This window comes from Streptomyces gottesmaniae (assembly GCF_031845845.1).
Classification (GTDB): Bacteria; Actinomycetota; Actinomycetes; order Streptomycetales; family Streptomycetaceae; genus Streptomyces; species Streptomyces akebiae.
Window position 1 is genome coordinate 111,595 of record NZ_JAVRFJ010000004.1, and the last position, 113,729, is coordinate 225,323.

At 70.0% G+C, this 113,729-nt stretch carries 103 protein-coding genes and 10 pseudogenes (2 of these 113 only partly in view); 57 read left to right on the forward strand and 56 right to left on the reverse strand.

What is annotated here, in order from left to right; all coding sequences use genetic code 11:
• From RM704_RS06370 to RM704_RS06385, 4 genes are all read right to left on the reverse strand, one after another.
• Positions 1–1,517, reverse strand: the 5' portion of a protein-coding gene (locus RM704_RS06370) for an MFS transporter (protein ID WP_033532169.1). 115 nt of this gene lie to the left of the window's left edge; 1,517 of the gene's 1,632 nt are visible here — the first part of the coding sequence; it begins with the start codon at positions 1,515–1,517; its stop codon lies beyond the left edge, outside the window.
• A gap of 86 nt (positions 1,518–1,603) precedes the next feature.
• Positions 1,604–2,611: an NAD(P)H-binding protein gene (locus RM704_RS06375; protein ID WP_033532168.1), complete on the reverse strand. Its 1,008-nt coding sequence runs from the start codon at positions 2,609–2,611 to the stop codon at positions 1,604–1,606.
• A gap of 247 nt (positions 2,612–2,858) precedes the next feature.
• Positions 2,859–3,875, reverse strand: coding sequence for an NAD(P)/FAD-dependent oxidoreductase (locus tag RM704_RS06380; RefSeq protein ID WP_033532167.1), 1,017 nt, complete (start codon positions 3,873–3,875; stop codon positions 2,859–2,861).
• A 67-nt stretch (positions 3,876–3,942) separates the two neighbouring features.
• The gene (locus RM704_RS06385) at positions 3,943–4,878 is read right to left on the reverse strand and encodes an alpha/beta fold hydrolase (protein ID WP_033532166.1); all 936 of its coding nucleotides are present in this window, start codon (positions 4,876–4,878) and stop codon (positions 3,943–3,945) included.
• Positions 4,879–5,941: 1,063 nt separating this feature from the next.
• Between RM704_RS06385 and RM704_RS06390 the strand changes: the two genes are divergently transcribed.
• Positions 5,942–6,085 carry a hypothetical protein gene (locus tag RM704_RS06390; RefSeq protein ID WP_157856819.1) on the forward strand — a complete coding sequence of 48 codons (144 nt, stop codon included), beginning with the start codon at positions 5,942–5,944 and terminating at the stop codon, positions 6,083–6,085.
• A 182-nt stretch (positions 6,086–6,267) separates the two neighbouring features.
• Here the strand turns inward: RM704_RS06390 and RM704_RS06395 are convergent, their stop codons facing one another.
• The gene (locus tag RM704_RS06395) at positions 6,268–7,509 is read right to left on the reverse strand and encodes an FAD-dependent monooxygenase (protein ID WP_311589984.1); all 1,242 of its coding nucleotides are present in this window, start codon (positions 7,507–7,509) and stop codon (positions 6,268–6,270) included.
• A gap of 371 nt (positions 7,510–7,880) precedes the next feature.
• Positions 7,881–8,825 (reverse strand): alpha/beta fold hydrolase, encoded by a 945-nt coding sequence (locus RM704_RS06400; protein WP_033532165.1) that lies wholly within the window; start codon positions 8,823–8,825, stop codon positions 7,881–7,883.
• A 230-nt stretch (positions 8,826–9,055) separates the two neighbouring features.
• Here RM704_RS06400 and RM704_RS06405 point away from each other — a divergent pair, with 230 nt between their 5' ends.
• The 3 genes from RM704_RS06405 to RM704_RS06415 all read left to right on the forward strand — a co-directional run bounded on the left by RM704_RS06405 (position 9,056) and on the right by RM704_RS06415 (position 10,526).
• A complete protein-coding gene (locus tag RM704_RS06405; protein ID WP_438828900.1) occupies positions 9,056–9,481 on the forward strand; it encodes a TetR family transcriptional regulator C-terminal domain-containing protein in 426 nt (141 codons plus the stop codon).
• A gap of 96 nt (positions 9,482–9,577) precedes the next feature.
• On the forward strand, positions 9,578–9,940 hold the full coding sequence (locus RM704_RS06410; RefSeq protein WP_438828895.1) for a hypothetical protein: 363 nt from the start codon (positions 9,578–9,580) through the stop codon (positions 9,938–9,940).
• Between the two features lie 319 nt (positions 9,941–10,259).
• Positions 10,260–10,526, forward strand: a complete 267-nt coding sequence (locus tag RM704_RS06415; RefSeq protein WP_311590253.1) for a hypothetical protein — start codon at positions 10,260–10,262, stop codon at positions 10,524–10,526.
• Between the two features lie 220 nt (positions 10,527–10,746).
• Here RM704_RS06415 and RM704_RS06420 read toward each other — a convergent pair whose 3' ends face one another.
• The 4 genes and pseudogenes from RM704_RS06420 to RM704_RS06435 form a co-directional block, all read right to left on the reverse strand.
• Positions 10,747–12,231, reverse strand: a complete 1,485-nt coding sequence (locus tag RM704_RS06420; RefSeq protein ID WP_192829868.1) for an ATP-binding protein — start codon at positions 12,229–12,231, stop codon at positions 10,747–10,749.
• Positions 12,232–12,242: 11 nt separating this feature from the next.
• Positions 12,243–13,919 carry an FAD-dependent oxidoreductase gene (locus tag RM704_RS06425; RefSeq protein ID WP_033532163.1) on the reverse strand — a complete coding sequence of 559 codons (1,677 nt, stop codon included), beginning with the start codon at positions 13,917–13,919 and terminating at the stop codon, positions 12,243–12,245.
• 98 nt (positions 13,920–14,017) lie between these two features.
• A pseudogene (locus tag RM704_RS06430) lies at positions 14,018–14,152 on the reverse strand (VOC family protein); the annotation flags it as partial.
• 87 nt (positions 14,153–14,239) lie between these two features.
• Entirely contained in the window at positions 14,240–15,055 is an 816-nt protein-coding gene (locus RM704_RS06435) for an oxidoreductase (protein ID WP_033532162.1), read from the reverse strand.
• 195 nt (positions 15,056–15,250) lie between these two features.
• Between RM704_RS06435 and RM704_RS06440 the strand changes: the two genes are divergently transcribed.
• The 7 genes and pseudogenes from RM704_RS06440 (at position 15,251) to RM704_RS06470 (ending at position 18,440) form a co-directional block, all read left to right on the forward strand.
• Positions 15,251–15,874 (forward strand): TetR/AcrR family transcriptional regulator, encoded by a 624-nt coding sequence (locus tag RM704_RS06440; RefSeq protein WP_033532161.1) that lies wholly within the window; start codon positions 15,251–15,253, stop codon positions 15,872–15,874.
• 401 nt (positions 15,875–16,275) lie between these two features.
• Positions 16,276–16,557 carry a hypothetical protein gene (locus RM704_RS06445; RefSeq protein WP_033532160.1) on the forward strand — a complete coding sequence of 94 codons (282 nt, stop codon included), beginning with the start codon at positions 16,276–16,278 and terminating at the stop codon, positions 16,555–16,557.
• Between the two features lie 50 nt (positions 16,558–16,607).
• Positions 16,608–16,793, forward strand: coding sequence for a hypothetical protein (locus RM704_RS06450; protein ID WP_311589995.1), 186 nt, complete (start codon positions 16,608–16,610; stop codon positions 16,791–16,793).
• Positions 16,794–16,927: 134 nt separating this feature from the next.
• Positions 16,928–17,074, forward strand: a complete 147-nt coding sequence (locus RM704_RS06455) for a hypothetical protein (protein ID WP_192829860.1) — start codon at positions 16,928–16,930, stop codon at positions 17,072–17,074.
• A gap of 71 nt (positions 17,075–17,145) precedes the next feature.
• The gene (locus RM704_RS06460; protein WP_107072461.1) at positions 17,146–17,868 is read left to right on the forward strand and encodes a methyltransferase domain-containing protein; all 723 of its coding nucleotides are present in this window, start codon (positions 17,146–17,148) and stop codon (positions 17,866–17,868) included.
• Between the two features lie 67 nt (positions 17,869–17,935).
• Positions 17,936–18,283 (forward strand): annotated as a pseudogene (locus RM704_RS06465) (TetR/AcrR family transcriptional regulator); the annotation flags it as partial.
• On the forward strand, positions 18,207–18,440 hold the full coding sequence (locus tag RM704_RS06470) for a hypothetical protein (protein WP_052146544.1): 234 nt from the start codon (positions 18,207–18,209) through the stop codon (positions 18,438–18,440). The pseudogene RM704_RS06465 and the gene RM704_RS06470, both read left to right, overlap by 77 nt.
• Before the next feature lie 555 nt (positions 18,441–18,995).
• On the opposite strand, the gene RM704_RS06475 is transcribed toward RM704_RS06470, so the two are convergent.
• From RM704_RS06475 to RM704_RS06515, 9 genes are all read right to left on the reverse strand, one after another.
• Entirely contained in the window at positions 18,996–19,631 is a 636-nt protein-coding gene (locus RM704_RS06475; protein WP_033532158.1) for a CoA transferase subunit B, read from the reverse strand.
• Positions 19,628–20,410 carry a CoA transferase subunit A gene (locus RM704_RS06480; RefSeq protein ID WP_033532157.1) on the reverse strand — a complete coding sequence of 261 codons (783 nt, stop codon included), beginning with the start codon at positions 20,408–20,410 and terminating at the stop codon, positions 19,628–19,630. Before RM704_RS06480 ends, RM704_RS06475 begins: the two co-directional genes overlap by 4 nt.
• Before the next feature lie 45 nt (positions 20,411–20,455).
• Positions 20,456–21,208 carry an SDR family NAD(P)-dependent oxidoreductase gene (locus tag RM704_RS06485; RefSeq protein WP_033532156.1) on the reverse strand — a complete coding sequence of 251 codons (753 nt, stop codon included), beginning with the start codon at positions 21,206–21,208 and terminating at the stop codon, positions 20,456–20,458.
• A complete protein-coding gene (locus RM704_RS06490) occupies positions 21,205–22,170 on the reverse strand; it encodes a fumarylacetoacetate hydrolase family protein (RefSeq protein ID WP_033532155.1) in 966 nt (321 codons plus the stop codon). Before RM704_RS06490 ends, RM704_RS06485 begins: the two co-directional genes overlap by 4 nt.
• Before the next feature lie 86 nt (positions 22,171–22,256).
• Positions 22,257–23,207, reverse strand: coding sequence for a VOC family protein (locus RM704_RS06495; protein WP_033532154.1), 951 nt, complete (start codon positions 23,205–23,207; stop codon positions 22,257–22,259).
• An 11-nt stretch (positions 23,208–23,218) separates the two neighbouring features.
• Positions 23,219–24,253 (reverse strand): amidohydrolase family protein, encoded by a 1,035-nt coding sequence (locus RM704_RS06500; protein WP_078937522.1) that lies wholly within the window; start codon positions 24,251–24,253, stop codon positions 23,219–23,221.
• Complete coding sequence (locus RM704_RS06505; protein WP_033532153.1) at positions 24,250–25,398, reverse strand: FAD-dependent oxidoreductase; 1,149 nt, start codon at positions 25,396–25,398, stop codon at positions 24,250–24,252. Before RM704_RS06505 ends, RM704_RS06500 begins: the two co-directional genes overlap by 4 nt.
• Before the next feature lie 104 nt (positions 25,399–25,502).
• Positions 25,503–26,480 carry a cyclase family protein gene (locus RM704_RS06510; protein ID WP_033532152.1) on the reverse strand — a complete coding sequence of 326 codons (978 nt, stop codon included), beginning with the start codon at positions 26,478–26,480 and terminating at the stop codon, positions 25,503–25,505.
• Complete coding sequence (locus tag RM704_RS06515; RefSeq protein ID WP_192829867.1) at positions 26,477–27,439, reverse strand: fumarylacetoacetate hydrolase family protein; 963 nt, start codon at positions 27,437–27,439, stop codon at positions 26,477–26,479. Before RM704_RS06515 ends, RM704_RS06510 begins: the two co-directional genes overlap by 4 nt.
• A 148-nt stretch (positions 27,440–27,587) precedes the next feature.
• Between RM704_RS06515 and RM704_RS06520 the strand changes: the two genes are divergently transcribed.
• The gene (locus RM704_RS06520; protein ID WP_033532150.1) at positions 27,588–28,532 is read left to right on the forward strand and encodes a LysR family transcriptional regulator; all 945 of its coding nucleotides are present in this window, start codon (positions 27,588–27,590) and stop codon (positions 28,530–28,532) included.
• Between the two features lie 121 nt (positions 28,533–28,653).
• The gene (locus tag RM704_RS06525) at positions 28,654–29,943 is read left to right on the forward strand and encodes an MFS transporter (RefSeq protein ID WP_311590009.1); all 1,290 of its coding nucleotides are present in this window, start codon (positions 28,654–28,656) and stop codon (positions 29,941–29,943) included.
• 47 nt (positions 29,944–29,990) lie between these two features.
• Here RM704_RS06525 and RM704_RS06530 read toward each other — a convergent pair.
• Together RM704_RS06530 and RM704_RS06535 are read right to left on the reverse strand one after the other, a co-directional pair.
• A pseudogene (locus tag RM704_RS06530) lies at positions 29,991–30,782 on the reverse strand (IS5 family transposase); the annotation flags it as partial.
• Positions 30,733–31,518 (reverse strand): DUF4253 domain-containing protein, encoded by a 786-nt coding sequence (locus RM704_RS06535; protein WP_311590012.1) that lies wholly within the window; start codon positions 31,516–31,518, stop codon positions 30,733–30,735. The pseudogene RM704_RS06530 and the gene RM704_RS06535, both read right to left, overlap by 50 nt.
• 305 nt (positions 31,519–31,823) lie before the next feature.
• Between RM704_RS06535 and RM704_RS06540 the strand changes: the two genes are divergently transcribed.
• On the forward strand, positions 31,824–32,522 hold the full coding sequence (locus tag RM704_RS06540) for an SDR family oxidoreductase (protein ID WP_033532149.1): 699 nt from the start codon (positions 31,824–31,826) through the stop codon (positions 32,520–32,522).
• Positions 32,523–33,126: 604 nt separating this feature from the next.
• Positions 33,127–33,957, forward strand: coding sequence for an enoyl-CoA hydratase/isomerase family protein (locus RM704_RS06545; RefSeq protein WP_033532148.1), 831 nt, complete (start codon positions 33,127–33,129; stop codon positions 33,955–33,957).
• A gap of 349 nt (positions 33,958–34,306) precedes the next feature.
• On the opposite strand, the gene RM704_RS06550 is transcribed toward RM704_RS06545, so the two are convergent.
• Positions 34,307–34,978, reverse strand: a complete 672-nt coding sequence (locus tag RM704_RS06550) for a TetR/AcrR family transcriptional regulator (protein ID WP_311590026.1) — start codon at positions 34,976–34,978, stop codon at positions 34,307–34,309.
• 68 nt (positions 34,979–35,046) lie between these two features.
• Between RM704_RS06550 and RM704_RS06555 the strand changes: the two genes are divergently transcribed.
• Entirely contained in the window at positions 35,047–35,886 is an 840-nt protein-coding gene (locus RM704_RS06555) for an alpha/beta fold hydrolase (protein WP_033532147.1), read from the forward strand.
• Between the two features lie 194 nt (positions 35,887–36,080).
• Positions 36,081–37,148, forward strand: coding sequence for an alkene reductase (locus RM704_RS06560; protein WP_033532146.1), 1,068 nt, complete (start codon positions 36,081–36,083; stop codon positions 37,146–37,148).
• A 304-nt stretch (positions 37,149–37,452) separates the two neighbouring features.
• Here the strand turns inward: RM704_RS06560 and RM704_RS06565 are convergent.
• Positions 37,453–37,705, reverse strand: a pseudogene (locus RM704_RS06565) (helix-turn-helix domain-containing protein); the annotation flags it as partial.
• Positions 37,706–38,448: 743 nt separating this feature from the next.
• On the reverse strand, positions 38,449–39,315 hold the full coding sequence (locus RM704_RS06570; protein ID WP_052146572.1) for an alpha/beta fold hydrolase: 867 nt from the start codon (positions 39,313–39,315) through the stop codon (positions 38,449–38,451).
• A 601-nt stretch (positions 39,316–39,916) separates the two neighbouring features.
• On the opposite strand from RM704_RS06570, the gene RM704_RS06575 reads away from it, so the two are divergent.
• Complete coding sequence (locus RM704_RS06575; protein ID WP_052146543.1) at positions 39,917–40,120, forward strand: hypothetical protein; 204 nt, start codon at positions 39,917–39,919, stop codon at positions 40,118–40,120.
• A 645-nt stretch (positions 40,121–40,765) separates the two neighbouring features.
• Here the strand turns inward: RM704_RS06575 and RM704_RS06580 are convergent.
• Entirely contained in the window at positions 40,766–41,617 is an 852-nt protein-coding gene (locus RM704_RS06580) for an alpha/beta fold hydrolase (protein ID WP_033532285.1), read from the reverse strand.
• A gap of 316 nt (positions 41,618–41,933) precedes the next feature.
• Between RM704_RS06580 and RM704_RS06585 the strand changes: the two genes are divergently transcribed.
• The 3 genes from RM704_RS06585 (at position 41,934) to RM704_RS06595 (ending at position 43,407) form a co-directional block, all read left to right on the forward strand.
• Positions 41,934–42,542, forward strand: a complete 609-nt coding sequence (locus RM704_RS06585; RefSeq protein WP_033532143.1) for a TetR/AcrR family transcriptional regulator — start codon at positions 41,934–41,936, stop codon at positions 42,540–42,542.
• A gap of 236 nt (positions 42,543–42,778) precedes the next feature.
• Complete coding sequence (locus RM704_RS45495) at positions 42,779–43,063, forward strand: hypothetical protein (protein ID WP_157856818.1); 285 nt, start codon at positions 42,779–42,781, stop codon at positions 43,061–43,063.
• 62 nt (positions 43,064–43,125) lie between these two features.
• Positions 43,126–43,407: a hypothetical protein gene (locus RM704_RS06595; protein ID WP_033532142.1), complete on the forward strand. Its 282-nt coding sequence runs from the start codon at positions 43,126–43,128 to the stop codon at positions 43,405–43,407.
• Between the two features lie 169 nt (positions 43,408–43,576).
• Here the strand turns inward: RM704_RS06595 and RM704_RS06600 are convergent, their stop codons facing one another.
• The 3 genes from RM704_RS06600 to RM704_RS06610 form a co-directional block, all read right to left on the reverse strand.
• The gene (locus RM704_RS06600; RefSeq protein WP_311590255.1) at positions 43,577–43,846 is read right to left on the reverse strand and encodes a hypothetical protein; all 270 of its coding nucleotides are present in this window, start codon (positions 43,844–43,846) and stop codon (positions 43,577–43,579) included.
• A gap of 519 nt (positions 43,847–44,365) precedes the next feature.
• Entirely contained in the window at positions 44,366–44,776 is a 411-nt protein-coding gene (locus RM704_RS06605; protein WP_033532140.1) for a hypothetical protein, read from the reverse strand.
• A gap of 414 nt (positions 44,777–45,190) precedes the next feature.
• On the reverse strand, positions 45,191–45,682 hold the full coding sequence (locus tag RM704_RS06610; RefSeq protein ID WP_192829859.1) for a nucleotidyltransferase domain-containing protein: 492 nt from the start codon (positions 45,680–45,682) through the stop codon (positions 45,191–45,193).
• A 424-nt stretch (positions 45,683–46,106) separates the two neighbouring features.
• On the opposite strand from RM704_RS06610, the gene RM704_RS06615 reads away from it, so the two are divergent.
• The 7 genes and pseudogenes from RM704_RS06615 (at position 46,107) to RM704_RS06650 (ending at position 52,836) form a co-directional block, all read left to right on the forward strand.
• On the forward strand, positions 46,107–46,319 hold the full coding sequence (locus RM704_RS06615; RefSeq protein WP_033532138.1) for a hypothetical protein: 213 nt from the start codon (positions 46,107–46,109) through the stop codon (positions 46,317–46,319).
• A 764-nt stretch (positions 46,320–47,083) separates the two neighbouring features.
• Positions 47,084–47,826, forward strand: a pseudogene (locus tag RM704_RS45500) (winged helix-turn-helix domain-containing protein); the annotation flags it as partial.
• A gap of 204 nt (positions 47,827–48,030) precedes the next feature.
• Complete coding sequence (locus RM704_RS06630; protein WP_033532137.1) at positions 48,031–48,936, forward strand: NADP-dependent oxidoreductase; 906 nt, start codon at positions 48,031–48,033, stop codon at positions 48,934–48,936.
• Between the two features lie 83 nt (positions 48,937–49,019).
• Positions 49,020–50,081, forward strand: a complete 1,062-nt coding sequence (locus RM704_RS06635) for an alkene reductase (protein WP_033532136.1) — start codon at positions 49,020–49,022, stop codon at positions 50,079–50,081.
• A 12-nt stretch (positions 50,082–50,093) separates the two neighbouring features.
• Entirely contained in the window at positions 50,094–50,573 is a 480-nt protein-coding gene (locus RM704_RS06640; protein WP_033532135.1) for a MarR family winged helix-turn-helix transcriptional regulator, read from the forward strand.
• A 503-nt stretch (positions 50,574–51,076) separates the two neighbouring features.
• Positions 51,077–51,985 carry an SDR family oxidoreductase gene (locus RM704_RS06645; RefSeq protein ID WP_033532133.1) on the forward strand — a complete coding sequence of 303 codons (909 nt, stop codon included), beginning with the start codon at positions 51,077–51,079 and terminating at the stop codon, positions 51,983–51,985.
• 389 nt (positions 51,986–52,374) lie between these two features.
• Complete coding sequence (locus RM704_RS06650) at positions 52,375–52,836, forward strand: YybH family protein (protein ID WP_157856817.1); 462 nt, start codon at positions 52,375–52,377, stop codon at positions 52,834–52,836.
• Between the two features lie 252 nt (positions 52,837–53,088).
• On the opposite strand, the pseudogene RM704_RS45505 reads toward RM704_RS06650, so the two are convergent.
• The 6 genes and pseudogenes from RM704_RS45505 to RM704_RS06675 form a co-directional block, all read right to left on the reverse strand.
• A pseudogene (locus tag RM704_RS45505) lies at positions 53,089–53,238 on the reverse strand (IS5 family transposase); the annotation flags it as partial.
• A 71-nt stretch (positions 53,239–53,309) separates the two neighbouring features.
• Positions 53,310–56,804: an NACHT domain-containing protein gene (locus tag RM704_RS06655; RefSeq protein WP_311590045.1), complete on the reverse strand. Its 3,495-nt coding sequence runs from the start codon at positions 56,802–56,804 to the stop codon at positions 53,310–53,312.
• A gap of 756 nt (positions 56,805–57,560) precedes the next feature.
• Entirely contained in the window at positions 57,561–57,902 is a 342-nt protein-coding gene (locus RM704_RS06660) for a hypothetical protein (RefSeq protein WP_033532130.1), read from the reverse strand.
• A 90-nt stretch (positions 57,903–57,992) separates the two neighbouring features.
• The gene (locus RM704_RS06665) at positions 57,993–58,457 is read right to left on the reverse strand and encodes an AbfB domain-containing protein (RefSeq protein WP_033532129.1); all 465 of its coding nucleotides are present in this window, start codon (positions 58,455–58,457) and stop codon (positions 57,993–57,995) included.
• A gap of 509 nt (positions 58,458–58,966) precedes the next feature.
• Positions 58,967–59,758 carry a hypothetical protein gene (locus RM704_RS06670; protein WP_033532127.1) on the reverse strand — a complete coding sequence of 264 codons (792 nt, stop codon included), beginning with the start codon at positions 59,756–59,758 and terminating at the stop codon, positions 58,967–58,969.
• 1,063 nt (positions 59,759–60,821) lie between these two features.
• Positions 60,822–62,051, reverse strand: coding sequence for an alpha/beta hydrolase family protein (locus RM704_RS06675; protein ID WP_033532284.1), 1,230 nt, complete (start codon positions 62,049–62,051; stop codon positions 60,822–60,824).
• Between the two features lie 713 nt (positions 62,052–62,764).
• Between RM704_RS06675 and RM704_RS06680 the strand changes: the two are divergent.
• The 3 genes and pseudogenes from RM704_RS06680 to RM704_RS06690 all read left to right on the forward strand — a co-directional run.
• Positions 62,765–62,935 (forward strand): annotated as a pseudogene (locus tag RM704_RS06680) (hypothetical protein); the annotation flags it as partial.
• A gap of 126 nt (positions 62,936–63,061) precedes the next feature.
• Positions 63,062–64,504: a family 43 glycosylhydrolase gene (locus RM704_RS06685; RefSeq protein ID WP_438828901.1), complete on the forward strand. Its 1,443-nt coding sequence runs from the start codon at positions 63,062–63,064 to the stop codon at positions 64,502–64,504.
• Between the two features lie 61 nt (positions 64,505–64,565).
• Entirely contained in the window at positions 64,566–66,017 is a 1,452-nt protein-coding gene (locus RM704_RS06690; RefSeq protein WP_078937520.1) for a family 43 glycosylhydrolase, read from the forward strand.
• Between the two features lie 956 nt (positions 66,018–66,973).
• On the opposite strand, the pseudogene RM704_RS06695 reads toward RM704_RS06690, so the two are convergent.
• The 7 genes and pseudogenes from RM704_RS06695 to RM704_RS06725 form a co-directional block, all read right to left on the reverse strand.
• Positions 66,974–67,156: pseudogene (locus RM704_RS06695) on the reverse strand (ArsR family transcriptional regulator); the annotation flags it as partial.
• 135 nt (positions 67,157–67,291) lie between these two features.
• Entirely contained in the window at positions 67,292–68,116 is an 825-nt protein-coding gene (locus RM704_RS06700; RefSeq protein WP_033532124.1) for an SDR family oxidoreductase, read from the reverse strand.
• 366 nt (positions 68,117–68,482) lie between these two features.
• Positions 68,483–68,815: pseudogene (locus RM704_RS06705) on the reverse strand (potassium transporter TrkA); the annotation flags it as partial.
• A 351-nt stretch (positions 68,816–69,166) separates the two neighbouring features.
• Positions 69,167–70,132: a helix-turn-helix domain-containing protein gene (locus RM704_RS06710; protein ID WP_033532122.1), complete on the reverse strand. Its 966-nt coding sequence runs from the start codon at positions 70,130–70,132 to the stop codon at positions 69,167–69,169.
• A 50-nt stretch (positions 70,133–70,182) separates the two neighbouring features.
• Positions 70,183–70,902, reverse strand: coding sequence for an SDR family NAD(P)-dependent oxidoreductase (locus RM704_RS06715; protein ID WP_033532121.1), 720 nt, complete (start codon positions 70,900–70,902; stop codon positions 70,183–70,185).
• Entirely contained in the window at positions 70,899–71,936 is a 1,038-nt protein-coding gene (locus RM704_RS06720) for a 2,3-butanediol dehydrogenase (protein WP_033532120.1), read from the reverse strand. The genes RM704_RS06715 and RM704_RS06720 overlap by 4 nt, the downstream gene beginning before the upstream one ends.
• Before the next feature lie 52 nt (positions 71,937–71,988).
• Positions 71,989–72,522: a 2,4'-dihydroxyacetophenone dioxygenase family protein gene (locus tag RM704_RS06725; RefSeq protein WP_033532119.1), complete on the reverse strand. Its 534-nt coding sequence runs from the start codon at positions 72,520–72,522 to the stop codon at positions 71,989–71,991.
• A 413-nt stretch (positions 72,523–72,935) separates the two neighbouring features.
• Here RM704_RS06725 and RM704_RS06730 point away from each other — a divergent pair, with 413 nt between their 5' ends.
• On the forward strand, positions 72,936–73,214 hold the full coding sequence (locus RM704_RS06730) for a GlsB/YeaQ/YmgE family stress response membrane protein (protein ID WP_033532118.1): 279 nt from the start codon (positions 72,936–72,938) through the stop codon (positions 73,212–73,214).
• 204 nt (positions 73,215–73,418) lie between these two features.
• Positions 73,419–73,760: a hypothetical protein gene (locus RM704_RS06735; protein WP_033532117.1), complete on the forward strand. Its 342-nt coding sequence runs from the start codon at positions 73,419–73,421 to the stop codon at positions 73,758–73,760.
• 134 nt (positions 73,761–73,894) lie between these two features.
• Here the strand turns inward: RM704_RS06735 and RM704_RS06740 are convergent, their stop codons facing one another.
• Positions 73,895–74,341: an ATP-binding protein gene (locus RM704_RS06740; RefSeq protein ID WP_033532116.1), complete on the reverse strand. Its 447-nt coding sequence runs from the start codon at positions 74,339–74,341 to the stop codon at positions 73,895–73,897.
• Between the two features lie 212 nt (positions 74,342–74,553).
• Here RM704_RS06740 and RM704_RS06745 point away from each other — a divergent pair, with 212 nt between their 5' ends.
• Positions 74,554–74,916, forward strand: coding sequence for an STAS domain-containing protein (locus RM704_RS06745; protein WP_033532115.1), 363 nt, complete (start codon positions 74,554–74,556; stop codon positions 74,914–74,916).
• 45 nt (positions 74,917–74,961) lie between these two features.
• Here the strand turns inward: RM704_RS06745 and RM704_RS06750 are convergent, their stop codons facing one another.
• On the reverse strand, positions 74,962–75,087 hold the full coding sequence (locus RM704_RS06750) for a hypothetical protein (protein WP_311590099.1): 126 nt from the start codon (positions 75,085–75,087) through the stop codon (positions 74,962–74,964).
• Positions 75,088–75,832: 745 nt separating this feature from the next.
• Here RM704_RS06750 and RM704_RS06755 point away from each other — a divergent pair.
• On the forward strand, positions 75,833–76,036 hold the full coding sequence (locus tag RM704_RS06755) for a cold-shock protein (protein WP_033532114.1): 204 nt from the start codon (positions 75,833–75,835) through the stop codon (positions 76,034–76,036).
• 272 nt (positions 76,037–76,308) lie between these two features.
• On the opposite strand, the gene RM704_RS06760 is transcribed toward RM704_RS06755, so the two are convergent.
• Together RM704_RS06760 and RM704_RS06765 are read right to left on the reverse strand one after the other, a co-directional pair.
• Complete coding sequence (locus RM704_RS06760) at positions 76,309–77,070, reverse strand: ZIP family metal transporter (RefSeq protein ID WP_033532113.1); 762 nt, start codon at positions 77,068–77,070, stop codon at positions 76,309–76,311.
• Positions 77,071–77,565: 495 nt separating this feature from the next.
• A complete protein-coding gene (locus tag RM704_RS06765) occupies positions 77,566–78,285 on the reverse strand; it encodes an SDR family NAD(P)-dependent oxidoreductase (protein WP_157856816.1) in 720 nt (239 codons plus the stop codon).
• 88 nt (positions 78,286–78,373) lie between these two features.
• Here RM704_RS06765 and RM704_RS06770 point away from each other — a divergent pair, with 88 nt between their 5' ends.
• The gene (locus RM704_RS06770; RefSeq protein ID WP_033532112.1) at positions 78,374–78,982 is read left to right on the forward strand and encodes a TetR/AcrR family transcriptional regulator; all 609 of its coding nucleotides are present in this window, start codon (positions 78,374–78,376) and stop codon (positions 78,980–78,982) included.
• 707 nt (positions 78,983–79,689) lie between these two features.
• On the opposite strand, the gene RM704_RS06775 is transcribed toward RM704_RS06770, so the two are convergent.
• From RM704_RS06775 to RM704_RS06790, 4 genes are read right to left on the reverse strand one after another with little or no spacing between them, the layout of a single operon-like run.
• Positions 79,690–81,285 carry an ABC transporter ATP-binding protein gene (locus tag RM704_RS06775; RefSeq protein WP_033532111.1) on the reverse strand — a complete coding sequence of 532 codons (1,596 nt, stop codon included), beginning with the start codon at positions 81,283–81,285 and terminating at the stop codon, positions 79,690–79,692.
• Positions 81,282–82,097 carry an ABC transporter permease gene (locus tag RM704_RS06780; RefSeq protein WP_033532110.1) on the reverse strand — a complete coding sequence of 272 codons (816 nt, stop codon included), beginning with the start codon at positions 82,095–82,097 and terminating at the stop codon, positions 81,282–81,284. The genes RM704_RS06775 and RM704_RS06780 overlap by 4 nt, the downstream gene beginning before the upstream one ends.
• Positions 82,098–82,149: 52 nt before the next feature.
• Positions 82,150–83,118, reverse strand: a complete 969-nt coding sequence (locus tag RM704_RS06785) for an ABC transporter permease (protein WP_438828902.1) — start codon at positions 83,116–83,118, stop codon at positions 82,150–82,152.
• Positions 83,119–83,156: 38 nt separating this feature from the next.
• On the reverse strand, positions 83,157–84,692 hold the full coding sequence (locus RM704_RS06790; protein ID WP_033532277.1) for an ABC transporter substrate-binding protein: 1,536 nt from the start codon (positions 84,690–84,692) through the stop codon (positions 83,157–83,159).
• Between the two features lie 177 nt (positions 84,693–84,869).
• On the opposite strand from RM704_RS06790, the gene RM704_RS06795 reads away from it, so the two are divergent.
• Positions 84,870–85,565: a hypothetical protein gene (locus tag RM704_RS06795; RefSeq protein WP_192829858.1), complete on the forward strand. Its 696-nt coding sequence runs from the start codon at positions 84,870–84,872 to the stop codon at positions 85,563–85,565.
• Positions 85,493–86,911: an MATE family efflux transporter gene (locus RM704_RS06800; protein WP_033532109.1), complete on the forward strand. Its 1,419-nt coding sequence runs from the start codon at positions 85,493–85,495 to the stop codon at positions 86,909–86,911. Before RM704_RS06795 ends, RM704_RS06800 begins: the two co-directional genes overlap by 73 nt.
• Positions 86,912–87,097: 186 nt before the next feature.
• Here RM704_RS06800 and RM704_RS06805 read toward each other — a convergent pair whose 3' ends face one another.
• Complete coding sequence (locus RM704_RS06805; protein ID WP_033532108.1) at positions 87,098–87,979, reverse strand: LysR family transcriptional regulator; 882 nt, start codon at positions 87,977–87,979, stop codon at positions 87,098–87,100.
• A gap of 96 nt (positions 87,980–88,075) precedes the next feature.
• Here RM704_RS06805 and RM704_RS06810 point away from each other — a divergent pair, with 96 nt between their 5' ends.
• From RM704_RS06810 to RM704_RS06885, 16 genes are all read left to right on the forward strand, one after another.
• A complete protein-coding gene (locus tag RM704_RS06810; RefSeq protein WP_157856815.1) occupies positions 88,076–88,237 on the forward strand; it encodes a hypothetical protein in 162 nt (53 codons plus the stop codon).
• A 164-nt stretch (positions 88,238–88,401) separates the two neighbouring features.
• A complete protein-coding gene (locus RM704_RS06815; protein ID WP_033532107.1) occupies positions 88,402–89,133 on the forward strand; it encodes an alpha/beta hydrolase in 732 nt (243 codons plus the stop codon).
• Positions 89,130–89,981: a sulfurtransferase gene (locus RM704_RS06820; RefSeq protein WP_033532106.1), complete on the forward strand. Its 852-nt coding sequence runs from the start codon at positions 89,130–89,132 to the stop codon at positions 89,979–89,981. Before RM704_RS06815 ends, RM704_RS06820 begins: the two co-directional genes overlap by 4 nt.
• 82 nt (positions 89,982–90,063) lie before the next feature.
• Positions 90,064–90,951, forward strand: coding sequence for an ABC transporter permease (locus RM704_RS06825; RefSeq protein WP_033532105.1), 888 nt, complete (start codon positions 90,064–90,066; stop codon positions 90,949–90,951).
• 5 nt (positions 90,952–90,956) lie between these two features.
• Entirely contained in the window at positions 90,957–91,682 is a 726-nt protein-coding gene (locus tag RM704_RS06830; RefSeq protein WP_033532275.1) for an ABC transporter ATP-binding protein, read from the forward strand.
• Between the two features lie 44 nt (positions 91,683–91,726).
• On the forward strand, positions 91,727–92,770 hold the full coding sequence (locus RM704_RS06835; RefSeq protein ID WP_311590127.1) for an ABC transporter substrate-binding protein: 1,044 nt from the start codon (positions 91,727–91,729) through the stop codon (positions 92,768–92,770).
• Positions 92,771–92,778: 8 nt separating this feature from the next.
• Positions 92,779–93,882, forward strand: coding sequence for an LLM class flavin-dependent oxidoreductase (locus RM704_RS06840; RefSeq protein ID WP_033532104.1), 1,104 nt, complete (start codon positions 92,779–92,781; stop codon positions 93,880–93,882).
• Positions 93,879–94,877 (forward strand): ABC transporter substrate-binding protein, encoded by a 999-nt coding sequence (locus RM704_RS06845; RefSeq protein ID WP_033532103.1) that lies wholly within the window; start codon positions 93,879–93,881, stop codon positions 94,875–94,877. Before RM704_RS06840 ends, RM704_RS06845 begins: the two co-directional genes overlap by 4 nt.
• Positions 94,874–97,420 carry an FAD-linked oxidase C-terminal domain-containing protein gene (locus tag RM704_RS06850; RefSeq protein WP_311590133.1) on the forward strand — a complete coding sequence of 849 codons (2,547 nt, stop codon included), beginning with the start codon at positions 94,874–94,876 and terminating at the stop codon, positions 97,418–97,420. Before RM704_RS06845 ends, RM704_RS06850 begins: the two co-directional genes overlap by 4 nt.
• Positions 97,421–97,431: 11 nt before the next feature.
• Positions 97,432–97,986 (forward strand): NADPH-dependent FMN reductase, encoded by a 555-nt coding sequence (gene ssuE / locus RM704_RS06855; RefSeq protein ID WP_033532102.1) that lies wholly within the window; start codon positions 97,432–97,434, stop codon positions 97,984–97,986.
• 276 nt (positions 97,987–98,262) lie between these two features.
• Complete coding sequence (locus tag RM704_RS06860; protein WP_033532271.1) at positions 98,263–99,051, forward strand: GntR family transcriptional regulator; 789 nt, start codon at positions 98,263–98,265, stop codon at positions 99,049–99,051.
• 42 nt (positions 99,052–99,093) lie between these two features.
• On the forward strand, positions 99,094–99,321 hold the full coding sequence (locus tag RM704_RS06865; RefSeq protein WP_020120576.1) for a 4Fe-4S dicluster domain-containing protein: 228 nt from the start codon (positions 99,094–99,096) through the stop codon (positions 99,319–99,321).
• Between the two features lie 15 nt (positions 99,322–99,336).
• Complete coding sequence (locus RM704_RS06870; RefSeq protein ID WP_033532101.1) at positions 99,337–100,680, forward strand: ABC transporter substrate-binding protein; 1,344 nt, start codon at positions 99,337–99,339, stop codon at positions 100,678–100,680.
• The gene (locus RM704_RS06875; protein ID WP_033532100.1) at positions 100,677–101,552 is read left to right on the forward strand and encodes an ABC transporter permease; all 876 of its coding nucleotides are present in this window, start codon (positions 100,677–100,679) and stop codon (positions 101,550–101,552) included. The genes RM704_RS06870 and RM704_RS06875 overlap by 4 nt, the downstream gene beginning before the upstream one ends.
• Positions 101,536–102,324: an ABC transporter ATP-binding protein gene (locus tag RM704_RS06880; protein ID WP_033532099.1), complete on the forward strand. Its 789-nt coding sequence runs from the start codon at positions 101,536–101,538 to the stop codon at positions 102,322–102,324. The genes RM704_RS06875 and RM704_RS06880 overlap by 17 nt, the downstream gene beginning before the upstream one ends.
• A gap of 11 nt (positions 102,325–102,335) precedes the next feature.
• Positions 102,336–105,095, forward strand: a complete 2,760-nt coding sequence (locus tag RM704_RS06885; protein WP_033532098.1) for a fumarate reductase/succinate dehydrogenase flavoprotein subunit — start codon at positions 102,336–102,338, stop codon at positions 105,093–105,095.
• Positions 105,096–105,306: 211 nt separating this feature from the next.
• On the opposite strand, the gene RM704_RS06890 is transcribed toward RM704_RS06885, so the two are convergent.
• The 3 genes from RM704_RS06890 to RM704_RS06900 form a co-directional block, all read right to left on the reverse strand.
• Positions 105,307–106,422: an alkene reductase gene (locus RM704_RS06890; protein ID WP_052146539.1), complete on the reverse strand. Its 1,116-nt coding sequence runs from the start codon at positions 106,420–106,422 to the stop codon at positions 105,307–105,309.
• Between the two features lie 169 nt (positions 106,423–106,591).
• Positions 106,592–107,962, reverse strand: coding sequence for an aldehyde dehydrogenase family protein (locus RM704_RS06895; RefSeq protein ID WP_311590144.1), 1,371 nt, complete (start codon positions 107,960–107,962; stop codon positions 106,592–106,594).
• Positions 107,963–108,089: 127 nt separating this feature from the next.
• Positions 108,090–109,130 (reverse strand): NAD(P)-dependent alcohol dehydrogenase, encoded by a 1,041-nt coding sequence (locus RM704_RS06900; protein WP_033532096.1) that lies wholly within the window; start codon positions 109,128–109,130, stop codon positions 108,090–108,092.
• A 171-nt stretch (positions 109,131–109,301) separates the two neighbouring features.
• Here RM704_RS06900 and RM704_RS06905 point away from each other — a divergent pair, with 171 nt between their 5' ends.
• The gene (locus RM704_RS06905) at positions 109,302–110,225 is read left to right on the forward strand and encodes an MmyB family transcriptional regulator (RefSeq protein ID WP_033532095.1); all 924 of its coding nucleotides are present in this window, start codon (positions 109,302–109,304) and stop codon (positions 110,223–110,225) included.
• Here RM704_RS06905 and RM704_RS45155 read toward each other — a convergent pair.
• Positions 110,151–110,657: a DUF6042 family protein gene (locus RM704_RS45155; protein ID WP_369015701.1), complete on the reverse strand. Its 507-nt coding sequence runs from the start codon at positions 110,655–110,657 to the stop codon at positions 110,151–110,153. The genes RM704_RS06905 and RM704_RS45155 overlap by 75 nt on opposite strands.
• A 719-nt stretch (positions 110,658–111,376) precedes the next feature.
• On the opposite strand from RM704_RS45155, the gene RM704_RS06910 reads away from it, so the two are divergent.
• The gene (locus RM704_RS06910) at positions 111,377–112,357 is read left to right on the forward strand and encodes an alpha/beta fold hydrolase (protein WP_033532093.1); all 981 of its coding nucleotides are present in this window, start codon (positions 111,377–111,379) and stop codon (positions 112,355–112,357) included.
• Between the two features lie 208 nt (positions 112,358–112,565).
• Here the strand turns inward: RM704_RS06910 and RM704_RS06915 are convergent, their stop codons facing one another.
• Positions 112,566–113,309, reverse strand: a complete 744-nt coding sequence (locus RM704_RS06915) for a hypothetical protein (protein ID WP_311590150.1) — start codon at positions 113,307–113,309, stop codon at positions 112,566–112,568.
• Between the two features lie 107 nt (positions 113,310–113,416).
• Here RM704_RS06915 and RM704_RS06920 point away from each other — a divergent pair, with 107 nt between their 5' ends.
• Positions 113,417–113,554: a hypothetical protein gene (locus RM704_RS06920; protein ID WP_192829871.1), complete on the forward strand. Its 138-nt coding sequence runs from the start codon at positions 113,417–113,419 to the stop codon at positions 113,552–113,554.
• Between the two features lie 64 nt (positions 113,555–113,618).
• Here RM704_RS06920 and RM704_RS45510 read toward each other — a convergent pair.
• Positions 113,619–113,729: pseudogene (locus RM704_RS45510) on the reverse strand (helix-turn-helix domain-containing protein) (its annotated part continues 36 nt past the right edge of the window); the annotation flags it as partial.

Consider the following 113,729-nt stretch of genomic DNA (forward strand, 5'->3'; position numbering starts at 1 on the left):
ACGATCGCCGTTCCGGCGGCCATGATGATCCCGCCGATGAGGCTGGTCTGGGCGACACCGTGGGCGAAGGCCTGGTGGACGGCGTCCACGGCGGCCTGGGCCTGCTGCGGCCCGGCGGAGGGATCCTGCGCGACCCGCTCCGCGACCGCCAGGCCACCGCCGACCGAGTCCTTGGCGATCTCCATCGCCTCGCCCGGGAGGCGGTTGCCCACCAGGTCGGTCAGCTCGTCCCGGTAGGCCGTGCCCAGCAGCGAGCCCAGCACCGCGATACCCAGCGCCCCGCCCAGCTCCAGCGCGGTGTCGTTGACACCACCGCCGACGCCCAGCTCGGACTCGGGGAAGGAGCCCATGATCGTGTCGGTCGCCGGCGAGATGGCCAGTCCGAGCGCGAGGCCCAGCATCATCAGCGGCACCAGGAAGTCCCCGTACGTCGACCCCTTGTCGATCTGGGTGAGCAGGAACATGCCCGCCGTGCCGACGACCATGCCGGTCACGACCATCACCTTCACCCCCAGCTTCGGGGTGAGCATCCCGGTCAGCGCGGACCCGAGGAACACCGCACCGCCCAGCGGCAGCAGCCGTACACCCGTGTCCAGGGCGCCGTAGCCGAGGACGAACTGCAGGAACTGCGTCGCGTAGTAGATCACGGCGAACATACCGAAGAAGAAGAACATCACCGCGAGCATCGAGCCGCTGAAGGGCCGCAGCGTGAACTTGCGGACGTCCAGCATCGGGTGCGGGTGCCGCAGCTCCCAGGCGACGAAGGCGACCAGACCGACACCGGCGACCACGGCGGCGGTGACGGGGCCGGCGCCCCAGCCGGAGTGCGGGCCCTCGATGGCGGCGTAGATCAGGGAGCCGACGGTGACGATCGACAGCAGACCACCGACGTAGTCGATCCGGCCCATGCCCTGCGCCTTGGACGGCGGTACCAGGGCGAGCGCGCCGAACACGGCGAGGAGGGCGATCGGCACGTTGATCAGGAAGGTCGAGCCCCAGGCGTGGTCCTCCAGCAGCCAGCCGGAGACCAGCGGGCCGACGGCTACCGCCACCCCGGAGGTCGCGGCCCAGGCGGTGATGGCCTTGGCCCGCTCGCTCCGGGGGAAGGTCGCGACCACCAGAGACAGCGTGGCCGGCATCACGACCGCGGCACCGATACCCATGACAGCGCGGGCCACGATGACCAGCGAGGTCTCGTCGACCAGGCTCCCCATCACCGAACCGGCGGCGAAGATCAGCAGACCCAGCACCAGCGCGCCGCGCCGGCTGTACTTGTCGCCTATCGCGCCCAGCACCAGCATCAGCGCCGCGTACGGAACGGTGTAGCTGTCGACGACCCACTGCAGATCACTGCTGCTCAGACCCAGGTCGGTGGTCATGTCGGGGGCGGCGACGATCAGTGACGTGTTCGCCATCACCGTGATCAGCAGGCTCAGGCACAGCACGAGCAGCGCCCACCAGCGCCGCGCGTAAGGCCCGGTCATCTTGTCCACGGGGGTATGTGCAAGGAAGGACATCAGTAGCTCCTGAGAGGGGGACGGATCGGACGAGCGGAATCACTCAAGTTGGCCTCCGGGTGGCGTCATGTGTTGCTCCGGAGCGCTCAGTGGCTCGGGGCAGCCGCCAGTTCGCGCAGACGAGCGTTGTTCTGCAGCGACCACCGCATGGTCCGCGGTGGGCGGGCGAGCAGGGTTTCCAGTTGGTCGGAGAGGACGTCGTACCGCCCGCCGGCGATCAGCCTGGCCTGGATCCTCAGGTGCGCCGCCACGTGCCGGGCCGCAGCCGGATCGCCCAGGGCCTCCTGCAGGAGGGTCTCGTCTACGAAAGCCTCGTTCCAGGCCTCCAGGTCCTCAGGGATGTAGACGACCTGGCGTCCCAGCGCGGCTGCGTAGTCCTCAGCGAACCCGTACATGTCCTTCAGCTCTGGGCCAGTGAGCGCGTAGGACTTCGAGATGTGCGGTGCGGGGTCGACCAGCATCTTCACGCACACCTCTGCCAGGTCGTGAACGGCTATGGGCGCGAGCCGCTGGTCGCCGTAGGGCAGGCGCAGTTCACCGTTGCTCAGCGGGCCCAGTTGCATCCAGGTCAGGTGGGGGGACTCGGCGAACAGGGTCGCACGCACGTTGACGGTCGGGATGCCGGACCAGTCCAGCACCCGCTCGCAGACCCAGTGCGCCCGCTGCTGCGGTGACCAGTCCGTGACCAGTCCGCCGAGCCAAGAACGCCGCTCCTCATCCGGTGCGGTCATCTTCTCGAGCGTCATGTACGACTGCTCGTAGTTGGACAGGTGCACGAAGGCCTCGATGTCGCCCTGGGCTCGCGCCGCCGCGGCCATCACGGTGAGGGCGTCGGCGTAGTACGGCTGCGCGCTCATGCTGAAGTAGATGCGCCGGACACCCTTCAGCGCGGCGGCCACGTCCGCGAGTTTGAGCAGGTCGCCGACGAAGACCTCGGCCCCGGCCTCGCGCAGCGACTGCGCGCGTTCGTCGTCCCGTCGCACGAACGCGCGCACCGGGTGGCCCTGTTCGAGCAGCATGTCGACCATCACGCTGCTCACGCCACCGACTTGGCCGCCGGCGCCGGTGATCAGAATGGGATTGCGTTCCGTCATTGTTGTGTCTTCCATCTGGTTGGGGTGGGTCGGCCGTTCAGGAAGCCGAGGATGTGAAGTCGTCGAGGCGGGCGCGGAAGTCGAAGGGTGGCGTTGACCTCGGCGCGATGCTCCTGCTGCCTGCTTGCCGGGCATGACTGAGAACCGTCTGGAAACTGATCAGCTCCCAGACGGGAAATCAGATCGATTTCCTCACCGGTGAAGGTGAGTCGAGCGGGTGACGGGCTGAGATCTCAGGGCTTCGAAATCATCGTGTGGCCGGTTTGGGGCTTCCCTCGGCGATCCCCTGGAGGGCCGCGTCGGTGTCCGCGATGGCCAGCATCCTGTTGATGTCGGCGCCGGCCAGTGCGCCGGCCGCTGCGGAGGCTCCGACCTGGGCGACCAGATCTGTGGCGTTGCCGGCCACCCACACACCCGGCACCTCGGTGGTGCCGGCCATACCGGAGGCGAAACCGCGGCCCTTCGGCAGGTCCTGCACCGGCAGGCCCAGACCTTCCAGGCCCTGGGTGCGGGCCTGCAGCTGCGCGGCGACCGCGAGGACGCGGCGGGCCACGACCCGGCCGTCGGCCAGGCGCACCCCGGCGAGGGCACCGTCCTCGTCGTCGACGACCTCGGTGACCGGGGTGTCGATGACGCGGATGCCGCGGGCGGCGAAGCGGGCGCGGCTGTCCTCGTCCAGGTCGGTGCCGTGGGTGAAGTAGGTCAGGTCCTCGGTCAGCTGACGGAACAGATACGCGTGGTCGATGGAGACCGGTGCGGTGGCGAGGACACCGATGGGCTCATCGCGCACCTCCCAGCCGTGACAGTACGGGCAGTGCACCACACTGTCCCCCCAGTGCTCGGCGAGCCCGGGCACCTCCGGTAGCACATCCCTGAGGCCGGTGGCCACCAGGATGCGGCGGGCGGTGATCTGGCGGCCGTCGGCCAGGGTGACGGTGAACCGCAGGTCCCCGTCCGCCGACGGGGCGGCAGGCTCGGCCGAGACCACCTCGCCGGACACGACGCGTCCGCCGTACTGGCGCACCTGCTCCCGGCCCCGTCGAAGGATCTCGGACGGCGGCGTGCCGTCCAGGGCGATGAGGCCGTGCACGGCCTCCGCGGGCGCGTTGCGCGGGGAGCCGCTGTCGATCACGACGACCGAGCGGCGGGAGCGGGCGAGGATCAGTGCACCGTTCAGCCCCGCGGCGCCCCCGCCGATCACCACCGCGTCGACGGTCCCCTCGGCCAGTGCGTCGGTCGCGTACGCAGGAGCCTTCGCAGTCATGGTCTCCTGCCTTTCCTTGTCAGTCATGGTTCGGTCAGCCCTTCGAGTGCTGGGGGGTTGCAGGGGGTCAGCTGTTCAGGAAGCCCAGGATGTGGTCGGCGACCGTCTTGGGCTGTTCGACGTGCGGGAAGTGCCCCACGCCGGGTATGACGATGCGTTCGAAGCCGTTCGTGAACAGGTCGTCCATGCCGTCGCTCAACGCCACGGAAAAGCAGTTGTCGTCGGCCCCGTGGAGGTACAGCGTCGGGACGGTGAGGGCGCCGAAGGCCCGGGCGTGCAGGGCTTGGGTCGCCTCGTCCGCGGGGGGCGTGAACAACTGGCGGTAGTAGCCCAGGATCTCGGTCAGGACTCCTGGAGCACCCAGGGTTTCCTTGAGCGCGGCCCGCTCCGCGTCCGGCAGCTCGTAGCCGGGTGACCAGTCCCGCCAGAGCCGGTCGATGAAGGCGAAGTCGTCGTGCTCGACGGCCGCCTCCGCCATGGCTGTCTGGAAGAAGAACATGTACCAGCTGCGCCGCTGCTGGTCACCGTCGGTGACCAAGGCGTTCATCGTTTGACGGCCATGGGGAGCCGCCATGGTGACAAGCTTGCGGACACGCTTCGGGTCGAGGGTCGCTGCCGCGTACGCCGCCGCGGCTCCGAAGTCGTGGCCGATGAGGTCCGCCTCCTCGCGCCCGAGCGCTTCGATCAGGGTGAGGACGTCCTGGCCGGTCGAGGCAATGTCGTAGGAGCCATCGGGAGCCGCGCCGCCGGGCCAGTATCCGCGCTGTGCGGGCGCGACCGCCCAGTACCCGTCCTGCGCGAGGCGGTCGAGGATCCCTGCCCAGCTGGCGGCATGGTCGGGAAACCCGTGGAGCAACACAACGAGCGGCCCGCTGCCGGCCTCAAGGATCGGAACCTCCAGTCCGCCCGCCTGAACCGTCCGACGACGGACGCGGTCGGCCGCCTGGGACCCCCTGGCCGGGGAGTCCGCACCGAAGGGCGGTCGCTGGGTCGCCCGGGTCATGAATTCAACCTCCAAGCCGCCTTCGCGGCGTCGCGGTCCGGCAAGCCCGGACCAAGTAGCAAGTAAGCGGCGTAGGTGATCGCGTACGCGCCGAGCACCCAGCTCAGGTTCGACAGCGAGGACTCGTGGACACCGCGGCCGATGCAGGACAGCCCGACGTTCGTGATGTACGGATCCAGTACGGCGATGCAACTCCCACCGTTGTTTACTGAACAGTCCGAAACCTAGATGGTTCTGTACTGAGTTGTCAAATACAGCGGGTCGGCTTTACGGTGGCGCGTCCTGGCGTCCGCGCCGATCGCCGACGACGAGTACCGCGTGGTCACCCCGGACGATTGGTCATCGTCGCCGGGACCGCCCCGCCCGGCACGGCGGCCATGCCCCGCGCGCATCTCCGCGCAGTACGCCTACACCCCGAGCCGCGCCCACACCGCTCGGGAGTTCCCCATCGCACTGTCCCTGGTCCGAGCGGGCCTCGGCGCGGCTATGGTCCCCGCCCTCGCCCTCACCCGCGCCCCATCCGAAGCCGTGGCCCTGCCCCACGGTCCCCGCGGCGGGCCACCGCCGCATCGCGGCCGTATGGCCCGCTTCCCCGTCCGGCCCACAACCCCGAACGGCGGCCGTGGCTCAGGCCCTCCGCCAGTCGGCCGAGAACCTGGGGCTCACGCCTGCGCTGTGAGGGAAGCGGGCGTGAGGTGCGTGACTTGGAGGCCGCGCCGGCGGCGAGGATACCGATGGGCTCATCACGCACTCCCAGCCGTGGCAGTACGGGCGGTACACCAGTCGGAGCAGATGTGGTGCCTGACGGTGGCCACGGACGCGATCGTTACCTGGAGCACCAAGTTTCACGGCCTGGCGGTGACCGCGCTGCGTCGTGCCGGCCGGCCCAGCGACGATGAGCTGCTGGCGTCTGGCCCAGCTACCACGCCAACGTCCACTTTTACGGAACCCACTCGGAGGACACCGACGGCGTTGGCCAAGCTGGACCCGACGGCTACCGGCCGCTGCGGCTACCCAGGGCCGCCCGCGGCTGATCTGTGCTGTGGCTGCTCGACTTACAGACATGGCCAGCGAACTGCACGATGCCTACACCGGCCGGCTGCGTTCGTTCCTCAACAACACACGCACCAGCATCGGACCCGGCTCCTTCGTCGTCCGCGGCCGCCCCGGTGGCGGCGATTCCCCGGCCCAGCCGGGGCGCCGATGACCCGCCTCGCCAACCGCGTCGTGCGCTCTGAACCCGCCCAGGGTCCGCTGCGACTGCAACGTCTCGACCGCAAGACCGGGATCGTGTGCAGCCGGTGCGGCACCCGCAGCCAGACCACGGTAGTCGCCACAGTTGCGGGCCCAGACGACCTCGTTCTCCCGCTCGTATTCGAGGAACTCCGCTCACGCTGCAGCGGCGGCGATATCCAGACTTTTCATCCGCGACCTGTTCGTCATCATCTTGGCGAACAACCGGCCGGCGATCGGCAGCCGGGCGAGGCGGATCATCCCAGACCGAAGCAGCAACTCGGCCCGATTGCCGGGGGTGAAGAAACTGCGCTGGCTCACACCGCTGCCGAGGTGGTGGTCGATGAACGGGCGCAGGTGGTCCTCCCAGTCCTGCAGCGCTCGTGGCACGTCGTGCGCGTGACGTTCCAGCATGGTGCCGAGCAGGTCCGCCCCGGCCAGGCCGGTGGATGCCCCCATGGCGGAGTAAACGGTCAGGCACCACGCGGCGTCGCCGACGAGCACGACTCTGCCGCGGTGCCAGTGGTCGAGGTGCACCTGCTCGGCGGAGTCGAACAGGTGGTCCGGGGCCTTCTCGAACTGGTCGAGCAGCCAACCGAGCGTGGAGCCGGTGGGCTCGGGGCCGTAGGCGGCGCGCAGCGAGTCGATGGCCGGCCGGGTGAACTCGGCGTCCACGTCGTCGGTGCGGTAGGAGAACAGCACCGTCGGCGGACGGTCGGCGAACGAGAACACCCACACCGATCGGCCCGCCTCGGCCATGACCAGTCCGTCCTGTGAGCGGTAGCCGGGTACCGGCTCGGGCAGGCCGTACACGGCGATCATGTAGTTCAGCCGACGGATCGGGCTCTGCTCGGGCTCGAACGCAAGTCGGCGCACCGTCGAGCGCAGTCCGTCTGCCCCGACCACCAGGTCGAACCGTTCGACGGTCGTCGTCTCCGTCGTCAGGTCGCGGATCTCGACGTCCACGCCGTCGAGGTACTGGTCCAGCGCGATCGGCACGGTCGAGTACCGGATCTCGACCTCGTCGGGCAGGGCGGTGAAGGCCGCGTCTTCGATGTCGCCCCGCATCACCATTCGAGACCCGCCGAACACATCGGCGTAGCCCATACCGCGGCGGCGCCGGCCCGTGCGGTCGACGTCGTAGCTCACGCCTTCAGGAGCGTAGCGATTCGGCACCGCATCGGCGAAGCCCAGCCGTTCGGCGGCGGCGAGCCCGGTCCCGAACAGGGCGATGAAGTATCCGCCGCGGCGCCGCTCGGGGGCCTTCTCCAGCACCACCACGTCCCAGCCCGCGCGATGCAGTCGCAGCGCGGAGGCGGTCCCGCTGATCCCGAGGCCGACCACCAGGGCCCGCTGTCGCGATGTCGTGTTCTTGTCCATGGGATTGCGCTCCGACATTGTCGTGTCCTTCATCTGGTTGGGGTGGGTCGGCCGTTGAGGAAGCCGAGGATGTGAAGTCGTCGAGGCGGTGAGGAAGTCGAGGAGTGCGGCGTTGACCTCGGCGGGACGCTCCTGCTGCTTGCTTGCTGGGCATGACGGAGAACCGTCTGGAAACTGATGAGCCTCCAGACGGGAAAACGGAGCGGTTTCCTCACCGATGAAGGTGAGGCGAGGGTGATGGGCTGAGATCTCAGCGCTTCAAGATCATCCTGCGGCCCCTCAACCTGTTGATGTCGGCGCCGGCCGCTGCGGAGGCCCCGACCTGGGCGACCAGATCGGTGGCGTTGCCGGCTCCGCACGCGCGGAGCCAGCCCTTCGCTACTCAGAATTCAGGTGCGCGCGGGCGTCGTCTGCAGGAACAGCTCGAGCAGTGCCAGCAGCGTCTCGGGCGCATCCTCGGTCGGGAAGTGGCCGGCGCCCGGAATCTCGACCACGGGCGCGTCGGGGTAGGCCAGCCTGAACGACGGGATCACGTACTGGGGCAGCAGTGCGGTGTCCCGCATCCCAACCGCCAGCATCGCCGGTACGGCGCGCAGCGCGGCGACGGCTTCCATGGTCGGCGGGCCGGGCGGGGGGCCCTGCGGGCCCTCCAGGACCTGCCGGGGGAAGGCGATGACACCGCGGGACTCCGCCGGGGTCGAAAAGGGGCTGGAGTAGGCGCGGATCCAGGTCGGCGTGGCGATCTCGGGCCGGGTGACATGCTGCAGGTCGATCATCAGGTGGGCGATGGTGTGACCCGCGTTTCCGAGGATCTGCTCGAACGAACCGTCCGAGAGCGCCGAGTGAGCCCACTGGAACCACCGGCTCTCGGCGCCGTTGGCCTTCATGAGAGGGGCGATGTCGTCTGCGAGGGGCAGCACGGTGTTCGTGGCGAAGATCCGGGAGATCCGGTCGGGGTGACGCAGCGCGAACCCGGTGCCGATGGGGCCGCCCCAGTCCCGGAGTACCAGGGTGATGTCCGTGAGGTCGAGCGTGTCGACGAGCAGCGATTCGAGATTGAGGATGTGTTCGCTCGCGTCGTACGTGCGGTCCTGCGGTGTCTCGCTCTTGCCGAAGCCCATGTGGTCGGGGACGATCACGCGGTGGTGGCGTGACAGCGGCCCGATCAAGTGGCGCCACTCGTAGCCCCAGGTGGGCTCGCCATGCAGCATGACGATCGTCTGATCGGGCCGTGAGGGGCCCTCGTCGACATAGTGCTGACGGAAGCCGGCCGCCTCGGTGAAGCGGGCGGGATACGGCCATGTGCCGTCGAACGTCTCTTCAGCAGCAATCACTGGATCTCGCGCCTTCCTTGCGGTGTTGTCCGTACGGACCGCGGTCATGCGGTCCTCCGGGGTGGGTGGGTTTGAAGCAGCGTTCACCGGTCGGCTCGCTCCAGTGCTGAGCTGCGTGCTGCAGGCGTGTACGCGGCCTGTCCCGGGAGCTCAGTACCGTTGTTTACTGAACAGTCCGAAACCTAGAGGGTTCTGTACTGCGCTGTCAAGAATGGTGGGTCGGCTTGCTGGTGCAGGGTCCGCGGAAGGCACTCGCCGGACCGGACGAGGGCGCCCTGGAACGACTGCACGCCTACGTGCTCCGCGCCGTCCACGGAGTGCCACTCGCCGCCGACGTACCCCCCGCCCCCGACCGGGCGGCCGCGGCCTGCTTCGCCGCCAAGATGGCCCTGGAGATCGGAACCTCCGACCCCGAGGTCAAACGCCTGGCCAACGACTGCTTCTCCGTGGTCCGGACGGCGGTGGCCGACTGTGTGCGAGCGGCACAGCGCAACGGCGACATCGACCCCGACGCCGACCCCGACGACCTCGCCTACCTTCTGCTGACCATCATCCGCGGGTGCGATGTCGTAGGCGCGTACGGCCACAGCCCCGAGCGCCTGACCTCGATCGCGGAGAGCGCCTTCGCCCTGCTGCCCCGCCCGCGCCACCCCTGACAAGGGCACAGCCGGCCTCGTTGAGACGTCTGACGCGGTCGGACATGGGGTATGCGGGGTGGGCACTGCTCGGCGCTTCGGACGTGAGGCGGTTCCATGGGTGCTGCTGCCCAAAATGAGGGCCAGGACCCGCTCGCCGATGGTCTGATCAGGGCCGGTGCCGCGCTCGAGGGCGGCGCGGAGATCGCCGAGGCCCGTGCCATGGCCCGCGACTTCCTCACCACGGTGCAGGCCGTGCACGGGCTGCCGGTGCCGGAGCGGGTGATGGGCATGGTGCAACTGGTCGTGAGCGAGCTGGTCACCAACGCGCGGAAATACGCCCCGGCCCGTGTCTGCTGGACCTGGAGTTCGTCGAGGGCGCCGTCCAGATCAGCGTGTGGGACAGCAGCACCACGTTGCCGTCCCTCCAGGCGGCCGACCCGGAACGGACCGGGCAACACGGCCTGGAGATCGCTATGACGGTGTCGCAGACGTTCTGCGTCGAGCGGGAACCGGTGGGCAAGCGGATCACCGAGGTCATCGAGCTGGCCGACGACCCCGGTGGACCCGGCCGGACGGCAGCCCTCCTGCCCCGCGCCCAGCCAGCGTGGCGCCCCCTGGAGGACCGGCTTGAGTCCTGCCGAGCCGACGACAGCAGTCGGCGGTTACCGGACCCGCCGCACAGCACCCGCAGCCTTCGGCTCGGGTGGCGCCTGTCAGGGTGGCCAGGATCAGAGCCTGCCAGGGTTGCCCGCCGCGCAGGCGAATACTGCAACTCTCGAATACCGACGCTTCACCAGTGCCCCTCCCCCGCGACGACCCCGCGGTGCTCATCCACCGCATCCCACGGGCAGTCCACATGCACGTCGTCTTCCTACGGCACCCGCACCAAGACCACCCGTGCGGCTGCGAGTGGGACGACACCTGGCGCATGATCTGGGCACCGCCCACCGAACCCGGCGCGGTCCCGATCACCGTCATACGGCACCCCGCCGCACCGGCAACCGCCACCAGCCTCCCCAACCCCGACCCCGACCAAGAGGCGCGCGCCACCTGGGCCCCCTGACGCGCACGACTGAGCACGAAGAAGGCCCGTACGGCCCGCGAAGCACCCTTGCGTTACCGACCCCGACCCCGAGACTTAGAGGTTGTTTTCACCTGAATTTCCCGTGTATCCGGTGATTTTCTGGCCGCCGGGTTGTGGTGCTCGTGCTGCTGGAGATGTGGGTTGAGACTTGCTGGTCAGGTGGGGTGGCAGGTGAGGCTGAAAGTGGCTTGGGCCTGTCTCATCCCAGGACGCCCGGTGAGGGCTCCTGGGCCGGGTCGGGGACGGTATCGGGCTCGGTGTCGGGGTCGGTGGCGGTGAGGGGGAGCAGCACCTGGAAGCGGGTGTCGCCGGGTACGGACTCGACTTTCAGGTCACCGTGGTGCTTGTTGACGACGATCCGCCAGGAGATGTCGAGCCCCAGCCCGGTGCCCTCGCCCACCGGTTTGGTGGTGAAGAACGGGTCGAAGATCCGGCCGCGGATCTCGGCCGGCACTCCCGGGCCCGTGTCGCGGAACTCCACCAGCAGCCGGTCGTGCACCAGAGCGGTGCGTACGGTCAACGTCCCTTCGCCGCCCGCGCTGTTGATGGCGGAGACGGCGTTGTCGATCAGGTTGGTCCACACCTGGTTCAGTTCGGCCGGGTAGGCCGGAATCCTCGGCACCGAACGGTCGTAATCCTTCACGACCTTGACCTGGGGACCGATCTTGCCCGAGAGCATCAGCAGCGTGCTGTCGAGGAGTTCGTGGACATCGGCGATCTGGTAGGGGGCGCGGTCCAGCTGCGAGTACTGCTTGGCGGCGTCGACGAGGTGCGAAATGCGGGTGGTGGAGTCCTTGATCTCGGACATCAACAGTTCGGTCTCTACCGTGTAGTTGAGGCACTCGATGGCACTCTGCAGGATTTCCTGCTCGTCGACGGCGGCCGCGATCTGCTCCAGCCAGTCGACGTCGAGACCGCCCTGCACGAAGGTCGGCGCGATCTGCCAGCCGTTCCGGACGCCGTGGTCGTCGAGCCAGTCGGCGAGTTCGTCCTCCCGGTCGGACGCTTCGAGCGGGCTCAGTGCCGGCGCCTTGGAGACCCGCTCGGCCGTCCGTTCCTGAAGGTCGAGCAGGGTCTTCAGGGCGTCGGCGTGGTCGGGGCTCGAGGCGATGACGGCGAGCTTGTTGCGCATGTGCGTGGCCCGGTCCCTGAGCGAGGCGGTGGCCCGTACGGCGGCCGCGGCCGGGTTGTTGAGCTCATGGGTGAGACCCGCGGACAACGAGCCCAGCGCCAGCAGCCGTTCGCGCTGCCCGATGGCCCGCTGAAAGGTCTGCGAACCGAGGAAGAGTCCCTCCAGGAGATGGACCGCCATCGGAAACCACTCGTGCATGAAGTTCGCGAACGATTCGGCGGGCAGGACGAAGAACCGCGTCGGCTCCGGCACCCGCAACGAGTTCATGTACCGCTGCGGTTTCCCGTCCCCGACGTACGCCCGCACGGCCCCCGCGTACACCCCTGGCTGGGACGTGCGGCTCACCTCGATGTCGTCGCCGCCCACCCGGCGCGACATGACGACCGTGCCCTCGATCATCACGTAGAAGCAGGTCGCCGGGTCACCTTCGGTGAACACCGGCCCGGGGTCGAACAGTTCGACCCGTCCCTCGCTGCACAGCCTGTCGATCTGCTCGGAGTTCAGCTTCTCGAACAGGAAGAGGGAACTGATCTCCGCCGCGTCGCACGGCATAGGCTGCCCGCTCACGACTGCTCCAGATACCGGTGTACGAGCATCACGGCCATGGCTCCCTCTCCGACGGCGGACGCGACCCGCTTCGCGGACTCCGCGCGCGCGTCCCCGGCGACGAACACGCCGGGGATGTTGGTCTCCAGGTGGTACGGCGGCCGGTCCAGCTCCCAGTCCGCCGGTGGCCGCCCGTCGGCGGTCAGGTCGGGCCCGGCCAGGATGAACCCGCGCTCGTCCCGCAGCACCGTACCGTCCAGCCAGTCGGTCAGCGGGGCCGCGCCGATGAACACGAACAGCCACTGCGCGTCGACGAGTTCGGACTGACTGCTCGTCGTGTCGCGCAACGTCAGCTGTTCCAGATGGTTGTCGCCGTGCGCAGCCTCGACGACCGTGTGGGCCCGTACAAAGATGTTCGGCGACTCGGCGATCTGCTGGATCAGATAGTGCGACATCGACGCGGTGAGGTCCGCTCCGCGCACCAGCAGGGTGACCGACTTGGCGCCCCTGGACAGGTACATCGCCGCCTGCCCTGCCGAGTTGGCGCCGCCGACGATGTACACGTCGTGGCCCTGGCAGGCGGCGGCCTCGGTGAGCGCGGACCCATAGAACACCCCGCGGCCCGACAACTCGTCGGCACCCGGCGCCTCCAGCCGCCGGTACGACACACCGGTCGCCAGGATCACGCTGTGCGCCGCGATCTGCGACCCGTCCGAGAAGCGCACGGTCCGGGCCGCGCCGTTGACCTCCAGGCCCGCCACCTCACGGGCGGTGAGGATCTCCGCGCCGAACTTCGTCGCCTGTCGGCGGGCCCGGTCGGTGAGCTGGGCGCCCGACACACCGTCGGGGAAGCCCAGGTAGTTCTCGATCCGCGAACTCTGCCCGGCCTGCCCGCCGGTCGCCGACCGCTCCACGAGCACCGTCCGCAGCCCCTCCGAGGCCCCGTACACGGCCGCGCCCAGCCCGGCGGGGCCGCCGCCGATGACGACCAGGTCGTAGAAGTCCGCGGTGGGGGTCGTGGCGAGGCCCACGTGGGCGGCCAGGTCGGCCGCCTCCGGCCTGACCAGGGGCGTGCCGTCGGGGGTGATCACCACCGGCAGCCGCTGCCCGTCCTGCCCGGCCGCCGCCAGCAGCCGCTGCCCCTCGGGCTCGTCCCTGGAGTACCAGCGGTACGGCACCTGGTTGCGGGCCAGGAACTCCCGCACGTCCGAGGAGCGCGCCGACCAGCGGTGCCCGATCACCTTGGTCGCGGGCACCGGCCGGTAGTCACTGCACCGCCACGCCTCCAGGAGGTCGTCGAGCACCGGGTAGAGCTTCTCCTCCGGCGGGTCCCACGGCTTGAGGAGGTAGTGGTCGAGGTCGACGACGTTGATCGCGTCGATCGCCGCGCTGGTGTCCGCGTACGCGGTCAGCAGCACGCGCCGGGCGCCCGGATAGAGGTCCAGGGCCTGTTCGAGGAACTCGATGCCGTTCATCTGCGGCATCCGGTAATCGGCAAGGATCACCGCGACCAGATCCCCACGCAGCTTCAGCTCCCGCAGCGCCTCCAGCGCGGACTCCCCGGACTCCGCGCGCACGATCCGGTACGACTCGCCGTAGCGCCGTCGCAGGTCACGGGCGACGGCCCGGGACACCCCGGGGTCGTCGTCCACGGTCACGATGACGGTCCGCGCAGCGTCTGCGGCCTGTGCCATACGTCTACACCCCGAGTGATCGGATCACGGTCGGCGCCGGCTCGGTGCCGCGCCGCCTTTCAGCCATCGTATTTTCGATCAGCCCTGCTTCGGTCCGGTCAGCTTCGCCGCGAGCCGAGCACGCACAACTCGTTGCCCTCCGGGTCCACCAGTGTGGTCCAGGACGGCTCTCCCTGGCCGATGTCCGCGTGCCGCGCCCCGAGGGCCAGCAGCCGGTCGACCTCGGCCTGCCGGTCGGCCCCGCGCCGCCCACGATGCTGGCTTCGGTGTCTCTGGGCTGGGACATGGGCGTCTCCTCAGGCGCCGGGTGTACTGCGGGGTCAGCCGGCCAGTCGGTTGAGCTTGCGGATTTGTCTGTCGAAGGCGCGCGAGGGCACGATCCGGCGCAGGACGCTGACGCGTGCGGCCATCGAGCCGGCGGTGTACCGGAGCTTGGGCTTGGAATCGGTGGCGGCCGCGACGATCACCTTCGCGACAACGTCCGGGGCGTCGGCGTTGCGCACGGCCGTGGCCAGCACGTCTCGGGAGACCCCCCGCTGCGCGGCGTAGACCGGCAGGGGCGAGTCGGGTGCCATGCTGCTCGCCTCGAAACTCGTGCTTGTGTAGGCCGGCTCGACCAGCAGCATCCGGACGCCGTGCTCGCGAAGCTCGTGGTCGACGGACTCGGAATAGCCCTCGACCGCATGCTTGGTGGCGGCGTAGACGGCCATGAAGGGGGCTGGGATCAGACCGAGCACCGAGGAGACGTTGACCACGCGGCCACCGCCCTGGGCGCGCATGTGGGGCATCACTGCGTTTGTCATCCGCATCAGGCCGAAGACGTTGATGTCGAAGACCTCCTTGGTCTGGTTGATCGAGCTCTCCTCGCCGGCGCCGACCGCGCCCACGCCTGCGTTGTTGACCAGGACGTCGATCCGGCCGAACCGCTCGATCACCTCCTCGACCAGGGAGCGGACCGACTCGTCGCTGGCCACGTCGAGATCGAGGAACGTCACCCCGGCGAGCGGCTCGGCGTTCGCCGCGTTGCGGCTCGTGCCGACCACCGCGAAGCCGGCGCCCACGAGGGCGAGCGCCGCCGCCCGCCCGATCCCGGAGGAAGCGCCCGTCACGAGGGCCACCGGGGAAGCTGTCTGCATGTTCGTTCCTTCGGTCGTGGCATGACTTCGTCGTGCGCTGCGGGGTCGCCTGTGCTCAGGCCGACAGGGTCCGCACCGGTCCTGCAAGCCCGGACCAGCCGTGAGCTCAGGACGATGACGTACTTGAACTTTCAGAAACCTAGGCGGTTCTGTACTGGGTTGTCAAGAAGGGTGGATCGGCTTTACCTTCGATGTATGGCCAGACCACGAAGCTTCGACCCCGACCACGTCCTGCATGCCGCCGAGCGGCAGTTCCGCACCACGGGCTACAATGGCACGAGCGTCGACGACATCAGCGCCGCCACCGGCCTGGGCCGCGGCAGCCTCTACGCCGCGTTCGACGGCAAACACGGCGTGCTGCTGCAGGCGATGACCGGCTACTTCGCCCGGCTGGGGCAGGGTCCGCGGAAGGCACTCGCCGGACCGGACGAGGGCGCCCTGGAACGACTGCACGCCTACTTGCTCCGCGCCGTCCACGGAGTGCCACTCGCCGCCGACGTACCCCCCGCCCCCGACCGGGCGGCCGCCGCCTGCTTCGCCGCCAAGATGGCCCTGGAGATCGGAACCTCCGACCCCGAGGTCAAACGCCTGGCCAACGACTGCTTCTCCGTGGTCCGGACGGCGGTGGCCGACTGTGTGCGAGCGGCACAGCGCAACGGCGACATCGACCCCGACGCCGACCCCGACGACCTCGCCTACCTTCTGCTGACCATCATCCGCGGGTGCGATGTCGTAGGCGCGTACGGCCACAGCCCCGAGCGCCTGACCTCGATCGCGGAGAGCGCCTTCGCCCTGCTGCCCCGCCCGCGCCACCCCTGACAAGGGCACAGCCGACCTCGTCGCCCAGGCATCCGATGCGGCCGGCCCACTTCGACGCCGCGGAGACACGGCCCGCCTCGTGGCACGTTCACCCGCCGCCGGGCGGTCGCCTGGGGTGCGGGCGAAGAACTGCGCCCGCACCCCAGGCGACTTGCTCCACCGCATGCGCGGTGTCGCCGGACTTGAACTGCACGGTCAGTCGCCGAACGCCACGCCGCCAGCAGACGGTGACACTTCGGCCGCCGCTGCGCCAACGCAGACCGCGTTTGCGCGAATTCGCCCCAGCGCTCCGCCTCGGTGCCCTCGTAGAGCTGGGTGACGTCGCTGCGGATGCGGGCAGCAGTACGGACTCCCGCTGAGCGTCGACGAGTCGGCGCCCGGTCCGATCGTCGCCGTCCTGCGTGGCGTCATGCTCACCCACGTGGCGAACGCCCCCGTACAACCGGGACCACAACCAGGCACAGGCGACCACCCTGCTGACGCGCAGGATCTCCCAGGCCCACGGCCACCACCGTGCACCCGGCCGCTCGTCGCCGCCCAGGGGTTCCAGTTCGAGCCGCGCCAGCACCAGGTCCGCGAGGTTCACCCCCGACCTGCTGCTGGACATCACGCCCGTGTTCGACGTCGAGACCAAGGCGACGGGCAGCATGACCGCGCAGGACCACATGGTCCGTCCGAGCTGACGGCAATAGGCTTTCCCGCCTGTTCACGAGGGGCCGCAGCACAGGGCACGGTGAAGGCCGGCCCCGGCCCGGTGAACGCGCCCGCCGTGGTCGCCGGCACCACCGGCCCACCCGGTGACGTGATCGTGGCCGACGACGACGGAGTGCCGTGCGTTCCCCCAGCTGCGCCGCTCGCACACACTCGGCCACCGCCGTCGCGACCACGGAGAAAGGGAAAGCCGACCCGCCGCGCTTGACAACTCAGTACAGAACCGCCTAGGTTCCTGACTGTTCAGTACACAACCGGCTCGCCGAACGGGCTGCGTGCACGCCTGGCGCCATCACCGTCCTGTCGCTCTACCTCCACGGTGCCGACGACGACTGCTTTTCCGTGGCGGTGAGCGACGGCATGGACGACCTGTTCACCAACGGCTTCGAACGCATCGCCATACCCGGCGTGGGGCACTTCCCGCACGGGCTTCCTGGACAGCTGACCCCCTCCAACCACCCAGCACTCGAAGGGCTGACCGAACCATGACTGGCAAGGAAAGGCAGGAGGCCATGGCTGTGACGACACCTTTCGTGGAAAAGCACCGCGCCACCGAGGCCATGCTGGCCCTCCTCGACGCGATGGACCAGATGCCGAGCGCCAGCCTGCTGCGGGCCCGCTCCTACGAACTGCTGTCTCTTGTCCCCGGCTCGTCTGTCGTGGACATCGGCTGCGGGGCCGGGCGGGCCGTCGCCGAGCTGGGCGAGCGTGGCGTCCACGCGGTGGGCGTGGATCCCGATCCGTGGATGCTGGCCGAGGCCCGGAAACGGTGGCCGGCAGCCGAGTTCTGGGAGGCGGGGGCGGAAGATCTGCCGTTCGCCGACGGAAGTGTGCGCGGCTACCGTGCCGACAAGGTCTTCCACGCACTTCAGGAGCCGTGGCGCGCGGTGGCGGAAGCGCGGCGCGTCCTCTGCCCGGGCGGCAGGATCGTCCTGGTCGGGCAGGACTGGGACGCCATCATGGTCGACTCCGATGATGCGGCGCTCACCCGCACGATCGTGCACGCCCGTGCCGACCTCCTGGGCGCGCCCCGCGCCGGCCGCCAGTACCGCAACCTGCTCCTGGACGGCGGCTTCAACGACGTCACCATCGAGGTGCACACCACCGTGTTCACCGATCCCGCGATGCTGTCGCTGCTCACCGGGCTCGCCGAGCGGGCCTGCACGAGCGGCGCCGTCGGCCGTGACCAGGCCGACGAGTGGCTCGCCGAACAGCACCGACGCGCCGAGGCCGACCGCTTCCTCATCGCCATTCCGTTCTTCGTGGCTGCCGCCTCCGCCTAGAGAGCAGATGGAGCACGGGCCGCGGAGATCCGCTTGACCGGGGAACGGTGACCACGCCTTCGCCGAGCAGGGCTTCGAGAACACGACCGTCGAGATCGCTGCCGAGGCGGGCCTGTCGCGCACCACGTTCTTCCGGTACTTCGGCGCCAAGGAGGAACTCGTCCTGGGCAGAATGGCCGAGTTCGGCCACGAGGTCGCCGCCGCGCTCGCCACCCGGCCCGAGAGCGAGCGGCCCTGGGGAGCACTGCGCCGCGCCTTCGACGTAGTCACTCAGCCGCAGGCCGACGCGCCCGAGCTGTTCCAGAACCTGATGCAACTGTTCAGCCGCCTGCGCCCTGATGACCCGTCAGTGGGACAAGGAGCAGGGTTGGCAGAGCACCCTGGTGCCGGAGATCTTCCGCCGGCTCGGCGGTGACACCGACCCCCTCAACGACCTCCGCGCCCGGGTCCTCGTGGCGTCGGCGATCTCCTGCCTGGACGCTTCCTACGACGGCTGGACGGCCGGTGACAGGCAGGCACCACTGTCCGCACTCCTCGACCAGGCAATAGGCACACTGAGCGAAGAGAACTGACGGGACGCTGAAGAGGCGATGGACGTCGGCGCGGTCACCGGCGACAGTCCGGCCGGTGGAACACCCGTCAGGGCCACCGGCCACACCGCCGTACAACCACAGCCCTTCCTGAGCGGCGTGGGCCCGCTCATGCCCGCCGCCCGCAATTGGCTGGCTGTACTCCCTCAACGGAGAACTGGCCGAGCCCGGAATCTAGGCGTGGGACCGGAACACGAGCGAAACGTGCCACATACCAGCGGCCAGGTAGGTCACAGGCTCGAATCGGTGTCGTAGGTACAGTCAGGGCTCGTGGCCGACGACTTCAAAACGCGTGGAGTCGCGCGCCTGCCCGATGTCCCGCTGCGAAGTCACCGGCGACACCATCCCCTTGGGCGGCCGCCGCTCCTAGCTCTCCGAGACCGTGACACGGCGGGGTAATCCCCCCGTCGGCTCCTCGGCCCCCGGACCGGGCCGCGTACGTGCGCATGCGGGAGCGACTGGAACTGGTGGGCCTACACCTCCTCGGTGAAGGCCTGTTACTGGCCCGGCTGTGCGCCGCGGCCAGGTCGGTGTGCCTCAGGTGGCGGTGTGCAGCTTCGCGGCAGTGACCGCCGTGATGGCCTCGGCCGTGACGCCGGGGGCGGTCTCCACGAGGAACAGGCCGTTGTCGGTGACGTCGATGACGCCGAGGTCGGTGATGACGCGGTGGACGCAGGCCTTGCCGGTGAGGGGCAGGGTGCACTCGTCGAGGATCTTGGGGCTGCCGTCCTTGGCGGTGTGTTCCATGAGGACGATGACGCGGCGGGCGCCGTGGACGAGATCCATGGCGCCACCCATGCCCTTGACCATCTTGCCGGGGATCATCCAGTTGGCGAGGTCGCCGGTGGCGGATACCTGCATGGCGCCGAGGACGGCGGTGTCGATGTGGCCGCCGCGGATCATGCCGAAGGAGAGCGCGGAGTCGAAGAAGGAGGCGCCGGGGAGGACGGTGACGGTCTCCTTGCCCGCGTTGATGAGGTCGGGGTCGACCTCGTGCTCGTGGGGGTACGGGCCGGTGCCGAGGATGCCGTTCTCGGAGTGCAGGACGACGTGAACTCCCGGCGGAAGGTGGCCCGGGACAAGGGTGGGCAGGCCGATGCCGAGGTTGACGTAACTCCCGTCGGTCAGCTCGGCGGCGGCGCGGGTGGCCATCTGGTCGCGGGTCCAGCTCATGCGCGTACGGTCCCTTGTGTCGAAGACGCGGACATTCGAAGGTGCTCGATGCGCTTGTCCGCCGCCTGGGCGGGGGTGAGGGCCAGGATCCGCTGGACGAAGATGCCGGGGACGTGGATCGCGTCGGGGCCGAGGGCGCCGGGCTCGACGAGTTCCTCGACTTCGGCGATCGTGACGCGGCCGGCCATGGCGGCGAGCGGGTTGAAGTTGGCAGCGGCCTTGTTGAAGACCAGGTTGCCGTGGGTGTCGCCGCGCCAGGCGTGGACGAGGGCGTAGTCGGTGGTGATGCCGTGCTCGAGGACGTACACGCGACCGCCGAAGGTGCGGGACTCCTTCGCCGGGGAGGCGACGGCGATGCTGCCGTCGGGCGCGTAGCGCCAGGGCAGGCCGCCGTCAGCGACCTGGGTGCCCACGCCCGCCGGGGTGTAGAAGGCCGGGATGCCGGCCCCACCGGCCCGCAGCCGCTCGGCGAGGGTGCCCTGCGGGACCAGTTCGACCTCCAGCTCACCGCTCAGGTACTGGCGGGCGAACTCCTTGTTCTCGCCGACGTAACTGCCCGTCACGCGGCTGATCCGGCCGTCGGCGAGGAGGACGCCCAGCCCCTGGCCGTCGACGCCGCAGTTGTTGGAGACGACCTTCAGGCCGGTGGCGCCCTGGGCGTGCAGTGCGTCGATGAGGGTGGCCGGTATGCCGGACAGGCCGAAGCCGCCGACTGCCAGTGAGGCCCCGTCGGGGATGTCGGCGACCGCCGCGGCGGTGCTCGCGCTGACCTTGTTCACGTATGGGTCTTTCAGTCGGAAGCCTGTGGGAAGCCAGTCGGAAGTTCAGTCACAGGCCGACCGCAGGGCGTCGGAGATGGACTTGGCGCCGCCGTGTGCGGTGAAGCCGCCGTCTACGGGGATCTCGGCGCCGGTGATGAAGGAGGCGCCGTCGGAGAGGAGGAAGACCACCAGCGGCGTGATCTCGTCGACTGTGCCGGTGCGGGCCAGCGGCGTCTCGCGGATGTTCGCCTCGCGAAAGGCGGGCGGGGCGGAGGCGGTCATCTCGGTCTCGATGAAGCCGGGGTGGACGGTGTTCACGCGGATGCCCCGCGGGCCCAGCTCGACACAGGCCGCCTTCGACAGGCCTCGCAGCGCCCACTTGCTGGCCGTGTACGCGACCGGATAGTGCCCGGTGAGCCCGGCGGAGGAACCGACGTTGACGATCGACGAGCCGGGCGGCATCAATGGCGCCAGGTGCTGGATGGCAAGGAGCGGGCCGGTGACGTTGACCGCCTGGACGCGGGCGAAGTCCTCGGGCGTGACCTCGTGGAGCCGCGCGCGCCAGGTGATGCCGGCGTTGTTGACCAGGCCGTGGACCTCTCCGTACCGGCGGCGCAGCTCTTCGGCGAGCACATCCCACTCCTTCGCCTCGGTGACGTCCAGGCGCAGACAGCTCGGAGCCTGGGTCACATCGGTGGCGACGACCACCGCCCCCGCCCGGGTCAGCGCCTCGGCCTCGGCCGCGCCCTGTCCGCGCGCGGCTCCGGTGACGACGACGACCTTGCCGTCCAGCCTGTTCACGGCCCCGCCGTTCACGGACGCAGCCGCGGGCGCTTGCGGGCCCCGGGGATCGGTACGGCTCCGGCGCCGGGCACGACGGTGTTGGAGACGGTGCCGATGCCCTCGACGGTGAGGGTGACGGTGTCGCCGGGCTTCAGCGGTGGCGGGTCCTGGCGGCCGCGTACGCCCCACAGCTCTGCCAGGCAGCCGCCGTTGCCGCAGGTGCCGGAGCCCAGCACATCACCGGGACGGACGTATGTGCCGCGCGAGGCGTAGGCGACCATCTCCTCGAAGGTCCAGCTCATGTTGGACAGCAGGTCCTCGCCGACCACCTCGCCGTTCACCAGAGCGGTCAGCGCCAACCGCAGGAAACCGTCGGTGTCCCGGTACGGCTCCAGTTCGTCGGCGGTGACCAGGTACGGGCCGAGGGTGGCGGCGGTGTCCTTGCCCTTGCAGGGGCCCAACCCCACCCTCATCTCGGCGGATTGGAGGTCGCGGGCGGACCAGTCGTTGAAGATCGTGTAGCCGATGATGTGGTCGCGGGCCTGCTTGGGTGTGAGGTCGCGGCCCTCGCGGCCGATGACGGCGGCGACTTCGAGTTCGAAGTCCAGGACCGAGGAGCCGGGCGGCACGAGCACGTCGTCGTGGGCGCCGATGACGGCGTACGGATTGGTGAAGTAGAAGGTCGGCGCGTCGTACCAGGCGTCAGGGACCCCGGCCGCGTCGTCGATGCTGCGCCGTACGCCCTCGACGTGCTCCTCGAAGGTGACGAAGTCCCGCACGGACGGCGGCTGGAGAGGCGGCAGCAGCCGCACCTGCGAGACATGCGGGCCGCTTGGCACGTCCAGCGTGGCGTTGCCCGCCTCACGCAGGGCCGCGGGGCCCGCCCGGAGCAGGTCGAGCAGCGAGGCGCGGCCGGGGAAGGGGTAGAGGGTGCCGTCGTCATTCACGGTGGCGATGCTGCGGCGGCCGTGGTGTTCGTACGTGGCGAAGCGCATGGCAATCCTGGCGTATGGCGTAGGAGTGGACCGGGGGCGCGGGCGTCGTCAGGGCATGGACCGTTCCGTGCCCGAGCCGAGGGGGATCAGACCGGCGGGGCGACGAAGACACCGCGGTCGACGTCGTTGAAGGACTCCTTGGCGACCAGCTCGTTCATCGGGTTCGCCGTGCCCCACTGGTCGGTGACCTCGGGCCGGGAGAAGTCGTAGACGTGCGGATGCCAGGTGTCCTCGTCGAGCTCCTCCAACTCCGTTGTGTACTCGACAGTGTTGCCATGCGGGTCGAGGAAGTACGTGAAGGTGTTGTCGCCCGCCATGTGGCGGCCCGGCCCCCAGACCTTGCGGGCGCCGGAGCGCATCACGCGCCCCGAGCCGCGCATGTACTCGTCCAGGCCGCGCATCTCGAACGAGACGTGGTGCAGGGAGGTGTGCGGGCCCTTGGCGAGGGCCATCGAGTGGTGCTGGTTGCTGATCCGCATGAAGTGCATGACCTCGCCCATGTGCGGGGAGCTGAGCGTGTCGGACAGCCGGAAGCCGAGGTGGCGCTCGTACCAGGCGCGGGTGTCGTCCAGGTCGGGCGAGTTGAGGACGACGTGCGAGAGGCGGACCGGGATGGCCTCCTTCTCCTCGATACGCCGGTGCCGCCGGGCCTCGACTTCCGCCGAGACCTCGATGGTGCGGCCGTCGCCGTCGAAGAAGCGGAAGCCGTAGCCCCCGCCGGGGGTGTCGATCTTTCCCGGCTGCGAGATCAACTGCACGTCGGCCGCGAGGAGTTGCTCGGCGAGCGTGTCCACGTCGGCGGCCGACGCGGCGCCGTAGGACACGAGGTCGAGCCGCTTCTCGTCGGCCTTGCGGAGCCGTACGACGTACTGCTCGGGGCTGCCTTCTGCGGCCAGGAAGGAGATGCCCGAGTCCTCGGCGACCTTGGTCAGGCCCCAGACTCCGGCGTAGAAGTCGAGCTGCTTGTCATAGTCGGGCACGGCGAGGTCGACGTGCCGCAGGTGGGTGAGCAGGCGGTTGGGCTGTTCGTTGGTCATGTCGGGGCTCCTCAGGAGAGGCGCAGCAGCGCTGCCGCGTTGCCGCCGCGTACGGCGTGGAAGTGGGGGTCGGGCAGATCCGTGGCGGCGCGCAGCGCGCCGACCGGGTCCTCGGTGCCCATGTCGAAGGGGAAGTCCGAGCCGAGCAGGACCCGGTCGGGGCCGGCCACCCGGATCAGTTCGCGCAGGACGTGCGGGTCGTGGACGAGCGAGTCGAAGTACAGCCGCTTGAGGTAGCTGCTCGGCTCGGACGCGCAGCCCCGCGTGTCCGGTCTGGTCCGCCAGGCGTGGTCGGAGCGGCCGATGTGGGTGGGCAGGTAGCCGCCGCCGTGCGCGGCGATCACCTTCAGGCCGGGGTGGCGGTCCAGCACGCCGGAGAAGATGAGGTGGGAGAGCGCGACGGCGTTCTCGGTGGGCTGGCCGACGGTGTTGGACAGGTACCAGCGGTCCAGGCGCTCGTCGAGTGTGCAGCCGAAGGGGTGCAGGAAGAGCACCGCCCCGGTCGTCTCGGCGAGCGCCCAGAACGTGTCGTACGCCGGGTCTGAAAGCTCGCGCCCCGGCGCGTGGCTGGAGATCTCCACTCCGCGCAGGCCCAGGCCGAGGGCATGGTCGAGGGCCTTGACGGCGAGGTCCGGGTGCTGGAGCGGGACGAGGCCCAGTCCGTGAAGCCGGTCGGGGGCCTGGGCGACGTGGGCGGCGGTTCCGGCGTTGGCCAGCTCCCACACCGTGCGGGCGAGGTCCGCGTCGGCCCAGTAGTGGTAGTGCGACGGGGAGGGCGAGACCAGTTGGACGTCGACGCCGGAGGCGTCCATCGCGGTGAGCCGGGCCTTGACGTCGGTCAGCCGAGGGATGCGGTCGCGGACCATCGGGCCGCTGACGGCGAGCGCCTCGGGGCCGTTGCGGCGGGCGTCGAGACTGCGGGCGGCGGCCAGCCCGGGGTGTCCGGCGACGGCCTCCTCGACCTGCGGAAGCAGGACGTGCGCGTGGACGTCGATGGTGGGGGTGGCCGGGATGTTCGGGGTGGCCAGGGTGTCCGGGGTCGTCACGGGGTCTCCTTCAGGGCGGACATCGTGCGGCCGATCAGGCCGGGCACGTCGGCGTCACGGACGCCGTCCAACTGCCACTGGCCGAGCTGCACCGAGGCCTCGACGACCATGCGGACACGGTCGATGCGGCGCTCGTGGTAGCGGGTCAGCAGGTCGTCGAGGGAGTCGAGGGAATTCCAGGACTCCTCCGCACTCAGCAGCTCGGCCAGCACGGAGGCGTCCTCCAGGGACATGGCCGCGCCCTGCGCGAGGGTGGGCGGGCAGGCGTGGGCGGCGTCGCCGACCAGCACGACCCGGCCGCGGTGCCAGGACCCCTCGACGAGCAGCCGGTCGAACCAGGTGTAGTTGACCTTGGCCGGGTCGGTGATGCTCGCGGCGATCTCGGGCCAGGCGCCGCCGTACGGGGCTGCCAGGCGTCGCATCTCGTCCGCGTACGTGGCCGGGTCGATGGAGGCGCGGTCGCGGTTGGCCTCGACGAGATAGGCGTAGATGGTGTTCTCGCTGGTGGGGCAGTAGCCGGCGATGTAGCAGGGCCCGCCGAAGGCCAGGTCCGTGCGCTCCACGCTCGCCGGGCGGGGTGCCGCGACGCGCCAGATGGCCATGCCGGTCGGCTCGGGCTTCTCGCCGATGCCGATCATCGCGCGGGTCAGGGAGTTGAGACCGTCGGCCGCGATGACGAGGTCGTAGCGGCCCTCGCTGCCGTCGCTGAAGCGGGCGGTGACGCCCGTCTCGTCCTGGACCAGCTCGTCGGCGGTGGTACCGAGGCGGACCATGGCACCACTGGCCCGGACCGCCTCGCACAGGATCTCCTGGAGCCGGGGCCGCTGCATGCCGATGGTCGCGGGCAGGTCCTCCCCGCCGGTGCGGATGTCCTGCTGGACGTGGAACACGTGGCCGTCGGGCGCGGCCAGGCCCACCGAGTCGAAGGCGTAGCCACTCTCCTGGACCTTGTCCCACACACCCAGCTCGCGCAGCACGCGCAGCGCGTTGCCCTGGAGGGTGATGCCGGAGCCGAGGACGTTCCAGTCGGGCTTGGCCTCGATCAGGTCCACGGCAATGCCCGCTCGCCGCAGCAGCACGGTCACGGCGTTGCCGGAGGCGCCGCCGCCGATGACGAGGACGGTGCGGGGGCGGGGGTCGGTCATGAGGTCTCCCTGCGGTGGGGCCGCGCGGCTTCGAGCGGCAGGGGTGGTGGTGCGGGCCGGACGGGTGTGGCTGTCGGGGCGGCCCACTCGGACGGTCCGGGGCGTTACTTGACGGCGATCGGGTTCACGGGGGAGCCGACGGCTCCGGTGATGGGCAGCGGAGCGGCGGTGAGCCAGAACTCGTAGCGCCCGTCGGCCGCACAGTGGTCGGCGAGGGCGTCGAGGTCCCACATCTCGCCGATGAGCAGGCCCATGTTGGGGATGGCGACCTGGTGCAGCGGCTGGAAGGCGTGGTCGAACTCGTTGGGCCGGACCTCGAAGCCCCAGGTGTCGGTGGCGATCCCGGCGATCTCGCTGCGGTGCAGCCAGCCGGCGGTGGTGAAGCTCAGGCCGGGCGAAGCGCCGCCCGCGTACTCGCCCCAGCCCTCGCGCCTGGCGCGGGCCAGCCGTCCGGTGCGGACGAGGACGAGGTCACCGCGGCCGACGGTGACGCCGTGCGCCTCGGCGGTGGCGACCAGGTGCTCCTCGGTGATGGCGAAGCCGTCGGGCAGTTCGCCGTCCTCGCCGACGACCAGGCCCGCGTCAAGGAGAACGCCGCGTCCCGCGACGTGCGGCGCCATGTGCTCGATGCCGGTGACGAGGTCGCCGTCGGAGGTGACGACCTTCTCGGCGGCCCGCCCGTTCCATGCCTTGCCATGGTCGAAGATGTGGCCGAGGCCGTCCCATTGGGTGGAGCACTGCAACGGCATGGCGATCACGTCGTCGGCGCCGCCGATGCCGTGCGGGAAGCCCTGGTTGCCCAGGGCGGCGTCGGTGCCGGTGTCGAGCATGGTGTGCACCGGATTCGTACGCCGCCGCCAGCCCTTCTGCGGGCCGTCCATGTCGAAGCGCTGGGAGAGCGAGAAGCTGACGCCGTCGCGGACGAGGGCCGCGCCCTCGCGGCGCTTTTCGGCGTCCAGGAAGTTGAGCGTGCCGAGGACGTCGTCCTCGCCCCAACGACCCCAGTTGGAGTACGCCTTGGCGGCCTCGGCGATCGCGCCCTCGGCGTCCTTCGCATCAGGCACAGTCGTGCGGTCGCTCACGGTGCCTCCTCCGCGACACAGCGGGTGCGCTGGGCACCGAGGCCCGTGACAGAGCCGTCCATCACGTCGCCGTCGCGCAGCAGCCGACCCCAGTGCATGCCGTTCCCGGCCGGGCTGCCGGTCAACACCAGGTCGCCGGGCAGGAGTTGGGCGGTCTGGGAAATGTACGAGACCATCCGCGCCACGCCGAAGATCATGTCCTTGGTGGACTCGTCCTGCATGGTCTCGCCGTTGAGCTTCAGGGTGACCCGCAGGTCGGACGGGTCGGCGATGGACCCGGCCGGGACGATCCAGGGGCCGAGCGGGGTGAAGCCGGGCGCGTTCTTGCAGCGCAGCCAGTCGGTGCCGATGGCGGGCATGTCCCGGCGGAAGACGGTGGACCGGTCGGTGAGGTCGTTGGCGATGGTGTAGCCCGCGACGTGTTCCAACGCCTCCTCCACCGTGACCCGGTGGGTGGGGCGGGAGATCACCGCGGCCAGCTCCAGTTCCCAGTCGGGCTTCCTGGCCCAGGCGGGCAGTACGACGTCGTCGTACGGGCCGGTGATCGTCGTCGGCAGGCCGATGAAGACGTACGGGAGGTCCTCGGCGGCCCGTCGGTCCATGATCGCCGCGATCTCCGCGCGGGCCTCCTCGACGGTGCGCGGGTCGTCGGGGGCGCGGTGCGCGACCTCCAGGTCGATCACGTGCTGCCGGTAGTTGGCGCCGGACTGGAAGATCTGCCGGGGCTCGACGGGCGCGTGCACGTTCAGGTCGTCGAGCGACAGCCAGTCACCGGCCGGATCGCCCGCGAGGCCGTGCAGGCGCGGCAGCTCCTCGTCCCAGCGCTCCAGGAGCGCGAGGGCGGTCGTACGCAGGTCCAGCACTCTGCCGTCCGGGAGCACCAGTCCTGCGGACGGGGTCCGGCCCGGGGCGGAGAAGGTGCCGAGGGCGAAGGGGCCGGTGAAGAGGGGCGCCGACATGGCTGCGGATTTCACGGAGATGTCCTCCCGATTGCGATGTCACCAATCTGGCGCGTAAATTGCGATCGGGGAAATCGATTCCTCGGATGATCCACATCCAGGTGGCGAATACCCGGGCTCCGTCTTCCACACCGCACGGGGGCATCTCGTGAACCTCGCCAGCCTTGACCTCAACCTCGTCGTCGCCCTGCGCGCCCTCCTGGAGGAGCGCAACGTCACCAGAGCCGGCCGACGCATCGGCCTCAGCCAACCCGCGATGAGCGCCGCCCTGGCTCGGCTGCGCCGTCACTTCGACGACGACCTGCTCTCCCGGGTCGGTGGACGCTACGAACTGACCGCCCTCGGCCTGGCCCTCCTCGACCGCACCGCCACCGCCTGCGACCTGCTCGAACGTGTCTTCACCAGCCAGGCCGAGTTCGACCCCGCCCACGAGGAGCACGAGTTCACGCTGATCTCCTCCGACTACGCGGTGGCCGTCTTCGGCGCCGAACTCGCCCGTACGGTGCACGCCGAGGCACCAGGCATCCGGCTCCGGTTCAAGCAGGCCCCGGCGGACATCACGGAGGACACCACCGCGCTGCTCAGCACCGCCGACGGTCTGCTGCTGCCGCACGGCATCATCAGCGACTTTCCCACCGTGGAGCTCTACCGGGACCGCTGGGTCTACCTCGTCGCCGAGGACAATCCCGAGGTCGGCGAGCACCTCACCCTCGACGACCTGGCCCGGCTGCCGTGGGTGACGTACCAGCGCACGTACGACGCACCCGCCGCCCGCCAGATCGGCATGCTCGGCATCGAGCCGCGCGTCGAGGTCTCCGTCGACAGCTTCCAGCTGATGCCGCTCCTGGTGGCCGGGACGCGCAGGGTGGCCCTCATCCAGGGGCGTCTCGCCGACCGGCTCGACGGACTCGTCCCCGTACGGGTCGTGGAACCGCCCTACGACGCCGTGCCCCTGCGGGAAGCCCTGTGGTGGCACCCGGTCCACACGCACGACGCGGCGCACATCTGGCTGCGGGAGACGGCGGCTCGGGTCGCGCAGACCATCCACGGCAAGGATGATCGGGATCCGACAGATCGATCGGACAGAGGCTAGGCAGGGCTGGGTCCCTCACCCATAGTCGACCGCAGTTCCTCCGCACGCTCCTCTTCTCGGGGTGTCTGTTCCCCGGTGGCGTGCCCGCCCCTCCCCTCCCCTCGCCACATGGAGTTCCCGCATGCCCGCTTCCGTGCCATCGCCATCGCCGTCGTCCGCGCCCGCTCACGCGGAACCCGTGCTGCCGCCCGGCGCGGTCCTTCCGACGTCCGGTGCCGCGCACCGGCTGCGCGTCGCTCTCCTCATGGCCGGTAGCTGTCTGCCGATCCTCGGGGCCGTCCTGATCGCCCCCGTGCTGCCCAAGATGCAGGACCACTTCGCCGACGTGCCCGGCGCGGGCGCCCTGGTCCCGATGGCCCTCACCGTCCCGGCCCTGGCGCTGGGCCTGCTGGCGCCCTTCGCGGGCGTCATCGTCGACCGGCTCGGCCGCAAGCGCCTGCTGATCGTCGCGACCGTGCTGTACGCGATCTTCGGCACCGCACCGCTGTGGCTGGAGTCGCTGGGCGCCATCGTGGCCAGCCGCGCCCTGGTCGGTATCGCCGAGGCCGCCATCATGACCTGCTGCACCACGCTGATCGGCGACTACTACAGCGGTCGGGTACGGGACCGCTACCTCGCCCTCCAGACCATGTGCGCCTCCGCCTCCGCGACCGCCTTCTTCGTCATCGGCGGTGCCGCGGGGTCGGCCGGCTGGCGGACCCCGTTCTGGATCTACGCCGTCAGCCTGCTCATCGCCCCGCTCATGGCCATCGGGCTGCCGAAGCCGACCGCGGCCACCGGTGCCGCCGCCGAGGACGGCGAGAGCACGGACACCACGGTCACCCCGAAGCGCTCGTTCCCCTTCCGGCAGCTGGCCGGGATCTGCGGACTCACCGTGTTCGGGGCCCTCGTCTTCTACACCGTCCCCGTGGAGATGTCCTACCTGCTGGACGACCTCGGCGTGACGGCGACCAGCGTGATCGGGCTGGCCACGGCCATCGCCAGCGCCGCCACCGTGGCCGGCGCGATCACCTTCGCCAAGCTGCGCGGGGCCCCGGGGCCCCGGCTGCCACTCGTCTTCGCCCTGTGCGCGGCCGGGTTCGCGGTGATGTGGCTCGCGGACAGCGCGCCGCTGCTGATCGTCGGCGCCGTACTCAACTGCCTCGGCACCGGTCTCCTGCTGCCTTCCCTGCTCACCATCGCCATGTCCAAGCTGGACTTCGCAGACCGCGGCCGTGGCACCGGCCTGTGGACCGCGTCCTTCTTCATCGGCCAGTTCATCTGCCCCCTGGTTCTGATCGCAGCCAAGTCCGCCCTCGGCACCCTGGCCGCCGCCGTCGGCCTGCTCGGCCTGGCCTCGGCCGTCGTTGCGGCAGGCCTCTTGCTGACCGCCCGGCGCAAGGCCGCGGCCGTCGCACCGTTGCCCCAGTAGGAGGAGGCCGCCCGCGACGGGCGAGTCGAGGGCGGCGCTGTCCGTATGTATGCCTCTCGGTCGAATGCCGGGGGCCTGCCGCCGCGACTTCCGCGACGAAGCCGGTGACCGCGTTGATCGGCCGGGATCGGGATCACCGCGCGGATCCCGCGCTTGCGGAGGTGGTCGCGGATCGCGCGTGACGAGTACGCCTTGTCAGCGAGGACCAGGTCTGGCCTGGTGCGGGGCCGCCCTCGTCGACGTGGAACTCGCAGGCGGGCCATCACGTGCGGGAAGGCGGGCGCGTCGCCGGCTTGTCCGGCCGCGAGATAGAAGGCCAGAGGTCGACAGCGGGCATCGGACGCGAGATGGATCTTCGTGGCCAGTCCGCCGCGGGACCGACCGATGGCACGGTCGTCCGGCTCGCCAACAGGGGCCCCTTTTTGCGGGCCCCGCCGCGTGCTGGTGAGCGCGCACGATGGTGGAGTCGACCGAGACGGCCCAGTAGAGGCCTTCTTCGGCATCGGCCTGCGCGACAAGTGCAGTGAAGACCCGCTCCCCGTGCCGTCGATGGCCCACATCCGTAGCCGGTTGTAGACGCCTCGCCAGTTGCCGTACTTCGCCGGCAAGTGGACCCACTGCGAGCCGGTCTGGGACTTCCAGGCGATCGCGTCGATCACTTCGCGATGGTCTCTCCACCGGCCCCCGCGTTTCGGTGTCCGGTCCGGGAGCAACGGCTCGATCCTCGCCCACTGGGCATCAGTCAACGGCACCCCCGAACCAACGACGCAGGCAGCGCGGCCGTCGTGCCTAGTCCCACCAGAACGACCAGGAAGTCCGTCCCATGAGGTCCATCGCATACTCGGGGAACGGCGTGGGCGGGTCGTCGACGATGTTGTTCGCGGTCGAGAGCACGTGTTCCAAAGCGAGCAGGTTCGCGTGCTCTGCTTCGACGGGCGGCCTCGCGACCGATACGTGCAGCTCGCTGCCGAACACCGCCACGACCCGGGCGCCGAAGCGATCTTCCCAGCTCCGCAGGAGTGCACACAGCAGAGGCAGCGGCGCCTCCGCGGACCAGCCGATCGACGCCAGAGCATCGCTGCTGCGATGGGCAGGGACAAGCACGAGACGGCACCCGTCCAGCCCGAACTGCCCCGTCTCGAGGAACCAAGACAGCAGGCTTGCCGCCGCGTCCTCGGGCTTCGGATCTGCGGACGCAGCCGGCATCTGCGGTGCCAGGCCCGGCCACTGCACGAAGGGCGGCCCGGGGTCGTGTGGCCATGGTTCGACTCCCTCAGGCGCTGGGGCCGGTGTCGGGTCCATCCAGAAGGGCAGCCTCCTGCGCCGGTACTCGGCGAAGTCCGTGGCCAGCACCTCCTCCAGGCAGACGGCATCGACGTGGTCCAGGCCGAGCGGCCTTCCCAGGGCATCGGGCCAGCACAGGAGCGGAACCGAACCACGGGCCTTCTGCTCGCTCAGCAGGCGAGGCCACAGCTGATCGACGTCTTGAGGAAATTCGTCAGAGACCCACACACGTGTGGGACCGGAAGACAGGAACCGGCCGGGAGGCAGACCATCGGGCAGGACAAACGACATGGCCGCACCGTAGACCGTGGCGCTGACATCGAAGCTCCCAGCAGGACACAAAGACTTCCCGCCAACAGTGATCCAACCGAATCGCCCTAGAACCCCAGGCCGAAGTGCTTGGCCTTGCCCGCATCGATCAACTCCTTGACAGTACTCCGGCAAGGGGCCCGGCTCAGCGTCATTCACCAGGCGGATCGGTTGCGATCACCGACTCAGCCTGCTTATTCTTACGATCGTAATTTAATGGGCTGGGTCGCATCGGGCCACGCCATCCGTGCTCTGGTCATCTCCTCTCCACTTCACCGGGAACCTTCATGGACCTCTCCGCCAGCACCGCCCTTGTCACCGGAGCGAACCGGGGCTTCGGCCGGGCCCTCGCCGCCGAACTGCTCAGCCGCGGCGCTGCCGTCTATGCCGGCGCCCGCAATCCCGACCAGGTCGACCTGCCCGGCGCCAAGCCGATCGCACTCGACATCACCGACCCCGCCTCCGTCGCGGCCGCCGCCGCGGCCACCGGCGATGTGACCATCCTGGTCAACAACGCGGGCTCCTCCACCGGCGCCGACCTGCTCACCGCCGACCTGGACGACATCCGCCTGGAGATGAACACCCACTACCTCGGCACCCTGACGGTGGCCCGCGCCTTCGCGCCCCAGATCGCGGCCAACGGCGGCGGGGCCATGCTGAACGTCCTGTCCGGCCTGTCCTGGGTCAGCTTCCCGGAGTTCGGCGCCTACTGCGCCGCCAAGTCCGCGGAGTGGTCACTTACCAACACCCTGCGCGTGCAACTGGCCGACCAGGGCATCCGCGTGGCCGGTCTGCACGTGGGCTACATGGACACCGACATGGTCCGGGCCGTCGACGCGGCCAAGTCCGACCCGGCCGACATCGCGCGCATCGCCGTGGACGGCATCGCCGCCGGCGCCTACGAGATCCTCGCCGACAACGCGGCCCGCCAGGCACAGGCAGCACTGTCCGGGGGCGTCTCGGTGCTCTACCCGCAACTCCCCTGAGCAGCACCCGCCACCGCCTGCCAACCGCCAGACACGTCCGCCGAGGGAACATCCTGACGCAGGATCACAAGCAACCGGTTCGGGAGGCAGCGCCATCGGGGCCTCGGCCATCACCAGCATGGCCGGAGTCATCACCGCGCTCGACAACCTGATCGTCACCCCCACCCTCCCCATCCGCAAAGACCTCGGCGGCGGCCTCGCCCGAAAGCGAGGATCTCCTCCGCCCGCCTGCCCTTCCCCACGCTCGTACGCCGCCGGACGGTCTCGACGGCTGCGGTTCGCCGGTCGGCCATCCATGGGAAACGGCCGACCGCTGGCTCGCCCCGCGGTCGGGTCTTGCCTGTTGAGCAGTTCCCGACCCATTGCATTATGATCGTAATGTAAATGGTGGGACCGAGCGGTGGCTCGCCATCAGCCCGAACAACGGAGCCCACGCCATGCCGCACAGGTGCAGGCGGGACCGACTCAGCCGACGCAGCCCGAGTGACAAGCCGACGACACCCGCACCCCACCCGGCGCAACAGCTCCGTGGTCGCCGAACGCGATCACGGCCAGGCAAGCCCAAGCCCAAGCCCCCTACGAAACACGAAACGGAAACCACACCATGAGCCAGCCCAGCACGATCCGCCTTGAGCGGACGACTCCGCGCACCGCGAGGATCACATTCTCGAATCCTCCCGTGAACCTGGTGGTTCCCGAGTCGATCGTGACGTTGCACAAGATCGTCTCGGAGCTGGAGAACGACCCGGACATCCAGGTCGTCGTCTTCGCCAGCGAACTTCCCGACTTCTTCATCAACCACTTCGACGCCGCCGCGGCCGCCGACCTTCCCGTGCCCGAGCACGAGGACGACAACCCGTTGTGGACCGACATGGTCCTGCGGCTGAGCAAGGCTCCGTTCGTCAGCATCGCGGCCATCCGGGGCCGCGCCCGGGGCGCCGGCAACGAGCTTGCCCTCGCCTGCGACCTGCGCTACGCCAGCCGCGAGAAGGCGTTCTTCGGCCAGCCCGAGGTCGGCATCGGCCTTGTCCCCGGCGGAGGGGGAGCCGAGCGACTGCCCCGTTCGATCGGCCGCGACCGGGCGCTCGAGGCCATCCTCGGCAGTGCCGACTACGACGCCGGCACCGCTGAGCGCTGGGGATGGGTCACCCGGGCCCTGCCCGACGCGGAGCTCGACGCCTTCGTCGACGCGACCGTCGCCCGTCTCGCCTCCTTCGACCGGCAGGCACTGGCGACCGCGAAGTCGCAGGTCAACCGGGCGACCCTGCCGCCGGACGCCCACCTGGTCGCCGCCTTCGGCGAGTTCGCGGGCACCCTGACGCAGCCGGGATTCGCCGCGCGTGCGGTCGGGCTCGGCGCACTGGCCGCCGAAAAGGGCCTCGACGTCGAGTACCAGCTGGGCGAGTACATCGGCCGGGTCAACGAAGCCCTCTGATCGCCTGTGCCGCGCCTACGACCGACCGTCGCGCCCCACAGGGCGCCCGTAGGCGCCGCGACACCCCGGGCGGGATCCGTCCCCGGCCCACCAGGGTCCCCATGGCGGCCGGGCGCGCTTCCACGGCGGCCCGGCCGCCGGCTCCCGGCCGGAGGGCCCCGCCGCACCCGCCAGCGTCCGAACACGGAAAACGCGACGGACATGCCCCACCGCGCACCGGTCGTCACGTGCTAGTCGACCGCTCTCCCGTCCGGTGCCGTGACTTCGTCGACGGCACGAACAGCCGAACCAACGGCTCACAATCGCAGGCTCGTCAGTGTCTGACCCTCGGGTGGTCGGTCGGCTGCGGTCAGGCTTCCGGGCTGCGTGCCGCCGACTGGTCGTTGCTGCCGTGTGCCAGTGAGGCGAGGATTCCCTTGCGGCAGACATCGAGGATTTCGTGCGCCAGCGGAGAACCGTCCGGGCATGCCCGCGACAGCATGACCGCGCCGACCGAATGCGTAAGCATGTCGATCGCCATGGTGCGGGCCTCGCGTTGGTCCGCATCCCCCGGCGTATCGCTTGGGGCCTGAAGGGCCGTCAGCAGGTTCTCGATCCCGGCCGCGAACTCCGTTTTGATGTTTGCCGGCTGACGTGCGGCGTCGCCGCTGAGGGCCGCGATGGTGCAGCCGTCGCCTCGCCCGTCGCGATGCTCCCGGAAGACGTAGCTCTCGACGAACTCGGCGGGGCCCAGGCCTTCTGTCCGTGCCGCGGTCCGCGAGAGCCCGCTCGCGGACGATTCGGCCATCAGGTCGGCCTTGGAGCGGAAGTGCTTGCAGAACCCGCCATGGGTGAACCCGGCGTCTGTCATCAGTTCCGCCACGCCGCCACCGTCATAGCCGCGCTCGCGGAACAGCCTGACCGCTGTCGCGACGACATGCGCACGGTGCTGCTCCGCCTGCGCCTTGGTCACTCGCATGTCCAGCCGCCCCTTCCACGGTCGACGCTCGACGGTCGAGCATGCATAGATGCCGATCGACATCTAAGAGCTTGACTTTTTATATTACGACCGTCATTGTATTGCTCATCCCCTCCAGAAAGCCGCAGACCATGAGTGACACGCATGTGACCGCATCCACCCAGTACATCGAGGTCGACGGCGACCGCTTCGCCTACCGCCGCTGGGGCAAGCCCTCCGGCGTCCCGATCTTCCTCGTCCAGCACTTCCGCGGGGGTATGGACAACTGGGACCCCCTGCTCACCGACGGCCTGGCCGAAGGCCGCGAGGTCATCCTGTTCAACGGGCGCGGCGTTGCCTCGTCATCCGGTACGCCGCGCAACCGGGTCGAGGACATGGCCGACGACATCGCCGCGGTCATCCGGGCGCTGGGGCTGGAGCAGGTCGATCTGCTCGGCTTCTCGCTCGGCGGTTTCCAGGCACAGGAGGTCGCGCTGCGCCACCCCGAGTTGGTGCGCAAGCTCCTCCTGCTCGGCACCGGTCTCCGGGGCGGGGACCCGACGATGGACCCCAAGGTGCCCGAGGTGGCGCTGAATCCGGTCCCCGGCCTGGAGGACTTCCTCTTCCTGTTCTTCGGCCGCTCCGAGGCCGCCGTCGAAGCGGGCCGGACCTTCTGGGAGCGGCGTCACCAGCGGGCCGACCAGGACCCGCCGAGCTCGCCCGCAGTCGGGCAGGCGCAGTTCGAAGCGTCCATGGCCTATGCGGAGCCGCTGCCGGGCGAAAACCCTTACGCCTACCTGAACGCGATCACCCAGCCGACGCTGGTCCTCAACGGCGAGAACGACGTGATGATCGCCTCGATCAACTCCTGGCACCTCGCCCAGAACATCCCCAACGCCCAACTGCTGATCTACCCCGACGCCGGGCACGGAGCACAGTTCCAGTACCCCGAGCGGTTCCTGAAGCACGCCCTTCAGTTCCTCGACGAGTAGATAGCGGCGCGCACAAGGCGAACGGCACGCCCTCGGCCGACTGCCGTCCCGGCCATCTTGCGCCGCCCGCCACCCAGCAAAACATTACGGACGCAATTTAATTTATCCATGCTCATGGCGGATGCCTCATCGGATTCACAGCCCGGAACGCGGGTCTGCCGGATGTCCGCCACCAACAATCTGAGGAACCACGCATGCTCGACAGCCTGTGGACCCCGACCGTCGCCGGAAAGATCTCCCTGCCGCACCGTCTGGCGATGTCCCCCCTGACCCGCAGCAGGGCCGCCCCGGACGGCGTGCCGACCGAGCTGAACGCCGAGTACTACGCCCAGCGCGCCTCGCACGCCCTGATCATCACGGAGGGCACCCAGCCCTCCGCCGACGGCCAGGGTTACCCGGTGACCCCGGGCATCTACACCGACGAGCACATCGCCGGCTGGCGCAAGGTCACCGACGCCGTACACAAGGCGGACGGACGCATCGTCATCCAGCTCATGCACGTCGGGCGTATCTCCCACCCGGACAACACCACCCATCACCGGCAGCCGGTGGCCCCCTCCGCGATCAGGCCGGCGGGCCAGACGTTCACCGGCTCCGGGATGCAGGAGATGCCGGAGCCGCGCGCACTGTCCACCGAGGAAGTCGCCGCGACGGTCGACGACTTCCGGCGCGCCGCCGCGGCCGCCGTCGCGGCCGGCGCCGACGGCGTCGAGATCCACGGCGCCAACGGCTACCTGGTCAACCAGTTCCTCTTCCCCAGCACCAATCAGCGCACCGACCAGTACGGCGGCTCCCTCGACAACCGCATCCGCTTCGCGGTGGAGGTCGCCACCGCCGTGGCCGACGAGATCGGAGCCGACCGCACCGGCATCCGGCTCTCCCCCGGCAACCCGTTCCGGCTCGGCGACCTCGCGGAGGACGACCCTCACGAGCTCTACCCGCACCTTGTGCGGGCACTCGCGCCCCTCGACCTCGCCTACCTGCACCTCGCCCACGGCGGCGACGAGGAACTCCTGGGAACGCTGCGCCAGCTGTGGCCCAACACGCTGATCCTCAACCGCGCCGGCACCGACATCGCCACCCGCGCCAAGGACATCGAGAACGGCATCGCCGACGTCGTCACTGTGGGCTCGATGGCGCTCGCCAACCCCGACCTGGTCGAGCGGATACGAGCCGGAGCGCCCCTGAACACCCCGGACCCCGCCACCTTCTACGGCGGCGGCGCGGCCGGCTACACCGACTACCCCACCTACGCCGCCTGACCGAGCGCCAGTGCCCGAGGAAGTCGTCTTCCTCGGGCGCTTCGGCGTACGCACGGCGCAGCCAGGCAGCGGTGAACACCGCTCGCGGCGTGAGCGGTGTGCCGTCGATGACCACGAGGTCCCGCTCCGCGGCTCCGAAGCCGGACTCACCGCACCGGACGTGCACTCGGCCCCGTCGACTACGTTCGCCAACGCCCTCAAGGCGCGGCCGGGGTTGTGACATACGCGGCTCCGCCCCGTGGGCGCGACCAGCCACAACGGCGCCGCAGCCGGACGACGGCACCACACGGCATCACACGGCACTTCAAGCGGAGCGCTTGGCGGCGGTCGCGCGAACACCAGGGCTATATCCGCTCACTGAGACATGACCACGGAAAGTGCGTCGGTAGCGCCACCGGGGAGACGCCGACGGCGGCGTGCAGATGCTGTCGTAGCGAGGTGTGGGCAGCGAAGCTGACCTGGCCGGCGATCTCGTCCACCGGCAGGTCGGTGGTCTCCAGGAGGTGACGGGCCCGGCCGACCCTCTGTTGGATCAGCCGGCGTCCGGGTTCATGCCCATGCGCGCGCAGGTGGAGCAGTTCGGCACGCTGCGGCCCGGCCGCGATGGCCTCGAGGATCTCATCCGCTCGTATCCTCGCCCGAGCACCAGGACAACCCCGGCAACGGTTGTCCGAACGCCGCCCTGCTGGACGAGATCGGCCGCTGCGGTGACGGAACCAAGGCCGCCTACACCCACGGCGCCAAAGCCGTCGGGGACGAGTTCGCCGCCCGCCTGGCACCCGAGGATCCGCGGTCCGCCCGCGGTCAGGCCGTCGGGCTCTTCGCCCTGGCGGTGGGAACGCTGGCGCTGTCCCGCGCGCTCTCCGACCAAAAGTTCTCCGACGAGGTCCTCGAGCAGGGAATCGAGAACGCCCTCGCCATCGCGCGATGCACGTCAGCACCGGCTGGATGACCTGGCACGGGCCGGGATGCCGGTGCCGCGTGAGCGGGTGGTCCCCGGGGCAACTGCGCTCTCGGGAGCGGCCGGCGCGGGGGTCCTCCGCTCGTACGGCGGCTGACTCCGCGCCCGTTCGAAATACGCCGTAGCGGCAGTGCAGGTCCTGGGCCTGGGTCCTGGTGCCCGAACGGGACGCCGGCCGGTCTCCGCATCGCCATCCTGCACGACAACCGCCTCGGCGCCGCAGGGCCGCGAGGTGAGCAGGTCAGTTACGTCGAACACGTGACGAGAGCCGTGACGCCCGGCGGGCGTCACGGCTCTGAGTCAGCGTCTTCGGCCCCGTACGCAGACCGCACCGCGGCCCTACGGCCGGCCGAAGAACTCGAGAGCCGTCGGCACGAACTGCTCGTGGTACTGGAAGATGCCGCCGTGGCCGCCGTCGGGGTAGATCACCAGTTCGGCGTTGGGCAGTCGCCGGGCCATGTCGTGCGAGTTCGACGTCGGAACCATCCTGTCGTTGTCGCCGTTGGCGACGAGTACGGGCTGCTGGATGCGGGAGAGATCCTGCGGCTCTGCCAGCCCCCAGCGGTGGATGGCCTTGAGCTGGGAGAAGTAGGAGGTGAGGCGGATCGCCTTGTCCCGGTCCTTCGTGCGCTCCTTCAGCCGGGCGAGGAACTCCTTGCCGGCCCGAATCCCGTTCGGGGTGCGGGTGAAGAAGAGGAACTGCTTCACGTCCTGAAGGGTGAGCAGTGCCCGGAGGGTGTCGTAGTGCGAGATCCGGGTCACGTTCTTGATGCCCTCGCCGCCGGCCGGACCGGTGCCCGCGAGGATCAGCCTGCGGATGAGCTGCGGATCGGTCTCGGCGATCACCTGGGCGATCATGGCGCCCATCGAAAAGCTGAGGACGTCGACCTGCTCGAAGCCCAGTGCCCGAATGAAGGTGACGGCGTCCTTGGCCATCTCCTCGATGGTCTTCGGCGTCACGCCGGTTGACGCGCCCACACCCCTGTTGTCGAACGTGATCACCCGGTGCTCGGCGGCAATGCCGTCGACGACCCGGGGGTCCCAGTTGTCCAGGACCGCGGCGAGGTGGGTGATGAAGATGACCGGCATGCCGGTCCGGGGGCCGAGGTCGCGGTAGGCGAAGGTCACTCCGTCGGCGGTGACGGTGCGGGTCTGCGCGTTCTTGTACGACGTCACCACGTCATCATGTGTTTCGCGTGCGTTCACGGTCGTGCCCTTCGATGTGTGGGTCACCGCTACTGTGCGCCAATTTCCGCTTCCTCGCAGATGGGCGTAGAGCGGGCGGCGCTCCTGTGTCTCCCGGCCGCGACTGCAGTCCGGACTCGACGGTCAGAGGAGGCTCATGGAGAACCACCTGGATCAGGCCTCTGAACAACCCGTCAACCATTGAAGTATGACCATACTTTCATCAGGGTGCAAGTGGTGGAGCCGAACGAGATGCACAGCTGTGGAATCACGGGTTCCGCCGGGCTTCACGGCGCACAGCACAGCGCACCACCAGGGCAGGAGCGGCTCACCTGCGCCGACGGCTGCGAGACTCTGGTCGTGACCGGCGAGTCGCGGACGTCCGGCCCCGAACCGATGACAGCCGACGACCTGTTCCGCGGTCGTGGCATCGATGCCAGGCGTGAGGACGACCCCTGGCTGCGCCCGGATTCCAGGACGAGGGCCGGGCCGGAGTCCGCACCGTGGACTACGACAACGGCCGCCTCAACCCCGACCCCGCGTCGCCGGCACAGCGCATCGCCGACTTGCACCCGCGGCGGACCCGGCGCGACGCTTACGGCGCCTGCTCCTCAGTTCTGACATGAGCGGCTGCGAAGACGCCTTCGAACCGGCCATGGCCTTCCACGGGTTCCGCTGCGTTGAGCTCACGGGCCGCCCCAAAGGCATCCCGGCCGGTGACGCGCTGAGCGCCGTCGTCATCGACGTCCGCCCCGTCCTCGAACTGTCGTGGGGTTCACTCATACTCCTGCGCGACACCGTCGCTGTGCGCAGATCGGCCGGCTGATCCCCGATCCGGTCGGCCCTGCCCGTCGAGGTCGGCGAGGCCGAACTGGCTGAGGCAATGGCGGTCGCGTCCCAGGCCGACTACGTCGGCCGTCCCAGGCTGACGTAGTCGGCGACACCGTCGGTCCGACCGGAAAGGCCGCTCCACGGCGACGCTGGATCTCGTCGGGAGTCAGATCGCGCTCCTCGGCGACCTCAGAAGCTCGACCGGCCCCTCATCTCGTCTACCGAGGCCAAGCTTTCGACGCTGCCCGCCTCGGAACTCTGCGCGGACGCCATCGACCAGGCCTCAACCCGGGGATGCAGGGCGGTCGGGCGGTCGCCGAGCTCGTGCTCGAGCGCATCGAGCCGAGCGGGCGGCTGCCCCTCAACGTTCCCCGCCCTGCCGGACAGCTGCCGGTCCACTGCGGCCAGGTCCGGGGGCATCATGTCCGCCTTCGGCGACGGCCTCAGCTACACGACGGTGCACTGCTCGGAGCCGACAACCCAGAATTGTCACGTCGCCGGTACGCACCGACTGCCCAGCCCCGATGGTGATGACGGGCGGCAGTCGCGCAAGCGCCGCCTCACGGCTGTGATGCGGCGCTTGCACGATGGCTGACCGGCAGTCGCCCGGGGTTCGGGATCGGCGGCGCGGTAGGCGTGCTCAGGCGGCGAGGAAGTCGGTCACCTGCTTGGTGAAGGCCTTGGCGTGCTGGAAGAGGAAGGCGTGGCCCGCGTCGCCGTAGAGGAGGAGGGTGGCGTCGGCCAGGTGCTGGACGGCGACGTAGGACGCGTGGGCGGGGACCATCACGTCGTGCAGACCGTTGGCGTACAGGACGGGGTGCTTGATGGACTCCAGTTCGGCCCGTACCTCGTCGAAGGGGGCCGCCAGGAGCTGGCCGATCGCGGCGAGCATGCCCTGCGCCGTCGCCTCGGTGACCGCGGAACCACCAGCGGCGAGCCGGGGCGCGACGTGGGCGAAGTGCTCGTGCCCTGAGGCGCGGGCCGCTTCCGTCTCCGGGTAGAACAGGTACAGCATGTCGTCCTGGTCGGCGTCGGGCTTGGCCATGATGCCCAGGACCTTCTCGCTCGCCTCCGGCGCACCGGGCACCCAGCCGTTCGGGCCGCTGCCCGCCACGACGATTTTGCGCACCAGCTCCGGGCGACGCGCGGCCAGGCGCTGCGCCACGAAGCCGCCCAGTGACCAGCCGAGCACGTCGGCCTGCGTGAGACCGAGGGCCTCGATGAACTCGGCGGCGCCCTCGGCGAATCCGTCGATGGAGTCGCGCGGCTCGCCGGAGGTGTAGCCGACGCCGACGTTGTCGAAGACGATCACGTCGTGGTCGGCGGCCAGGTGGTCCAGGAACTCCGGGTCCCACCAGTCGATGGTCGCGCGGAAACGCTGCAACAGGACGAGCGGGACACCGCCCTGCGGACCCATGCGCCGGTAGGTGAAGGTCGCGGAGGGCCCCTCCACGGTGAGGTTCTCGGCCGTGTCTGCCAGATACGTACTCATGACGCCCTTCTTGTTGGCGGGTACCCGTCCGTTCTCGCGGGTCAGCTCACGCAGCACGCAAGACATGCCGGGCCTGTGGGGCCACTGCCCTTGGCCGGCGCGCGACGAGGCGAGCCGGAGTTGTGGACCAGGCTGACGATCCGCTCGGATCGCTCGATCACCTTCTCGCCCCCTCGGGCGACCCAGACGGCTTCCAGCTCGCTCCGATCACCTCGCAAGAGCGCCGGAATTCGGAGCTATTGAATTACGTTCACAATACAATACATTGGAGGAGCCGCTGGAGGGCGAGTAGCCCTCCCGGCGCGTAGAGGAGTGTGTGGTGCGCTACAGGAAAGAGCACAAGCAGGCGACCAGGCAGAGGATCATCGAGACAGCGGGCCGCCGCTTCAAGGAGGACGGCATCGACGGCTCGGGCATCGCGGCGCTCATGAAGGACGCCGGGCTGACCAACGGCGCCTTCTACACCCACTTCACGTCCAAGGACGACCTGGTGGCCACCACGATCGCCGACCAGTTGCAGGCCCAGAACGCGACCATCGTCGCGCACGCGCAACCGGGCCGCGCCGGCCTCGAACAGATCGTGCGCTGGTACCTGTCTCCCTGGCACCGTGACAGCCGTGACGTCGGCTGCCCCTCCGCCGCCCTGCTCGACGAGATAGGGCGGTGCACACACCCGACCAAGCAGGCTTACACCGAGGGCGTACTGGTGATCGCCGACGGCATCGCCGCCCGCCTGGCGCCGGGCGACCCGCTCTCGGTCCGCCCCATGGCACTCAGCTCCTACGCCATGATGGCCGGCACGCTCCAGCTCTCACGGGCCCTCGCCGACCCACAGCTCGCCGACCAAGTCCTCGATCAGGGCATCCACAACGCCCTCGCGCTCCTGGGCATCGAACACGAAGGGGACACCAGGAGGGCGCACTGACTGGCGTACACACAGACACTGCGGAGCGCGCGCCGCACCGCCCACGCCGCGCCAACCCCCGTCCTCGACCCGTCGGCTTCCGTGCGCCACACCCGTACGGACGCCCTCCTCCCCCGGCTGGAGCCGGGGGCTTCTCGCCAGGTCGCCGGAGCGGCGCGCGCCGAGTCGCCGTACTTGTAACCCTGTTCGGCGGCGATGCGGCGTGCCTGCTCGTGCAGGCTGCGTGCCTGCTCCCAGTGGCGGGCGAGCAGTTCGAGCCAGCCGAGGCCGGACAGCCGCGCCGACACCTCAGCCTCCAGGCCCAGTTCACGCGCCGGCCGCAGCCCTTCGCGCCGCAGGCAGGCCGCCTCGTCGTACTCGTCTTTGATCTCGGCGAGCGCGGCGAGGTCGCCACGGACAAGAGCGAGCGTGGCACGCAGACAGAGCGCTGCGGCGGTGCCCCACTGCTCGCCCGCACCGTCGAAGAGGTCGAGCGCCCGCCGCGTTCAGCTCGGCGCTCGCAGTCACCTCGCCCGCGCTGAACAGGCCGTAGCACACAGCCGCAGAGCACGGGCCCGTCTCGGACAGCTCCGCGACGGCGCCGGTGGTGCATCTGGAGCGGTTCACCAGCGACCACTATCTGGAGAAGCCTTCCGATGTGGGGCATTACAGCGTGCTGCACGACCACCTTCAGGCCCAGACCCTCAGCCCCGACAGCAGCCGCGACTTCAGCACCGACGTCACCAAGTCGTACATCGACGCGGCAAGCCACCCTGAGCTTGTCCTACCTTCCAAGCGTGGGCCTGAGACGGCCATTCGTAAGATCGTCGGACCCAGGGGTTTTCGATATGGCTGTCAGCTTGTAGCCGTCCGATGGCTCAAATGACTTGACCGTCTGGAGCCCCGCGACGACTCGACCGCTAATTGGGATACGCGACTCGATCGCTGTGTAGGACAACGTCGGCGAGGTCGTCTGCGGGACTGCAGTGGGACGACGAGCTGGCGGAGGTGACCATGCCTGAGATCTGGGCCGGCGTGGACATCGGCAAAGAACATCACCACTGCGTGGTGATCGACGCGCAAGGTGAGCGTCTGGACGAGGTCGTCACCATCGGGATCGCCATCACCGGCGGGATCACCGCGTGCGTCGACTGGCCGCGCGCCATGCCGTTGCGGATCTGCCGGCCATGGTCGAGGTACTCCGCCTGCCGTGCCGTCAGGCTCCCGCTGGCGGCGCCCTGCTTGATGAGCTGGTGCAGCGGCTTCCTGCCCGCGTCCGGGATCCGGTCGCGCAGCACGATCTCCACCGCGATCAGGCAGTGCATGACCGCCACCGTGGAGAACTCGTAGCAGTAGCCGCAGTCTCCCAGCGGCAGGCCCGGGCGGCAGCGGCTTTTCTTCGGCCGTCGCGCAGCGTGCCGGGACGGAGATTTCTCCCCACTGGAATGGGCGGAATGTCGCAGGTAGCGGAACGGGACAAGGGGCAACTCAGGCGCCTGTGACCGCTCACGATTGTTGGCGGGCGTGGTCCGATGTTCCCGCAGGTCGCCGGAAACTGTTCAGCGCTGTTGGCGGGTTCTGTTCGCGTTGGGTGGCGGTTTGGCGCCGTCGGCCGGTGTGAGCATGCGGCGACCCGACACCCTCGCCTGAGTCGGAGTGCCTGTTCTGAACCTGAGCTCAGCAGATCAAGGGCCGCGAGTCCGGAATGGGTGCTTTGCGCAAGCGTTTGGGGAACGGTCACCGTGACCGCTCCCCAAACGGAACGCACCAGGCCCGTGCTGCGCGACTCCGCAGCTGGTCACCGGGGAGGGCTGACCGGCGTCGGAGTGCCCGGCTCGGGACATCTACAGGTGCGAACAGCCACCGCGGGAACAGATCACGCCGTCCAGCGGTTCCATGTTCTCGTCGTACATCAGGATGCCGACCTGTACGACGCCGCCCGGGAGCGGAATCCGCATTGATCCGCCCCAGGGCTGGTTCGGCCCGTTCGCGTACGCGGGCGGGCTGCAGGGGGCTTGGTCCGACTCCGCGTCGCCGTTGAGCCCAACGGCGCAGACCGTGCGGGTGCCGCTCGCGGCGTGGACGACGCCGGACACGCTGGCGGTGTACCCGTCGGTGAAGCTGACCGTTCCGGTGGCGGTGCTGGCGCCGAAGGCAAAGCTGTAGGGCTTGGACACGGTGGCGGCTTGCGCCGGTGCGGCGAAACCGATGGCCGCCATCAAGGCCACCACCATCACCGTCAAGAGCTTGCGCATGGCTCTTCCTCTCCTCGGACGAACTTGGGCGGTGCCCGAACGGCCGGGTGGAACGCCCGTCGTCCGCCGGAAGAGCCAATCAGCAGCCGACGGCCCCTGCTAGAGCGTGAAGTAGCCACAGGTTCAGCAGTAGACCGAGCACGAGCAGGAACTCGTAGAGGTCCTGGCTGTCCAGCCCATGGACTACCGCGTTGTGATGGCCGTCTGCCAGAGCTTTGCCGTCCATCGGGAACCGGTGGACAAGCGCAGCGCCAGTGCGAGTTTGATCGATAGTTGGCGGGTGCCGCCGCCCGGACCGGCTGGTCGCGTGACGCCTTCGATCTCTGACTGGCGGGTTCTTTGCTTGGTAGTTGGCGGCTCGTAGACCCCGGCCAGTCACTCCAGGTGAGGAGGGTCTCCGCCCGCCGCAGTGGATCAGAAGTGCGTTGCGATGCCGAAGGCACGGCGGAGTTGTGCCATGTCGTGACGGTCTCGTTCCGAGGGCTCGTAGCCCTGATGGAAGTAAGCCTGCTGTTCGGCGGACAGGCACGGGACCGACGTCCCATGGATGGTGCCCGTCACGAAGCATGAAGACGGGTAGGTGAACGGACGCTCGGGTTCGGGTGATGCCTGTAATGCTGAGCCGTCGTCGGCGAAGACCAGCGGGTGGAGGTCGATCTCTCGTCCGTCCGGTGCCGTCACGACGAATCGGATGGGCCTCCCGTTCAGGGTCTCAACGAAACCGGCCTCCTGGAGGGCCGCCAAAACGGTGCCTTCCTGGTCCCGCCGGTGCATCAAGTCCAGGTCGCGGTGGTCTCGCGTCTGCTCGCCGATCAGAGCATCGATCCCCCATCCTCCACCGATCCAGACGTCCGTCTTCGCCTGTCGTAGCAGGGTGAGGACGAACAACACGTCGTCAGCTGTCATCACCTGACGCAGGCTAGAGGCGTCTGACCTGCGCCGCGAACGATTTCCTGTGCAACCGACTGCGTACAGCGTCACCGACTTCGTACGTCACGACCAAATGGTCAACCCCACGCAGATCGGAACGGATCCGGGCCCTCGCCGCCTCCACCCGACCAGCACAGCAGTCCGGCGTACGCGGTCGGCACGTATCTCCGGTCTTGACCGCAACCCACAGTCACCAGACCGGACAGCCGCCAACCAGACATCAAATCCGCCATCTGACGATCAAAGTCACAGACAGCCAGGCGAGTCCACTCACCGTCGGTGCGCGGAATCCATCCACAGGCATCCGCTCTGAAGATCGCTTTTGAGGCCGCCGCGATTGGCGCGGCGCCCCGTACGTGAGGAGCCATCATGCCCACCACCAACATGCCGCTCGCCCCGATTGACCCCGGACGCGGCCATCAGCGCGTTCAGACACGTCCGGGCCCTCCAGGCCGACGAAGTCGAAGCCGCCCGCGAGCTCGCCAGCGGCGAGCTGCGGATGCCCGAGCTGCTCGTCGACGTCGTCGAACAGATCGTCGTCCCCGTCACCGCGCTGCCCGGCCCGGAGGCGAGCGAGCCATGCGCGGACACCTTCGCCCTGGAGGCCCTCTGACGCGTCTTCGTGACCGCACTGCGGCATCGCCCGCTCCGTCATCGACTTCGCCGCCCAGTTCCTCACCGGACGACCACGAGGACGCCGCCGACACCCTGCGCCACCTGGAGGCCCTCGGAGTGGACCAGGCCCTCGATTCCCACCCCGCACCCGCTGGCTCGCACCCGGTGCGCCTGACCGTCGCGTAGGCGCACCCCACACGCCCGCCACCGCCACGCGGCGCATCGCATCGCATCGCATCGCATCGCATCGCATCGCATCGCATCGCATCGCCCATCATGGTGCGTGCCATCGGCACCGCCGCACCGCACCTGGCGCGCGCCACGGCTGGGCGGGCTCCCGTGTCACCCATCCCCTTGACCGCGACCTGATCGCCAGCCGAAAGGGGCTGTGTCAAGGGGAAACGCCTTCGGCGGCGGACCTGGTCAAGGGGTAGCGCACGCCACCGGCCGCACCTGGTCAAGGGGTCGGTCGGCGGTGGGCGCACCGGCGCGGTGCGGGACATCAGTTGCGGCGCATCGTGCGCGCGAGAGTGCTGGGCATCGTCGGGTGGTGCGCCGCCGGATGCGGTGACGGAATCGCGGTGCGGACCACGTGGCGTGCATCGTCATCGGGCGCACAGGAGTGTCGCCACACTGGTCGGCTTCGCACACTGCGGCGATGAGGGAGCTGCTTCGACTCGCGGGAATCGCGTTCCCCCGAGAGTTGGTGGGTCGGAGAGACAGCGGGACGCGGTCAGGCATTGTTGACCTTTTCGGGTTGCCTTGAGCGGGCCTTCGGTGGAGCAATGGCGCCGCAACTGGCGTGAAGGCGGTATGGAGGGTCTGAAGTCGAAGGGACCCTCGAAAGTGCCGAAGCTGTCGGACGAGCGGTTCGCCGTGCTGGAAAAGGAGCTGGCCAAAGGTCCGGGTGCGCATGGCTGGGAAGATCAGCGGTGGACTCTGGAGCGTGTCAGAACGCTGATCGGCCGCCAGTTCGAGGTCAGGTGCTCGATCGCGGGAGTGTGGCGGCTCCTGCACCGCCACGGCTGGTCCTGGCAGAGAGCCCGGCCCGCCGTGCGCAGGAACGTGACGAGCACGCGGTCGAGCTCTGGAAGAAGGACGTGCGGCCGCACCTGGGACCGGCGCGGACAGACTCCCGTGGTGAGAGTGCGGGGCCGGTCCCGGCGGCGGATCTCGGTCGCCGCGATGTGCTGCTACCGGCCCGGCGAGAGGTCCCGGCTGATCTACCGGCCCCGATTCCACTCCTTGCTGAAGGGTGCACGCAAGAGCTTCGCCTGGCAGGACTACCACGATCTCCTGGTCCGCGCGCACCTACAGCTCGGCGCTCCGATCATCGTCGCCTGGACCATCTCAACACTCATCGCACCGCTGGCCTGCGTGACTACGCCGCAGGCCACGACTGGCTCACGATCGTCCAGCTCCCCTCCTACAGCCCGGACTTGAACCCGGTGGAAGGCGTCTGGTCCCTGTTACGGCGAGGCCCGATGGCCAACACGGCGTTCAGTAAGCAGTGAGCAGCCCCACCCAGGGCCACCGCGTCTCGCGCGGCGGCCCTGGGTGATGAAACCGCCCCTCAAAGGGACACCGACGCGACCGCGGCCGATACCGGCGCAGCCCCACCGTCAGCCAATACTTGGCTAGCCACGCATTTACTGTTACGTTGTTATGTGTCTAGCCACCTAACGGGTGGCGACACGTAAGGAGTCGTCATGAGAGCCATCCTGTTCGACCGTTTCGGCGGCACGGAAGTGCTGCGCGAGGCGGACGTCGAGGTCCCGCAGCCCGGCCCCGGGCAGATCCGCGTCCGCGTCAAGGCGGCAGGGCTGAACGCGCTGGACGGCAAGATCCGCTCCGGGGCGATGGAAGCCAAGTTCCCGACGCCGCTGCCCGCCATCCCCGGTGGTGAGCTCGCCGGCGTGGTGGACGCCCTGGGTGAGGGCGTGCGGGACGTGCAGGTGGGCGATGAAGTGCTGGGCTGGTCGGACACCGGCTCGTACGCCCAGTACGCGCTGGCCACCACCGTCGCCCCCAAGCCCGTCGGCCTCGACTGGCAGGACGCGGCCGCGCTGCCGACGGCGGGCGCGACGGCCGAGCGGGTCCTTGACCTGCTCGGCGTCGTGGCCGCGGAGACCGTACTGATGCACGGCGCGGCCGGAGCGGTCGGCACCCTTGCGGTCCAGCTCGCCACGGCCCGCGGAGCGCGTGTCATCGGCACCGCAGGCGCCGCCAACCAGGACTACCTCACCGCGCTCGGCGCCACCGCGACCCTCTACGGCGAGGGCCTGGTCGAGCGGGTCCGGGCACTCGCCCCCGACGGCGTGGACGCGGTGTTCGACGTGGCCGGGAAGGGAGCCCTGGAGGACTCCATCACCCTGCGCGGCGGCACCGAGCGCATCGTCACCATCGCCGACTTCAGCGCGTACCAACTCGGCATCACCTTCTCCAGCGCTCCCCGGGAACGCTCCGCCGCCGGCCTGGCCGCCCTGGCCCAGGACGCCGCGACCGGCAAGGTCGTCACCACCGTCACCGCCTACCCGCTCGCCCAGGCCGCCACAGCCCAGCAGGTCAGCGACGCCGGGCATGGCCGGGGCAAGATCGTGCTCACCGTCGACTGATCACGCCCGCTTTCCCCTCTTGTTCCGATCATCACCTGTTGTTCCGATCATCACCTGGCCATCACCACACCGAAGGACCACTCATGCTGAACGCCCTGTGGACACCGATCACCGTCGGAGACATCTCTCTGCCGCATCGCCTGGTCATGGCCCCCATGACCCGTGACCGCTCCACACCGGAAGGCGTACCGACCGAGCTGAACGCCGAGTACTACGCCCAGCGGGCCTCGCACGCGCTCGTCATCACCGAGGGAACCCAGCCCTCCGCCGACGGACAGGGCTACCTCCTGACCCCCGGCATCCACAATGACGAGCAGATCGCCGGGTGGCGCAAGGTCACCGACGCCGTGCACGAGGCCGACGGCCGCATCGTCATCCAGCTGATGCACACCGGACGCATCGCCCACCCCGACAACACCCCCCACGGGCGTCAGCCGGTCGCCCCTTCCGCAATCCGGCCGGCGGGCGTGATGTTCACCGCGTCCGGGCCCCAGGAGATGCCGGTCCCGCGCGAGCTGTCCACCGAGGAGATCGCGGCGACCGTCGACGACTTCCGCCGCGCCGCGGCGGCCGCCGTCGCGGCAGGCGCCGACGGCGTGGAGATCCACGGAGCCAACGGCTACCTGGTGCACCAGTTCCTGTCCGACAACACCAACCAGCGCACCGATGGCTACGGCGGCTCGACCGAGGGCCGCATCCGCTTCGCCGTCGAGGTCGCCGCCGCGGTGGCCGACGAGATCGGCGCCGAGCGCACCGGTATCCGTATCTCCCCCGGCAACCCCTACAACGACATCGCCGAGTCCGACAGCGCCGAGCTGTATCCGGCGCTCCTGGACGCCCTGCGCCCACTCGAACTTGCCTACCTCCACGTGATACACCCCGGAGACGAGGAGCTGCTGGGCACGCTGCGCGCGCTGTGGCCGACCACGCTGATCCTCAACCGGGCCGGCACCGACCTGCCCGCCCGCGCCAAGGACGTCGAGGACGGCACGGCCGACCTCGTCTCCGTCGGCGCCCTCGCGCTGGCCAACCCGGACCTGGTGGAGCGGCTCCGCGCCGGCGCGCCGCTGAACACCCCCGACCCGGCGACCTTCTACGGCGGCGGAGCGGCCGGCTACACCGACTACCCCACCCACACCGTCTGAGGAATCCGCATCATGCCCGCCTCCACACACCGCACCCCCTCTACCGCCAGCGAGGGGCCGATGAGCTACGCGATCTTCCAGCTCGCCCGCGCTCACCGGGCCCGCGCCGCCGCCATGCTCCGCGAGATGGACCTGCATCCCGGACAGGAACTGCTGCTGATGCAACTCCTCGAGCGGGACGGCCAGACCCAGTCCGAGCTCCTGGAGAGCGTCGGCCTGGACCACTCCACCGTCTCCAAGTCCCTGCGCCGCATGCAGGACGCCGGCCTGCTCAGCCGTGAGCCGGCCGCACACGACCGGCGCGTCATGGTCGTGCACCTCACCGACAAGGGCCGGGCGATGCGCGAGCCCATCGCGGCCATGTGGCGGGCCCTGGAGGAGACCTCCGCACGGGACCTCTCGGCCCAGCAGGCGGAGTCCTTCGTCCGCACCGCCTACGCCATCGCCGACGCCATCAACAGCCGCGCCCTGCCCCAGGAAGAGTCCGAGTAACTACCCCGTTTGCACCCCATGTCGGCGCGCCCTGCACGACAGACGGGTGGACATGCGGACATGGGGTGCGAGTCGTTCTGGATGTGGCGGAGGCACTGCCCGTGTCCTGCACCCGAGCTCTGTAGGCAGTTTGGGATGCGCCACGAACTGGCAACCCACCTGGCCGGCAGCCCAGCTCCAGCTTCGGGATACACCAATGGGTTTCCGGCGCATGACACTAGCTTCTGCACGTCAGGGAGATCGTTCGGTTGCGGGGCCTCAGCGTCATACAAGCGCGAGCAGTCCTAGCTAACGCAGGCAGGCGGAACTCATGAGAGGCAAGGCAACCCCTTAGCGGGGACGGTGAGCCTTTCCCGCCGCCAGTTGGTTGTACATCGAGGACGGCCGCGTCACCGCCCGCTCCCCGCCCGCTCCCCCAGCGAGCCGGCCCCGCGGCACCCACCCCCTCGGCTACCCCTGCCTACCCCCCCCCCACTACTGACCTGATGGAAAGTGAGACCCCCATGACCACCACCCTCCCCACCCTCGTCGTCGGCGCGACCGGCTCCCTCGGCGGCAAGGTCGTCGACGAACTCCTGGCGCGCGGCAAGCACGTCCGCGCCCTGGTCCGGCCGACCACCGACGCGAGCGGGCTCGAAAAGCGAGGTGTCGAGATCGCCCGCGGCGACATGCTCGACCTCGACTCGCTCGTCGCCGCCATGAACGGCGCCGACGCCGTCATCACCACCGCCGCCGGCTACACCCGCGGCGGCAAGAACGCCAACGACGTCGACACCGTCGGCAACGCCAACCTCGCCGAGGCAGCCCACCGGGCCGGCATCCGGCGGTTCGTGCTGACCAGCATCCTCACCAGCGACCAGACACCCCAAGTCCCGCACTTCTGGCACAAAAAGCTCGCCGAGGACAAACTCGAACAGCTCGGCGTCCCCTTCGTCGCACTGCGCCCGGGCGCGTTCTTCGACCAGATCGCCACCATGGCGGGCAACCCCATCGACAAGGGCCGCCTGATCTGGATGGCCAAGGCCGCCGTCCCGCTGACCTTCGTCCACACCTCCGATCTCGCGGCGTACCTGGCAGCCACCGTCGACGCCCAGGCCGACAACGGTGAGCGCATCGACATCGGCTGGGACCGTCCGGTCAGCATGCGCGAGATGGCCGACCTGATGGGCAGCCGGGCCGGAAAAAAGATCAAGGTGTGGGCCGTGCCCTCCGTCGTCGTCCGCGCCGCCGGAGCCGTCGTCGGTCGCTTCATGCCCCTGGTCAAGGACATGGCCGCGATGTTCGGCTGGTTCGACACCGGCCGCTACGTCGCCGACACCCGCCGACAGGAAGAATTGTTCGGCCCCGTCCCCACGGCCGAAGAAGCCATCGCCCGGTACACCGACGAGCTGACCAAGGCACAGCACCGGTGACAGGCCGCATCCTGGTCCCGCCGCCCGGGCGGGGTCCATTGAGGCTGGGCACCGACGGCCCAGGCCGTCGCTTGGCGAAGTCGCGCAGGTTCATCTCCTGCTCCCGTACGTGAAGGGCCATGGAGAGCATGGACTCGTCGGTCACGCCGCCCGCGTCGCCGTTGGTCCCGGACATGGCCGCGAGCACGGTGAACACCACACCGGAGGCCTAAGCCCTTCAGCTCCCCGCGAGCTTCACGGCGGCCTCCAACTCGCGCCGCCTCATGGCACGGGTGTGGCCCCAGTCGCCCGGTGTCTTCTATTGACCATTAGGTGTCCGTGCCGACTGGGCGATTCGCTGGGATAGAGGGAGAAAGTGGAGAGGCGCCGCGGTCGCGGAGTGCGCAGAAGTGAAAACCGGCATGAACGAAAGATGGGAAAATGTCGTGACCCGTGATGAAGTCGAATCGCTCGTCGAGTTCGAGAAGGCTATTCAGTGGCGGTGGAGCACGGGAGACCCGACGGGCTACATGGATGTGCTGGCCGAGGACGTCACCTACTTCGATCCGCTCGCCGAGCACCTCCTCGTCGGCCGTGCGGCTGTGCTCGAGCACTGGAAGCGCATCTATGCGGATGCGCACATCACTAGGCAGGAGTATCTCAACGAGGTCTCGCGCGCGAGCGTCAAGGGCGACGAGGTCCTCCTGGCCTTCAACTTCAATACGTACCAGCAGGACGACAACGGCGAGGAGAAGCCGTTCCTGTCGTGGGACATGTCGCTCATCTTCCGAAAGATCGCCGACAAGTGGATGATGGCGCATGGGCACTTGTCCCTGAGCAATACGCTGGATCTCGACAGCATCCGAAAGTAGAGCACCATGATGCTCTGACCTGGCGTCGTCCCGGGCCTCCATCACAGAACCAGCGAGGCCCGTCGAACAGGATCAACGCGAGCACATTCCGGTCGCCGGGCGGGATCACGGCCTGGGTGGTGGGGACATGGATCCTGGTGCGCAGCTGTTCGTCTGCAGCACCGAGTAGCAGAGCGACCACTTCCTGGCCTTAGTCAGAGGGCATCTGATCGACGTTCAGGCCGTTGTGGTGGTCATGTCCGTTTCGATTCGTCACGTTGGCGTGCATTCTCCCGTCAGTGCGCGGGACATTTGTCAGCCATCGCCCAGTGAACCATTGCCCCGGGTTCTGCGGGGTAGGGCTTCGTAGTCCCGGGCCAGCCGGCGGTGCCGCATCAGCCAGCCGAAGTCCCGCTCGATCACTCACCGTTTCGGCCAGATCTCCCTCGCGGACGAGGCCGTCCCGCCGCCCTGCCGCCACGTCCGGGGCGGCGTCAGCGGGGCCGCGGGTTGTCCTGTGCCCGCTGGCCCATCCGCTCCCAGAAACGGCGCAGTTCGGCCACGTCCGTGCGTTGCTGCCAGGGGGCCTGGGGGTGGAGGAACGACCGTGACAGCACGCTGGACTGCGCCCGGCAGAAGGCCTCGCTCAGCTCGACACGGTGGCCGTCGAGCCCCTTGGGCGGGTACGGGCACAGCTCGAAGGCGCAGTCGTCACGGCAGTTGGAGCCCGCCTGGGAGGCGGTCGTCGGGACGACCGTGCGCCCCGGGTCGAGCGGGCTGCGGTCCCGGCTCAGGCACGGCGGCAGGTCCGGCCGCGCCGTGTGCCGCAGGCGCCGGAGGCGGTCCTTGGGCCAGTCGCCCCGCTCGGCGAGGTTGAGGAGCAGCAGCACGTCCGCGAGGAGCTGCTGGGCCCGCGGGTGGAGGGTGCTCCAGCCGGTCGAGGGCGGGATCCACAGCTGGTGCTTGCGCGCCTCGCCCCGCGGTGCCGTCTGCGAGCCGACGTGGGCGGCGACACCCGACTCGTCGATCCACAGGAACCGTTCCGGCTGCCGGGTCTCCAGGGCCCAGACACAGAGCCGGGCGGCTTCCTCGACGAACGGGTGCTGCTCCTTGCCGTCCGGCAGGGCCAGCCACTGACGGACCTGTTCCGCGGGGTGGGAACCCCGGCCGTGCGCGGGGCGCGTCACCGTGACCCCGTCGGGCAGGTCCCACAGGGTCAGCGCGTGCAGCAGGGTGAGGCGGGTGAACCAGAACCGGGTGCGCTTGAGCATGTCCCAGGCCTGCCCGCTCAGGTACTCGCGTGCCTCGGCGCGGGCATGCGGATGGCGGTGGCGGCGGTTCGCCGCGTACTTGAACCCCTGGGCGAGGGCGATCTCCACGGTCAGGTCGAGCGCGGGCGCGCCGGACCCGTCGGGCGCGCCGACCCGGCGTACCCAGCTCTCCAGATACTCGTAGGGCGTGTTCTGGTGGCGTTGTGTCGTGACCGAGCCGACCAGCAGGGGAACCAGCCAGGCGCACATGGTGTTGTCCCGCCACCGCTGTTCCTCCTCCTCGCGCTCGGACTCCTCCTGCCTGCGTTCCTCGCGCCGCCGCTCCCGTTCGCGCGGCTCCCAGGGGCTGCGCGACCCGTCGCGCTCCGCCGGACGGTGCCCCCGGCGCTCCGCCTGCGCCTCCGTGTCCGCGTTCGGCTCCTGCGCCCCCCACAGATCGACCATCCAGTCCCGGGCTCGCTCCAGCATCTCGTCCCGGTCGGTCTCCGGGCCGCGCAGCCGGGCCTGCAGCACCGCGAAGGCGCTGTCACCGCCCGCGCCGATCTCCTGCGCGATGGCGACGCGGATGGGGTACGAGGGCTCCAGGCGGGCGATCTCGAAGAGCTCCAGGTACGCGGGGACCACCGTGCGGCTCCGGGCGACGCCGCGCATGGCGTCCCCGAAGCGGGAGACGAGCAGCGCCTTCGCGACGCGCAGCGTGTGCGGATCGCGGGCGCGCAGGTCGGGCCATGACGTGGCCAGCCGCATGGCGATGAGGTGCTGCTGCGGCTCGGCGTCCACGCTGTCGATCTCCAGCGCGGCGGCGTACAGCTCGAGGGCCTTGGCGTGCAGCGTGCGACCGAACAGCCGCTGCACGTCCGGGGTGTGCCGCCCCGAGAGCTGCTGGGCCGGTTCCTGTGCCTCCGCCGGACGCCCCCGGGATGCCCGGGCGCGCTCCTCCGCTCCCGTGGACCGGCCCGGTGTGTCCCGGGCGCCTTGGTGTGCCGCCCGGCCGCCTGCCCCGGCCGGCCGCCGCGGCGGGGAGCCCGGGCGGGAAGCCTCTTCCCTGCTGTCCATCTGCGCCTTGCAGGCCGCACGTACCAGCAGGTCCCGCGCGGCGGACACGGGACACCACGGCTGCCCGTCGCCGTGCGCCTCCTCCCCGTGGCGGCACGAACCCTCGGGCGTGCGGGAGTGGAGCACCATGGCGATGAGCAGTTCCCGGCCCGGCTTCTCCAGCGCCGCCGGGAACAGGTATCCCTCCGTGGGTTCGGCGGGCACGCCCGGATGGATCACGGCATTCATGAACCGCGCTCCGAGGTGGGCCTGGATCACGCTGTGCTGGAAGCGGACCCTGTCACCGCCGACCTCCACCAGCCCCATGCGCGCGCCCCAGTGGGCGGCGAGGCGAATGTCCAGCTTGCTGTCCTCCACCCTGCGCACCAGTTCCGCCAGGATCTCGGGGTAGCGGGGCCGCGAGGGGTTCTGCTCGTCCACCACGTCGGTGAAGTGCACCTCGCAGGAGTCCGACGCCAGCCCCGCGCACGCGAGCGCGGAGAGGTAGTGCACGGCCGCCCGTCGCTCGTCCTGCCCCAGCGGTAGTTCCGGCAGGAACCGTCCGCTGATCAGGGCGGCGATCCAGGTCTCGACCAGATGGTGGCGCAGGCCCGCCCGGTCCCCGCCGCGCGTCTCCACCGCCTCTTCCTCCGCGCTGGCGTTCAGGGCGCGCTCCAGCAGGCCCTCCTCGTGGAGTTCACTGGCGATCTGCAAGTAGGTGGGCGCCTCCGCGATGCCGGCCTTCTCCACGATCCAGTCCAGCCGCTGCCGGTCCTCCCAGGCACTGCCCGAGGAGATGTACGCGAGCGCGGCCTCCTCGCTCAGCGGTTCCAGGTCCGTGAGGGAGGCCTCCATGCCCCGCAGGGAGTCGTGCGGGCGGGAGGTGATGATGAGCGGCAGCCGCTCGTCTGTGGCCCGCCGGATCGCCAGCCGGATGACGGTGTCGCGTTCCTCCGCCAAGGTGTCACCGGTCAGCGCCTCTTCGAGGCCGTCCGCGAGGACGACGATCCGCCCCTGCTGGCACAGCCTGCGCCATACCTTCTCCGCCTCCGCGTCGGAACGGATGTAGCCCTGCACCTCCCGGCAGAACCGTCTGAACGCCATCTCGCGGAAGTCCAGGTCCGTGTCGGCGTTCCGCAGCCGCAGCGGCACGGGGAGGGCCTTGCGCCGGGCGAACTGCTCCGTCAGCAGCACGATCAGTGCCGTCTTGCCCGTGCCGACGCCGCCGACGACGACATGCGTACGGCGGAACCGGGCGTCCCGCTGGTCCTCCATGAGGACCTCGCACAACTGGTCGCGGCCCACCACCTTGCCGAGGATGCCCCCCGCCGTCTCCACCAGCTCGTGCGGCGTCGCCCGGGCCTTCCTCAGGTACGCCCTGCGCACCCTGGTGAACCGGAAGGAGAGGTACGCGACCGTGGCCAGGGAGAGGGTGAGGAACGGCATGATCAGCGACTGGAGGACGGCGCAGGCATTGCCGCTCTTCTTGCAGTGCTGGTCGAGCCACCGGACCGGTGTCCAGAACGTCCGGTCGTTCGCCAGCGTGACCACTGCCGTCACGGCCAGGAACAGCAGGAGCAGCGCGCCCAGCAACGTCGCCACGAGCGACACGTAGTACCACCCGCTCTTGCGGACCCGCCACGGCCGGGCCCTGCCGTACCCCTGCCGCGTCAGTCGGCGCAATGGTCTCCTTCCAACGTTCACGTGGTGACTGATTCCGTATCGGGTGGGTGCCCCACCGTGGTTCACCCGGCCGGTCCAGCCGGGTCCATACGCGGAGTGCAGTGCGCGGCCGTGTTCATGACACCGGCATCGAGCGGGGACGTCATGCGGCCGTCCGACCGAGAAAGCGTCCCGCCGCTGGCCGGCGCGCTCCGGCCTTCGGACGATCGCCGCTCCCGCGGCTCCTGCGGCTCCCGCGGCCCGCGCGACGACACGAGGAGATCCCCGACATGGCATCCACGCGTTCGTCGGTCCTTCGCGCCGGTGCCGTGGCCGGCGCGGCGCTGTCGATGGCCACGCCGCTGTCCCTGCCCGCCCACGCCGATTCCGGCGACTCGCCGCCGCGACGGTGTCGACGCGCGGCCAGTGGGCGGACACCGGCACCGGCCAGCCGTACACCTCCATCACCCCGGGGCGTGTGACGCTCATGGGACCCCAGCCGGCGAGCGTGGACGCCGACGCCGTGATCGTCCAGCGAAGCCGCACCTGCGCCGACGGCCGGAAGTGGGAGTTCGCCCGGCGGAACGGAGGCGAAATGATCAGGGACAAGGCCACCGGGCACTGCCTGACGGACGCCGGTGTGCCGAACGGCAGCCGCCGCGAGGTCCGGCAGCTGCCGTGCACCGGGCCTTCTGCCAGCTGTGGATCAACCGCTGACCTGACGCTGCCCGGGGGCTGTGTGCCGCTGTCGTACGGGGCCTTGTGGAGTCCGCCCGGTCAGTTGACCACGTATGTCAGTTCATACAGGGCCCCGGCGCCGTGGAACTGCTTCCGCACCTTTCCGCGACCGGCCTCGTCGGCCTTGAGGGAGACCGTTCCCACCAGACTCGCCGGCATCCCTGAGCCGCGGTCGATCTCGTGCAGCGCGAGTTGGACATCGCCACCGAAGATCGGCACGAAGATGTCCAGCTCCTCCGTCGTGCCCTCGCGCATGGAAACGGTCCCGCTGGTGGGGAAGAACTGGACTCCACCCACCCTGCTCATGACTATTTCGTCCTCCCCGTCACGGTCCTGAGACGTGGCGGCGGTCAACTCCAGAAGCTTGGCGAGGACTGACATCAGACCCTCCTGCTGTGTCGAACGGTTCATTCGGTCGGCTTCGCCGGGCGGTTGCGCCCCGGCCGGGACGGAAGCACCGGTGGAGATCCGTCACTCGTCGGCGAGTGGTGACTCGATCCTGAAGCACGCCGACTGGAGTTCCTCGGGGCTGTTCACCTGCTCGGCGAAGAGCTGGAAGTCCCTGTGCCGGATGAAGCGATCCGGGAAGCGCACGGATCGGAACGAGATGTGGTTCGGGTCGATGACCGCTCTTTCCAGGGTGAAGGTCGAGTCCAGACGGACCTCCGCCGCGACGTCGGGGTCCGTGATCCCCTCGAAGAACTTGCTGTGGATGCGGAACTCGTCGAACGTCGCCATGCGCAGGCAGAATCCGGTCGGAGCGACGGCGCGCAGCAGCTGTCCCTGCTCGCCGATCTGCAGCCTGCCCGTCCACTCGAACGTGGCGTTGCCGCGGTCCACGTCGGTGACGATCTTGGCGATGTCGACAAGACCGTTCTGGTCGATGACGAAGAAGTCCGGAAAGTTGTTCGAAAATAGCGAAAGTTTGACAGACATGATGTCCCTCGCTCCGTGAAGGTCCCTACAGAGGTCGTGCCTCAGCACGGCTGGGAGGTCAATGATCGAATCGGCGTCCGTCATGCGCCGATTCATGCGGGACCGGCGTGGGGGTCGAGAGGGGTGTCACTCTGCGACCTCCGTACAGGTGAGAGTGGTATGTCCATGATGCGCCGTCAGTGCCGCACATGCCAGTTGCTGCGCCTGGCCGCGTAGATCGTCGCGTTCGGCGCGGACGCGGGCCAGGTCCTTCTGTTGCTTGGCTGCGCGGGCTCGCGCTGAGTCAGGCAGCGCGTCGGGAAACGCTGCCGGGAGGTCTGGCCCGGATCAGCTGCGCCAGCGGCCGGCCTTCGAGGCCTGCGCCGCCTCGTCCTTGGTGCTCGTGCTTCTGGCGCTCGCGTTCGGCCTGCTCCGCCTGCCGCTCCGCCTCGAGCACCCTCACCTTGCGGTCGTCGCACATGTGCGGGTGACTGTCCCGGATTTGGAAGCCGTGGTCGACGGGCTGAGTCTCAGCCGCGGTCGAGCCGCGGCAGCGACGCACAGAGGTGCTCGGGCAGTTCCGGCAGGACTTTGTGGATCCCGGCGCACCCCGCATCGCCGTTCGTGGCGACCGGCCGCCAGCCCGAGGGGTCGGCCCGGTAGAACCAGCGCTGGGAGACAACGGAGGAGGAGCATCCGTCGCCGGCGTCACCGCACGCCGGCCCCATCCGGGTCGACAGGTCCAGCACCAACCACGTGTCGTCGCAGCCGCGATCCTCCCAACTCGTGTGCTTGGGGATGTCCGTGTCGTTGACCGCCTGCTGGTACGAGGACGAGGTGCAACGCGGCGGCGTGGGGTCGCAACCGTTCTCACCGCACTGCCGCAGGGCGGGTGGCGTGGCACCGATGGGGGTGTACACGTCCATGCTGTTCGTCATGACCCTCCGGGTGCCGAGGGGCTCGCCCAGCTTCACCGTCGCTTTGACCCGCCGCGTGCCGGTGCAGCCGGAGTCCTGGCTCAGGGAACGGGTCTCGTACGTGACCTTCACGTACACCGTGCCGTGCTCGACGGTTTCGAGCTCACCGCGCAGGCTGCGCACGCAGTCGCGTGCCCCGTCGGGCACTTCGGCATCGACCACCAGAGACCGACCGCCGTCGGCGGTCCGGACGCCGTCGATGCGAATCGGAGTAGCGAGTGTCCAGGCGGAGGCCGTGGCCGCACCTGTCGCCTCCTCATCGGTCTCGGCGGTCTTGGAACCGCAGCCAGCGACGACTACCAGGGCCGCGCCGAGCACGACCGCCCATATCCCCCGCTGCCGCATGCCATGCCCCCGTCCGCTGAAAACCCGCAGCCTAGCTTGCCCCCGGGTATCCCTCACCGTCGAGGCCGCGGAGGCGGTGCTCGCAGTCATGGGCGGAGACGTCAATGACGAGTTGCTGATGGTGCGCGAGACGGTTTCACAGGTCACCGGCTCCCCGGCTCCCCGGCCAGACCGTTCCAGCAGTGGGCTGCGGAGAATGCCGGCATCTTCCGCTGAGACATCCGGCCCGTCAGAGCCGGTCGTCTGGTGGTTCTTGAGCGTGAGGTCAGACTGTGGCTGCCTGTTCGGAACGGGCTTTGTTCCGGGCCAGACGGGCTTGCCCTGGCCTTCCTGACCTCCGTCGCCGATGTGGCGCACCTGGGCGCAGGTCTGGATGGCGATGGTGTCCTCGCGCGGCGAGTCCGCATCCGCGGTGACGAAACCAGGGTGGTTGAGGACCGCCGCGGCGATGGCCTCGGTGGTGAATCACACCGTGTCGCCGCCGACGTCGGTGTCCACAGCGGCGAAGTGTGGGCTGCGGCGCCGCGTCGGCGGCGACGCCGCTTCGTGGTCGGCGTCGAACGGCGGGCTTTTGTCGCGGTCGATGGGCCGAGCCGAAGCACGATAGTTGGCACGACTGGAATCCGCTGACCTGTGGAGTCGGCCGGGTGAAGCAGGGCGGTTGTCACCAGATCGGCGCGCTACCTGTCACCAGCAGCACCCGAAGCAGACCAGGTGTCATCGGCTCCGACGCCCCTCCAGGCACCTGGACTTCGCCACAGTCTCCGTGGACAGTGCGGCGGGACCAGCGTGCGAGCGCTGGTGAGCTCATCGAGGGAAAGGCCGCTGTGAGCGAATGTGGCGAGTCGGCGGAGGCATCGGTTCCGCGACGTCGTCCGTACGGGTGGAGACGGCGCTCAGGGCGCGATCGGGCCGTGCGGACATCCGGGGGCGCAGTCAGGAGTGGCACCGAGACGAACGCCCCACGGCCCGGCACCGTACGGTCGAGAGGCTGACGGCTGCGGGGAGGCCCGATCCCGGTCACCACGTCCAGCACCGGCGCCGTGAGGCGTCGCCTCCGTACTCAATCGATAAAACGCACCTCCGGGTGAGCGGAGGAAGGGCCGTTCAACAAGTCCTGGGGCCTGTCACGCAGGTGCTGGTCGAAGAACGCGCTGATGAAGGCGCGTTGGGCGGCGGTACTGCGCTCGGGTTCCACCGTACCTATGTACTGCTCGCGGAGTTGGGCCGGGACGCCCAGGCGCTCGTCCAATGCCGGCACGAACGACTGAGCATCCGTGTAACTGAAGTGACTGGCCTGTTCCAGACTCAGATCACGCTTCCAACCCGTCGAGCGGTCCCAGAAGGACCGCCAGGACGGCTTGTTGAGGTGCGTCTGATTGGCCTTGCCCATGAGCATGAACGGACGGTCCAGTCCTCTCCGCGCCACGGGTAGGAACTCGCTGTCGTTGAACTGCAGCGTGCCGTCCATGTTGATACCCGCGTCGATACGGCGGTCCACGCGCATGGTCTCAGCCGCGGTGGCGCCCCCGCCCGAATGCCCGTACATCCCGACCCGCTCCAAGCCCAGCGCCTTCGCCAGCCCCTTGGGCAGTCGTCGCCCCTCAGCGTCCGGGTTCCGACCGCGGTGCAACAGGGCGAGCTGATCGAGAACGAAGCGCGTGTCGCGCACCCGGGTGTCCAGAGCCTTCTTCAATCCTTCGATTCCCGACATCGGTTTCTGCAGCTCGACCCGGCCCCCGGGGAACTCCACCGCAGGGGCCTCGTAAGTGTGGTCCACGGTGACGATGACATAACCACGGCTCGCCAGCTCCACCGCTGTCGAGGTGCCGAGCGTCCGGGAGACCTGCAAGCCCGGTGAGTACAACACGACAGGCCGACTCTCACGGTCGTCGACCGGGGCCATCGCGGCCGCCTCCGTGCGGATGTTGGCCCAGTCCACCTGGCCGGGCCCGGCAGGATCGAAGGAGCCGGATTCGTCCACGGAACGCGCGACGCCGGCAGGCATGTACGGCTGCCGGGGATACCCCTTCGCCCGACGGGCCGGATACCAGATGCTGACCATCAGCTCCCGTGCCCTGTCGTGAGCCCAGGGGTCTCGCCGATCACTGTCGACGAGATGGAGCTCGGTGCTCCCGACCGGCTGCCGTCCCGTCGACTTCGGCAACTCGAACCGCACACCCGCATGAGCACGGGGCGAGGGTGCCGCGGAGGGCGGAGCGGAGGGCGCGGCAGAGGTGGCAGCCCCCGCGGCGATGACCAGGCACAGGGCAAGGGGCACCGTGGTGTTCACGACCGGTTGAATTCGCATGGCGACCAATCTCCGCCCGGACATGCGTTCAGGGCATCCGTCGCCGGACGGACTCGCCCCTGACATCCCCCGAGCAACTTCTCATCAACTCGTCAGGGTCGGCTCGGCGTCGGGAATCTTGAGGCACCCACGTTTCCAAGCGCCCGGTGCCACGTCAGCACACCAGCCGCAGCGCCGCGCAGCGCGCCTTCCCAGGACGCAGGAGTAGCGCGATCCGGGCGCGTCTGTTCGAGAGATCGCTCACCGCCTCGGTGCCGTGGATCGTGTGGCGGGCGCGTGACGGCTCCACCTTGCGCGCCCTGATGTAGCAACGCCTGGCGAAGCTGCACCGGGAGCGCCGGCGGCACCTGGGGGGCGTGCAGGCGCGATCGACCACGATCTGTGGCTGCTGTTCCTGCACTCCCAGCTTGCCGACCGCCCACTGGCTGTTCTGCGCGAGGCCGAGGTGTTGCGCAAGAGCAGGCACCCCTGCTCATGGCGCGCCGCCGACGCAGAGACCAACGGCCCTTCAGCGAGACATGCAGGCCAGCTGGCGCATCGACGGATGCCGGAACCCCTCCCCGGCGCCCAGCGCAACCTCCTCCGCGGCTTGAAGGACGGCATCTCCAACCCGGGACACCCCCTCTCCTCCGCCCGCGAGACGAACCGGCTGGTCTGGGTGACCGAGGCCGCGGGCGAGCCGTCCTGCTCGGGGTGGCAGCTACCAGGTGATCCGCATGATCCGTATACGGGTCGCGTTCTGGGACCGGGTCCCGCTCCCCGAGCAGGAAGTGGGCGCCCTGGCCCGTTTCACGGGACGAATACGCACAGGTGAAGCGCATGTGACGAAACCGTTGACGGAACCATGGCCCCCGCTTATCTTCTGACCGAATTTACGAACCGCGTTCGAAATTACGGACATGGACGGTCCCCGCATGCCTCAGATGTCAGAGCAGCCCTCCGCCAGACGCCACAGGTCCCTGATCCTGTGTGTGCTCGCCGTACTGATCGCCATGGTGTCGGCGACGACACCGGCCACCGCCGCCGAGGGCCGCCCGTACACCAACCCGGTCAAGTCGCAGAAGGGCGCCGACCCCTGGCTCGAGTACTACAACGGCAACTACTACCTGGTCACCACATCCTTCACGGGTGTGCTGACCATGCGGAAGTCACCGACCCTGGCCGGACTCTCCACCGCCGCCAGCGTCCAGATCTGGAGCGACACCACCCCCACCCGCAACACCAACATCTGGGCACCCGAGATCCACTTCTTCGACGGCCACTGGTACCTGTACTACTCCGCGGCGCAGAGCGGTGTCGCCTGCTGCGACTCCCAGCGCACCCACGTCCTGGAAAGCGCGGGCACCGACCCCATGGGCCCGTACACGTACAAGAACATCCTCACCGACGCCAGCCTCACCCCCGGCCCGGCCGGTGCTCAGGGCTGGCTCATCGACGCCAGCGTGCTCAAGCACGACGACAGGCTGTACCTCCTGGGCAGTGGCAAGATCAACGGCAGTACGCAGAGCCTCGTCATCGCTCCGATGAGCAACCCGTACACGCTCAGCGGCCCCTTCACCATCATCTCGAGCCCCACCTTGAGCTGGGAGACCCAGGGCAGCCCGGTCAACGAGGGACCAGAGCCGCTCTACCACGACGGCCGGACCTTCCTCACCTTCTCCGCGAGCTCCTGCTCGACGGCGGAGTACAAGCTGGGCCAGCTGGAGCTCACCGGCAGCGACCCCCTGCTGGCCTCCTCCTGGACGAAGAAGCAGACGCCGGTCTTCCAGCGCAATGACGCGAACGGCGTCTACGGCCCCGGCCACAACGGCTTCTTCTCCTCACCGGACGGCACCGAGAACTGGATCGTCTACCACGCCAACACCTCCGCGAACGGCGGCTGCGGCAACGCCCGTACGACACGGGCGCAGAAGTTCACCTGGAACGCGGACGGCACGCCGAACTTCGGTACCCCGGTCGCGCTCGGCCCCACGCTGCCCGGCCCGTCGGGCGAGACGGCGACGACACCGACCGCGTACACCCTGGTGAACCGCAACAGCGGCAAGTGCCTGGACGTCGAGGGCGGCAACACCTTGGACGGCACCAACATCTTCCAGTGGAGCTGCACCGGCGGTGCCAACCAGAAGTGGCGCGTCGAGGACCTCGGCAACGACACCAGCCGACTGGTCAACGTCGCGACCGGCAAGGTCGCGGACACCGCGAACTGCGCCAAGACCGACGGTACGGACATCGCGCAGTGGTCCTGGCTGAACAACAACTGCCAGAAGTTCCGACTGGTCCACACGGCCACCGGCGACTACGTGCGGATCGTGAACGAGAACAGCGGCAAGGTCGCCGACGTCGCCAACTGCGGCACCCAGAACGGGACAGACGTACGGCTGTGGACCTGGCTGAACAACAACTGCCAGCAGTGGCGCCTCGTCCCCACGACCTGACCTCCCTCCACCTCCCGCATCCCGCATCCCGCATCCCGCATCAGCACCCTGGAGCAACCCTTTGAGACGCAACGCCGTACGGCTGCTCACAGCCGTCCTCTTCGCCCTGGTGGGCTGTATCGCCGGGCCCGGCCCCGTCGCCCACGCGGCCGTGCCCGCCTCCCCCGGCGTGACCTACACCAACCCGATCGCCGAACAGCGCGCCGACCCGCACATCTTCAAGCACACAGACGGCTACTACTACTTCACCGCCACCGTGCCCGCCTACGACCGCATCGTGCTGCGCCGCGCCACCACCATCCAGGGCCTGTCGACGGCTCCCGAGACCACGATCTGGACCAAGCACGCCAGCGGCGTGATGGGCGCCAACATCTGGGCACCGGAGATCCACTACATCGACGGCAAGTGGTACGTGTACTTCGCCGCCGGCTCCACCAGTGACAAGTGGGCGATCCGGATGTACGTCCTGGAGGGCACCGGAGCCAATCCGCTCACCGCCGCGTGGGCCGAGAAGGGCCAGATCAAGACCACGTGGGAGAGCTTCTCCCTCGACGCCACCACCTTCGTCGTGGGCGGTGTCCGCTACCTCGCCTGGGCCCAGCGCAACCCGGCAGAGAACAACAACACCAGCCTGTTCATCGCCAAGATGGCCAACCCCTGGACAGTCACCGGCACTCTGGCGGAGATCTCCCAGCCGACGCTGTCCTGGGAGACGATCGGCTTCAAGGTCAACGAGGGCCCGGCGGTGATCGAGCACGGCGGCAAGGTCTTCATGACCTACTCGGCCAGCGCGACCGACTCCAACTACTGCCTGGGCATGCTCACCGCCTCCGCGACGGCCGACCTGACCAGCCCGGCGTCCTGGACCAAGGGTTCGCAGCCGGTGTTCAAGACGAGCGAAGCGACCTCCCAGTACGGTCCGGGCCACAACTCCTTCACCACCTCCGAGGACGGCAAGTCCGACATCCTCGTCTACCACGACCGCAGCTACAAGGACATCACCGGCGACCCGCTGAACGACCCCAACCGCCGTACCCGCGTGCAGAAGGTGTACTGGAAGGCCGACGGCACCCCCGACTTCGGCATCCCGGTGGCCGACGGGGTCACCCCGCAGCGCTTCTCCTCGTACAACTTCGCGGACCGCTTCATCCGGCACTTCGACTACCGCGGCCGGATCGACGCCAACGTCAGCCCGCTGGCGGACTCGCAGTTCCGCGTGGTCACCGGCCTGACCGGCAGCGGCACCGTGTCGCTGGAGTCGGCCAACTTCCCCGGCTACTACCTGCGGAGCAACGCGAGCTTCGAGGTCCGGCTGGAGAAGAACGACGGAACGGCGCAGTTCGCGTCCGACGCCACCTTCTACAAGCGGGCGGGTCTGTCCGACTCGGCCGGCGTCTCGTACGAGTCGTACGGCTCACCCGGCCGCTACGTCCGCCACTTCAACTACCTGCTGTACGTGCAGACGCCGAGTACGGCCACGGACCGGGCGGACGCCACGTTCTACGCCCAGTAGCACGTGCGGACGGCTCTCACCGGGGCCGCGGACCAGTGTCGAAGGCAGCCTCCATGGGGCGCTCGTCGACCAGGACGCGGCCCTGGGGAGGGCCGTCAGTACCGCGCGTACGGCGGTCAGGACATCCGGGGCCACATGGTCGGCCCCTGCCGTCTCCTCCGGCCGGACCCGCCGGAGGAGACGAGGAGCGTCTGGTTGTGCGGGCGTCCGAAGCGCCGGAAGATCGCCCCAGCCGGGCCAAGCACTTGGAGCTGCCTGAGGCCGGTGACGATCGGCGCGAGGCCGCACTGCCCGAGTCCGAGACCGCGGCGAACCTCCGGAGGAAACACGGCGGTTGAGAATCCCGACCACTCGATCACCGACCTGGGCCTGGTCGGCGCCTTCCCGGAAGACGTCAAGGAAGCTCACCAGCGGTACTACGCGTCGATGCACATGGGCGACAGGGTCACCGACGCAATGCGCTGGCATGGTGGGCCAGCAAATCCAGCAGGACATGTATCCCGCACAGATACGCAGAAGTCTCCGCATGGACTCCGCCGAACAGGCCAGGCCGACACCGTCCTTGCCGACCTGGCGGAGGCACCCTTGCCCAGAACGCCTCCGTCGCACCGCACCAGGGCTGCTTGACCAGCAGCAGCGACCCTGGGCGAGTTTGTGCGCGTTGGCGAGCAGCTCGCTCGCGACCAGTTGCACCCATGCCTGTCGCGCACGTCACGCTCGGCCTGCAGGACCTCCGGGAACGTCCCTGGGTTCCCACCGGACGGCACCCTTCGGAGGCGATCTGCCCTGTCGGCGCCAGGGGGCCCGGTACAGGCGAGAAACGGATGACCCTACGACGCCCAGCAGTGCCGTCGGCGGGCCCACTCTGCGTCCGCAGGCCGATCGGCGCTGGTCCGGGAAGCTTCCGCGGAGCGTTGGACTGTCCTGATCGTGTCGCGTCGGCGCGTCCCGAGGCGTCAGGCGCTGTCGGTGTTCGTGCGGGGTGTGACGCGGCCTGCGCTCTCCTTGAGGACGAGATCGAGCAGTCCCTGGAAGCGCTGGTCCAGCTCTTCCTTGCGCAGGGTGTTGATGCGGCGGGTGCCGACGTCATGCTGACGGATGAGGCCGGCCTCGCGCAGGACGCGGAAGTGGCGGGTGAGGTTCAAGCCGCCACCCGAGGCGATCTCGCAGCTGACCAGCCTGCTCGCGCCTGGCGACGCGAGCCGCTGACCCTGCTGTGACTGGTGTGCCCTACCGCCCAGCCGTCCGCGGCCGGAGGCGTACCGCCGCCCGGTTCAGGCCGGGTCGCCCTGGGAGAGGGTGGAGACGTGGGCCCAGTCCTGCCAGGTCTTGAGGCGCTCGGCGTAGACGTCGGGGATCATGTCCAGTCCCTGGGTGCCGAAGAAGACGCGCAGGGGCGGGGTGTCGGCGTCGACGATCTGCAGAAGTGCCGGTCCGGCCGCGGTGGGGTCGCCGAGCTTCACGTCGCGCCAGCCCTCGGCCAGGGCGGCGCGCAACCCGTCGTAGACGGGCAGCTGCTCGGCGAAGCTGGCGGAGGCGCCTGACCAGTCGGTGGCGAAGCCGCCGGGCTCGACCAGGGTGACCTTGATCCCGAATGCGGCGACTTCCTTGGCGAGGGCCTCGGTGAGTCCTTCCAGGGCCCACTTGGAGGCGTGGTAGCCACCGAGGCTGGGGTAGGTGGTCACGCCGCCGATGGTGGAGATCTGCACGATGTGGCCGCTGCCCTGTTCGCGCAGCAGGGGCAGCGCGGCCTGGGTCACCCACAGGGCGCCGAAGAAGTTGGTCTCCATCTGGTCGCGGACGTGCTGTTCGGTCAGTTCCTCGACGGTGCCGAACAGGCCGTAGCCGGCGTTGTTGACGACGACGTCCAGGCGGCCGAAGTGTGCGTGTGCCCGCTGGACGGCCTCGGTGGCGGCGGCCTTGTCCGTCACGTCCAGGGTCAGCGGAAGGATTGCCTCGCCGTGGGCGGCGACCAGGTCCTTCAGCGTTTCGGTGTTGCGGGCGGTTGCCGCGACCTGGTCGCCGCGCTCCAGGGCGGCGAGGGCGAACTCACGGCCGAAACCGCGCGACGAACCGGTGATGAACCAGACCTTGCTCATGACGTAAACCTCCTGTGGGGATGGACGGCCACCCATAAACGGGATGGCTATCCCGATTGACTATACGGGACGCGCATCCCGTTTGCGAGTTCGCTTGAGGGTGGGCGGCAGTACCGGCCCGCAGGTACACGCTCAGCGGCCGTGCACTCAAGTCAGCGCCGTCCACAGGAGGCACGCGGCCACCTGGTCGCCGACCGCGGAAGTGCGGCCCACGAGGGTCGGGGCGCTCTTCGACTCGGCGCGGCCGTCGGGGCCGACGTAGCTCCACCGGAAAGGTTCAGAGCGTGCAGGCCTCCACCAGCGTTCCCGCCGCGAGCCGTCGGCGGGCCGAAGCACCACGTCCACCTCAGCCACGCCTTCACCAATCGCGGGGTGGATCTTCGCGGACTCCAGGACGCCCTCCTCGGTGACGTCCCGATGACGGTGGGGATGAGCAGGCGACGGGCCAGCGGGGTGCCGCCTGAGCCCTCGGGATCCGACTCCGCACGGACGACAGGGATGTCGAGCTCATCCAGCCTGGCCGGCGCGCGCGTGCCGATCTTGCCGAGGCCGAGCAGGATCCACCTGCCCGGACAGGCCGCGCGGCGGACGGCGCGGGGCAGAGGCGTTGCGGTAGGCGCCGGGCAGCGCGGTCAGCGCCGGATCGTCGATGGCGAACAGGTCGAGCAGAGTGAGGTGGGTGGCGTGCACCAGGTCGTCGTGGCGGCGGCCTGCACCAGTGCGGCGAACCGCGGAGACAGAGACCCATGCTGAAGATCGCGGACACAATGCACCGCTGGTGCCGCGAGGCCGGCCCCCTCCCCCGGCCACCGTCGGTCGGTCCGCGACGTGAGGTCGCTCGCACCGAGGGCCACAAGTCCGCCCGCCGCTCGGCGATCCGCCGCGAGGAGAGGAGGAGATACGCCACGTAACCGTCCACGGAGAGGCGGAAGGGATCCCTCAACGGTTGGTCCGTCCCCGCCGACGGCACTCTCTCCCCCCCCCCGACAGGCCTGAAGCAGATCTGGGAGTGCCCCAACGCCACAGATCGGACGCGTCACCGCGCGTCCTCTACTGCCTCGTCTCCGCGCGGGCCTCGCTCGGGGTGAGCCCGAATCTGGAGCGGAAGAGACGGGCGAAGTGGGCCTGGCTGGAGAACCCCCACCGGTGCGCGACGTCGGCGATCCTGACCTCGCGTGCCCCGGGCCCGGTGAGTTCCCGGTGCGCCTCGACCAGGCGCCGTTCCATGATGTGCCGCGCCGGAGACCTGCCGGTCGACTCGAAGATGCGCCCCAGGTGCCGTGCCGAGATTCCCAGGACGCCGGCCACCTGCGTGGCTCCGAGGCCGGGGTCGTGCAGATGCCGGTCGATGTAGTCCTGCGCCACGATCAGGTGCGAGCGGTAGGCGTCGGGCCCCGGGCCCCCTCCAGTGCGCTCCTCGGCGAGCTGCCCGAGCAGGCCGAGCACGCTCTCCTCGGCGTCGGCGAGATCGTCCGGGCCATCACGCAACGAGGTGACTCTGCCGAGCAGAGAGCTCAAAGCGTCCACGAGCGCGCCCTCCCGCACCGTGCCCCGCCCGAACGACATCGGGCCGGGCAACCCGCCCACGCACGCCTGCGCGAACACTTCACGCGGCACGTCGACCAGGATCTGGCGCATCGAGGAGGAGAACCCGAACAGGTATGGCTTGCGCGTGTCGTAGACGCACAGCTCGCCCGCCGTGGTCGCGACACAGCCGTTCTCGTGCAGGAACACCGCCTCCCCCTTGAGCAGCAGGGTCACGAACACCGAGTCCTTCGGCGCCGACTTGACCGTCTGCGGACTGCGCTGGACGGCATGGGCGTTGCCGGTGATCTCGGCGATGCGCAGACCGCCCAGCTCGATGTTGGTCTGGCTGGCCAGCAGGCCCTGCTCGGAGTAGGAGGTGCAGGACAGGCCCACCAGCGCCCTGCGGTTGTAGTCCTCCCAGTAGTGGATGCGCTCGGCGGGTTCCATGTGCTCGGTGGTGGCCCGGGAGATCACGGCGAGGGCGGACATGTGACCTCCTCCTGCTGCATGCGTCGTCAGGAGCTGAGCGTAGGCGACCTTCACACGGCCAGATAGCCCCCGTCCACGGGCACGACCGCGCCGGTGACGTACGAAGCCGCCGCCGAGCACAGGAACGCCACCACCGCGGCGACCTCGTGCGGCTGCCCGAGGCGCCCGGCCGGGACGCGGGCCAGCACCTGGGCCGTGGCCTCGGGGTCGTCGAGCACCCCCCGTGCCAGCGGAGTGATCACGAAGCCGGGCGCGACGGCGTTGACCCTGACTCCGTCGGCGGCGTACTCGGCGGCCAGCGACTTCGTGAGCTGGGACACGCCGCCCTTGCTCGCGCTGTAGGCAGGCCGGTCCTTGCTGCCGAAGAAGGAGAACATGGACGAGACGTTCACGATGGCGCCGCCGTTTTCAGCCAGGGCCGGGCGGGCGCTCTGGCAGGCCACCATGGTGGCGGTGAGGTTGATCTCGATGACCCGCTGCCAGCGGACGAGGTCGTACTCCCCGCGGTCGTGGCTGATCCCCGCGCAGTTCACCAAGATGCCCAGCGGATGGACCCCGGAGAGCAGACCGGCCAGCCCGGCGTAGTCCAGCACGTCGTGTTCCACGACCTGGACGCGGGGATGGTCGGGCCGGTCGGCCGGGTCGGCGGGTGGCAGGCCGAGCGCGGTCACCTCGGCCCCCAGCTCGGCGAGAAGTATGGCCGTGGCCGCGCCGATCCCCGAGGTGCCCCCGGTCACGAACGCCCGCCGCCCCGCGAATTCGCCACTCACGGACGCCGCCCTCCTGGTCGTACCAGCACTTTGATCTGCCCCTCTCCGCGCAACAGCGCCTCGAACCCGTCCCGCACGACGTGCTCCAGAGCGATGGTGGACGTGACGATCCCCGCCAGGTCCACGCCCTCCTCGGCCACCAGACGGATCAGCTCCGGATAGACGTCGCGATATCCCACACTTGTCATGATCGTCTGCTCGTTGTTCACCAGCGCGAAGGCGTCCAGGGAGACCGTGCCGGTCAGGCCGAGGAACATCACCCGACCGCCTCGCCGGGTGGCGGCCAGACCGGCGCGCAAAGTGCCCTCCGAACCGACCGCCTCGAACACGATGTCCGCTCCCTCTCCCCCGACCACCTCGGTGAGGTCCGCGCCGGTCTCGGCGGCCCCCAGGCGCAGCGCGAGCTCGCGGCGGGCCGGGGACCGGTCGGCGGCGACGACGCGCCCAGCGCCACAGCGGGCCGCCAGCTGGGTCACCAGCAGTCCGATCGGCCCCAGGCCGAGGACGGCGACGGTCTCGCCGGGGCGGATCTCGGCCCGCCGCACCGCGTGCAGCGCGACCGCGGCAGGCTCGAACACCGCCGCCTGCTCCAAGGAGACCGACTCGGGCAGCCTGTGCAGCATGTACGCGGGTACGGTGGCGCGCTCGGCCAGTCCGCCGTGCCCCATGAGCCCGGCGAACCCGAAACGCCGGCAGATGTTGTACTCGCCGGCGAGGCACCGCGGGCAGCTACCGCAGCGGTAGTGCGGCTCCACCGCCACCCGGTCCCCCGGGACGACGCCGGTGACACCGCCGCCCACCTCGGTGACGGTGCCGCAGAACTCGTGCCCCAGGATGAGCGGAGCGGCCACGCCGGACTCCGGATGCGGGTCGCCCACGGGGATGGCATGCGGCCCGTCGGCGTACTCGTGCAGGTCGCTGCCGCAGATCCCGCAGTAGGCGACCTCGATCGTCACCTCGCCGGGCCCAGGCGGGATCACCGGCATGTTCTCGACGCGGACATCTTTGGCCCCGTACCAGACGGCCGCCCTCACAGGGCCCCCTCGTGACCGGTGTGCGGCGCGACGACGGTTTCCGTCATGGCGCTCAGCGGAACAGGGAGTTGACGTAGTCGGCGCCGAGTCCGACCTGCTCGTAGTGCTCGCGGCACATCTTGATGTAGTCGTGCACGTCGAAGAAGCCGTCGGGCTCGCCGTTCTCGTCCAGCCAGATGAGCGGGCCCTTGACGATGAAGAACGCCTTCATCGGTTCGTCGCTTTCGTAGGCGACCAGGGTGTGGCCCTCGCCCGGGGCCTCGTAGACGAAGTCGCCGGCGGTCGCCGTCCAGGGCCGCTCCAGGTAGCCCCACTTGCCGGAGATCGTGTACGCGAACACCTCGTGCGGGTGGTAGTGCCGGTTGACCAGCCCCGCCTCCTTGGCCCGCAGAATGTCGGCCCAGCTGTTGTCCTTGACGTTGATCCACAGTGGGCGCGAGCCGACGGTCTCGGTGAACGGCACGTAATAGCGGTCGTCGTCCGTGGCCACCTTGGACAGGTAGACCTCGGGGAGGGCGTCGGGGCGGAAGGAGTTCTCGATCGGCTTGAGGTCCTTCCAGAACTCTTCGGCAGGCGCGTCGGGCATGTGGGGGCCTCTCTCGTCGCAGGTTTCCCGGAGTGAACCCCGGCTGGAACGAGACCGTCTTTCACCCGGCAGACCTGACCGCTTGCGGATTCCGGACATGCGCCGACGCCCTCGCATGACCCGACCGGCACCCTGCCCGGAACGCCCGGAACGCCCGGAACGGAGCGCGGTGTCGGGCAGGCCGGCATCGGCCTCGACCTTGCGGAAAAACTGGGCCACCCCCCGCCCATCAGCTCGTCGGCCGGTCCTCAGTGTCCACAGCCACGCGGGCAACCGGGGTGGCTTTCCCCTCTCGGGCACGCTCGTCTCGGATCAGGAGCCGGCACATCCGGACGGAGAAGACGTTTGTTCGGGCGCAATTGGTGCAGACGGTGAGCTGACACAGCCTTTACACGACGAAGCGGAGAAACACCATGGGCATCATCGCGTGGATCATCATCGGCCTGCTCGCCGGCGCCATCGCCAAGGCCCTGATGCCGGGCAAGGACCCCGGCGGCATCATCATCACCATGCTCATCGGCATCGTCGGCGGTCTGCTCGGCGGCTGGCTCGGCAAGGTCATCTTCGGCGTCGACTCCATCGACGGGTTCTTCGACCTCTCCACCTGGATCGCCGCGATCGCCGGCTCCGTCATCCTGCTCGCCCTCTACCGCCTCGTCACGGGCAACCGGCATTCGCACCGTCACGCATGATCCGCTGAAGGCATAACGCCTCCGGACACACCTGGGCGGCTCCCTTCCCTGTGCGCAGGACGGGAGCCGTCAGCGTGTACGGCCGGGCCCCCGTGGCCAACCCGCCGGTTCCCGTCGCCCGGTTGCCCCGCGTCCTGCCGCCGTCCGAAAGGCGCCTGCGCTGCTCGGTGGCATGATCGTGCCTTTCCTGGGCAGGCGGCCTGCGTGTCGTACATCCCGGCTGAACTCGTCTCCCGGGTGAGCTCTTGCCTGATCCAGGCCGGCTTTCATGTGCTGGGCGACGCGGACAGGGGGATTCCGGGACTGCGGGTGACCGAGGTGTCCGCAGGCGCTTTGGTCAGCTGGACGGCTTCGGACGGGTTCACCGCGCTCAGCCGTGACCAGGCAGGCCGTGCAACAAGCCACGACAGCATGAGGGTGATCGTGCAGGCCGCAGTAGCAGGGCTGCTGGTTCAGCTCGGACACACCGTCACTGAAATGTCCGATGCCGGTGGCCTGATGGTGCGCACCGAAGCCGTCTTCCGACGGAGCAGCAAGGGCAGCTAGGGATCGACCGGTCCGACGCGGCGGAGGGAAGCAGACGTCAGGTCGCCCTCGGGGCCTGCGGCCGGTGGCGCCGGCCCGCACACAGGCACCGCGCAGACCCGGCCTCTCCCCCGCCGGCGTCACCCCCCTGCCGCCTACTGAGGGCGGCGTCCGGTGACGTCCCCGCCCGGGTCGTCGGGCAGGGCGATGCGGGCGGTGATGCGTTTGCCGACCGGTTCCCGCTGGACCTCGAAGCCCTGCGCGACAGCCATGACGATCTCCAGGCCGTGCTGCCCGACCCTGCCCGCGTCGGCGGCCCGGGCCACCGGCAGGACGGGATCGCTGTCCCACACGACCACTTCCACCATCGCGTCGGTGATGCGCAGTTCCATCAGCACGGGCCCGGGGGCGTACTTGCGGGCGTTGGTGACCAGCTCGCTGACCACCAGCTGGGTCAGGTCCATCGCGCGTGCGGACACCGGCAGGCCGTGTTCGGCCTGGACGCGGGTGAGGAAGTCCACCGCCCGGTGGCGTGCCTCGGCGATGCAGGTTCCGTCGCCGTCCAGGGCGATGGTGTCCTGTATCGGCGAGTCGCCAGGCATGACGCTGCCTTCACCATCTGGACCTGATTCCACCGGATTCACCCTTTTCCCCCGTTCGCCCACCCGCGCTTACCCCGGACCTTGCCTCGCACGCCCTCGAGCTCGGTTACGCAAAGGTCCGAGTGGGTGTTCACCGTAGTATCTGGGCAGGCTGCCAACGCACATCGTGTCGGGGGCCCTGGCCCACATCAGCGAGCGCAGTCGAGGAATCGGTGACAGACACTCACGGAGCGGCCCGGCCAGGCCTGTCGATCGACCACACCACCGTCGACGACATCCGGGTACTCACCCTGCGCGGTGAGATCGACCACACCGTCAAGGACGAGCTCACCGGGGCCCTGCTGGCCTATCACGGCGTGACGCCGCCGCGGACCGTGGTGGACCTCAGCGGCGTGACCTTCATGGACTCCAGCGGCATCAACGTCCTCATCATCGCCCACCAGTCCATGAGTGACGCCCAGGGATGGCTGCGTATCGCCGGCGCCCAGGCATCGGTGCTGCGGGTCCTCGAACTCGTCGGCCTGGACCAGGTCATCGGCTGCCATCCCACCGTCGAACAGGCACTGGCCCCCTGACCCACGCCGCGCCCGGCCATGACGTCCTGACGGGCCTGCCGCGTCCTACCGGGCCTCCGCGTCCGGGGCACCCTGCTGGCCTGAGCGCCGTCGCACGGCCGCGCCCAGCGCCTGACCCACCGGCTCCGGCAACGGCTGCCCCAGCGCCCAGGCGATCACCGTCTCAGCCACGCCCCGGTCAGCGGGTGCAGTTTGGTGTCGGTGTGCTGCGAGACCTCCCGTAGCACGGCGAATCCGGCGGCCGGACAGCGAGAAGCTTCAAGGGCTGTGTACCCCCACCCTTGTCCTGCCGGGTGGCCCTCCGCGTCCGCGCTCACACCTCACCGGCGGGCAGGCGAGGAACGGGCCAGCCGAGGCGGGTGCCGCAGTGACTCGGGGATCACTGCGGCACCCGCCCCGCACGGTCCGGTGGCGCAGCAGGAAGAAAACGCTCCGGAGCTGTGCCAGTGCCCCGCCCGCCGACAGTCATGCTGCGCCGATCGAGTGGCACCTGCCACGGGACGGCGCGCGGGGCCCCGCCGTCGCGCGCAAGAGGGCAGAGGGCCCCGATCCCTTGCCTGCCCGCCAGTGAGGTGCGAGTCAGCGCTGGAACCGCCTTCACACCCTCCCCCCACCATCACGAAGAGGGCCACAGAGCCACCCCCGCCACTGATCGCCAGCGCGCGAGGCGCCCCCCGACCCGGCAGCAGCACCAGCCAGCCAGCCTCGTGATCGCTCGGGCGGTGGCCGCGCATTGAACGGAAGGGGGGACTCCGGTGTCGTCTGCCCGGCGAGCCGGCGATGTGTGAAGGGCTGTGTCGCCAGCAGGGTGAGCGCCGTATTCCGGGGTAGAACGGCTGTTGGCTCCTGAATGCAGAGGGCCGGAGCACGCCCGGATGCAGGGCTGCTCCTAGGCATGAACGAAGGATCGACCAGTATGGCCAGCGGCACCGTGAAATGGTTCAACGCCGAAAAGGGCTTCGGCTTCATCGAGCAGGACGGCGGAGGCCCGGACGTCTTCGCCCACTACTCCGAGATCAAGGGCAGCGGATACCGCGAGCTCACCGAGGGCGAGCACGTCACCTTTGACATCGGCCAGGGGCAGAAGGGCCCGCAAGCCCAGAACATCATCCGCGGCTGACCGCGCACAGATGTGGAGAGAGACGGCTGCCTGGCCCGGCAGCCGTCTCTCTCATGTGGGCAGAGGGACCCATCTTTGACAACCTCGGTGCGCGTGACCTGAGTGCCAGAGGCCATTTCAGGAACGTCCCTCGCCCGTGTGGGGCCCGGTGACGGCATGGCAGATGGTCCGGGTCCCGCGGACGCCTGGCGGCCAGAGCCTCGGACAGGACTCGTGCGCCACCTGCCACACCCAGCGCCACGGCACGGCCCACCCGCTTCCGACCCCAGCGGTCAGGTGTGGGAGAGGGCGAAGGAGACCAGGAAACCGCACACGGTTGTCAGTCCGATGGCCAGGTGAGCTTCCTCGAACGCCTCGGGGATCATCGTGTCGGCGATCATGGCGAGGATCGCCCCCGCCGCCACCGCGGTCACCGCGGCGATCACGGCCGGGGAGAAGGAACCGACCACCGTGTAGCCAAGGACGGCCGACACGGTACTCGCGGCGGCGATCGCCGCCCAGACACCGAAGACGTACCCTTTGGTGCGGCCGGCTCTCTTCATTCCCGCCGAACTGGACAGCCCCTCGGGAACGTTGCTGATGAACACCGCCGCCACCGTCACCAGACTGACCGCTCCCCCGTCGAGCAGGCTGACGCCGATCACGGCGGACTCCGGCACCCCGTCGAGCAACGCGCCGAGCGCGAGCGCCGTCCCGGAACCGCCCTGCTGAGCCTCCGACGGCTGCGCCTGCACCTGCTCGTGACCGGAGCGCTTACGGTGCCGAGCGCCCCGGCGGGCAAGCCATACGTTGCCCACGGTGTAGGCCAGGGCGCCGATGAGGGTGCCGAAGGCTGCGGGAGCGAGCCCTGCTTGGTCGTACGCCTCCCCTACCAGCTCGAAGGAGACCGCTGAGATCAGCACCCCGGCCCCGAAGGCCATCACGGTCGCGATCACCTTCTGCGGCACGCGCAGCCCGTACCCCAGCGCAGCACCGAGCAGCAGCGCCGAACCCGCCACCAACCCCCACAGCCCAGCCTCTACCACTTCAGCCATGCCGCCTCGTCTACCCGCTCTTGATGTGGATCAACGGACAACTGGCGCGGCCGTGCGGACAGAGTTCGGCGGTGGTCGGCCCACCGCCGTCCGCGGGCCGGATCGGTCGGCATCAGCGGCTCGATCCGGTCCCACATCTCATTAAGACGTCGGAATCTCTCGGGAGCCAGTTCGCGGAGCCGTTGCTGGGTGAGCAATACACGTTGATCGCATCACAAACAATCATCGTTGTGTATCACGCGTTGCACAACGAGTGTCGGCCGACAGAGGTGAGGCCTCCGGGCCCGCTATCTGGACACGAGCAGCGCAAGCGAGACATCACCGCGGCCGCTGTGCGCATCCTCGCCCCACGTGGCCTCGGGCGCTCACCCTTAAATGACTCGCGAAGGAACTGGGCGGTTCGATCACCCTGGTCACTCACTTTCACGCCACCCGGGCGGAGCTGCTCCAGGTCATAACCGGGACGGCTCTTGAGGAGTACGACGTCGACGGGGTTCAGAGCCCGGCGACGACGCGTCGTAGTGTGCCCGGCGCGACGCGCAGCATGGCGGGCATGGCTTTCGTCTGACCGGGGAATGCCATGTTCCGCCCCCGCCGGAGAGCTTTCATCGTGACCGCCGCCACCTGGGCGGGAGTCAGTTTCTTCCCCGTGGCTTCGGCGTTCATGGGCGTGTCCGTGGACGGTGGAAGGACCTCGAGGACATGGCTGCCGTTCGGGGCGAGTTGACGGCGCAGGCCGTCCGCGAAGCCGTGCAGGCCGGCCTTCACCGCGCCGTGGGTGGGCGCGCGAGTGGGCGAGACCAGAGCGAACCCCGAGGTGATGAATACGATCGCGTCGGGCGATGGCCACCGCTCGAGCACTTCACCCGTCAAGTGGATGGGGGCGGTCAGGTTCAACGCCACCTCGTCATCGAGAGTCGCATTGGGGTTCTTTCCGGCGGCATAGTCTCGTTCCTCGAACGTACCGGCGTTGTTGACCAGCACGTCCAAACGCCCATAGCGATCAGCGACTGCTTGCAACAACGCTGCCCGATCAGCTGCGTCCGTCACATCGGCCCGCACGGCCAGCGCCTGCGGGTGTGCCTGCGTGAATCGGTCGAGCGCAGCCTGCGAACGCCCGCAGACGACGACAGACGCCCCGAGTTCGACGAAGGATTGCGCGAGGCTCAAGCCGATGCCTGAGGTTCCGCCAGTGATGAGTACGGTCTGTGACATGATGACACCTCTCCGTGTACCGTACCGATTGGTACGAAACACGTTAGCACATCCGTACCGATCGGTACCGAAGGAGTAGGATGAGGAAATGAGCTCGACACCACCGGCCCCTCCTGGCAGGCCTCGCGCGTTCGACATCGACGAGGCACTCGATCGTGCAGTCCTGGTGTTCTGGTCGAAGGGTTTCGAGGGCGCCAGCCTCGACGACCTCACCGAAGCGATGGGTATCAGCCGTCCCAGCCTGTACCGGGCGTTCGGCAACAAAGAAGACCTCTTCTACAAGGCGCTGGAGCGCTACACCGAGGGCTTGACCGCCTACTTCGCCCGAGCTCTGGCCGAGCCCACCAGTGCGGCAGTGGCTACTGCCGTGCTCCACGGGACGGTCGAGGCGGCAACCATGCCGGGACTCCCCACGGGCTGTCTCGGCGTGCATGGCGCGTTGGCCACCGGAGATGACAGCCGCCCGGTCCGAGACGCACTCATCGCATGGCGCGAGGACGGGATAGCCCACTTGACGCGCCGGTTTCAACAGGCGGTGGACGCCGGTGACCTTCCGCCGTCCACAGATCCTCATCTTCTCGCGGTCTACCTGAGGACAGTCGCCAATGGGATTGCCGTCCAGGCCCAGAGTGGTAGTTCCCGCCCTGAGCTGCTGCAAGTCGCGAACCTCGCATTGGGCAGCTGGCCAAAGCCGTAGTCGGCTATTCACAGTCACCCGCCATAGGGCGGGGACGGAAGGTTCCAGACGGCGTCTGACCGGCTGACGATCGTTCGAAGTTCGCGGGCGCTTCGTGGCGATACAGCCTGCATCACGATGTCGAGGAGAGCCCGGGCTTCGAGAGGATCGCCGCAGCAGTACCAGTGCACGTCGCCCCACTCGTAGTCGTGCCACAGAGCACGCTCGGGCTGGTGGACATAGGCCTTCCACAGGCCCAGAGCCGTGCTGACGTCGCCCGGCTGCAATGGCATCCCGAACGGATTCGCTCACCGACCGATCGGCTCAGTGCTGATGGTGATCGCGTTTGGGCAGATAGAGGGGACTGAGACGGCGCCAGTAGCCGTGCACGAGGTCTTCGGCCTCCTGCACCGCCCGCTCAGCGCATGGCACTTCCCTCGGCAGGCATGGCTCGGCCTGAGCCGCGGTGGAGCCCCTGCGCCGGACATCCCTCAGCGCCGCCGGGCGGGATATCGCAGCAGGGCGCGGCCTGCTCCTTCGGCCCGTCAGACACCAGCGCGCGAACAGTATCGCGGCCACCACGGACAATGCGCTGGCGGCATAGACCTCATGACCGGCCACTGGCTCCTCCTGCCGGACTCCCGTACAGACTGTGCCGAGTTCATCTACCCCCGGTATCGCATCCCCAACGTCACCGCTGGCCTGAAAGTCAAGTCAGGCGCGGTGAGTCATGTCGAAGCCCTGAGGCCTTGGGTCCTTAGCAGAGCCCGGGTCACCGCGTGGCCTGGAGCGGTGAAGACGCTTGTCGTGGGGCCGGACTCGACGATGCGACCCGCGTCGAGGACGGTGACCGTGTCGGTGCGGTCCGCAATGAGCGGGAGGTCGTGGCTGATGAGGACGAGGGCCGTGCCGCGCTGCTCTCGCAGCCGGACCAGCAGGTCCATGATCGCCTCGGCGGTGGCGGAGTCCAGCGCCGAGGTGACCTCGTCGCAGATCAGGACGTCAGGGTCGGCGGCGAGCGCCCGGGCGATGGCGACGCGCTGACGCTGCCCGCCGGACAGTTCGTGCGGATAGCGGGCGGCGAACTCAGGTTGCAGACCCACCTGTTCGAGCAGTTCCACCACGCGCGCGGCCACTTCGCCCGCCCCGCACCGCCGGTGCAGTCGCATCGGCCTGCCGATCGTGGCGCCGACCGTGCGGCTGGGATTGAGCGCACCGAGCGGGTTCTGCGTGACCAGCTGGACCCGACGCCGCTGTTCGCGGCTCCGGCCGCGCAGGCCGGTGCTCAGCCGTACCCCGTCGAGGCTGATCGTGCCGGCGGTGACCGGCTGCAACCCGACCACGGCACGGACCAGCGTGGTCTTGCCGGAGCCCGAGGCGCCGACGATCCCGGTCGCCGAGCCGGGCGCGACGGCGAGGGCGACACCGTCCAGCGCGGGGGCGTCCGAGCGACGGCCGAAGGTGACCCGGAGGTCACGGACGTCGAGCACCGCTTCCCTCGCGGCCGCGGGCGTTTGCCGCTCGGGCGGTTCCCCGGTCGTAGGGGTTGCGGCGGTCCCGCCCACAGAAGCGCCGGTATACGCGCCTGCGTACGTGCCGAGGTCCACCACCTCGTCCGCGACGCGCTCGACGAGTGCGGGGTCGTGGCAGGAGAGCGCGACCGCGAGGTGGTGCTCAGCGGCCAGGTGCCGTAGCAACTCACCGATCTCGTCGCGGAGTTCGGGGTGCAGCCCGGCGGTGGGCTCGTCGAGGAGCAGGACCTCGGGGCGGCGGGCCAGGGCACGGGCGAGGGCCACTCGGCGCTGCTGTCCGCCGGACAGGGCGGCCGGGCGGCGGGCGGCGAGGGCGCCGTCGTCCGGGAGCCGTACCTCGGCGAGGAGCGTCCGTATCGCCTTCGGGGTCCGGTCGTCGGCGAGTTCGCGGAGCAGGGAGCGGACGCGCATCCGGGGGTTGAGTGCCGAGCCGGGGTCCTGGCCGACGTAGGCGAGCCGCTCGCGGCGCAGGGCGCGCAACTCCCGCTCAGGCAGGGCGAACACGTCGTGGCCGAGGACTTCGACCCGGCCGGCGGTGCGTCGCGTGCCGGGTGGCAGCAGTCCGGTGAGGGCCCGCAGCAGCGTGGTCTTGCCGGAGCCGGAGGGGCCGGTCAGGGCGACGACGCGGCCCGGGTGGAGGGCGAGTTCGGCGTCCCGGAGAACCACCCGGCCGTCGGGGGCGGCGACGGTGAGGCCGGAGACATTGACTGCCGCTTCGGCGGTGGGAGTCGCGGTGCCGTCGGGGTCCGAGTCGTCGCCGTCCTTCCGGTACCGGTCAGGTACGTGGCTCACAGAACGGTCACCGCCTTCCGGCCGGTCTGCGGGGCGAGGGCCGCCGCGGCGAGGTTGACACTGAGGGCGAGGAGGCCGATGGCGATGCTGGGAGCGACGACGGCCCAGGGGTTGAGGAGGATGCCGGAGGAGTTCTCGCGGATCATCAACGCCCAGTCGGCGGCGGGGGGTTGGGGACCTACCTGGAGGAATCCGGCGGTGGCGACCAGGTAGACGGCGGCGACGAAGCGCAGGCCGAACAGGGCGAGGAGGGTGGCGCGCAGATTGGGCAGGACCTCGCGCAGGACGAGGTGCCAGAGGCGTTCGCCGCCCGCCGCCGCGGCCTCGACGTACCCGGAGGCGGCCACGGGTGCCGCCGCGCCGGCGGCGAGCCGCACCGCGTACGGCACGCCGAGCAGTACGGCGGCGGTGATGACGGCGAGCCGGCCGCCGTCCGGCCACGACAGGGTGACCAGGAGGATGCCCAGCACGGCGGGCAGCAGCATCAGCACGTCGGCGACCCGTTCCACCAGGCGGCCGAGGCGCGGCCGCAGGGCACCTGTCGCACCGAGGACCGCCGCGCTGCCGGTGACGAGCCCCGCGACGAGCAACGAGGAGAGCACCAGGTCGCGGCCGCCGGCCAGCAGCCGCGTGAGGACGTCCCGGCCGAGTTGGTCGCCGCCGAGCACGGCATCGGCGCCCGGTTCCCCGTACGGCGCGGTGACCGGCGCGTCGATGGCGTGCGGTGCGAGCCACGGTCCGGCAAGGGCGAGGCAGACGAGCAGCACGGCGGGCAGAACACGTATGAGCGTGGCACGCGTTCGGGGGGTCATCGCCGGCCTCCGGCATCGAGAGCTGCGACAACCGTCGGCAGCCGCTGGGGATTCATCGGCGTGCTCCCGCCGTCAGGTCGCGTACCAGGTCGGCCCATAGCAGTACGCCGGTGATGACCGCGCCCGACAGAGCGGTCACACCCGCGATGACAGGGCTGTCGCGGTCGCTGACCGCGGAGGCGAGGACGGAGCCGATGCCGGGGTAGTTGAAGATGGTCTCCACGACGACCGCGCCGCCGAGGAGCATGCCGGTGGAGGTGGCGAGGCCGGCGGTGATGGTGGGCAGGGCGCCGGGCAGCACGTGGTGGGTGAGGACGCGGTGGGGTGGAAGGCCGTCCAGGACGGCGGTCTCCACGTGCGGCGCGCGGGCTTCGTCGGCGAGGGCGGCGCGCACGATGCGTACGTTCCAGCCGGTCTGCGGGATGGTCAGGGCGAGCGCGGGCAGGACCAGCATCTCCCAGGAGGCGGGAGCTCCGTCGGCGTCGGCGATGGTCACGGCGGGCAGCCAGCCGGTCCACAGTGAGAGCACCAGGACCAGGGCCACGGCGACCACGAACTCGGGGAGGGCCAGGACGGCGGTGGCCGTGGTGGACACCGCCCGGTCGACCCGGCCTCCCGGCCGGAGCGCGGCCCAGCAGCCGAGGGCGGTGGACAGCAGGGCGGTGAGCAGCAGGGCCAGGCCGCCCAGCAACAGGGTGTTCGGGAAGGCGGTCGAGAGGAGGTCCGTGACCTTCTCTCCGCGTGCCGAGGTACCCAGGTCCCCCGTGGGCAGGCCGCTCATCCAGTCCCAGAAGCGTTCCAGGACCGGCCGGTCGAGGCCGAGCAGCCGACGCCGCTCCTCGGTGTCGGCGACGCTCTCGCCGCGCTCGGCGGTGGCCGTCGCGGCGTCGCCCGGCAGCAGTTCGACCGTGCCGAAGACCAGCGCGAGGAGCACCGCGAGCAGTACCGCCCGTTTGAGGACGACGAGGCCGACCCGGGCGAGCAACCGGACGGGAGCGCGGTTCGGCCGGGCCTTCTCCACCACGGGAGAGGGCCCGGCCGACGCGGCGGTCTCAGGGGTCAACGGGCCAGCCAGGCCTGTTCGAGCTGGACCCTGCCGTAGCCGGGCAGCTTGGGCAGCCCGTGGACGGCGGACCCGGCGAGGTCGATGCCGTCGGCCATACCCCACAGGAGGTAGCCGGAGCTGTCGTACTCGATCTTCTGGAGCACCTTCAACTGCGCGGTGCGCTCGACCGCGCCGGCGGTGCCGATGGCCTCCTCGTACGCCCTGTCGAAGGCCTCGTCCTTCCAGCCGGCCTCGTTCTGGCCGCTGTCGGAGACCATGGTCTTGCTGGCGAAGAAGACCACGGAGTCGTTGGTGCCCCAATAGGTGGTGTAGAGGTCGCCCTTGAGCCAGGTCTTGTCCCAGAAGGTCCCCGACTCCTGCTTGACGACCTTGATCTTCACCCCGGCCTCGCGGACCTGGGTGGCGAAGAGGGTGGCCGACTCGGCGAGGCCGGAGATGTCCTCGGTGGTGTACAGCTCGTAGGTCTTGGAGGTGTCGAACTTGGCCTCGGCCAGCAGCTCCTTGGCCCTGGCCAGGTCGCGGGTGCGCTGCGGGAGGCTCTTGTCGTAGGCCGGGTCGCCGGTGCCGAGGACGTCGTTGGCGACGGTGCCGTAGCCGGAGAGGACCTGCTTGACCATGGCCTCGCGGTCGACGGCCAGGCGCAGCGCCTCACGGACCTTCGCGTCGGCGAAGGGTCCGTCGGCGGTGCGCATGACGATGGGCATCGCCATGTCGTTGGGGCGGCGGATCGTCTGGACGTCCTTCCTGCCCTTGGCCGTACGGGCCGCGACGGCGCCGACGTTGGAGGCGACGTCGATCTGGCCCGCGAGCAGGGCACTGGCCATGGCCTGCGGGCTCTCGAAGATCTTCACCTCGATGGCGTCGAGGTACACCTCGCCGCCGTACCAGTCCTCGTTGCGGACGAGGCGGGCGTTGCCGCCGCGGAACCAGTCGAGCTTGAAGGGGCCGGTGCCGGAGGCCTTGGCGATGTCCTTGTCGGTGGTGCCCTTCGGTATGACGAAGGTGGTGAGGCGGGTCAGCAGGGGCAGTTCGGCGTTGGCGTAGTCGGAGACGAGGACGACGGTGTCGGTGCCCTCGGCGCTGATGTTCTTCTCCTGGATGCCCGGCAGCCGAGAGGCGCCGGCCGGGGTGGCGCGCAGACGCTTCAGCGAGAAGACGACGTCCTCGGCGGTGACCGCCGAACCGTCATGGAACTTCGCGCCCTTGGCGATCGTGAACCGCCATGTCTTCAGGTCGTCGGAGGCTTTCCAGCTCGCCGCGAGCCGCGGCTCGGTGTTGGGCCTGGCGCCGGGGACGGTCAGCGTGTCGTAGATCAGGCTGAGGATGAGGTAGTCGCTCTCGTTGGCCTGGGTGCCGTGGGGGTCACGGGTGATGGCGCCCGCTCGACCCAGCGCGCCGACCCGCAGCGTGCCGCCGGTACGCGGCTCGGCCGAGTCGTCGGCCGCGGACCCGGTGCGCTCCTCGTCGCTGCCGCTCCCACAGGCGGTCAGCAGGGCGCCCGCGCCGATGACGCCGCCGACCCAGAGCATGTGACGTCGCGTCAGCTCCACTTGTTCCTCATTTTCCCGCAGTTGGCTGGATTGCTTAGCCTTACCTACCCTGTGCGCCGCCTGTACGACAAGACCGCGAACAGTGTGACATAGATCTTTCTTAGGTAAGCCTTTCCTATTCTCCTGGCGACGGCCCGCTCCTCCTCGTGGCCTGGGGTGGGGCCGATCGCCGCGTCGTCGACGGGCGGCCCGCGCAGGACCAACAGGCCGTCGGCGGTGTCGACGGGGCGGCAGGCGGGGCAGATCGGGTCGCTCGACAAGGCGGCTGAGGCGGGGAGGATTTCGGCCAGCAGGCCGGGGGCGGTCGGTGAGCCGTCGAGGCACAACAACCACGCCAACGCGGTCGGCTACCACGCGGTGGCCCGGGAGCTCGTCGCCGCGCTGGACGGCCGTATAGACGTCCGAATCGGAGCGTTGGGCACCGGCGGTGGGCTGTTCGGCACCAGGGCGAGCCGCGCAGGGGAGCCGTGCCCCGCGTCAGGATCGTCGTCGACCACGAGCCGCTCGGCGGGCGGGGTGGTGTACGAGGTGTCGACCCGGATGACGTCGCTCGCGCCGAGGACGACTATGGTCGCTCTGATCAACGACGGCGGCGAGAAATACCTGGACACCGTCTTCGACGACGACTGGACGAGCGCCCGCGGCCTGCTCGCCCCCGTCGTCGAACGCGAGGTGGACGAACCGCTCGCCAAGCTCCGCCGCGTCACGCCGGGAGCCCAGGGGTTACAGCCCAGGGACGGCACCCCGTCTCACAGTCCCCGCACCCAGGAACGGAACCGATGCCGCCCGCCCTCGCCCGCCTCCTCGGCGACAGCCGTGCCCTCGCCTCACTCGCCGTGCCGCTGGCGCTGACCCAGCTCGCGCAGGTCGCCCTCACCACCACCGACACCGTCATGATGGGCCTGCTCGGCACCGAGGCCCTGGCGGCGGGCGGCCTCGCCATGGTGATCTTCAACCAGTTGCGCACCATGGGCGTCGGCATGGTCACCGCCGTCGGCAACCAGGTCGCGGCGGCCGACGCGCGGGCGGAATCCGCCGGAGACGGCTCCGCCACTCCCGACCAGGACGCTGCCGCGGAGGAGGTCCGGGATCTCGTCCGGGCGAGCCTGCTCCTTTCGACCCTGGCGGGTGTCGCAGGTGCCGTCCTGATGGTGCTCATCGGGCACGCCGTGATCTGGCTCGGCCAGGACCCGGACGTGGTCGACGCCGCACAGCCGGTCCTCTACACCATGGCCCCCGGTCTGATCCCCTGCCTGTGGTTCCAGGCGATACGGCAGTTCACCGTCGGCATGCGCCGCCCCCAGGCCCTGCTGCGCATCACCATCGCCTCGATCGCCGTCAACGCGGGCCTCAACTGGGCCCTCATCCACGGCACCTGGATCTTCCCGGACCTGGGCCTGCCGGGTATCGGCCTGTCCACCAGCCTGGTCTACGCCCTGTCGTGTCTGGCCCTGTACGTCTCCGCCCGGCGCGACGCCCGGCTCGCCCCGGTGCTGTCGCTCAGCATCTGGAAAACCCGCCCGGCCACCCTGCGCCGGCTCACCGGGCTGGGTACGCCGATCGCCGCCACCTACGGCTCCGAGGCGGGGTTCTTCTTCGTCGTCGCGCTGTTCGCGGGCAGCTTCGGCACGGCCGCGCTGGCCGCGCACACAGCCGTCAACCAGCTCGTCTACATCGTCTTCCAGGTCGCCGTCGGCCTCTCCCACGCCGCCTCCATCGGCGTCAGCCGCGAGCTGGCCCTGCACAACGTGGCCGCGGCGCGGCGGCTGAAGAGCACGGCCCTGGCCTGCGCGGCGGCGGTGATGGCCCTCGTCGGGCTGGTGTACGTGAGCGTGCCGGGCCTGGTGCTCGCCCCCTTCTTCGACAGCGGTGACGACAGGGCGGTCGAGATCGCCACGCAGCTGCTCCTGGTCGCCGCGGTCCTGCAGTTCTTCGACTGCACCCAGAACATCGGCGTCGGTCTGCTGCGCGGCCTCGACGACACCAAGGGCGGCTTCCGCGTCACCCTCGTCGGCTACTGGCTCGTGGGCCTGCCCGCAGCGGCCCTCCTCGGCCTCGCCCTCGGCCTGGACACCCTCGGCATCTGGCTCGGCCTCCTCACCGGTCTCGCCACCACCGCCGTACTCCTCCTACGCCGATTCGACCGGGCCGTCGGCCTGCTGCCCCGGGCGACGGAACCGGCGCCGTCCCAAGCCTGAACGCCGACGTCGAGCCTGGAGCGGGTCATAGCCGGCCGTTGCCCCCCCCTCGATGCGCACTGACCGTGGCATCCCCCCATCTCGAAGCGCCGCTCCAGCAGGGCGCTGGTGCGGACGACGGGCCGTTCGACCGACACCTGGACGTCTCACCACGTGAGCGGCCGGGCCCCTGGCCCGCCGGGGCGGTCAGGCCACGCGGCCTTTCCCGCCGACGGCGAGCAGCGCGCGGACCGCCTCGACGGCGGCGCTGGTCACAGAGGGGTCCGCTCCGGGCCGGGGGCGCGCGCTGAGCCGTACCGGAGAGACGGCGGGCAAGCCCTCGACCGTCGTCAGTCCCTCGGGGTGCTGGCCGCCGGGCACGGCGAGCAGCGCGGCGCCCAGTCCGGCGCGCGCCGCGTCCAGGACGCCCGCGAGATACCCGGCCTCGGCGACGACAGTGGCCGGGGTGTGGTCGGCGGCCAGAGCGGTGAGGGCGCGGCGGCGGATGACGCACGGTTCGTTGATCGCGACCAGCGGCAGCGGGGCGGGGGCGGCGGGCGGCTTCCAGCCGGGGGCGGCGTACCAGCGCAGCGGCAGTCCGCCCACGGGGTTGCCCGCCGCGGCGGTCGCCTCGGTGACGTAGACGGCGAGGTCGAGCTCGCCGCGGTCGATCGCGTCCGTCAGCCGCGCCGAGCGGTCGATCCGCACCCGCACCTCGGCGCCCGGACGCACCTCCCGTACCGCCTCGGTGAGCACCGGGAGGATCTGGTCGGCGCCGTGCTCGGTGGCGCCGATGACGACGGTGGCGGCTTCCTGGCCGTCGTCGCTCAGAAGTCGGCGTACGGCCGCGTCGTGCGCCGCGACGATCAGCCGTGCCTCCTGGAGCAGTTGGGCGCCGTGGGCCGTGAACCGGGTCTTGCGGCCGTCGCGTTCCACGACGGGGCGGTCCAGGGTCTTCTCCAGCCGTCGCACGTGTTGGCTGACCGCGGACTGACTGAGCGCGAGCGCGCCGGCGGCGCGGTGGAAGCCGCCGTAGTCGGCGACGGCGATCAGGCTGCGCAGTGCCACGATGTCCAGGACCGGTCGCATGGGCGCAGGCTAGCACCGACTGATTAAGGATCGTGATCGGTTTTGATGGCGAATCGTCGTTGGACGTACGGCTTTCGCCTCCTGCATGCTGAGCGCATGCCGCGTACAGCCAACGCGTCGGCCCGCGGGCCGCGCCCCCACAGCACCGGACCCCGGCCGACGGCCGTCGGGTCGGCGGTGTGCTGCGGTGCGGGCACCCGGCTGACGCGGCGGCGGGTGGTCGACCTCGGCCGCGCCGTCACCATGCGCTGTCGCTGATCCGCGCACGCGCCATGCCCCGTTGAGCCGAACCCTGTCCAGCTGATCCCCGCACGCCCGGCGGCTGTGCGGGCCCTGGACGCATATGGGTGTCCCCTTCTCGCACGCCCACGGCACAGGTGCGTCCCGTTCAACCTCCTGAGCCTTCGATGAATCGAGTCACCATGAGCTCTCCCGAGCCTGTCCACGCCTGGGACGAACCAGAGGGGATCGCCCCGCGTGGCACCCTGGTCGTCCTCCCCGGCCGCGGCGAACACGGCGGCGTGTACGAGCGGTTCGGCCGCCGCATCGCAGCCGACGGCTACCGCGTACGGGCCCTGACGGATCCCTCCCCGGACCCGGCGACGGTCACCGACGAGGCCGCCAAGCTGCTGCGCGACGAAACGCTGCCGGGCCCGCGGGTGCTGGTCGGGTCCGACACCGGCGCCCTGTACGCGGCGTCGCTCGCCGCACGTGGCACACCGGGCCTGGACGCGCTGGTCCTCACCGGGCTGCCCACCGCACCGCACGCCCTCGCGGCGGCAACCGGCTGGGAGGCCGAACTCGACCAGCGCACCGCCTGCCCCACGCACCGGGGCCGGCTCGCCTCCGACGTCTCGTTCCGGCGCGGCGCCCTCACCGACCCGGCCCCTGCCGAACTGCCCGCCCTGGACGGCATCGCCGTCCCCGTCCTCGCGCTGCACGGCGCCGACGACTCCGTCAGCCCGCTCCCCGAGGCCCGCCACGTCTACCGTGCCCTGCCCGGCGTGGAGCTGGTGAGCCTGGCCGGGACCCGGCACGACGCCCTCAACGACCTCACCCACCGCACGGCCGCCGCCACGATCGTGCTGTTCCTGGAGCGGCTGCGGCTCTCCCCGGACCTCGCGCCCATCGCCGTACCGCAGGACCTCGCATGACCGCCCCGGTGCTGACCGACGTGGCCGGACTGCACTCCCTGCTGCGCGGCGATGGTCCGAGGCCCGTCGTCCTCGACGTGCGGTGGCGGCTCGGCGACCCGCACGGCCGCGAGCACTACCTCAAGGAGCACATCCCCGGAGCCGTCTACGTCGACCTCGACACCGAACTCGCCGCCGCGCCCACGCCCGAGGGCGGCCGCCATCCCCTCCCCGACCCCGCGGACCTGCAAGCGCGAGTACGCGGCTGGGGCCTCACCGCCGGCCGACCGGTGGTCGTGTACGACGACAACGGCAACACCGCCGCCGCCCGCGCCTGGTGGCTGCTGCGCTGGGCCGGAGTCGAACACGTCACCCTGCTGGACGGTGCGTTGGGCGCCTGGCGCGCGGCCGGACTCCCCACGGAGGCCGGCGAACCCGAAGCGCCCGCACCGGGCGACATCGTGCTCAGCCCGGGACGGTTGCCGGTACTGGACGCGGACGCGGCGGCCGACGTCGCCCGTGACGGTGTGCTGTTGGACGCCCGGGCCGCGGAGCGGTACCGGGGCGAGAGCGAGCCGGTCGACCCGCGTGCCGGGCACATTCCCGGTGCGCTGTCCGCCCCGACCGGCGACAACCTCAACCCCGACGGGACCTTCCGCGACGTGGAGGAGCTCTCCGTGCGGTTCACGGCGCTGGGCGCCGATGACGCGACCGAGGTGGGGGTGTACTGCGGGTCCGGCGTCACCGCCGCCCACCAGATCGCGGCTCTCGCCCACGCCGGCATCCCCGCCGCGCTGTACCCCGGTTCCTGGTCGGCCTGGTCCGCCGACCCGAACCGCCCAGCGGTGCTGGGCGAACCACCGTACTGACCCCTGGCCCTGACCCCTTGCTCCTGCCCCCTGGCCCTGACCGCCGGCTCCCCCTCCGCCCCCTTCCCGACGAGAGGCCCTGATGTCCTCCCCGAACACAACCGTCTCCGGAGCGTCCCCACCGACGCGCACAGCCGGGCCCCCGGCAGCCGTCGCGGCGAAGACGACCGCCCTTCCCCTGCCGCGCAAAAGCCCCGCCCTCCGCGTGCCGCGCAGCGTCCGCCGAGCCGCCGGGCCGGTCGGACTGCTGGCGGTGTGGTTCCTCACGAGCACCACCGGTGTGCTGCCCGAGTCCGTCCTCGCCTCCCCGGTCGATGTCGCCCAACGGGCCGTCGACCTCACACAGACCGGTGAACTGCCGCAGGCCATCGCCGCGTCCGGCCGCCGCGCCGCGATCGGCTTCCTCATCGGCGCGGCCGTCGCCCTCGCCCTGTCGCTCACCGCGGGGCTGTTCCGGCTGGGCGAGGACGTGATCGACGCGTCGATGGGCATGTTCCGGGCCATCCCCTGGGTGGGGCTGATCCCGCTGTTCATCGTCTGGTTCGGCATCGACGAGACTCCGAAGATCGCACTGGTCGCGCTCGGTGTGACGTACCCGCTGTACTTCAACATCTACGGCGGCATCCGCTCCGCCGACGCCCAACTCATCGAAGCGGGACGGATGGTGGGGCTCGGTCGCCTCGGTCTGATCCGGTACGTGATCCTGCCGTCCGCGCTGCCCGGAGCGCTGGTGGGGCTGCGGTACGCGCTGTCGACCGCCTGGCTGGCGCTGGTCTTCGCCGAGCAGGTCAACGCCGACGCCGGCATCGGCTACCTGATGAGCAACGCCCAGCAGTACTTCCAGACCGACGTCATCGTGCTGTGCCTCGCGGTGTACGCGGTGCTCGGGTTGCTGTGCGACTTCGCCGTACGGCTGTTGTCGCGGCGACTGCTGGCCTGGCGGGCCTCGTTCGAGGGGGAGGGGGCGTGACGGAGATGACCGCGCATGTGAAGGTCCACGGACTGACCCGCGCCTTCGACGACAAGACCGTCATCGACGGGCTGGATCTCACCCTTCACCAGGGCGAATTCGTCGCCCTTCTCGGGCACAGCGGCTGCGGCAAGTCGACGCTGCTGAAGATCCTGGCAGGGCTGGACAGCGAGACCGAGGGCGAGGTGACCGTACCGGAGCGCCGCTCGGTGGCCTTCCAGTCGCCGCGGCTGATGCCCTGGCTGCGCGTGTGGCGCAACGTCGTGCTCGGACTGCCGGGCTCCCCCGACCAGGCGCTCGCCGAGCGGTATCTGGCCGAGGTGGGCATCGAGGAGTACGCGGGCCGGTGGCCCAAGACCCTCTCCGGCGGCCAGGCGCAGCGCGTCTCGCTGGCCCGCGCTCTGGTGCGCGAGCCCGAACTGCTGCTGCTCGACGAGCCGTTCGGCGCTCTCGACGCCCTCACCCGTGGCAAGGCGCAGCGCCTGGTCGCCGACCTGTGGCGGCGGCACGGCTGCTCGGTCCTGCTCGTCACGCACGACGTGGAGGAAGCGCTGCTGCTGGCCGACCGGGTCCTGGTGATGGACGGCGGGCGGATCGCCCACGAGGCCCACGTCGGCCTGGAGCGACCGCGCGACCTCGGCTCCCCCGACTTCGTACGGCTGCGCGGCGAACTGCTGCACCGGCTCGGCGTCGAGGACGCCTCGGCACATCTCCAAGAGGCCAGGTCATGAACGTCAGCCAAGAAAGAAGCCGCGTGAACGACGGCCATCACAGCATGCGCACGCACGACATCCACCACAGCAACCGCACGCAGGACAGGAACCTCATGACACGCACGACCGGCCGCGTGGTGCGCGCCCTCGGCGCCGCGCTCTCCCTCACCGCCCTGCTCGCCACCACCGCCTGCGGCGGCGACAGCGAGGCCGCCTCCGACGGGAGCTCGTCGCGTGTGACGCTCACCATCGGTGACCAGGCGAAGAACCTGCAGACCCTGCTCAACGCCTCCGGCGCCCTCAAGGGGACGTCGTACAAGGTGAAGTGGGCCGAGTTCGAGGGTGCTGCGCCGCTGTTCCAGGCCGTGCAGGCGGGTGCCGTGGACACCTCGTACGCCGCCGATCTGCCCACGCTCCAGGCTCTCTCCGGCGGTGTGCCGGTGAAGGCGGTGGGCGCGCTGCGCAACGACGGTACGCACACCGGGATCGTGGTCCGGGACGGCTCCTCGGTGCGGAGCGTCAAGGACCTCGAGGGCAGGAAGGTGGTGGTGTCCTCGGCCAAGGGATCCATCGCCGAGTACCTGCTCGCACACGTGCTCCAGCAGGCGGGACTGAGCTATGACGACGTCCAGGTGCAGTACCTGCTGCCGACCGACGCGCAGGCCGCGTTCACCTCCGGAAAGATCGAGGTCTGGGCCACCTTCGGGGTCTACAAGGCGGTCGCCGAGCAGCAGGGCGGCCGACTGCTCGTCAACGGCGCCGACGGGCGCGTGAGCGGCTACGGATTCATCGGCGCCTCCGAGGAAGCGCTGGCGGACCAGGGCAAGAAGGCGGCCATCGCCGACTACCTCCGCCGCCTGGACAAGGCCCTGGCCTGGTCGCGGAAACACCCGGACGACTACGCCAAGGCCATCCAGCAGAACAACGGTGCCTCCGCCGAGGTCGCGAAGACGCTGGTCAGCCAGGCCAACAGCGAGCTGCTGCCGGTGAGTTCGCAGGTCGTCGACGCCGTGCAGAAGGTCGGCGACACCATGCACGGCATCGGCGTCCTCACTCCGCATCCGACCGTCGCCGACCACGTCGACACCAGCCTCGTCAAGGAGTGAGCCCCGCCATGCCGGTCGAGTTCATCAGCGCCGTCCATCCCAACCCCGCCACCGAGGGCGACCCCACCGCCGGCAACGGCATCGACGTCGACTACGCCCGCCGCTACGCCCGCGCCCTGGACGACGGCGGCTTCGACTACACCCTCGTCACCTACCATTCCGCATCGCCCGACGCGCTCCAGCTGGCCCAGTTCGTCGCGAACCACACCGAGCGCATCAAGCCCGTCCTCGCTCATCGCCCCGGCGTGGTCTTCCCGACCCACGCGGCCCGCGCCCTGGCCACGCTGGACCGGATCAGCAAGGGGCGCCTGGTGGTGCACATCATCTCCGGTGGCAGTGACGAGGAGCAGCGCCGTGAGGGCGACTATCTGAGCAAGGGCGAGCGGTACGCGCGTTCGGACGAATACATCCGGATCCTGCGCGACGTGTGGGCGGCCGACGGTCCGATCTCCCACGAGGGCCCGTACTACCGCTTCGAGGGCTTCCGCTCCGACGTCACGCCCTACGACGGCACCATCCCCATCTCGGTGGGTGGCTCCTCCGAAGACGCCTACCGGGTAGGGGGGCAGCAGGGTGACATCTTCGGGCTGTGGGGCGAGCCGTTGAAGGAGACCGCCGACCAGATCGCCGCGGTCAACAAGTACGCGGACGCCGCCGGCCGGCCCCGCCCCCGCATCTGGGTCTCCTTCCGCCCGATCATCGCGCCCACCGACGAACTGGCCTGGGAGAAGGCCCACCGCATCCTCGGCTCCATCAGGACCAACCACGAGCAGCGCGCCCAGCAGCGCCACTACCCGGCGCTCGGCCAGGGCACCCCGGCCAACGTCGGCTCCCAGCGACTGCTGGCCGTGGCCGAACGCGGCGAGGTGCACGACCGCTGCCTGTGGACCGCGCCCGCCGCGGCCACCAACGCCGCCGGCGCCTCCACCGCGCTGGTCGGCTCCCCGGAGACGGTCGCCAAGGCACTGCTCGACTACGTCGACATCGGCTGCGAGCTGCTGTCCATCCGGGGTTACGACCCGCTCGACGACGCGATCGACTACGCCCGTCACGTCCTCCCCCTGGTCCGCCAGGAGCTGGCGCATCGCGCCGCCTCGGGGGCGGCCGCGTGAGGCGGACCGGGGGCGCGCTCGCCCTCGCCGGGCTGCTCATCGGCGTCCTCAGCGCATGCGGCGGCCCCGCGGGCGCCGAGGACGGCGGCGACAGCGTCACGCTGCGCGTGGGCGCGACGGGCTGGAAGCGGGAGGAGGCCCTGTTGCAGTTCGCCCACCTCGACGACACGCCGTACCAGGTGCGATGGGGCCTCTTCCAGGGCGGCGACAAGCAGTTGGAGGCGGTACGGGCCGGGGCGCTGGACGTGGCGAGCTCCAGTGAGATCCCGCCGGTGTTCGCCGCTGCCGACGGCAGGCCCAACTTCAAGGTGGTCGCCGTGCAGCGCGGCAACACCCTCCATCAGGAGGTCGTCGCCCCCGAGGGCTCGGAGATCACCTCCGTCGCACAGCTCAAGGGCAAGAAGGTCGGCTACGTCAAGAACACCACGGCCCATTACTTCCTCTACGAGCTGCTCGAGCGGGCTGGACTCGGCTGGGACGACATCACCGCCGCCCCGCTGGAGCCGGACAAGGCGCTCGCCGCGCTGAACGGGGGTTCGATCGACGCCTTCGCCGGTTACGGCAACGCGATCATCACCGCCCACCAGCGGGGCGCCCGCACCATCGGCGACGGCGCGGACATCCTGTCCGGCAACTTTCTGTGGTCCGCCTCCGACGACACGCTCGGCGGCGTGGCCGAACGCGAGGCGCTGGCCGATCTGCTCGCCCGGATCGACAAGGCGTACGCCTATGTCCGCGACGGACACGAGAAGGAGTTCGCGAAGGTCGTCGCCGCCGCCACGCACCAACCGGTGGAGGACGCGCTGGAGGAGCTGGCGGAGGGCGAGGCCCAGCGGAGGACCGAGGTGCGGGTCGTGACCGCGAAGACCACCGCGTCCGAACAGGAGGTCGCCGACGCCTTCGAGGAACTCGGCGCGTTGAAACAGCCGTTGAAGGTCTCCACGTTCTGGACCGACCGCCTCACCTCTTCCCTGCGGAAGGCCCTGTCTCGATGACCACCGCACTCCGGTTCCGGGCGCCGGACCTGGCCGCCCTCACCTCGGTCACCGAGCGGCTCGCCGCCACCGCCGCCGAGTACGACCGTACGAGCGCCTTCCCCGAGAAGGGGATCCTCGCCGCACACGAGGCCGGCCTGCTGACCGCCACCGTCGCCGAGCGCTACGGCGGACCGGGTCTCGCAGTCGCCGCCACGGCCCGCATCCTGCACGCACTGGGCGAGGGCGACCCCTCGGTGGCGCTTATCGCAGCGATGAGCCTGACCGTCCACCACCGTCAGGCCGTACGGCCGCACTGGCCCGAGGAGTTGTACGGGCAGGTCCTAACCGCGGCGGCCCAGCGGCCGGTGCTGCTCAACCACGTGCGGGTGGAGCCCGAGCTGGGTTCCCCCGCACGCGGCGGGCTGCCCGCGACGGTGGCCCGGCGCACGGCGACCGGCTGGTCCCTCACCGGCCGCAAGCGGTTCGCCACCGGCGTCGAGGGGCTCGACTGGCTGCTGGTCTGGGCCACTACGGATGAACCCACGCCGCGGGTGGGCACGTTCGCCGTACCCGGCACTGCCGCCGGCATCGAGATCACCCACCGCTGGGACCATCTGGGGCTGCGGGCCAGCGGCAGCCACGACATCGCCCTGCACGAGGTCGAGATACCCGCCGTGAACGTGGTCGACATCGCCGCACACGGTCCGGGCGCCGAGCAGGACAACCGCGCGGGCGCCAAACTCCATCTCCCGCTCGCCGCCCTGTACTTGGGCGTGGCCCGCGCGGCCCAGCGCGCCTTCCACCGCTTCGCGCGCGAACGGATCCCCGCCAACCTCGGCCACCCGGTCGCCCGTACGGAACGCTTCCGCCGGGCCGCCGGTGAGATCGCCCTGCGGCTGGACTCCGCCGAACAGCTGGTGTTCGGCGGTGCCGAGCGGGTGGACGCGGCCGACGACACGTACACCCCTGAACTGGCCCTGGGCGCCCGGATCCTGGCCGACCGGAACGCCGTGGAGGCGGTCGGGCTTGCGGTACGACTGCTGGGCAATCCGGGGCTGAGCCGCGACAACCCGCTGGAACGCCACTTCCGCGACGTCCAGTGCGCTCCGGTACACGCCCCGCAGGAGGACGTGGCACTGCTCATGGTCGGCAGCCGCGCACTGGAGGGGCCCCCGATGACCGTCACCCGACTCGGCACCGCTGATGCCCTGTTGACCGCCCTGGGCCGCGACCTGCCGGGGGACGCGCTCCTCACCGGCCCCGAGGCCACCGCCCCGTACTCCGCCGACCGCTCCGGCAGCCGCCCGGACGGCGAGCCCCTGGCCGTCGTGCGCGCGACGAACGCCGAGCATGTGCGGACGACGCTGCGGCACGCACACGCGCTGCGGGTTCCGGTGGTGCCGCGCGGGGCCGGGACCGGACTGTCCGGCGGCGCGAACGCCGGCACGGGCACGGTCGTGCTGGACCTGTCCCGGATGAAACGGATCCTCGACCTGGACCCGCACGACCAGATCGCGGTCGTCGAACCGGGCGTCGTCACCTCCGAACTGGACCGGGCGGCAAGCGAGTTCGGGCTGCGCTACGTGCCCGACCCGGCCAGCGCGGCGATCTCCACCGTGGGCGGCAACATCGCCACCAACGCGGGCGGGCTGCGCTGCGCCAAGTACGGGGTGACCCGGGACGCCGTCCTGGGACTCGACGTGGTCCTCGCGGACGGCACGCCGATCCGGACCGGCCGACGTACGGTCAAGGGAGTCACCGGCTACGACCTGACCGGCCTGTTCACCGGCTCGGAGGGCACCCTGGGCGTGATCACCGCCGCGACCGTGCGGCTGCGCCCGCTGCCGGAGTCGACGGCCACCGTGGCCGCATACTTCCCTTCCTTCGCCGAGGGTGCCGAGGCCGTGTCGGCGCTGACCGCCGCCCGGCTGGAGCCTTCCATGGCGGAGCTGGTGGACGGGCCGGTGCTCGGTGCCGTGGACGACGCGCAGGGCACGGACCTGCGGGCCCGTGGTGGAGCGTTGCTGCTTCTGCAGTGCGACGGACGCGCGGCGGCGGCCGAGGCGGAACTCGCGGTACGGCTGCTGCGCGAGCGCGCGACCTCGGTGGAGACCACCGCCGACCCGGCGGAGGCGGACCGGCTGCTCACGGCCCGCAGGCTCGCTCTGCCCGCCCTGGAGCGGCTGGGCCGGGTGCTGATCGAGGACATCGCCGTACCCCGCAGCCGGCTGGCCGAGGCCGTCCGCGCGATCGACGCGGCCGCCGAGCGCCACGACGTACGGATCTTCACCTTCGCGCACGCCGCGGACGGCAACCTCCACCCCATCCTCGTCCTGGACCCCGACGTCCCCGGCATCCCGGACGCGGCCTGGCGGGCGGCGGGCGACATCTTCACCGCCGCGCTGCGCCTGGGCGGCACCCTCACCGGAGAGCACGGCGTGGGCACACTCAAGCGGCGGTGGCTCGCGGACGAACTCGGCCCCGAACAGCACGCGTTGCAGCAGCGCGTCAAGGCGGCCTTCGACCCGCATCACATCCTCAACCCGGGCAAAGCCCTCTGAAGGAGCCCCTCATGGCGACCGTTCTCTCCGTCTCCGGAAGCCCCTCCCCCACCTCCCGCACCGCCCGTCTCCTGCGCGACCTCGACGCGCGGCTCACCACGCAGGGACACGAGGTGATCCCGCTCGACGTCCGCGCGCTCCCACCCGAGGCCCTGCTGCACGCCGACTTCGGCCACCCGGCGATCGCCCGGGCCACCGCCCTGTTCGAGCGGGCGGACGGGGTCGTGATCGGCACGCCCGTCTACAAGGCCGCGTACTCCGGGCTGCTGAAGTCGCTGCTCGACCTGCTGCCGCAGTACGCGCTGAAGGGCAAGACCGTGCTGCCGCTCGCGACCGGCGGCAGCACCGCCCACGTCCTGGCCATCGACTACGCCCTGCGCCCCGTCCTCGCCTCCATGGGCCCCGAGCACATCACCCCCGGCTGGTTCGTCCTGGACAGGCACATCGAGGTGCGGCAGGACGGCGGCATCCTCGTCGAACCGGGCGCGCGGGAGGCACTCGACGAGGTCACCGACCAGTTCTCCGCCGCCCTCAGCCGACGTCGGCCGCTGAGGGCGGCGGCGTGAGCGAGGTACACGTCAGGGATCAGCGTCGGTGCGCCGCGATCGGTGGCCTGAGACGACCGCGCGACCACGTGGCACAGCGGACAGGACAGGCGTAGATCCTCCCCCGGACCGCTGTGCCGGGCCCCGCCCGGTATCCCGCCCCCGTGCCGTCGAGCTCTGGCAGATCTTCCCTCCCGCCTGCCGAAAGCCCAGGTCAGCGATACATCCGGCGATGCGTCAGGTGGCGCAACACTTCCGCAACACCACTATCCCTACCGGATAGGTATGGTTCCGGCCATGCCGCCCACCGACCGCATCCGCGACCACGCCGGCCAGGGCGCGCCCACCGTCGCCGCCCAGCGCACGCGGCGCCGGTTGCGCGCGGACCGGGCACGCCAGCTCGCCGACCTGCTGCGCCACCAGCTCCTCACCGGGAGCTTTGCGGCCGGCACCCTCCCGCACGAGTCGACCCTGGCCACCGATTACCGGGCCTCGCGCAACACCGTCCGTCAGGCCCTCGACCTCCTGCGCGCCGAAGGCCTCGTGGAACGCCTCCCCGGCGTCGGCACGGTGGTCGTCGCCCAGAAGTACCCCCATGGGCTCGACCGTCTGATGGGCCTCGCGGAAACCCTGCGCGAACACGGCCACGTCACCAACGAGGTCCGCACCATGGGCCCCGCCCCCGCGCCCGTCCCCGTCGCCGAACGCCTCCACATCCCACCCGGCGCCGACGTCCTCTACATCGAACGCCTGCGCCGCCTGAACGGCCTCCCCCTCTCTCTCGACCTCACCTACATCCCCCTCGACATCGGCACCGCCCTGCTCGGCGCCGACCTGGAGAACACCGACGTCTTCCGCCTCCTGGAAGCCGTCACCGGCCAGCGGCTCGGCCACGCCGAGATCACCCTGGAGGCGGTGAACGCGGACGCCCACTCGGCCACCGTCCTCGAAGCCCCCCGCGGCGCGGCCGTCCTGATGCTGGAACGGCTCACCCACCTCGCGGACGGCCGCCCGGTCGACCTGGAGTTCATCCGCTTCCGCGGTGACCGCATCACGATGAGCGGCCTGTTGCACCGCTCCCTGTAGACACCACCTGCTCCCTTCAGCACGACCTTCCTGGAGACAGTCATGCCCTTGGTGCCCCAGCGGGCCGACGTGCCCGTGACCATCGACGAGTCGAAGTGCATCGACGGCTGCACGCTCTGCGTGGACATGTGCCCGCTGGACTCCCTCGCCATCGACGACAGCAGCGGCAAGGCGTACATGCACGTCGACGAGTGCTGGTACTGCGGCCCGTGCGCGGCCCGCTGTCCCACCGGAGCCGTCACGGTCAACATGCCCTATCTGCTCCGCTGAGAGGCCCGAACTACCATGAAACGCACGGCAGTCGCACTCGCCGCATCCGCTCTCCTGTTCCCCCTGTCGGCCTGCGGCGGCAGCGCCGAGGCGGGCAGCGGCTCCACGGTGACCGTCACCGTCGGCTACCAGTCCAAGACCATCAACACGGTCACGGCCGGCACCCTGCTGCGCTCCCTCGGCTACTTCGAGAAGCAGCTGAACGCCCTCCACGACGGCAAGACGTACAAGGTCGACTGGCAGGACTACGCCACCGGTGCCCCCATCACCGCGCAGATGACCGCCGGAAAGATCGACATCGGCTCGATGGGTGACTTCCCGCTGCTCATCAACGCGGCCCGCGGCAAGCAGCTGGGCAAGCCCACGCACCTGGTCTCGGTCACCGGATACAACCTCAAGGGCGGCCTGAACACGGTCGTCGTCCCACCGGAGTCCGAGCTCGGCTCCTTGAAAGACCTGAAGGGCAAGAAGGTCTCCACGAGCGTCGGCTCCGCCGCCGACGGCACGCTCGTACGGGCCCTGCAGCGCGCCGGCATCGACCCGGACAAGGGCATCGAGAAACTGAACCAGCAGCCCGCGGTGGGCGCCTCGGCCCTGGCGGCGGGCAGCGCGGACGCGCTGTCGCAGTTCGTGGCCTGGCCGGGCCTGCTCGCCTACCAGGGCAAGGCGAAGGCGCTGTACGACGGCGCCCAGCTGGATCTGCCCACCTTCCACGGCGTCACCGCCCGCGAGGACTTCGCCCAGCGGAGCCCGGCCGTGCTGGAGGCGTTCCTGAAGGCCCAGGCAGAGGCGACCGACTACCTCAACGCCCGTCCGGTTCAGGCCGCCGAGAAGGTCGCCAAGGCCACCGGCCTGCCGGCCGAGGTCGTCTACCTCTACAACGGCGCCCACGGCATCGCCACCTTCGACCCGGCCGTCAAGCCGCAGCTCGTCTCCGCCCTGAAGCAGGACGTGTCGGTGCTGAAGGCGGCCAAGCTGACCGGCGACATCGACGTGGACTCCTTCGTCGACGACCAGTACGTCAAGAAGGCCCTCGGCGCCGACTACGCCAAGCAGCTCGCCGCCACCCCGCCCGCCGCCGCGAGCGAGGTCTGGCCCAAGGGCGCCACGAAGACCCGGAGCTTCACCTCCCCCGCCCAGCTCCTCGCCCACGTCGCCGAGCACAGGGACGACATCCGCGCCGCCTACGTCCCCGACGCCACCACCGGCACGCTCTGGTTCGCCGACAAGGCCGTCTGGGTGGCGGACGGCAAGCGGCTGCTGCCCTTCGTCGCCCCGGAGACCGCGCGGGCCTACGTGGCCGGGCACAGCGGGGCCCGGGTGATCACGTACGCGGACGCCCTGGGGCGGGCCTCGTGAGCCGGTACCCCGGGCGGCCGGGCCGGCTCGCGCTGCGGGTCGGCTCACTGGCCGCCGCCCTCGGCCTGTGGCAGCTGCTGACCACCTTCGACGTGAACGTATGGGTGCGCTTCTCGCAGTTCCCGACGGTGACCGACGTGGCCCGTGCCTTCGCCGACCGGCTCGCCGGCCCCGACTACTGGACCGACCTCACCGACAGCCTCACCAGGATCGTGACCGGCTTCCTGCTGGCCGCCGTCCTGGGCGTGGCCACCGGCGTGCTCGTGGCACGCTCGCGGCTCGCCGAGGACCTGCTCGGCCCGGTCCTCGAAGTCGTGCGGCCCGTCCCGGCCATCGCCATGGTCCCGGTCGCGATCCTCCTGTTCCCCTCCAACGAACAGGGCATCGTCTTCATCACCTTCACGGCCGCCTTCTTCCCGGTACTGGTCTCCACCCGGCACGCCGTCCGCGCCCTGACTCCCGTGTGGGAGGAGGCGGTGCGCACCATGGGCGGCGGCCGGTGGCGGATCCTCGGCTCGGTCGTCCTGCCGGGCGCGCTGCCCGGCATCTTCGGCGGCCTGTCCGTCGGCATCGGCGTGTCCTGGATCTGCGTGATCTCCGCCGAGATGATCTCCGGCCAGTACGGCGTCGGCTACCGCACCTGGCAGGACTACACGATCGTCAACTACCCCGGCGTCTTCGTCGGCATGGTCACCATCGGCCTGCTCGGCTGGCTCACCTCCACCGCCGTAGAGCTGGTCGGCCGCCGTCTGACCCACTGGCTGCCGCGCACGTCGTACGTCCCCGGCGCCCGGCCCCGACCCGCACGAACCCCGGCGTCCACCATCGAACCCGGCAAGGCCGAGGAGGCACGCGATGAGCACCTCGTCTGAGACCAGGCCGGCCGAGGCGCCGACCGCGCCGGCGGCCCCGCGCGGCACCCGCCTCACCTTGCGCGGCGCCACGCTCGGCCGGCCCGACGCCCCGGCCGTCGCCGGGGCCGACCTGGACGTCGCCGCCGGCGAGATCCTCACCGTCGTCGGCCCCTCCGGCTGCGGCAAGTCCACCCTGCTGCGCACCTTCGCCGGGCTGCTGCCCACGCTGGACGGGGCGGTGGAACAGGACGGCCGACCGGTGACCGGCCCAGGAGCGGACCGGGCGCTGGTCTTCCAGGATGACGCCCTGCTGCCCTGGCGCACCCTGCGCGCCAACGTGGAACTGCCCCTCGCCATCCAGAGCCTGCCGCGCACGCGACGCCGGGAACAGGCCGAGGCCTGGCTGGACAGGGTCGGACTCGCCGACCAGGCACGGCAGTTGCCCCACCACGTCTCGGGCGGACAGCGCCAGCGCGCCCAGCTGGCCCGCGCCCTCGCCGGACGCCCGCGCGCCGTCCTCATGGACGAACCCTTCGGTGCCCTCGACGCCCAGACCCGCGCCGGCATGCAGGACCTGCTGGTGGAAGCGCTGCGCGGCACGGGCGCGACCGTCGTCTTCGTCACCCACGACGTCGACGAGGCCCTGTTCCTCGGCGACCGTGTGGCCCTCCTCGGCGACGGCCGGCTGATCGCCGTACGCGACGTGCCGCGCCCGCGCGAGCGCTCGGCGCACGACGACCCGGCCCGCGTGGCCCTGCGTCGCGACATCCTCACCTCGCTCGGTACCTGAAAGGCCCCCCGGTGACCACCCCCGCGCACACCCCCTCGGACACCCTCCGCATCCCCGCCCTCAGTGACGCCGAGGAACTGACCTGCGACGTCCTCGTCATCGGCGGCGGCACCGCCGGCACCATGGCGGCCCTGACCGCCGCCGAACACGGCGCGGACGTCCTGCTCCTGGAGAAGGCCCACGTCCGCCACTCCGGCGCACTCGCCATGGGCATGGACGGCGTCAACAACGCGGTCATCCCCGGCCGCGCCGAGCCCGACGACTACGTCGCCGAGATCACCCGCGCCAACGACGGCATCGTCGACCAGTCCACCGTCCGCCAGACCGCCACCCGCGGCTTCGCCATGGTGCAGCGCCTGGAGTCGTACGGGGTGAAGTTCGAGAAGGACGAGCACAACGAGTACGCGGTACGCCAGGTCCACCGCTCCGGCTCCTACGTGCTGCCGATGCCGGAGGGCAAGGACGTCAAGAAGGTCCTGTACCGGCAACTGCGGCGACGCGAGATGCGCGAGCGGATCCGCATCGAGAACCGGGTGATGCCGGTGCGCGTGCTGACCGCCGAGGGGCGCGCTGTGGGAGCGGTCGGCCTCCACACCCGTACCGGCGCGTTCGTCACCGTCCGCGCGGGCGCGGTGATCCTGGCGACCGGCGCCTGCGGCCGCCTCGGCCTGCCCGCCTCCGGCTACCTCTACGGCACCTACGAGAACCCCACCAACGCGGGCGACGGCTACGCCATGGCCTACCACGCGGGCGCCGAGCTCACCGGCATCGAGTGCTTCCAGATCAACCCGCTCATCAAGGACTACAACGGCCCGGCCTGCGCCTACGTCGCCAACCCCTTCGGCGGCTACCAGGTCAACCGGCACGGCGAACGCTTCGTCGACTCCGACTACTGGTCGGGGCAGATGATGGCCGAGTTCGCGGCGGAGGTGGCGAGCGACCGGGGCCCCGTATACCTGAAGCTGAGCCACCTCCCGGAGGAGTCGGTCTCGGCGCTGGAGTCGATCCTGCACTCGACGGAGCGCCCGACGCGCGGCACCTTCCACGCGGGCCGTGGCCACGACTACCGCACCCATGACGTGGAGATGCACATCTCGGAGATCGGTCTGTGCGGTGGCCACTCGGCCTCGGGCGTACGGGTCGACGCCCATGCTCGTACGACCGTTCCCCGACTCTACGCCGCCGGGGACCTGGCCTGCGTGCCGCACAACTACATGATCGGCGCGTTCGTCTTCGGGGACCTGGCGGGCGCGGACGCGGCCCAGTACACGCCATTCGAAGGGGAGTTGCCCCTCGACCAGCTCCGCGAGGCGCACCAACTGATCTACCGCCCGCTGCGCAACCCCGACGGCCCGCCGCAGCCGCAGGTCGAGTACAAGCTGCGCCGCTTCGTCAACGACTACGTGGCCCCGCCGAAGTCCGGCGCCCGGCTCTCCCTGGCCCTGGAGGCGTTCGAGCGGATGCGGGACGACATCGCCGCGATGAGCGCCCGTACCCCGCACGAACTGATGCGCTGCGCCGAGGTCACCTTCATCCGTGACTGCGCGGAGATGGCCGCGCGCGCCTCGCTGGCCCGCACGGAGTCCCGCTGGGGCCTCTACCACGACCGCCTCGACCATCCCGAGCGCGACGACGCGTCCTGGTTCCACCACCTCGATCTGCGCAAGTCCCCCACGGGCGCGATGGAGTTCACCGCCCGCCCCGTGGCCCCGTTCCTGGTGCCGGTCGACGGTTTCACCCCCGTCGGCGGCCCCTCCCGTCACCTCGGCGAGGTCCACCCGGAACAGGTGGCGACCGCGGGGGCTCGGGAAGCGGCGCCGGTGGCCTTGCGGCAGGAACCCGCCGCGACCGGCACACCCGCTGCCCACGCAGACGCGGACACGCCGGTCACACCGCGCCTGCTCGGCCTGCTCGCCCTCACGGAGGGCGAGCCCGAACTGTCCGCCCTGACCCCCTACTTGACCGACCCGGAGCCCACGGTGCGTCGTACGGCCGTCACGGTTCTGACGGAGACCGTCCCGACCGGAACCGGACCGGCGCTGGCCGCCGCGCTCACCGACACCGACGCCGGTGTCCGTGCCGCCGCAGCCGCCTCTCTGCGCGAACTCGTCGAGACGCTGGCCTCGGAACCGGCTCTGCGCGACGGCCTCGCCGCCGCCCTGTCCCAGGCCGACCCGGTTGTCCGTGCCACCGCGCTGGATGTCCTGCGCGCCTTGCGCCTGGGTGACGTGGAACTGTTCGCGGGCTTGTTGTCGGACTCCGACATCGCCGTCCGCATCGCGGCCGTGCGCGCGCTCGTGTCGGTCGACGCCGCCGGAGAGCTGGCGCGTGCGGCGGCCGTCGATCCGTCACGCGAGGTCCGCGTCACCATCGCCAAGGCACTGGCCACGGCGGGCCGGGGCTCGGCCGTCGCGCACTCCGCCCTCGGGGAACTCGTGGACGATCCCGACGCCCTGGTGCGTGGGGCCGCCTACGAGGCGCTCGGCACGGCCGGCTGCCCGGCCGCCCTGGCCGCCCGCGCCGAGGCGGCCCTGGCCGACCCGGCCTGGCAGGTGCGCGCCGGCGCCGCCACCGCCCTGTCGGCCACGGATCCCGACGTCGCCGTCCCCGCACTCACCAAGGCCCTCGCCGACGCCAACGCCGACGTCCGCAAGGCCGCCGTCCTGGCCCTGACCCGCCACCGTGCCAGCGAGGACGCCCGAGCGGCCCTGGCCGCCGCGACGACGGACTCGGACGCGGACGTCAGGGCCTATGCGGCGCGGGCGCTGTGACCGTGTCCTACCGTGACACCGGTCCTACCGTGAGGCCAGGAGCCGTCCCGCGTCCCGCAGGACGTACAGTCCTGGTCACCCCGGGCGCGGGGGGGGGCTGGTCAGGTCGAACAGGCGTAGTTGTGACTCCCGGCGGGAGGCCGGCCGTTCGCCGGTCGGGCGCCTGTCCATGGATGAGTGAGTGCCGCATGGACAGGCGTGACCGTGGGCCTCAGGCCGTTTCGAGGAAGGGGTAGTCGGTGTAGCCCTCGGCGCCCGGCCCGTAGAACAGCTCCGGCCGCGGCTCGTTCTCCGGGTGGCCGCCCTGCCAGCGCTCGACCAGGTCGGGGTTGGCGATGAGGGCCCGGCCCACGGCCACGGCGTCGGCGTGGCCGGCCTCGATCTGCTGGAGCGCCCGCTCGCGGGTGGTCTGCCCTCCGCCGAGGGGGCCGTTGTTGACGATCAGCTTGCCGTCGAAGCGCCGCCGCAGCTCCTGTACCAGGTCGCCGCCCGGCTCGGCGTGCAGTACGGAGAGATAGGCCAGGCCCAGCGGGCGCAGCTGGTCGAGAAGGGTGCCGTAGGTGGCCAGGACGTCGTCCCGGTCGGTCTCGAAGACGTCCCCGAAGGCGACCTCCGGCGAGATCCGCAGCCCGACCCGCTCGGCACCGACGGCCTGGGCGACCGCTGTTGCGACCTCGACGACGAAGCGGGCGCGGTTGTGCGGCGAGCCGCCGTATTCGTCGGTTCGCTGGTTGGCCGCCGGGGAGAGGAACTGGTGGAGCAGGTAGCCGTTGGCGCCGTGGATCTCCACGCCGTCCGCTCCCGCCTCGACGGCCCGGCGGGCCGCGGCGACGAAGTCCTGAAGGGCTGCACGGATCTCCGCGGTGGTCATCGCTTCCGGTACGGGGTAGGGCTGCTCGCCCTTCTCGGTGAACGTCTCGCCGCTGCGGGCGATCGCGCTGGGGGCGAGGACGCGGCGGCCGCCGTTGATGTCGGGGTGGGCCTGGCGGCCGGCGTGCATGAGCTGCAGGACGATGCGGCCGCCCTCGGCGTGCACCGCCTCGAACACCCGCTGCCAGCCGGCCGCCTGCTCGTCGGTGGCGATGCCCGGCTCACCGACGTACCCCTGCGACGCGTGGTCGGGGTAGGTGCCCTCGGCGATGATCAGCCCGACGCTCGCCCGCTGCCGGTAGTACTCGACCATCAGGTCCCCGGGGATGCCGGAGGAACCGGCCCGGACCCGGGTCATCGGTGCCATGACGATGCGGTTGGCGAGCTCGATCTTCCCGAGAGAGACGGGGGAGAAAAGTGACGGGGCGGGCGAAACTTCTGAAGTGTCGACAGGCATGGGTTGCTCTCTTTCTGCAATACGGAGGAGAACGGGATGAAGGTCTGCGACGCAGGGGGACCACGCTGTCCCGGTGGATCGGGGTGTGGGTGGTGTCGGCGGCGAACGCGGTGAGAGCCGCATGCCGTCGGCGTCGGCGTCGGCGTCGGCGTCGGCAGAAAGCGGGACGCTAGCTGAGCGGGACGTCCGCGACACCCTTGAGGTGGCTGAACGTCTCGAGGGAGTACCGGCCGTGGTACCGGCCCATGCCGCTTTCGCCGACGCCACCGAAAGGCAGGCCGGTCATGAGCAGTTGCATCACCGGCTGGCCCCACGCGACGCCGCCGGAGGACGTCTCGTTCAGCAGGCGGGACTTGACGGCTTCGGACTCGGTGAAGGCGTAGAGGGCGAGGGGCTTGTCGCGTTCGTTGATGAAGGCGATGGCGGCATCGAGGTCTTCGACTTCGACGACGGCGAGGATCGGGCCGAAGATCTCCTCCTGCATGACCGGCGATGCGGGGTCGACGTCGGTGAGCACGGTCGGTGCGATGAACAGGTCGTCGCGGTCGTGCTCGCCTCCCACCGCCGCCCGGCCGGAATCCAGCAGACGCGTGAGCCGGTCGAAGTGCCGCTCGTTGATGATCCGGCCGAAGCCGGACGAGGTCTGCGGGCTGGAGCCGAACTGGGCGTCGACCGCCGCGCGCAGGGCGGGGACCAGTGCGGCGGCGGTGGCAGGATCGGCCAGCACGTAGTCCGGAGCAATGCACTGCTGCCCCGCGTTGCCGAACTTGGCGCCGACCAGTCGCTTCGCGGTCTCGTCCACGTCGGCGTCGGGCGCCACGAAGACCGGTGACTTGCCTCCGAGTTCGAGCGTGACGGGGGTGAGGTTCTTGGCGGCCGCGGCCATGACGATCCGGCCGACGGCGCCATTGCCGGTGTAGAAGATGTGGTCGAAACGCTGTGCCAGGAGAGCCGTGGTCTCCTCGGCGCCCCCTTCGACGACGGTGAGCACGTCGGCGTCGAAGTACTGTCGCAGGAGGCGTGAAGCGACCGCCGAGGTGTGCACCGAGATCTCGCTCGGCTTGGCCACCACGGTGTTCCCTGCGGCCAGTGCGCCGATGACGGGGTCGATGAGAAGGTGCAGCGGGAAGTTCCAGGGAGCGATCACCAGGACGACCCCGAGCGGGTCGTACGTGGTGTAGGCCGTGGTCGTGGGACCGAAGTGGGCGGGAACCTCCACCGGGCGGGGCTGAAGCCAGCTCTCGAGGTTCGCCAGCGTCTCGTCGATGTCGGCGACGGTGAAGTCGATCTCCTGCGTCTTCGCCTCGGCCGCGTTCTTCCTCAGATCCGCCCAGAGCGCCTCGAGCAGCTCCTGCTCGTTCTCGACCAGCAGTGCCCGCAGCCGCTGCAGCTGGTCGACGCGCCAGTCCAGCCCGCGGGTGACACCGGTGTTGAACGTCGCACGAAGGCGGCCGACCACCTCCGCCGCCGTCTCGCTCCGGGGCGTCCTCGACTCGGTCGCCTGTGTTGTGGTCATGGGGTTACTCCGTTCTTGATGCACGCCACGCCGTCCAAGGCGTCGGCCTGCGGTGGTACCGGTGATGTGGTGGGTGACGGATGACGGCTTGTGCTTCAACGGCCCCTGGAATCCGCCTCGTCCGCTGGGGCCCTCACTCGCTCGACCGGTCTCAGATGGTCGCCGTGTCGATCACGAACCGGTAGCGCACATCGCTGGCGGTGACCCGCTCGTACGCCTCGTTGATCTCGGATGCGGTGATCAGCTCGATCTCCGCGCCGATGCCGTGCGCGGCGCAGAAGTCGAGCATCTCCTGCGTCTCGGGAATGCCGCCGATCATCGATCCGGCGAGGATCTTGTTGCCGACGATGAGGGAGAACGGGTGGAAGGTGATGGGCTCTTCCGGGACGCCCACGTTCACCAGGGCGCCGCCCGTCCGGAGCAGGCTGAGGTAGGCGCCCAGGTCCAGTGGCGCCGACACCGTGGAGACGATCAGGTCGAAGGCGCCCGCGAGTTCCTCGAACGTCTTCGGATCACTGGTCGCGTAGTAGTGGTCGGCGCCCAGCTTCAGGCCGTCGTCCTTCTTGCGCAGCGACTGGGAGAGGACCGTGACCTCCGCGCCGAGCGCGTGCGCGATCTTGACGCCCACGTGACCGAGACCGCCCAGACCGACCACGGCGACCTTCCTGCCCGGGCCCGCGCCCCACTGCTTGAGCGGCGCGTACGTGGTGATGCCCGCGCACAGCAGCGGCGCGGCGACGTCCAGGGACAGCCCGTCGGGGATACGGACCACGAAGTTCTCGTCGACGACGACGTGCGTGGCGTAGCCGCCGTAGGTGACCTCGCCGTCACGACCGATGCCGTTGTACGTCTGAACAGCCCCCCGTACACAGTGCTGTTCCTGGCCGGCCTCGCAGTTCTCGCACTCGCGGCACGAGTCGACCATGCAGCCGACACCCACACGGTCGCCGACCTTGTACTTGGTCACGCCGGGGCCGACCTCGGAGACGACACCCGCGATCTCGTGGCCCGGGACCATCGGGAAGATCGCCTCGCCCCAGCCCTCGCGGACCAGGTGGATGTCCGAGTGGCAGATGCCGGCGAACTTGATGTCGATCAGTACGTCGAACTCGCGCACCGCCCGACGTTCGATGGTGCTGCGCTCCAAGGGAGCCTTGGCGGCGGGGGCAGCGTACGCAGCGACAGTGGTCATGCCGATGGTTCTCCTAGCTGAGGTTCCCTGTCCGGCCGCCTTCCGGCCGGGCACAGTGGCCAGCGTCCCGGCCGGGCCGGCATCCACCCAGGCCACGGATTTGCGTATGCCCGCGATGCCTACCACTGGCTGGGTCAGGCTGGTGTGCCTCCGACCGGGGATACTCAAGGCATGGACGAATACCCCGAACCGGTGTACGAGCCCGCCGTCGGCGCTGTGGACCCGCGTGCCGAGCTCAGCGAGTTCCTGCGCACCCGGCGGGCCCGGCTGAAGCCGGAGGACGTGGGGCTGCGCAGCTTCGGCCGGTACCGGCGGGTTCCGGGGCTGCGCCGCGAGGAGCTGGCGCAGCTGGCCGGAGTGTCCGTGGCGTACTACACGCGGCTGGAACAGGGCAACGGGCGGCACGTGTCCGCGGAGGTCCTCGACGCCATCGCCCGCGCGCTCAGGCTGAGCGACGCCGAGCACGCCCACCTCACACACCTGGCGAAGCCGAGACAGCACCAGAAGAAGCCGGCCGGCCGCACCCAGCAGGTGCGGGGCCACCTGCGGACGCTGCTGGACACCATGGACGGCGTCCCGGCGATTCTCGTGGGGCGGCGCTCGGACATCCTTGCCTGGAACCGGATGGCCGCGGCGGTGTTCGGCGACTGGGCCGAGCTGCCCACGCAGGAGCGGAACTGGGCACGGCTGGTGTTCCTGAAGCCCGAGTACCGCGACCTGTTCGTGGACTGGGAGCACAAAGCGAACGACGTCGTCTCTCAGCTGCGTATGGACGCCGGCTCCCATCCGGACGACCCCCGGCTGTCCGCGCTGGTGGGCGAACTCTCCGTGAAGAGCGCGGAGTTCAGGCGACTGTGGGCCACCCACGACGTCAAGGAGAAGTGCCACAGCGTCCAGCGCCTGCACCACCCGCTCGTCGGCGAACTCGACCTCCGCGTCGAGTCGTTTCACCAGGCCGACGCCCACGAACCGATGCTGGTGACCTACCACGCCGAACCGGGATCCCCGTCCGCGGAGGCACTACGACTGCTGGCCAGCTGGGGCGCCGACGCGACAAGGTCGGGAGCCGGGATGCCGCCGGCACGCACGGCTTGATGTACCCGGGGCGTCGCCGGACTCCACGAGCTCCGCGAGCTCCACGAGGGTGAGGCGCACATCGTCGACGTCGCGGCCGGTGGCGACCGCCAGACGGTCGAGGGAGGTGAGGACCTCCTGCGGCTCACCCAGGTCGTCGACCAGGTGCTTGATCAGCCCATCGACGAGCGGGCCGGTGCGCAGGGTCCAGCGGATCCGGTCGAGCCGCCTGGTGAGTTCGGCGTCCAGAGACAGCAGGTCACCGAAACGCGGCGCTACGGGGCATCGACCAACGGGTGCCGCTCGGTGTTCCTCGCGGCGCGCCGGACTCCAGGTCAGGCGGAGCTCGGACAGGTCCCGCACTGGCGCGGGCACCGGGAAGCCGACAGCCGACAGCCGACAGCCGACAGCCGACAGCCGACAGCCGTGAGCATGGCGCCGAACTTCTCCCAGCGGTTCGCCTCACACGCTTCGCGTCCTTCCGGTGCCTCCTCGCAGTCCCACTCCTCGTCAGGCCACGAGAACGTGAGCGCGCCGTCGAGACTGCCGCCGACCACGTCCCAGTGTCGTCGAAGATCTCCCGCAGGAGTTCGTCCAGGGAACCCGTGCAGCCGGGCTGGCTCGCGGTGCCGATCAGCATCGTCAGTGGGAGCCCTGACGGGCAGGACGTGGTCCCAACCCGAAGCCCAACCGGTCACTGCGCGTCGCCATGTCCCGGCGCGGACCGGGCGCAGCCGGGTTCTCAGGCGCAGGACACCGACGTGCGTGCCCTGCCCTCCACGACCTGCAGCCCGCTGTCCGACGGTTCCAGGAGGCGTCGGTCGATCAGCATCGGGGGCGCGCCACCTCCCGTGCTCTTTCCAGTCCCGACCCACCTCGGCGCGGCGAATCTTGACCCAGTGCACACGGACCGCGTTTCGCGGTCGAGGAGCTGCTCACAGCCGGTTTCGGACGGCTGCGATGTCCACGAGAACGGAAGGCAGCCCCGCCGCCGCGGCTCCGAGGAGTGAACGACCGGCCGCGTCGGCGCCACCACCGCGGACCAGACTTGCCGAATCGGCAAATGTACTCGTCTCTTCGACAGTGTCTTGCACATGATCAGCGCAGAACCAACGGGGACGGCCGATGGCAGCCGGTCCTGGCGCAGCCCAAGCCGGTCCTGGAGGAGAGGTATGGCACAGCACAGCTCGGAGATCACGCACCGGTCGGTTGTTTCGCCGGGAGGTCGGATTCACCTCGTCGAGCAGGGAACCGGGCCCCTGGTGCTGCTCATCCACGGCTTCCCGGAGTCCTGGTACTCCTGGCGCCACCAGGTGCCGGTCCTGGCGGCGGCGGGGTACCGGGCGGTCGCCATCGACGTACGCGGTTACGGCCGCTCCTCCAAGCCGGCAGCGACGGATGCGTACCGGATGCTCGACCTGGTGGAGGACAACGTCGCGGTGGTGCGCGCTCTGGGTGAGGAGTCGGCAGTAGTCGTCGGCCACGACTGGGGCGCCACCGTCGCCGCATACTCCGCCCTGCTCAGGCCGGAGGTCTTCTGCTCGGTGGGATTGCTGAGCGTTCCCTACACCCCGCGTGGTGGACCCCGCCCCACGAGCGTCTTCGCCCAGATGGGCACAGACGAGGAGTTCTACGTCTCGTACTTCCAGGAGCCCGGCCGTGCCGAAGCCGAGATCGAACCCGATGTGCGCGGCTGGCTTGCAGGCTTCTACGCGGCACTATCCGCCGACACCATGCCCGCGGCCGACGCTCCGGACCCGCACTTCGTCAGCAGGGGTGGGACCCTGCGCGACCGGTTTCCCGCCGGCCGGCTGCCCGGCTGGCTCAGTGAGCAGGATCTCGACTTCTATGCCGCCGAGTTCGAGCGCACAGGTATGGCCGGCCCGCTGAACCGCTACCGGAACATGGACCGCGACTGGGAGGACCTCGCCGCCTTCGACGGCGCCCCCATCACCCAGCCCTCGCTGTTCGTCGGCGGCGGTCTGGACGCCTCCACGACCTGGCTGGCCGACGCGATCCGCGCCTACCCGGACACACTTCCAGGTCTGGTCTCCTCCCACATCCTCGACGGCTGCGGCCACTGGATTCAGCAGGAACGCCCCGCCGAGGTCAACCAGATTCTCACCAACTGGCTGGCCGCGCTGCCTTGTTGATGCACTCGCACAGGGCCCTCCGGTGCCGTCGGAAGATGGGGTCTGGCTCAGCTTCTGTGCAGTGATCACCGGTAGTCAGATCTTCGAAGCGAGACGGTACGGGACCCTGCGGCCCGAGGAGCACCGGCTCTCCGCGACCTCCTCCTCCAGCCGGCGCGGCACAGCGGCGATGCCCCGCTCGTGTGCCCGTTTGCCCATAGCCTGCTCGTCAGTCCCCCAGGTTTTCTGGCGGCACGGCCGCTGTCACCGCTGCGGGCAGCCGGCCGTTCAGGATTTCCTGGAGCGGCAGCGACAGCCCGAAGTGCTGCTGCAAGGCGGTCAGGGTCGCGCGCAACGAGTCGAACTCCTCGCTCCCGTCATCATTGAGGAGTCCGGCTTCTGCGAACGCCGGGAGCAGGAACGCCAAGCCCCCGTCCGGGGTGTCGCCGATGTCGAAGCGACCGACCGTTTGTCCGTCGCGGTAGTACCAGCATTCCCTGGGCGGGTCGTCCGGCTTCGGGGTCAGGTGCAAGACCTCAACCCCGTCGGCGGAGACGTCGGGGTGAGCCCACCAAGCCTTGGAGGGCCAGCCCTGCTCCACCGCATACGACCAGCCCGCGCATTCGCCAAAGCGGGCTACCCGGGCTGATTCGCGGTCGTTGAACGTCAGCCGCTCGGCTTCAGCGAAGGTGATCGGGTCGAGCACTTCTCCGGGCCGGGCACCAAGCCGGACCACGAGATCGCGTGGGCTGATGCCGCGTGCGAAGGTGACGAACAGGATGGGAGCGTCTCCACGCCAGGCGTCGGCCAGCCATGTGATGCCTTCGTTCAATGTCTTCCCCACCCAGTACTCGTCCTTGGCCAGCAGACGGTACTTCGATGCCGAGGAGAACGTTCCGGAGAACGCGTGCGCGACAGCTGCCGACGTCTTGGCGAAGTTCATCACGCAGGTCGGCTCATAGGCCGAGAACACGCATCCGGGGTATTCCCGGCGACCGGCAGGGCTGAGTCGTCCCAAAAGGGGTAGCCGAGACAAGAGAAGCACTGGCCAGTACCGAGGGATGGAGCCGCATGCCACGCATGATGGAACGTATCAAGCAGTTCGCACGGAGCCCGCAGGGGCGTCGTGCGGCCGAGCAGGCGCGGCGGGCCGCTGCCGACCCCCGTCGTCGGCGCCAGGCCAAGAGTCTGCTGGGCAAGCTCCGCGGCCGTCACTGACCGTATCCGCTATCCGCCCTGCACAAGACTGCAGGTGGCGAACAGGCAGCCTGAGCCGCCTTTAAGCCGGCTTTGTCCTCGAAGGCGAGCCATACTCCACGCGTCGCCGCGAGCCTTCGGCGCACGGCCACACCTCCTTGACCCACCCGGCCACCGCCTCGTAGTCCCTCTCGAT

Excerpts from the sequence above, each read along its gene's own strand:
- RM704_RS06375 (WP_033532168.1), bottom strand. The coding sequence starts at position 2,611 with ATGACGGAACGCAATCCCATTCTGATCACCGGCGCCGGCGGCCAAGTC.
- RM704_RS06380 (WP_033532167.1), bottom strand. The coding sequence starts at position 3,875 with ATGACTGCGAAGGCTCCTGCGTACGCGACCGACGCACTGGCCGAGGGG.
- RM704_RS06385 (WP_033532166.1), bottom strand. The coding sequence starts at position 4,878 with ATGACCCGGGCGACCCAGCGACCGCCCTTCGGTGCGGACTCCCCGGCC.
- RM704_RS06390 (WP_157856819.1), top strand. The coding sequence starts at position 5,942 with ATGGCCAGCGAACTGCACGATGCCTACACCGGCCGGCTGCGTTCGTTC.
- RM704_RS06395 (WP_311589984.1), bottom strand. The coding sequence starts at position 7,509 with ATGTCGGAGCGCAATCCCATGGACAAGAACACGACATCGCGACAGCGG.
- RM704_RS06410 (WP_438828895.1), top strand. The coding sequence starts at position 9,578 with ATGGGTGCTGCTGCCCAAAATGAGGGCCAGGACCCGCTCGCCGATGGT.
- RM704_RS06420 (WP_192829868.1), bottom strand. The coding sequence starts at position 12,231 with ATGCCGTGCGACGCGGCGGAGATCAGTTCCCTCTTCCTGTTCGAGAAG.
- RM704_RS06425 (WP_033532163.1), bottom strand. The coding sequence starts at position 13,919 with ATGGCACAGGCCGCAGACGCTGCGCGGACCGTCATCGTGACCGTGGAC.
- RM704_RS06435 (WP_033532162.1), bottom strand. The coding sequence starts at position 15,055 with ATGCAGACAGCTTCCCCGGTGGCCCTCGTGACGGGCGCTTCCTCCGGG.
- RM704_RS06440 (WP_033532161.1), top strand. The coding sequence starts at position 15,251 with ATGGCCAGACCACGAAGCTTCGACCCCGACCACGTCCTGCATGCCGCC.
- RM704_RS06460 (WP_107072461.1), top strand. The coding sequence starts at position 17,146 with ATGCTGGCCCTCCTCGACGCGATGGACCAGATGCCGAGCGCCAGCCTG.
- RM704_RS06470 (WP_052146544.1), top strand. The coding sequence starts at position 18,207 with ATGACCCGTCAGTGGGACAAGGAGCAGGGTTGGCAGAGCACCCTGGTG.
- RM704_RS06475 (WP_033532158.1), bottom strand. The coding sequence starts at position 19,631 with ATGAGCTGGACCCGCGACCAGATGGCCACCCGCGCCGCCGCCGAGCTG.
- RM704_RS06490 (WP_033532155.1), bottom strand. The coding sequence starts at position 22,170 with ATGCGCTTCGCCACGTACGAACACCACGGCCGCCGCAGCATCGCCACC.
- RM704_RS06495 (WP_033532154.1), bottom strand. The coding sequence starts at position 23,207 with ATGACCAACGAACAGCCCAACCGCCTGCTCACCCACCTGCGGCACGTC.
- RM704_RS06505 (WP_033532153.1), bottom strand. The coding sequence starts at position 25,398 with ATGACCGACCCCCGCCCCCGCACCGTCCTCGTCATCGGCGGCGGCGCC.
- RM704_RS06515 (WP_192829867.1), bottom strand. The coding sequence starts at position 27,439 with ATGTCGGCGCCCCTCTTCACCGGCCCCTTCGCCCTCGGCACCTTCTCC.
- RM704_RS06525 (WP_311590009.1), top strand. The coding sequence starts at position 28,654 with ATGCCCGCTTCCGTGCCATCGCCATCGCCGTCGTCCGCGCCCGCTCAC.
- RM704_RS06535 (WP_311590012.1), bottom strand. The coding sequence starts at position 31,518 with ATGTCGTTTGTCCTGCCCGATGGTCTGCCTCCCGGCCGGTTCCTGTCT.
- RM704_RS06540 (WP_033532149.1), top strand. The coding sequence starts at position 31,824 with ATGGACCTCTCCGCCAGCACCGCCCTTGTCACCGGAGCGAACCGGGGC.
- RM704_RS06545 (WP_033532148.1), top strand. The coding sequence starts at position 33,127 with ATGAGCCAGCCCAGCACGATCCGCCTTGAGCGGACGACTCCGCGCACC.
- RM704_RS06550 (WP_311590026.1), bottom strand. The coding sequence starts at position 34,978 with ATGTCGATCGGCATCTATGCATGCTCGACCGTCGAGCGTCGACCGTGG.
- RM704_RS06555 (WP_033532147.1), top strand. The coding sequence starts at position 35,047 with ATGAGTGACACGCATGTGACCGCATCCACCCAGTACATCGAGGTCGAC.
- RM704_RS06560 (WP_033532146.1), top strand. The coding sequence starts at position 36,081 with ATGCTCGACAGCCTGTGGACCCCGACCGTCGCCGGAAAGATCTCCCTG.
- RM704_RS06575 (WP_052146543.1), top strand. The coding sequence starts at position 39,917 with ATGAGCGGCTGCGAAGACGCCTTCGAACCGGCCATGGCCTTCCACGGG.
- RM704_RS06580 (WP_033532285.1), bottom strand. The coding sequence starts at position 41,617 with ATGAGTACGTATCTGGCAGACACGGCCGAGAACCTCACCGTGGAGGGG.
- RM704_RS06600 (WP_311590255.1), bottom strand. The coding sequence starts at position 43,846 with ATGCACTGCCTGATCGCGGTGGAGATCGTGCTGCGCGACCGGATCCCG.
- RM704_RS06605 (WP_033532140.1), bottom strand. The coding sequence starts at position 44,776 with ATGCGCAAGCTCTTGACGGTGATGGTGGTGGCCTTGATGGCGGCCATC.
- RM704_RS06610 (WP_192829859.1), bottom strand. The coding sequence starts at position 45,682 with ATGACAGCTGACGACGTGTTGTTCGTCCTCACCCTGCTACGACAGGCG.
- RM704_RS06630 (WP_033532137.1), top strand. The coding sequence starts at position 48,031 with ATGAGAGCCATCCTGTTCGACCGTTTCGGCGGCACGGAAGTGCTGCGC.
- RM704_RS06635 (WP_033532136.1), top strand. The coding sequence starts at position 49,020 with ATGCTGAACGCCCTGTGGACACCGATCACCGTCGGAGACATCTCTCTG.
- RM704_RS06640 (WP_033532135.1), top strand. The coding sequence starts at position 50,094 with ATGCCCGCCTCCACACACCGCACCCCCTCTACCGCCAGCGAGGGGCCG.
- RM704_RS06645 (WP_033532133.1), top strand. The coding sequence starts at position 51,077 with ATGACCACCACCCTCCCCACCCTCGTCGTCGGCGCGACCGGCTCCCTC.
- RM704_RS06660 (WP_033532130.1), bottom strand. The coding sequence starts at position 57,902 with ATGTCAGTCCTCGCCAAGCTTCTGGAGTTGACCGCCGCCACGTCTCAG.
- RM704_RS06665 (WP_033532129.1), bottom strand. The coding sequence starts at position 58,457 with ATGTCTGTCAAACTTTCGCTATTTTCGAACAACTTTCCGGACTTCTTC.
- RM704_RS06670 (WP_033532127.1), bottom strand. The coding sequence starts at position 59,758 with ATGCGGCAGCGGGGGATATGGGCGGTCGTGCTCGGCGCGGCCCTGGTA.
- RM704_RS06685 (WP_438828901.1), top strand. The coding sequence starts at position 63,062 with ATGGTGTCGGCGACGACACCGGCCACCGCCGCCGAGGGCCGCCCGTAC.
- RM704_RS06700 (WP_033532124.1), bottom strand. The coding sequence starts at position 68,116 with ATGAGCAAGGTCTGGTTCATCACCGGTTCGTCGCGCGGTTTCGGCCGT.
- RM704_RS06710 (WP_033532122.1), bottom strand. The coding sequence starts at position 70,132 with ATGTCCGCCCTCGCCGTGATCTCCCGGGCCACCACCGAGCACATGGAA.
- RM704_RS06725 (WP_033532119.1), bottom strand. The coding sequence starts at position 72,522 with ATGCCCGACGCGCCTGCCGAAGAGTTCTGGAAGGACCTCAAGCCGATC.
- RM704_RS06730 (WP_033532118.1), top strand. The coding sequence starts at position 72,936 with ATGGGCATCATCGCGTGGATCATCATCGGCCTGCTCGCCGGCGCCATC.
- RM704_RS06740 (WP_033532116.1), bottom strand. The coding sequence starts at position 74,341 with ATGCCTGGCGACTCGCCGATACAGGACACCATCGCCCTGGACGGCGAC.
- RM704_RS06755 (WP_033532114.1), top strand. The coding sequence starts at position 75,833 with ATGGCCAGCGGCACCGTGAAATGGTTCAACGCCGAAAAGGGCTTCGGC.
- RM704_RS06760 (WP_033532113.1), bottom strand. The coding sequence starts at position 77,070 with ATGGCTGAAGTGGTAGAGGCTGGGCTGTGGGGGTTGGTGGCGGGTTCG.
- RM704_RS06765 (WP_157856816.1), bottom strand. The coding sequence starts at position 78,285 with ATGTCACAGACCGTACTCATCACTGGCGGAACCTCAGGCATCGGCTTG.
- RM704_RS06770 (WP_033532112.1), top strand. The coding sequence starts at position 78,374 with ATGAGCTCGACACCACCGGCCCCTCCTGGCAGGCCTCGCGCGTTCGAC.
- RM704_RS06780 (WP_033532110.1), bottom strand. The coding sequence starts at position 82,097 with ATGACCCCCCGAACGCGTGCCACGCTCATACGTGTTCTGCCCGCCGTG.
- RM704_RS06790 (WP_033532277.1), bottom strand. The coding sequence starts at position 84,692 with ATGCTCTGGGTCGGCGGCGTCATCGGCGCGGGCGCCCTGCTGACCGCC.
- RM704_RS06800 (WP_033532109.1), top strand. The coding sequence starts at position 85,493 with ATGCCGCCCGCCCTCGCCCGCCTCCTCGGCGACAGCCGTGCCCTCGCC.
- RM704_RS06805 (WP_033532108.1), bottom strand. The coding sequence starts at position 87,979 with ATGCGACCGGTCCTGGACATCGTGGCACTGCGCAGCCTGATCGCCGTC.
- RM704_RS06810 (WP_157856815.1), top strand. The coding sequence starts at position 88,076 with ATGCCGCGTACAGCCAACGCGTCGGCCCGCGGGCCGCGCCCCCACAGC.
- RM704_RS06815 (WP_033532107.1), top strand. The coding sequence starts at position 88,402 with ATGAGCTCTCCCGAGCCTGTCCACGCCTGGGACGAACCAGAGGGGATC.
- RM704_RS06820 (WP_033532106.1), top strand. The coding sequence starts at position 89,130 with ATGACCGCCCCGGTGCTGACCGACGTGGCCGGACTGCACTCCCTGCTG.
- RM704_RS06825 (WP_033532105.1), top strand. The coding sequence starts at position 90,064 with ATGTCCTCCCCGAACACAACCGTCTCCGGAGCGTCCCCACCGACGCGC.
- RM704_RS06830 (WP_033532275.1), top strand. The coding sequence starts at position 90,957 with ATGACCGCGCATGTGAAGGTCCACGGACTGACCCGCGCCTTCGACGAC.
- RM704_RS06835 (WP_311590127.1), top strand. The coding sequence starts at position 91,727 with ATGCGCACGCACGACATCCACCACAGCAACCGCACGCAGGACAGGAAC.
- RM704_RS06840 (WP_033532104.1), top strand. The coding sequence starts at position 92,779 with ATGCCGGTCGAGTTCATCAGCGCCGTCCATCCCAACCCCGCCACCGAG.
- RM704_RS06850 (WP_311590133.1), top strand. The coding sequence starts at position 94,874 with ATGACCACCGCACTCCGGTTCCGGGCGCCGGACCTGGCCGCCCTCACC.
- ssuE (WP_033532102.1), top strand. The coding sequence starts at position 97,432 with ATGGCGACCGTTCTCTCCGTCTCCGGAAGCCCCTCCCCCACCTCCCGC.
- RM704_RS06860 (WP_033532271.1), top strand. The coding sequence starts at position 98,263 with ATGCCGCCCACCGACCGCATCCGCGACCACGCCGGCCAGGGCGCGCCC.
- RM704_RS06865 (WP_020120576.1), top strand. The coding sequence starts at position 99,094 with ATGCCCTTGGTGCCCCAGCGGGCCGACGTGCCCGTGACCATCGACGAG.
- RM704_RS06870 (WP_033532101.1), top strand. The coding sequence starts at position 99,337 with ATGAAACGCACGGCAGTCGCACTCGCCGCATCCGCTCTCCTGTTCCCC.
- RM704_RS06880 (WP_033532099.1), top strand. The coding sequence starts at position 101,536 with ATGAGCACCTCGTCTGAGACCAGGCCGGCCGAGGCGCCGACCGCGCCG.
- RM704_RS06890 (WP_052146539.1), bottom strand. The coding sequence starts at position 106,422 with ATGCCTGTCGACACTTCAGAAGTTTCGCCCGCCCCGTCACTTTTCTCC.
- RM704_RS06900 (WP_033532096.1), bottom strand. The coding sequence starts at position 109,130 with ATGACCACTGTCGCTGCGTACGCTGCCCCCGCCGCCAAGGCTCCCTTG.
- RM704_RS06905 (WP_033532095.1), top strand. The coding sequence starts at position 109,302 with ATGGACGAATACCCCGAACCGGTGTACGAGCCCGCCGTCGGCGCTGTG.
- RM704_RS06910 (WP_033532093.1), top strand. The coding sequence starts at position 111,377 with ATGGCACAGCACAGCTCGGAGATCACGCACCGGTCGGTTGTTTCGCCG.
- RM704_RS06920 (WP_192829871.1), top strand. The coding sequence starts at position 113,417 with ATGATGGAACGTATCAAGCAGTTCGCACGGAGCCCGCAGGGGCGTCGT.